This window comes from Rhodoferax sp. LB1P47 (genome assembly GCF_056521445.1).
The window spans coordinates 1-112,836 of record NZ_JBWMAU010000014.1 but is presented as its reverse complement, the minus strand read 5'-3'; the positions used below and the strand labels follow the sequence as shown (position 1 = coordinate 112,836).

Below are 112,836 nucleotides of genomic sequence, written 5' to 3'. Positions count from 1 at the left end.
ACGCTGGGCGTGATCCTGGGCGACCAGGTGCTGATGTGGACGGCAGTGGCCGGTGTGGCGGCGTTGTTGGCCAGCTACCCGGTGGCGTTTGCGGTGGTGCAGTGGCTGGGCGCTGGGTACTTGGCCTACCTGGGTTGCAAGATGCTGCTGGCCAAGGCGGGCGATGCACCCATCCTCAACATCCAGCCGTCGCACTTCTTGCGCCAGGCTTTGGTCATCACCTTGCTGAACCCCAAGGCCATCGTGTTCTATATGGCCTTCTTCCCCTTGTTTGTGGACCCGGCCCACCACCAGGGTCTGCTGACCTTTACGGTGATGGCCCTGACGATTGCCACGCTGACTTTTGCCTATGGCGTAATCGCCGTGTTGCTGACCCATTTTCTGGCCGAACGCATGCGTGCGAATCCGGCCGTGTTCCGCGCGCTGAACAAGCTGGCGGGCGTATTCCTCATTGGCTTTGGCGTGAAGCTGGCGCTGTCTAAATAATTCCGAAAGTATCCATGGCCAAAGTATTCTGTGTAGCCAACCAAAAGGGTGGGGTGGGCAAAACCACCACCACCGTCAACTTGGCCGCCGGTTTGGCCAAGGTGGGGCAGCGCGTGCTGATGATCGACCTGGACCCGCAAGGCAACGCCACTATGGGCTCGGGCGTGGACAAGCGCACGCTGGAACTCACGGTATACGACGTGCTGCTCGAATCCAGCAGCATTGCCGAGGCCCGGGTGCAGGCCGAAAAGTGCGGCTACGACGTGCTCGGCTCCAGCCGCGAACTCAGCGGCGCCGAGGTTGAGCTGGTGACGATGGAGCGCCGCGAAAAGCGCCTGCAAGCCGCCATTGCCAAGGTTTCAGCCGAATACGACTTTGTGCTGATTGACTGCCCACCCAGTTTGTCGATGCTGACGCTGAACGGCCTGTGCGCCGCCAATGGCGTGATCGTGCCCATGCAGTGCGAATACTTTGCGCTGGAGGGCCTGACGGATTTGGTCAACACCATTAAGCAAGTGCACGCCAACCTGAACAAAGACCTGCAAATCATCGGCCTGCTACGCGTGATGTTCGACCCCCGCATCACCTTGCAGCAGCAGGTGAGCGAGCAGCTCAAGGCCCACTTTGCCGACAAGGTGTTCAACACCGTGATCCCGCGCAACGTGCGTCTGGCCGAAGCACCCAGCTACGGCCTGCCCGGCGTGGTGTTCGACCCGTCGGCCAAGGGCAGTGTGGCGTATATCGAGTTTGCGCAAGAGATGGTGGACCGTATCAAGGCCTGAATTTATAAAAAATAGGCCTCTAGCGCATATACCACCTGCGTTAGTAGCTATATAAACAATAGCAATGACAACTCCCCGCATTCTGCTCCTTCCCGGCTGGCAAAACTCCGGCCCCGGCCACTGGCAAACCCTGTGGGAAGCCGAGTTTGGCGACCTGCGGGTCACGCAGCACGACTGGCTGCAGCCCCTGCGCGGTGACTGGATCACCCGCCTGGAAGAGGTGGTGCAAGAGCAGGACGGCTCCGTGTGGCTAGCCGCACACAGCCTGGGTTGCCATTTGGTGGCGGCGTGGGCGGCGGTGTCGCGCAGCACGGCCAAGGTGCAGGGCGCGCTATTGGTGGCACCGCCCGATACGGACCAGCCAGACTACCCGCCCCAGTTGCACCGCTGGGCCGTGCCGGTGCTGGGCAGGTTGCCGTTTGCCGCCACGCTGGTGGCCTCTACCGATGACCCGTACTGCAGCCTGGCAGTCGCTGAAAAGTACGCCCAGCACTGGGGCGCGGCACTGCACAACATCGGCCCGCGCGGCCACATCAACGCAACCTCCGGCCTGGGCGACTGGCCGCAGGGCAGGGGAATCTTGGGCTTACCCCCAGGCTCCACGCTGCGCGTTTCCGCCAACCCCCTTGCAGGGGGCGAACCTGGTGGTCCGGCGAAGCCGGTCCCACGGGTTCCTGGTCTGGATACCTGACGCCTTTTGTTGAACCCACACAGATACTGGAAAAATATGGCAACCCCCAAACGCAAAGGCCTGGGCATGGGCCTGGATGCCTTGCTCGGCCCCAAGGTCGTCGATCCCACACCGCTGGAAACTGGCTTGCCCACGGTCTTGCTGCTAAGCGATCTGGTGCCCGGCCAGTACCAGCCGCGTACCCGCATGGACGAAGGCGCGCTGTACGAGCTGGCCGAGAGCATCAAGGCGCAGGGCATCATGCAGCCGATTTTGGTGCGCCAACTGGCCAGTGGTGACAACGCAGGCAAGTACGAGATCATCGCCGGGGAGCGCCGTTTTCGCGCTGCCCGCATAGCCGGGCTGGACCGCGTGCCGGTGCTGGTGCGCGACGTGCCGGACGAATCGGCGGCGGCCATGGCCCTGATCGAAAACATCCAGCGCGAAGACCTGAACCCGCTGGAAGAAGCCCAGGGCTTGCAACGGCTGGTGAAAGAATTTGGCCTGACGCACGAGCAGGCCGCGCAGGCCGTGGGCCGCTCGCGCAGTGCTGCCAGCAACCTGCTGCGCCTGCTGAATCTGGCCGACCCGGTACAGACCATGCTGATGGCGGGCGACCTGGACATGGGCCACGCCCGCGCCCTGCTGGCGCTGGACCGGGCCACCCAGATCAGCGCAGGCAGCCAGATCGCCGCCAAGAAAATGTCGGTGCGCGAGGCCGAAAGCCTGGTTAAAAAGCTCAGCGCCGAGTTCTCGCTCACCCCTTCGCCGAAGGCCGCCAAAGAGAAGTCGCGCGACCTGAAACGGGTGGAAGAAGAGCTGTCGGATCTGCTCATGGCCGAGGTCGACATCCGCATCAAAAAGCGCGTCAAACGGCACGGCAAGTTCGAGGAAATGGGCGAAGTGGTGCTGCAGTTTGGCTCGCTGGACGAGTTGAACGGGCTGGTCGAAAAACTCACCCGCAGCGCAGCCGCGCACTGACCGCGTGCTGCGCTGGCCCCTGCCCGCATTGCTCGCCTGGGGCGGTGCCTGGGCGCTGTTTGGCGGTTTGCAGCAACTCGGCCTGCCGGGCATCGCTGCGCTGCTGTTGGCCACTGCCGGGGGCGCTGCGTGCAGCCTGCTGGGGGCCACCTGGTGGCGGCGCGGGCTGATTGCGGCGGGCTTTCCGCTGTCGTTGGCGCTGTCCGGCACGCTGGCCATGCCGGCCTGGGCCTGGCTGTTGCCGCTGGCTTTGTTGCTGCTGGTCTATCCGCTGAACGCCTGGCGCGATGCCCCGCTATTCCCCACGCCCGCACGGGCTTTGCAGGGCCTGGCGGCGGCTATTCCTTTGCCCGAAGGCGCGTGGGTGCTGGATGCCGGTTGCGGCCTGGGCCACGGTCTGCAAGCCCTGCGCTTGGCCTATCCGCAAGCCCACCTGCATGGCCTGGAATGGAGCTGGCCCCTGCGCGCTGCCTGCGCCCTGCGCTGCCCCTGGGCCCGCGTGCGCCAGGGCGATATCTGGCGCGCCGACTGGTCGCCCTATGCACTGGTCTACCTGTTCCAGCGTCCCGAGAGCATGGCCCGCGCCCTGGCCAAAGCCCAGGCGCAAATGCAGCCCGGCACGTGGCTGGTGAGCCTGGAGTTTGAGGTGGCGGGCGTGGTGGCCACCGGGCGGCTGCAAGCCCCGGACGGGCGGGCGGTGTGGCTGTACCGGGTGCCCTCTCACAAGCCTTGATTTTGACCTCCAAAAGGGGGATGCGCGGCAGGTATGGCATGGCTAGAATGGGTCGCAATTTCTTTACAAAATGTATTTTTTGTATGCGAAATCTTTGCTTTGACCCTCTCGGGGGCCCTTCTTTTGCCAGCCTTGTGCTGCGCCCAGTTCTCAAGGAAACACAATGGTCCATACCCCCCGTGCCTTAACGGCGCTGGCGCTGGCTCTTACGCTGTCTGGCTGTGCCAATATGCAAAGCCATGACAAAAAAATGGGCGAAATGGCTACGGCTTCCCGCACCGGTGGCTTGCCTGCTGCGATTGCCCAGCTGGAGTCCACCGCGAAATCCGAAGAAGAAAAAACGGCCCTGCTCTACAACCTGGAACGTGGCGAGCTGCTGCGCATGAACCGCCAGTACGAAGACAGCACCAATGCCTTTTTGCTGGCCGATATCCAGGTCAAAAACTGGGAAGAGGCGGCCAAAACCAACCCGCAAAAACTGCTCGGCACGGTTGGTGCGGCATTGATCAGTGAGCGGCTCAAAGTGTATGAAGGCCAGGACTATGAAAAAGTCTGGTTGACCACCCGGCTGGCGCTGAACCGGGTTTCTGCGGGTGACTTTGAAAATGCCCGCGTGGATATCAAGCGCACCCATGAGCGCGAGGCCATCATTGCCGAGTTCCGTGCCAAGGAAACCGTGGCCGCCGAAGACGAAGCCAAGTCCAAGGGTGCTAGCAGCCAGGGCAAAGAACTCAACGGTTATCCGGTCGAAACCCTGAACGATCCCGAAGTATTGGCCCTGAAAAATGGCTACCAAAACGCCCTCAGCCACTACCTGGCGGGTTTTTTGTACGAGGCCATGAATGAATCCGGCCTGGCCGCGCCCGGCTATCGCAAAGCCATCGAACTCAAGCCCAACACCGCCGTGCTGGAAGAGGGTCTGCGCGGCCTGGACAACCGCACCGGCTTCACCCAGCGCCGCCGCCAAAAGATGACCGACGTGCTGTTTATCGTTGAAGCCGGCAATGCCCCCGCACGCAAGCCCACTGCCTTCACCATTCCGGTGCCGGTGGGTGGGTCGATCCGCACCGTCAGCATTTCGTACCCGGTGATTGCGCCGTCTACCGACCCTTTGCTGGGCAATATGGTTGTGGCGGGGACCCCGTTTGCGCTGGAAAAAGTGGTGGACGTGAATGTCATGGCCCGGCGTGCGCTGAAGGACGAAATGCCGGGCATGGTGTTTCGTGGCGTGACCCGCGCGGTGGCCAAAGGTGTGGCGCAAGACCAGCTGCAAAAGGCGGGCGGCATTTTTGGCGCGGTGGTGGGCTCTTTGGGGTCGGCCTTGACCGAGCAGGCCGACGACCGCCTGTGGCGCATGCTGCCCAGCCGCGTGTATGTGGCGCGGGGTTACCTGCCGCCGGGCGAGCACAGCATCAGCATCAATGGCCAGAATTTGAACGTAAAGGTCCAAATCGACGGCCAGTACGCGCTGGTGCCACTGCGCTTTTATGAAAACAGCACCTTGCTGGGCGATATCGGTAAGTTTGGCAAGCTGCCCACCGTGGCCATTGCGCCGCCGCCTGAGCCCACACCGGTCAAAGCTACCACCATCGTCAAACCCGCCGCCAAAGCACCGGTGAAGCCCGCTGTGAAAAAGCCTGCGGCCGCCAGCAACTAACCTTTCACGTTAAAGCCTGTATGGCCCCGCTTAGCCTCTATTTTTGAAGGAAATCTCTATGTTTTACCGAACCTTGCTGGCCTGCGCCACTTGCTTGGCGCTCACCGCGCAAGCCCAAACCCAAGACCCCGGTACCCCCGCTGCGGTGGCTGCCAAAGTCGCCCTGCGCGGTGAAGCCCAAGGCGTGCGTGTCAGCGAAATGCGCATCACCCGGCCCAACGACATCTTGATCGTACAGGCTGACTTGGCCAATGGCGAGCGTGGCGACCGCATGGTGTTCTACCGCTTCCGCTGGCTCGACAGTGTGGGCAACCAAGTGGGCGATGGCGAATCCTGGAAACAGCTCGGCGTGCTGGGCAAAGGCATGCAAACGGTGAAAAGCGTAGCCCCCTCCGGCGCCGCCACCGATTTCCGTTTAGAAATGAATGTAGAGAAATAACCTGTTTTAAAGAGAGTCACCATGAAATCACCCCGTCTGTTATCCCTCAGCGCACTGGCCAGCCTGCTGGTTTTGGCTGGTTGCCAAGTTTCCTCCCCCGTGGTGCGTTTTGACCGCCAGGTCAACTACGGCGACGCCAAGGCCGTCGAGCTGGTAACCAATGAATTTGGCTCCACCGACCTGCAAATGATTGCCGAAAAAATGACCGGCGGATTGCTGGAAACCGGCATCTTCCAGGGCCGCCCCACGGTCACCATTTCTACCGTCAAAAACAAGACCAGCGAGTACATTGACACCACCAACGTGATGAACTCGATCCAGACCACGCTGGTCAAGTCGGGCAAGGTGCGCTTCACCCGCTCCATGAACGAAATGCAGGCCGGTGTGGACGAGTTGCAGCGCCAGAACCAAAGCGGTTTGTACAAGCAGGGCACTACCGCCAAGGTCGGCCAGATGACCGCCGCCAAGTACAGCCTGGAAGGCGAGCTGACCAGCATCGTCAAGCAAAACGCCAACACCAAGGACGTGTTCTACAAGTTCACCCTGAAGATGTTTGATGTGCAAGAGGGCACCATCGAATGGCAGGACGAAAAAGAAATCCGCAAAACCAGCAAACGTTAATGGGAGCCCATATGCAACGCCGCAACGCCATTTTTGCCGTCTCCGCCGTGTTTCTGGGCTTGGCCTTGGCTGCCCCCGTGCAGGCCCAAAACCAGGTCAAGATCGCGGTCACCGACCTGGCCTACACCCAGGCCGTGGCGCAGTACTTTGAAGCTGCCACCTACCAGGCCAGTAGCCAGTTGAACGTCAACCGCAATAGCCTGTCGGCCTCCGAGCAGTCCAGCGGCACCTACGTGGCGGGCCGTTACAGCTACCTGGAGCAGCGCGAGCTGGGCTCTTACACCAACGACATCAAGGGCGCGCTGCTGCGCGGCACGGTGTTCCACGTGGTGCAGGGCAAAGGCTTTGATGCCGGTACACCCCAGTCGACCAAGGCCGAGCAGGTGCTGAACCAGCTGCAGACCGGCAAGATGGCCAAACCCGTGCGCCAGCCCGAGGTGAAAGACATCATTGCCCGCATCCGCAAGGGCGAGTTCAATGGGGCCGACTACGTGCTGTTCGGCACCCTGTCTAGCGCCGAATTCCGCGACAGCGTGTCGCCCCTGCAAGGCACCAGCAGCGCCAGCCACCAGTTCACGCTGGACATCCTGGCCGACTTCTCGCTAATCAACACCAAGACCTTCGAGATCAAGTCCGCCTTCTCGGCCCAGGGTGCGGGTAACGACACCAAGCTGCTGTCCAGCCGGGGCGACATTGCGCCGCCCAACCGCGCCAAGGTGATGCGTGAAACCTCGCAGACCTTGGCCGCCAGCGTCTACGAGCAACTGGCCGACCAACTGGGCTACAGCGACCCCAAAATGGCACGGGGCGTGCGCCAGCCGATGCAGCAAGGCCAGCCCATGCAGGTACAGCCGATGCAGCAGCAACCGCAGCCCCAGGCGATCATTCTGAAGTGATGCCCTTTAGCCACGCACCGTTGATGGCCGCCCGCCCCCACCCCGGCCCTCCCCCGAAGAGGGAGGGAGGAATGCGGGGCACGGTGTTGCTCCCTCCCCTTCCGGGGGAGGGTTGGGGTGGGGGGCTGTGAGGCTCCACCACGGTGTAGGTAACTTGTGGTTGGCTGGGCTGCTCATCGGGGGCTGCGTGCAAGCGCAGCCCCTTTTTACGTCTGGCACGCTGCCGGGCCTGTCTGCCGCCTACCCGGTGCCCGTCTTGCAACGCGAGGCACTAGAGCCTCCGTTGCGGTACCGCGTGATCGTGCTGCCCGGCTCCGGCTGTGCGGGCATGGCGCCCATCGCCACGCGTTACTTTGCCGGTTTGTTGCACGCCCAGGTGCTGGTGCTGCACAAGCCGGGCGTGGACGTGAACGCTGGCCCCGCACCCACCACCTGCCCCGACGGCTTTGTGCAGCGCGACAGCCTAGCCCGCTGGCAGGCCCAGGCCCACGCCGCCCTGCGTGCGGATGCACTGGCACGTGCCGATACGCCCCCTGTGCCGCAGCTGCTGGTGGGCATCTCCGAAGGGGCCGAGCTGCTGCCCGGCCTGGTGGCCGAAGTGCCCCACCTGGCCGGGTTGGTGTTGCTGTCGGGCTCCGGGCTGGACCCGTTGCAGGCGGGGGTCATGCAAGCCCAGCGCCAGGGCCAACTGCCCGCCTGGCAGGCGCTGGATGCCGCGCAAGGCTCAGACGCCCCCGACAGCACCCTGCACCAGGGCCGGACTCTGCGTTACTGGCGGGACCTGTGGCACTGGCCGGTGGCGGGGCCGCTGCTGGATGCGCCTTGGCCGATTCTGCAAGCCTGGGGCGATGCCGATGCCCTGGTGCCCCCCGAGGCCTACCTGCGCTTTGCCGAGCGCGCAGCGGGCCGTACCGCGCCCTTTTGCACTTTGCGCCTGCCCGGTGCCGACCACGGTTTGCAGCAGCCGGGCGTGGACGGTGTGCAGCGCTTGTGGGCATGGCTGGAAAACGCGGCACGCGATCCGGGCATGAAACTGTGTCCCGATGGACGTTGATTTTGCTATTTAAATAATAGCTGCTTACGCAGTATTCGTATGCGCTAGTGCTTGATAAGGCTAATATTATTCACGCGCCAGATCGGATCTTTGGTCGTTAGAATTCCGCACCATGCACCACCCCACTTTGCCCTGAATGCCCCGCATCCTGATAGCTACGCGGGGCTCGTTCGGCGACTTTCATCCGTTTTTAGGTATCGCCCAGGTGCTCCGCCGCCGGGGCCACACGGTGGTGTTTGTGACCAATGCGCACAACCTGGACGGTATCCGGCAAGAGGGCTTTGAGGCCCATGCCTTTGACGCTCAAACGCCGGTTGCGGCCCATGCCAGCATCGACGGCAGCAGCCGGGGCAGCCAGCGCATGCTGCGCCGCCTCAGCGGCCAACTGCGGGCCGAATACACGCTGATCCACCAACTGGCCCAGACCTGCGACATGCTGGTGGGTGCGCAAACCAGCCTGGCCTTGCCCCTGGCGGCGCGGGTGCTGCGGCGACCCTGGGTGTTTGCGGCGGTGTCGCCGATGGCGTTTTTGTCGCTGGACGACCCGCCGTACGTGCATGGCCTGCGCCTGCTGCGGCGGGGCGGGTTGCTGCCCGACTTTGCCCGCAACGCCTGCCTGTGGCTGCTGCGCTTTGCCACCGCGCAAAACATGCCCAGCTACCGCCCGCTGGAGCGGCAACTGGGCCTGGTGCGCAGGCATCCGCTGTTTGAGGCGCGTTACTCCCCGCATGGCAATCTGGCGTTGTTTTCAACGCTGCTGGCGGCCCCGCAGGCCGACTGGGCAAAGCCGGTCACGGCCTGTGGTTTCACCTTTTTCACCCCCCAGGGCAACCCGCCCGAGGACGCGGCGCTGGCCGACTTTTTGCGCGCCGGGCCGCCGCCGGTGGTGTTCACCCTGGGCTCGGTATCGCGCGCCACGCCACGCGGGTTTTACCGCCATGCGATGGCCGCCTGCGCCGCGTTGGGTCTGCGTGCCGTGCTGGTCAAAAAGACCTCGGTCGATCTGGGGCCGCTGCCAGCCAGCGTGTTTGCCGCCAACTTTGCGCCCTATGCCCAGCTGTTTGCCCAGGCCCGTGCGGTGGTACACCACGGCGGAGTGGGCACGATTGCGCAATGCCTGCGCTGGGGCCAGCCGCAGCTGGTGGTGCCGCTGGCGCTGGACCAGTTTGACAACGCCCTGCGCACCCAGGCCCTGGGCTGCGCCCGCGTGCTGCCGTTTGGCCAGGTGAACACCGCGCGGCTCACGGCCGAGCTGCAAGCCCTATTGGCCGACCCGGCCTACGCCCAGACGGCGCAGCGTGTGGCTGTCACGATGGCGCAGGAGCGCGGGGCCGAGGTGGCGGCGGATGCGATAGCGCGGCTGTGCCCGGGTTCTACCGCCTAAAAATCTTCCCCGGATTCAGGATGTCCAGCGGGTCCAGCGCCTGCTTGATGGTGCGCATCATGGCCACGGCTCCCTCACCGGCCTCGGCTACCAAAAAGTCCATCTTGTGCAGGCCAATGCCGTGCTCGCCGCTGCACGTGCCGTCCAGGCGCAGAGCGCGGGCCACCAGGGCATCGTTTAGCGCCTCGGCTGTTTCTCGTTCCTCGGCGCTGTCGGGGTCGATCAAATAGCCGAAATGGAAGTTGCCGTCGCCCACGTGGCCGACCAGAAAGTAAGGAATGCCGGACGCATCCGCCTCGGCCACCGAGTCCAGTAGGCAGTCGGCCAGCCGCGAGATCGGCACGCAGGTGTCGGTGGAAATAGCTTTGCAGCCGGGGCGTGACTGCACGGCGGCGAAGTAGGCGTTGTGCCGCGCCGTCCACAGGCGGGTGCGCTCCTCGGGCGTGCTGGCCCACTCGAATGCCTGACCACCGTGGTCGGTGGCGATTTCCTGCACCAGCGCGGCCTGCTCTTGGACCCCGGTGGGCGAGCCGTGGAATTCCATCAGCAGCATCGGCTCCTCGCGCAAACCGAGTTTGGCGTAAGCGTTGACCATGCGCACGGTGTTCACGTCGATCAGCTCTACCCGGGCGATGGGCACGCCGAGCTGGATCACCTGGATGGTGGTGCGCACGGCGGCTTCGATGCTGGGGAACGAGCAGATGGCGGCTGAGATGGCCTCGGGCAGTGGGTAGATTTTGAGGGTGATTTCGGTGATTACGCCCAGTGTGCCCTCGCTGCCCACCATCAGCCGCGTCAGGTCGTAGCCCGCGCTGGACTTTTTGGCGCGGGTGCCGGTGCGGATAGCCTCGCCGCTGGCCGTCACCACCTCCAGTGCCAGCACGTTTTCGCGCATGGTGCCGTAGCGCACGGCATTGGTGCCGCTGGCGCGGGTAGCGCACATGCCGCCGATGCTGGCGTCTGCGCCGGGGTCGATGGGGAAGAACAGGCCTGTGTGTTTGATGGCCTCGTTGAGCTGCTTGCGTGTTACGCCGGGCTGCACGGTGACCGTCAGGTCGTCGGCATCGATGCGCAGAATAGCGTTCATGCGGCCCACGTCCAGGCTGATGCCGCCCTGCACCGCCAGCAAATGCCCTTCCAGCGACGAGCCCACGCCGAAGGGAATCACCGGTACGGCATGGGCCGCTGCCAGCCGCACCGCATCGGCCACGTCGGTGGTGTTTTCGGCAAACACGACGGCGGCGGGCGGCGCTACGCTGAACGCAGATTCGTCGCGCCCGTGGTGCTCGCGCACGGCCAAGGCGGTGCTGTATTGCGGGCCAAAGCGGGCTTGCAGCGTGTCGTGCAGGGCGGCGGGAATGGGGCGGATAAAAGACGTGGATGGATGCATGGCGGCTCTTTCAGGTTGAGCGCCATTTTGCGGCAGGTGGCCGCCATCCGCCCGGACGGCACTGCGCCAGCAGCAAAGGGGTTGTCGGTGCGATCTCGCGCCACGCCAGCCCTATTGCCCGCTAATTGAAGCTCAGCGATGTGGCGCTGGCGTTGGTCAAGGTTTTGGCCTTGAGATCGATCACAAAATGGTCGCTTGGCTTACCCGAGCCCAAGCCCTTCAAGATGCTGAACACCTGCTTGAACTGGTTTTGAAACAGCACCTGCACCGCGTTCTGGTCAGAGGGTTTGTCGCCCACTTTCAGAATGGCCGCCGGGGTTGCGGGGAAGGCGGACATCAGCAGTTTGTACTGTTTGACGCGGGTTTCACCCATGTCGCGCAGCGCCAGTTCGCCCGCATACACGGTGCGGTGAAAGTCGCCGTCAAACTCGTATGCCGTGACCTTGGCCAACGCGTCAAAGTCCAGTCCCGCGTCCGAAGCGAGTTTGCGGGCCTTGGTGGTGGCAACCGCCCAATCGGCGGCTAGCTGGCTGGCCGCTACAGGTGTACCCGCTACCGTGCCAACGGCGGTGCAGGCAGCCGTAAGCGGTACGACAGTGGGGGCATCTTTTAACTGGGCGTAGGTGACGGCGGTTTGCAGCTGCGCCATCACCAGCATTTGCTGCAAGTTCAGGTTTAGGGCGGCTTCCTTCATCTCGCACGGCCAGTAGTCGCTCATGAAGCGCAGGCGCGTCAGTTCGCCAAAGTAGAAGCGGGTGAATTCTGCGTAGCTTTTGGTGTTCAAAATGTCGTGGTTCCAGCGCCGGGCGATGTCTGCGGGAACCGTGCTGGTCTGCAGGTATTGGTATTCCACCTCGTACAGCGGGAACAGCTCTTTAAAACGTGGCACTTCGTTCAAGGCGACGGTTTGCACGTCCACCGTGTCTTTGTCTTTGAAGTTCACGATCTTGTAGGCCGCCCCAAACACCGCCAGCGACGGCGATTGCACGTTCACCAGATAGTTGCCCTTGGCATCCTGGTAGTCGTTGGTGCCGTTGAAGTGCATGTGGCCGCCCACGTGCAGTTGCAGCCCGGTGTCGGCAAGGGCTGCCGTGGTGGCCGCTGCGGGCGCACGCGCGACCTGGAAGGCACCAGACTTGAACACGGCCTTCATCGCATCCGTCTGGTTGGCGTAAAAGTCCATGGTGGGGTAGTGCGAGAACGTCATCAGCTGTTTGCCCTGTGCTTTGGCGCGCGCAGCCACGGTTTTCATCCATTCCATAGTGTGCTTTTTGTGCGTCAGCATCTTGTTCCACCCGGCATTGCCTGCGCCGTCAAAACCACCCGCATAGGTGGGGTTGGCGGGGTCAAACTTGCTGTTGGGTATGAACACATTGGCATCCACTGACAGTAGCCACAGTCCTTTGACGGGCTCTACCAGGTAGCTGGCATCGATGATGGTGGTGCACTTGGTGTAGGCCTTGCCCAGTGCCGTTTCACCAGCGGCCTTGTAGCTGCCACCTTCGCCTTCGGCGCAGATTTCAAACTGGCGTTTGTCCAGTGCGGCGACTTTTTGGGCCTCGGCCAGCGAGTAGGTTTTGCCGTCCTGGAAGTTGCTGAACGGCGTTTCCCACAGCACGTCGTCCTTGTGCGGCATGTAGCCAAACTCGCCCAGCTTGGCGATCAGGTTGCTGTAGCCCATCTCCTTGAGCTGGTCGGTGCACACCACGGTGGGGTCGGCGGCCTTGCACGCGGCATTTCCGGTGGCGTAGACCTTTTGCTGCTTGCCGTCTTTGGTCAAAAAGTCGTCTTTGCCGGCCTCGTTATCGTCATACGGTTCATTGGGATCGTGGTTGCCCGGGGCGATCAAAAAGCGCATGCCCTTGCTCTGGTACTCGTGCAGGATGTCGACGAAACCGTCGATGTTGATGGGCTGCGCATCGTCGCTGTAGTCGCCTGGCAGAGCCACCACTTTGATGCCTTTGGCGTAGGCATCGTCCAGTGCGCTGCGAAAGGCGAAATAGTTTTCGTTGAACAACCGGGTGGATGTGAGCTGCGCATACATGCTGCGGATGGTGGCGTTTTTGCCCAGCGCGGTGGGAATGCCCGAGAACGCGGTGCTCTTCAGGTCGCCGTAGATGTTCTCAAAGTGCACGTCTGTCATAAACGCCACGGGTACCGAGAACGGCTGGGCGGCAGGCTCAGAATCGTTGTTGCATGCCGTAAGCGCCAGCAAGGCACCCAGCACAAGAGGTTTAGAAAAAAATTCCGTAAAAGTCGTCATGAATATGTCCACATCGCAAAGATTGAGTGAATGTCACTGAGCAACATTACGGGACGGTGAATCGGCTCGACATTGACGGTCTGCACAAACCCTTGCGTGCGCATTTGAGCGAGGGCTTCACGGACAATCCCGCTATAACTTTTCAAGGAGCTCCGCATGGCCAACCGCCTCACGCAAATCGCCACCCGTACCGGCGACAACGGCACCACCGGTCTGGGCGACAACACCCGTGTCTCCAAAAATAGCCTGCGCGTGCACGCCATGGGCGACGTGGACGAGCTCAACAGCCACCTCGGCCTGCTGCTGTGCGAGCCGCTGCCCGAAGCCGTGCGCGATCTGCTGGTAGAGGTGCAGCACCAGCTGTTCAACCTGGGCGGCGAGCTGTCCATCCCCGGCTTTGAGCTGCTCAAACCCGAGGCTGTGCTGGCGCTGGACCAGGCCCTGGCCGAGCACAACGCCACGCTGCCCCGGCTGGCCGAATTCATCCTGCCCGCAGGCACCCGCGCTGCGTGCCAAGCCCATATCTGCCGCACTGTGGCCCGCCGCGCCGAACGCACCGTGGTGGCGCTGGAGCAGCAGGATGCCTTGAAAGACACGCCCCGGCACTACCTGAACCGGCTGAGCGATTTGCTGTTTGTGCTGGCCCGGGTTTTGAACCGGGTGGACGGTGGTGACGACGTGTACTGGAAGAGCGAGCGCCTGGCGCGGGGTGGGTAATTGCTATTGTTTACATAGCTAAAAGCGCAGAAGATATAAGCGCTAAAGCCATTTTCGACAAAAAAACCATACTGCCATGCGCACAGCCCATGCCCGCCAGCAATCCCAGGATGCCCTGCTGGTGCGCTACCTCAACGTCTTTTTTGGCGCATTGGAGGCCGAGGCCATGGCGCTGTTGCGGCGCAGCCTGGAATGGGTGGAGATCAGTGGCGGTGAAACCCTGCTGACCCAGGGCGAGGTGGGCGACGCGATGTACCTGGTGCTCAGCGGCAGGCTGCGCGCTTTTGTGCAGGCCCCGGACGACCACCACGGCAGTCCAGGGCGGGTGGGCGACATCGTGCGTGGCCAGGTGGTGGGCGAGATGAGTCTGTACACCGGCGAGCCGCGTGCCGCGACCGTGGTGGCCGTGCGCGATGCGGTGCTGGCCCGGCTGGACCGCCCGGCCTTCCAGCGCCTGCTGGACTGTAGCCCCCAGGTGTCGCGGGCCTTCACCACGCAAATCATCCATCAATTACAAGGCGGACAAGCAGGCAAGCAGGGCCGCAAGCACGCTCCGGTGGCCGACAAGCTGGTCACCATTGGTCTGCTGCCCATTACCAGCGGCATCGATCTGCCCGACTTTGCGGCCCGGTTGGTCGGCCAACTCGCCGGTATGGGCCGGGTCTGCGTGGTCAGCCGCCACGACATCGACCAGCGGCTGGACGCAGTCGGTCTGGGCCCCAGCGACAACACCGACAAGGAAACCCAGCGCCGCATCGCCATGCTGCTGGACCAGATCGAGGCCGAACACGACTTTGTGCTGCTGCTGGCCGATGCCGCGCCCACCGCCTGGACGCAGCGCTGCTGCCGCCACTGCGACGAGCTGCTGCTGCTGGCCGATGCCACCCAGCCGCCCGTGCTGCACCCCAGCGAGAGCCGGTTTCTCCGCTACCGCCCGCCGCTGACGCTGATTGCCGACATCCTGGTGCTGCTGCACCCGGCCGACCAACCCTCGCCACGTGGCACGGCGGCCTGGCTGGCCCGGCGGCCCGTGGCGGGCCACCTGCACATCCGCCCCGATGTGCCCCGCGACATGGCCCGGCTGGCCCGCATCCAAAGCCGCACCGCCGTCGGCCTGGTGCTGGCCGGTGGCGGGGCGCGCGGGCTGGCGCACCTGGGCGTGCTGCGGGCGCTGCACGAGCGTGGCATCGAAGTGGACTGGGTGGGCGGCACCAGCATCGGCGCGGTAATGGCCAGCTACGCCGCGTCTGACCAGCCACTGGAGACGGTGATGGCCAACGCCCGCCGCGCCTTTGCCACCAACCCCACCGGCGATTTCAACCTGTTCCCGGTGCTGTCGCTGATCAAAGGCCTGCGCCTGAAACGCATTCTTCGTACGGCGGTAGAAGAGCTGGTGGGCTTTGATGCCGACATCGAAGACCTGTGGAAAAACTTCTTCTGCGTGGCCACCAACTTCACCACCGCCAGCGAGCAGCGCTTGCAGCACGGCAACCTGGCCCACGCGTTACTGGCCAGCACCTCCATCCCCGGTGCGCTGCCCCCGGTGGTGCACGGCGGCGAGCTGCTGTGCGACGGTGGCAGCTTCAACAACTTCCCGGTGGACGTGATGCGCAGCATGCGCGGCGTGGGCCGGGTGATCGGTGTAGACCTGAACATCCGCACCCCGGTGCGGGCGGACTTTGATGACATGCCCGGTAGCTGGGCGCTGCTGCGTGACCGCCTGCGCCCGGCCCACCAGCGCCGCTACCGCCTGCCGTCGCTGCCCAGCTACCTGCTAACGGTGACTATTCTGTACAGCATGTCGCGCCAGCGCAGCGCCCAGCAGCAGTGCGACCTGTACTTCAACCCACCGCTGACCCGCGTGGGCATGCTGCAATGGCGGCGGCTGGAAAACATCGTGCAGCGCGGTTACGTGCATGCCTTGCAGGTGCTGGATGCCCCGCCTGACATTCCCAACCCATAGGCCTATAGTGTTTTCACCACGACCAGGAGCCGACCATGCGCATGACCGACGAAGAGTACTTTCGCAGTTGCGTTGCCAAAGAGCGGCAACTGGCCCATCTGCTGGGCCACCACCAAATCGAGGAATGCTATGAAACGGCAGGCACGCTGTGGGAAGGGCGGCACAAACTGCCCCAATGGAGCCGCCAATGGAGTGCCTGCGGCCCCCTGCTGGCGGCCCACCACATCCCGCTGCACTTTGGCAGCGACGCGCGCGGCGCCTGGGTGCAGGCGGGCAGCACCACCCAGCATTTCGCCGACCACCCCCAGCCCGACCGGGCGGTGATGCTGGCGGTGGTCAAGGAGGTGGTGCGCCGACTCGAACATCCCAAGGAACTCCGAGTGGCTTAGAAGCCCGCAATTGCCGGGCGTTTATGCCGCTTTGCGGTGATTCAAAAAGATAGCAAGCTATAAACTTTGAAGCTATGAACACACCCGACCTGCGCCAAGAATCGCCCTGGAATGCCGAGCTGATGCTGCCCCGTGTGACTGACAACCCCAAGCTGCTGGAGCTGCAAATTTTGCTCGGTGGCCTGCAACTGGTGCTGAGCCGGGTCCACCCCGCGTTTGCCGCCAGCCGCTTCATCGCCACCCGGCAACTGGCCCAGCGCCTGACGCGCGGCATTGAAACGCTGAATCCGCACAAGGCCCACATGGGCAGTCTGGACCTGAAAAATGCCCTGCTGGAGACCGAAAAAGCCCTCGACCCCGGCAGCCTGATGGTGTTGCGCAAGCTGCTCACCCAGTCCCTGGAGGACGCGCACGACGAGGCCGATATTGGCCATGCCGACTTCACCTACAGCGACTTCATCGCCGAAGAGCAGTTGGCCTTGCGCCTGATGCCGCACTAAGCGCACCAAGGGTCCGCCCGCAGAGGGTAAGTCCCAATACAGTGCGCCACGCATGCAGATACAGTCTCGCCAACTTGCAGAGAAGCCCCGCGCTTCTCCCAGCGAGGGTCCGGGGAGACACCCAGCAGAATGATCAATAAACCTATTTAGACATCCGCAACGAGATGTTTTTTTATAAGCGCCGCTAAACCCGGCGCTTTTTCTTTTTGTGGCGGGTTGTGGCACACCCCAAGCTTGCAGCGCAAGCGCTTTTCGCAACGAGGTGCCGTTGCGTTAGATTTATACTTTTTAGGCCGATGGCGCATATGCTGTATGCGGTGGCAGCTCTTAAAACAATAGCGTTTTGAGTGCGACAATCGGCGCATGGAACTCATTTTTGTCACGCTAGCCTCGCTGCTGGCCGGTTTTGTGGATGCGATTGTGGGCGGCGGCGGCTTGATTTTGGTGCCTGCGCTGTTTGCCACTTTCCCCTCCACCCACCCGGCCACTCTGTTTGGAGTCAACAAAGGGGCTTCCATCTGGGGCACGGGTTTTGCCACCTGGCAGTACAGCCGCCGGGTGCAGCTGCGCTGGCAGAGCCTGCTACCCGCTGCGGGGGCGGGCTTTGCCGGGGCGCTGCTGGGCGCTTGGCTGGTGACGGTGGTGCCCAGCGACTTCTTGCGCAAACTGTTGCCGCTGGTGCTGCTGGCGGTGCTGGTCTACACGCTGGCCAAGAAAGAGCTGGGTAAGGTCCACGCGCCGCGCTTCAGTGGCCTGCACGAGGCGCTGATCGCTAGCGGCATTGGCCTGACCATTGGCTTCTACGACGGCTTTTTCGGTCCCGGCACGGGCAGCTTCTTTGTGTTTCTGATGGTGCGCTGGTTAGGCTACGACTTTTTGCACGCCTCGGCCTCGGCCAAGCTGCTGAACACCGCCACCAACCTGGCGGCGCTGATTTTGTTTGTCTCCACCGGCCACATCTGGTGGCACTTTGTGCTGCCGATGGCGATTGCCAATGTGCTGGGCAGCGTGCTGGGCTCGCGCATGGCGCTGAAGCACGGCACGGGGTTTGTACGCAGCGTGTTCATTGTGGTGGTGGGCGCGCTGATTTTGAAGACCGGCTACACGGCGTTTTTGCAATAACGCGCATTCAGTCCAGAACCCGGGGCAGGGCTTCTGCCAGCATGTCGTACACCGCCCGGATGCGCGGGTTGCCCCGAATTTCGCGGTGCACCACCAGCCACATCGGCAGCGCCGGAATCTGCAACTGCGGCAGCACAACGCGCACCTGCGGGTCGGTGCGGGCCACATAGTCGGCCACAAAACCAATACCCATGCCGGCCCGCAGCATCTGCCAGTAGGCAATAAAGTCGTCGCAGCGCACCTCGAAATCAGCGGCAGACACCGCAATGCCAAACGCCTGGAAGCCGCGAACAATGCTGTCGTCGCGGTCATGGCCTAGCATGGTGTGCTGTAGCAGTTGCTCGGGCTGTTGCGGCTCACCACAGCGCGCCAGATAGTCGGCATGGGCATATGTTCCCAGTGTGACCTGGCCGACCCGCCGCGCCACCAGCGATGCTTGGTCGGGGGCCACCATGCGCAGTGCGATGTCGGCCTCGCGGCGCAGCAGGTTGCTCACGGCGTTGCTCGACACCAGCTCCACCTGGATCTCGGGCAAGGCCTGCCGTATTTGCGCTAGCACCTGCGGCAGTACATAGCTGGCCACCGTGGTGCTGGCTGAGATGCGCACGGTGCCTGCCAGCCCGCTTTGCGCCCGTGCCAACTCGTGCGAGAACTGGTGCGCGGCCTGCTCCATTTGCCGGGCCGATTCGGCCAGCACCAGCGCCGTGGGGGTGGGCCGCAAGCCCCGGCCGGTGCGCTCAAATAGCGGCGTGCCCAGCTGCGCCTCCAGCGTGGCAATGCGCCGCCCCAGCGTGGGCTGGCTGGTCTGCAAAACCCGCGCCGCACCCAGCAGGCTGCCGTGCTCTAGCGCGGCCAAAAAACTGCGTATCAAATCCCAATCGAACTGTTGGTTATTCATTTGTGAAATGCTGTTGTGACGACTTGGGCAATTGTCGAATAGCACAGGGCTTCGCACAATCGGGCTATTCACCACTTTTGAGACGCGCAACATGCCAACCCCCTCCACCGTTTTGGTTCTTGGTGCCCGTGGCCGCTTCGGGCTGGCCGCCACCCAAGCCTTCGCCCAGGCGGGTTGGACGGTGTATGCCCAAGTGCGGCCAGCGGCTGCGCAAAGCAAGCCTTTACCCGTGCTGCCCGGCATCCACTGGCTGCCGATGGCGCTGGACGACCATGCCGCCCTGGCCCGCGCTGCGCCGGGTGCGCAGGTGGTGGTGCATGCGCTCAACCCGCCCTACACCCGCACAGCCTGGCGCGTCCAGGCCCCGGCCCTGCTGGAGGCGGCGATCCGCGTGGCCCAGCAACTACGGGCTTGCTTGCTGTTTCCCGGCAACGTCTATAACTTTGGCAGCAGCATGCCTGCCGCGTTGGCCGAGGACGCGCCACAGCAGCCGGACACCGACAAGGGCCGCATTCGCATGGCGATGGAGCAGCGCTTGGCGCAGGCCACGCAAGACGGCAGCCTACGCGCCGTGGTCATCCGGGCAGGCAATTTTTTTGGCAGCGGCAATGGCTCGTGGTTGGACATGGCCTTGGCCCCAAAGCTGCGCCAGGGTCGCATGACTTACCCCGGCGCGATGGATGTGCCGATTGCCTGGGCCTATTTGCCGGATCTGGCACGCTGCTGTGTCGAAGTCGCCCAGCGCCGGGCTGCCTTGCCCGCTTTCGAGACGCTGCATTTCGGCGGCCACTGCCTGACGGGCCACCAGTGGCAAGTCCTGCTGACCGACTTCGCCAGCGCCCAAGGCTGGCTGCCCACCGGGGGACCGTTGAAGGTGGGCAATCTGCCCTGGCGGCTGATCCGGCTGGGGGGCCTGGTGATGCCCACCTGGGCGGCATTGGTTGAAATGCGCTACCTGTGGCAGAGGCCGCACCAGTTGGTGAACCACAAGCTGGTGCACGTGCTGGGGGCTGAGCCACACACGGCATTGCCCGATGCGGTGCGGTCTGCACTAGCGGCTCTGCCATCCATGCAGGCAACGCATTAGCTATAAATATAGTAGCTACTAGCGTATATAGAATATGCGCTGGAGGCCTATTTCTTTTGAATTTGTACGCTGGCCACTGCCGGGGCCGATGCAGCCGATGCCACCGGCGCCACGTAGCCCGGCAGCTCTGGTACATCGGCCACTGCACGCGGTGGGCCCAGCGGGGTTTGGCCCTGGCCCTGGCGCACGGCGGCCAGGTCTTGCGGGCTGGGGTACTTCTGTAGCAGCCAGTAGTCGAACACCCGGCGGGCGATGGGCGCGGCGGCGGCACCGCCAAATCCGGCGTTTTCGACCACCATCGCCAAGGCGATTTGCGGGTTGTCGGCCGGGGCGAAGGCCATGTACAGCGCGTGGTCGCGGAAGCGTTCCGCGATGTTGGCGGCGTTGTACTTTTCGTTTTTACCGATCGACACCACCTGGGCCGTGCCGGTTTTACCTGCCGCTACATAGCTCGCCCCGCGAAACGCCGTGGCCCCGGTGCCTTCGATGTTTACGCCCACCAGGGCGCGTTTGATGACCTCGATGTTGGCCGGTTTGGCGCTGATTTCGGCCTTGATCTCGCGTAGCGTTTGCTGGGCGTTGCGGGTCAGCACATCCACCACTTCCTTCACCAGATGCGGCTTCATCTTGATGCCGTCGTTGGCCAGAATGCCGGTGGCCGAGGCCAGTTGCAGCATGGTGAAGTTGTTGTAGCCCTGGCCAATGCCCAGCGAAATGGTTTCCCCGGCATACCACTTTTGCTGTTCGGGGCGTTTGTAGGCGCGGCGCTTCCAGGCGGTGGACGGCAGGATGCCGCGCACTTCGCCCTGGATGTCGATGCCGGTGAGCCCGCCAAAGCCAAACTTGCTGATCTCGTCGTGCATCAGGTCCACGCCCATGTCGTTGGCCAGCATGTAGTAGTAGGTATCGCAGGATTCGACGATGGATTTGTACATGTCCACCATGCCGTGGCCGCCTTCCTTGTCGTCGCGGAAGCGGTGTCCGCCGAGGATGAAAAAGCCCGGGTCGGCAATGCTTTGCTGGGGCGTGCGCTTGCCGGTTTCCAGCGCCGCCAGGGCCATGAAGGGCTTGTAGGTGGAGCCCGGCGGGTAGGTGCCGCGCAGGGCCCGGTTCAGCAACGGTTTGTCGGGTGAGCTGTTCAGCGCTTGCCAGCTTTCTACGTCGATGCCTTCGACGAACAGGTTGGGGTCAAAGGTGGGTTTGCTGACAAAGGCCAGCACTTCGCCGGTTTTCGGGTCGAGTGCCACCAGCGCGCCCCGGCGGTCGCCGTACAGGTCTTCGACCAGCTTTTGCAGCCGGATGTCGAGCGACATGACCACGGTGTTGCCGGGCGTGGCCGGGTTGCTGGCCAGGCGGCGCACGGCACGGCCCCCGGCCGAGGTTTCGATTTCTTCTACCCCGGTCAGGCCGTGCAGCTGGGTCTCGTAGCTTTGCTCTACGCCGAGCTTGCCGATGTATTCGGTGCCCCGGTAGTTGTCGGCCTCTTCGGACTCGTCGATGCGGGTTTTTTCCGACTGGTTGATGCGCCCGATGTAGCCAATCACGTGGCTGGCCAGCTCGCCAAACGGGTAGGTGCGGAACAGCCGGGCCTTGATGTCCACGCCCGGAAAACGGTAACGCTGGGCGGCAAAGCGGGCCACTTCCACATCCGTCAGGCGGGTGCGGATGGGCAGTGACTCGAAGTTGCGCGACTCTTCGGCCAGCTTTTTGAAGCGGCGGCGGTCGCGTGCGTGGATCTCCACCACCTCGGCCAGGGCGTCGAGGGTCTGGGCCAGATCGGGCACTTTGCTGGGGGTGATCTCCAGCGTGTAGGCCGAGTAGTTGCTGGCCAGCACCACGCCGTTGCGGTCCAGAATCAGGCCTCGGTTGGGCACTACCGGCACGATGGCGGTACGGTTGTTTTCGGCCCGCTCCAGCAGCTCGTCGTGCCGCACAATTTGCAAATACGCCAGGCGCGTGGCCAGCCCGCCAAACGCCAGCACCACCACCATCCCCGCCGCCAGCAGCCGCAGGCGAAAGTGCGACAGCTCGGCGCCTACGTCCTTGAGTTCGGTCACAGCGGTCGGGTCTTGTCGGGGTCGGGAGCCATGCGTTGCGGGGCCAGCAAAACGATGCTGAACAGCGGCCACAGCGCGGCTTCGATCAGCGGGGCCAGCACCAGCGACACGCCGGGAAAAGTGCCCCCGCCCAGCATGCGCAGCAGCAGCATGATGGCGTGTGCCACCCCCAACAGCGGCAGCACCTGCATGGCCTGCGACGGCACGCTAAACCACAGCAAACGCCGGTGCATGGCCAGCGCCAAAAAACTCAGCACGCTGTAGGCCAGGGCATGTTGGCCCAGCAAGTTGGTCTGGTGTACATCCATCAACAGGCCGTACACAAAGGCCGTACCGATGGCCACGCGCTGCGGCTGGTGCACGCTCCAGAACACCAGCACCACCGCCAGCAGGTCCGGCACCCAGGGCGCGCGGCCCCACAGGCCGATGTTTTCGGCCATGTTGAACAGCAGGGCCAGCACCAGGCTGACACCGATGAACACCGGGTTGACCGGTAGCAGTAACTGCTGGCCAGGGCGCATGATCATAGAGGGCTTCTGCGCAGGTGGAGCTTCATTTCTTAGCTCCTTTTTTAGGAGCTACTGCCGGTGGACTTGGCGGCGGCATCTCGGGCAGCTGGGAGGCCACGGGTTGCAGCACCAGCAGATGGCGGGCGGCGGCCACCTGGGCCACAGGGGTGCAGTAAATGCGGGCAAAGGCCGAGTCGGCGCGGCGCTCGATCTTGGCGATGGTGGCCACCTGCAAGCCCAGCGGGTAGACGCCGTCCACACCGCTGGTGGTCAGCACGTCCCCCACCTGCACGTCCGAGTTACCGGCCATAAAGCGCAGTTCCAGTTGGCCGCCGTTGGAGGCCGGATCGCCATAGGCCACGCTGCGTGCGCCGGTGCGGGTGTTCAGTACGGGGATGGACTGGTCGCGGTCGATCAGCAGGGTGACTTCGCTGACCATCGGGTAGGTACGGGTCACCTGGCCCAGCACGCCCAGCCCGTCCAGCACGGGTGAGCCCGCCACCACGCCCTGGGTGCTGCCTTTGTCGATCACGACTTTGCGGGCGTAAGGGTCGGCTGCGTCATACAGCACTTCGGCGCTTTGGGCCGGGGTGGTGATTTTTCCGCGCAGCTCCAGCAATTGGCGCAGGCGGGTATTTTCCAAAGTGAGCTGTTCAACCTGCCCGGCGCGCACCGACTGTGCCACCAGTTGCCGCTGGGCCAGATCGGCCTTGGCTTGCAGGCGGGTCAGGCCCTCTAGATAGGCTCCACCGCCCATCACCAGCCGTATCGGCTCCACCACCGCCCATTGCACCGGGTACAGCACGGTGGCAATGGCCGCCCGTAGCGGACGGACCAAGGCAAAGCGCGCATCAGCCACCATCAAAAACAGGGCCAGAGCGCTAAAAAAGATGAGTTTGGTCAGGGCCGAGGGGCCCTGGTTGAAGAACGGGGGCGGGGTCCTGCCCAGCGTACCGAGTGGCATCGCCGTACCTTTGGTTGGTCCGTTCGGCGGAGCTTATTCGCTGGTGAAAATCGAACCCAGGCGCTCCATGCGTTCCAGGGCAATGCCGCAGCCGCGCACCACGCAGGTCAGCGGCTCTTCGGCCACCAGCACCGGCAGGCCGGTTTCTTCGGCCAGCAGGCGGTCCAGATCGCGCAGGAGCGCACCGCCACCGGTCAGCATCATGCCGCGATCGGCAATGTCGGCACCGAGTTCGGGCGGGGTTTGTTCCAGCGCGTTTTTGACCGAGGCGACGATGTTGTTCAGCGGGTCGGTCAGGGCTTCCAAAATTTCGTTGCTGGAGATGGTGAAGCTGCGCGGCACGCCTTCGGACAGGTTGCGGCCCTTGACTTCCATCTCTTTGACTTCGGAGCCGGGGAAGGCCGAGCCGATGTTCTTCTTGATGGCCTCGGCAGTGGGCTCGCCGATCAGCATGCCGTAGTTGCGGCGGATGTAGTTGATGATGGCATCGTCGAAACGGTCGCCGCCCACACGCACACTGCCTTTGTAGACCATGCCGCCCAGTGAGATCACGCCAACTTCGGTGGTGCCGCCGCCGATGTCCACCACCATCGAGCCACTGGCTTCCGACACCGGCAAACCGGCGCCAATGGCCGCTGCCATAGGTTCTTCGATCAGATACACCTCAGAAGCACCTGCGCCCAATGCCGATTCACGGATGGCGCGGCGCTCGACCTGGGTGGAGCCGCAGGGCACGCAGATGATGATGCGCGGGCTGGGACGGAACACACCACGCGGGTGCACCATCTTGATGAACTGCTTGAGCATCTGCTCGGTGACGGTGAAGTCGGCAATCACGCCGTCTTTCATCGGGCGGATGGCCTCGATATTGCCCGGCACTTTGCCCAGCATGGCCTTGGCTTCCTTGCCCACGGCTTGGATGGTTTTTTTGCCTTGCGGCCCGCCCTCGTGGCGGATGGCAACCACGGACGGCTCGTCCAGCACAATGCCCTTGCCGCGTACGTAAATCAGGGTGTTGGCCGTGCCAAGGTCGATGGCTAGATCGGTAGAAAAGTACCGACGGAAAGTCCCAAACATGCAAAATCCTCTCGGGCATGGCCTGCGGATCGGCGGGCCATCGCCTGGTAATACGGTTCTAGATAGACATGACGCTTGCAGTGCCCAGGTGGTGGGCAATATTGATTCAATAGGCCCGCCACCCGGGTGCTGCAAAAGTCTTAATTAGGTTTCTTGGTGCGGATTTTTGCCACAAAGTGACCGCGCGACCAAAGGCGGGATAATACCGCATCCCCTGTGGCTAACCTGCGTCAACTGCGTGGAAACACCGCTTTACTTTTCGTTTTCAACCCTGTTTAAGACATGGCACTGACCCTCCCTGAACTCGACCGCATCGCCAATCTGGCCCGGCTGGAACTCCAACCTGCCGAGCGCGACCGTTTGCTCACCCAGCTCAACGGTTTCTTCGGCATTGTCGAAACCATGCGCGCCGTAGACACCACTGGCATAGCACCCCTGGCCCACCCGGTGGCGGTAATGCACGACATCGTGCTGCGCCTGCGCGACGACGTGGTCAGTGAGCCGAACCGGCGCGAAGCCAACCAGCGAACCGCGCCCGCCGTCGAGCGTGGCCTGTTTCTTGTTCCCAAAGTTATTGAATAAAGCGCCCGCATCGCCATGAGCCTCCCTACACAGCTTCACGACCTGAGCGTGGTCGAACTGGCCGCACAACTGCGCGCCCGCAAGGTATCCGCCGTGGAAACCGCCCAGCACTTTTTGGCCCGCGCCGAAGCCCATGCACCACTCGGTGCGTATCTGGCCATCAACCCTGCCGTCAGCCTGCGCCAGGCCGCTGCTGCCGATGCACGGCTGGCCAACGGCACGGCGGGCACGCTGGAAGGCGTGCCCCTGGCGCACAAGGACATCTTTGTCACCCAAGATTTCCCCACCACAGCAGGCTCCCGCATGCTGGACGGCTACATCTCCTCTTTTGATAGCACGGTTGTCAGCCAACTAGCGCAGCAGGGCGTGGTGACGCTGGGTAAATTGAACTGCGACGAATTCGCTATGGGCTCGGCCAACGAGAACTCGGCCTTCAAGCCGGTGCTGAACCCCTGGGACACCACGCGCATTCCCGGCGGCTCGTCCGGCGGCAGTGCGGCGGCAGTGGCCGCGCGGCTGGTGCCGGCTGCTACGGGCACCGACACCGGCGGCTCGATCCGCCAACCGGCCTCGTTTTGCGGCATCACCGGCATCAAGCCCACCTACGGCCGCGCATCCCGCTATGGCATGGTGGCGTTTGCCTCCAGCCTAGACCAGGCCGGCCCAATGGCCCGCAGCGCAGAAGACTGCGCCCTGCTGCTATCCGCCATGTGCGGCCCGGATCTGGACCGCGACTCCACCTCACTGGACATCCCCGCCGAAGACTACAGCCTGCAATTGAACGATTCGCTCGACGGACTGCGCATCGGCATCCCCGCCGAGTTCTTCGGCGAGGGCCTTAGCACCGATGTGCGCGCCGCTGTCGATGCCGCCTTGCAGGAATATGTGAAGTTGGGCGCCAAGCTGGTGCCCATCACCCTGCCGCGTACCGAGATGGCCATCCCCGTCTATTACGTGATCGCCCCGGCCGAGGCTTCCAGCAACCTGAGCCGCTTCGACGGGGTGAAGTTTGGCCACCGGGCCGACAAGTACACCGACCTGATCGACATGTACAAAAAGACCCGCGCCGAAGGCTTTGGCGACGAGGCCAAGCGCCGCATCATGATTGGCACCTACGTACTCAGCCACGGCTACTACGACGCCTACTACCTGCAAGCCCAAAAAATCCGCCGCATGATTGCCGACGACTTCCAGCAGGCGTTTGCCCAGTGCGACGTGATTGCTGGACCCGTCGCGCCCACCGTGGCCTGGAAGCTGGGCCACAAGTCCGCCGATCCGGTGGCGGCCTACCTGGCCGACATCTTCACCCTGCCGTCGTCGCTGGCAGGCTTGCCCGGCATGAGCATCCCCGCTGGTGTGGGCGAGGGCGGCATGCCCGTCGGTCTACAGCTGATTGGCAACTATCTGCAAGAAGCCCGGCTGCTGAATATCGCGCACCGGTTCCAGCAGGCGACTGATTTCCACCGCCAACAACCCAATATCGCGTGACGGGTCATGGACGACTTCAAAGACGCATCCAACCGACATCTTGAAGATGCAAATTTGCTATTCGCACAGACACCCTCGCGGTTAGCGAATGCCAGCCATCTATTTGGTGTTTCAGCAGAGTGCTCACTTAAGGCAATAGCCAGAAAAAGCAATCCGACCGCTCAATTTGGAGGACGAAATGGAAGTGGCCATATTCCCAAACTGTTTGCAGAACTGACAAACATTGCCCCTGCGATTGCAGGGAATACTACTTTGGCGCAGGCTATCTCATCCATCCAAAGCTATTTCCCAACGTGGACAGTAGCACAGCGCTACCACGCGCAAACCAGTTTTGCAGTAGTGACTGTGACGCAAGAACAGACCGGGGCAAATAAAGCGAATTTGCTGATGAGTAACCATTTGCAAGGATTGATATGAAAGCAATAGATGACTTGCTGAAATGGGAGTCTGTCGAAAAAGAGCTGGTCCAAATACTTGAGCATCATCCTCTTCAAGAAAAGTTACGAAATCTTCTAGCTGGTGAAGCTCTTGTCCTTGTTCGCAACTGGTACGGTCAGCTCATGTTGCTACTACCTTGTAGCCGAGACGAACTCGCGCGCTCTCATTGCGGCTCTCTGTTGGATGATTTGGAGGTAGCTGCCGGTAATCTTGCATTGTCGCCATGGAACATATGCCGCGACGAACTGTTTGATGCAGCATCTTATTGGAGCGATCCAGCGCTCCTATCTTTATTCAAAGAGTCAACACTAAGCCCAAATCTTGAATTTGTATTGCTAGAGCGACAGGATAAAGAAAGAGACTGGTTGACACCGGCCAGCACCCAAACAAATTCCAGCAAGGTTGCACGACGATGCGTATTTTTTAGTGTCAAAGGTGGCGTGGGACGCAGCTCTGCGCTCACCATGCTAGCCATTGCTCTGGCACAAAATGGCAAGCGTGTGCTAGTAGTCGATGGAGACTTTGAATCACCCGGACTTTCATCCAGTCTATTACCTGCTGGAGATGGGCAATCTGACTACGGTGTAGTCGATTGGCTAACAGCACAAGCACTTGGTGCCGACACGACATCACTCGAACGCATGGCCCTTACCCGCGTCATTGAGGCCAGCCCACTCAACGCACAGTTGGAACTAAAGGGGCAAATATTGGTAGCTCCCGCTTATGGCCGGCATACAGAAGCTTATGTTTCGAAGCTCGCACGTATCTACCGGCAGAGTCAAGATGGGAAAGCTTACTCAGAGAGACTAAACAACTTCCTTTTCACCGCAGAAGTACAACACAACATAGACATAACCCTTTTTGATTGCAGAGCGGGAATAGATGACACAGCGGCAGCAGCTATTACGCAATTGCAAGCAGACGTATCTCTTCTTTTTGCAATAAATACGAGTCAAACTTGGGACTCTTACAAACTATTGTTTAGACATCTAAAACGTAATCGAGCCTTATTTTCAAGGCCTACTAGTCCAACAGATGAAAGTAAAGAGGCATGGAATTTAAGGCGTAGTCTGCGCCTGGTTTCTGCATTAACTCCGCAAGAATACGGTGCGCACGTGGGTTATTTCGAAAATTTCAATCAAAACGGATACGACACGTTTAGCGAAATTTATGACGAAGATTCTGGCGATGATCTTCAGGCGTTTGCGCCTGCACCGGACGCATCAGATGCACCTCACAGCCCCAGCCGTGTAATGTGGGTTGAAGCGCTTCGCGCATTTAGTCCACTGACTCAGCCTGGTCAATTAACCGATCCGGTCAATCAAGCCGCCTTTTCTGACTTTCTAACCCACACGATGGCACTGCTGGGGAATACTTAATGAGCGCCAGCTTCGATAACGTTCTTAATGAAAGACAACAAAGCGCTTTACGTGAACAGATTCTCAAAGCGCTGATCGATATTCCAACCGATGGCTCCACAACGAACTGGGGCGACGTTTACGTTCCCGCGTCACACCTTCAAGCGCTGGCTCCGGATCGAATGGTTGTGGAAGGAATGCGCGGATGCGGTAAGTCATTCTGGACAGGTGTGTTAGCCAATAACGAACTACGTCACGCCTTGGGTAATCAAGCTTTGGGCACCGACCTGAAAGAGGCATTGACAAGCATCACCGAAAGCCATGCTATCGCGCTAGACGTAAAGAGCACGATAAACGCCCCCACATTCCCGACTAGTGCTGAATTACCTAATTTACTAAAACTACCTGGGGTAACGCCAGAAACGCTGTGGAGTGTCGCTATTCTGCGACTTTTCCAAATTGACCCCGCGCTGGGCATGCCTGCGTCAGCAGACATTTATGACCTCTGGCATGCCCCGGTCGCATGGGCAGGACAAAACCCCGCTCGAATCGGTCGGGCGTTAGATTTTTTGGATCAGAACCTAACGTCCGAGAAAAGGACGGCGCTGGTAGTTTTCGATGCTTTAGATCGCGTATCCAATGACTTAGCCGACGTATCGGCGATGACCGCCGGACTCTTGCGCGTCATGCTTAGCTTTCGATTTGCCAAAGGTTTACGCCTTAAAGCCTTCATCCGGGAGGACATCCTCGCGCGAGCAGGTGCATCAGTGGTGGATGGTTCAAAACTTCTCAATAACAAAGTGAAGCTTCAGTGGACTCAAACGGACCTGTACGGCTTGGCGTTCTACCGTATTGCACAACACTCATCGACCTTTCGAACACAGTTTGAGCGCATTGCCCGAGTGGCGTGGAAATATAGTGATGGACGCTATCAATGTGATGCAGCCGATGAACCCTCTACACAAAAACAAGTCTGGCATGCCTTAGTAGGCTATTACATGGGAAGGGCCGCCACAACTGGCCACAGCTACCCATATATCTATAACCACCTGAGCGATGGACTTGGACGTGTAGCGCCACGAACCTTTCTAACTGCGTTGCGCGAGGCAACTAGATCAGCGTCAGATCAGTATGCAAATAAGCCATATGTCATACATCCCGAGGCTATAAAAGACGGCGTGCGTGAAGCAAGTAAAGCGCGCGTAGAAGAGCTGCGCGAAGAATATCAATGGATTGATCCGGCTCTGCGATGTATCAAAGAGCGATCAAAAACCGTTCCAATTGACAAAATCGACTTGGAAAGAATCTGGCTGAAAGATGATGCATCCGTTTTACAAGCTATTGAGGCTATGAGAGATACGGCGCTAATACCTTGGCGGAGTGGGGCTTCAAGTACGGAAAAAATTGAGCAGTTGCGCGTAACCTTAGAACAGATTGGCATCATAAAGTCGCGACTGACCGATGGTAGTGAACGCATTGAACTACCAGACATTTACCGTCTTGCATACAAAATTGGCCGTCGTGGCGGCATATCTACACAAAAGAAAACATGAGTGCATCACTATTAGTCCAAGGCTACGAAGTCGTCATCGGCTTCGAGACCCACACCCAGCTCTCTACCCAGAGCAAAATTTTCAGCCGCGCTTCCACCGCCTTCGGGGCCGAGCCCAACACCCAGGCCTGCGCTGTCGATCTGGCCTTGCCTGGCACGCTGCCGGTGATGAACAAGGGCGCGGTCGAGCGCGCCATCCAGCTCGGGCTGGCACTCGGCTCCACCATCGCGCCGCGCAGCGTGTTTGCGCGCAAGAACTACTTCTACCCCGACCTGCCCAAGGGCTACCAGATCAGCCAGTTCGAGATTCCGGTGGTGCAGGGCGGCTCGGTGGAGTTCTTTCTGGGCGACGAGAAAAAGACCGTGCGGCTGGTGCGCGCGCATCTGGAAGAAGACGCGGGCAAATCACTGCACGAAGAGTTCATCGGCCAGACCGGCATCGACCTGAACCGCGCCGGCACCCCGCTGCTGGAGATCGTCACTGAGCCCGACATGCGCTCCAGCGCCGAGGCCGTGGCCTACGCCAAAGAGCTGCACAAGATCGTCACCTGGATCGGCATCTGCGACGGCAACATGCAGGAAGGCAGCTTCCGCTGCGATGCCAACGTCTCGGTGCGCAAGCCCGGGGCCGAACTGGGCACGCGCCGAGAAATCAAGAATCTGAACAGCTTCAAGTTCATGCAGCAAGCCATCGACTACGAGATCCGCTGGCAGATCGAGCAGATCGAAGACGGCCATGCGATCCAGCAGGCCACCGTGCTGTTTAACCCCGACACGGGTGAGACCCGCGCCATGCGCACCAAGGAAGATGCCGCCGACTACCGCTACTTCCCCGACCCCGACCTGCCGCCGCTGGTGGTGGCCGCAGAGTGGGTGGAGCGCGTACGGTCTGAGATGGCCGAGCTGCCGCGCGTGATGGCGGCCCGGTTTAGCAACGACTACGCTTTGAGCGAATACGATGCCACCGCGCTAACGCAAAGCAAGGGCATCGCCCGCTACTTTGAAGCCGCGATTGCCGCAGGCCAGCCCGCGCAGCCCAAGCTGGTAGCCAACTGGGTGATGGGCGAGGTGGCCCGTCGCCTGAACGCACAAGACCTGGACATCGCCCAGGTGCCCGTGGTGGCCGACAAGCTGGCCAAAGTGCTAGACCGTATCGCCGACGGTACCATTTCCAACAACGCCGCCAAGCAGGTGTTTGAGGTGCTGTGGACCGATGCGGATGCGCAGGTGGATGCGGTGATTGAGGCCAAGGGCCTGAAGCAGATGAATGACACCGGCGCCTTGGAGGCCATCATCGACACGGTGATTGCCGCCAACGCCAAGAACGTGGCCGAGTTCAAGGCGGGCAACGAGAAGGCGCTGAATGCCCTGGTGGGCCAGATCATGAAAGCCAGCGTGGGTAAGGCCAACCCCGGCCAGGTCAACGCGCTCTTGAAGGCGAAACTGGCCTAACTTTCAGGGACTCGGGGGCAGAGCACCAAGCCATGCAAGTTGCTTCACGTTAACGAATCACCCCAGCCCATAGCGGCTTGAGCCGCTCCAGCTCTTCGTCAAAACGGTCGTTCACGCGCTTTTTCTCCAGCTGCTGGTTGGCGATGAAGCGCTGCTGGGCGAGCAGGTTTTCCTGGAATTCCGTGACGCGGCGCTTCAGATGCGCCGGGGCCTTGCTGGGGTCGTTTTTATAGAACTCCATCTCGCTGTCCAGCGTCTTGCGTTGCTCGGCCAGTTCGGCCATGCGCTTGTTGGCGGTCTGGATGACGGAATCCACCTGGGTCAGGGCGCTGGCACGCTCGGTATCGTGGGCGGCCTGGTTTTGGTAACGCGTGAGCATGGCGCGGTTGCGGCGGCGCTCGTCAAAGATGCGGGTGCGGTCTTCGGCCGCTTTTTTGTCGCGGGCTTCCTGGGCGCTAGCTTCTTGGGCGGTGAGCGTGGGGCCGAGGTTGCGTTTTACCGTGCCGCTGGCATTCAGCTCTTTTTGCTCGCGGTCCAGGCATTCGGTGATGGGCCGGTCGGAGGTGATTTTCTTGCCCCGGCTGTCGGTGCAGGTAAATATGCCTTGCGCACTGGCGATGCCGAGCAGGCTACTGCACAGCACACTAACGCCCCCAAACTTGGCCCAAAAATTCACATGTTTCCTTCGTCAACTCCGTAACGCTGCCGGTAGGCTAGCACCCGTGGGTAATGTTCCCCGAGCCCGTTTGTATCATTTTGTTGCAGGTATTGCAGCAAATCCGCGAGATTGGCAATGGTGCAGACCTGCATGCCCAACTGGTTGCGCACAAATTGCACCGCACTGTGGGGAACATCTTGGCCACCCTCGGTGGCCATCTCCTGGCGGTCCAGGGCAATTACCACCGCATGGGGCGTGGCACCGGCCGCCTGGATCAGCGCAATGGATTCGCGGGCCGCAGTGCCGGCCGACATCACGTCGTCCACGATCAGCACCCGGCCCTTGAGCGGTGCGCCGACCAGCGAACCGCCTTCGCCGTGGTCCTTGGCCTCTTTGCGGTTGTAGGCAAAAGGCCGGTTGCAGCCACGCCGCGCCAGCTCTACCGCCACCGTGGCGGCCAGCGGAATGCCCTTGTAGGCGGGGCCAAAAATCATGTCAAACTCGATGCCGCTGTGGAGCAGCGCCTGTGCATAGAATTCAGCCAGCCGCTGCATGCGGGCACCGTCGTCAAACAGCCCGGCATTGAAAAAATAGGGGCTCATGCGCCCGGCTTTGGTTTTGAATTCGCCAAAGCGCAGCACGCCCGACTCCACCGCAAACTGCACAAAATCCTGCGCCAAGCCGTCCGGCGCTTTGTTCATCACCATGGGGAAAATCCTTGTTCAAATTAACCAGCCTGAATCTCAACGGCATCCGTTCGGCCACCAGTAAAGGCGTTGAAGCCTGGATTGCCGCCACTGCGCCGGATTGTATTTGTGTCCAGGAAGTGAAGGCCCAGGCCGCCGATGTACAGGGCAAATTCGAGCAGCTGGCGGGCTTGCAGGGCTACTTCCACTTTGCGGAAAAAAAGGGCTACTCGGGTGTCGGCGTGTACACCCGGCATGCGCCCAGCGATGTGGTGATCGGCTATGGCTCGCCAGAATTCGATACCGAGGGCCGCTACGTGGAGCTGCGCTTTGACACCCCGGCCCGCAAGCTGTCCATCATCAGCTGCTACTTCCCCAGCGGCTCATCCGGCGAAGAACGGCAACTGGCCAAGTTCCGCTTTCTGGCCGAGATGGGTCCGTACCTGGCCAGCCTGCGCAAAACCCGCGAGTTCATTCTGTGCGGTGACGTGAACATCGCCCACCAGCAAATCGACCTGAAAAACTGGCGCAGCAACCAGAAGAACAGCGGCTTTCTGCCCGAAGAACGCGCCTGGATGTCTTACGTGCTGGCCCACCCAGAAGCCGCAGAAGCCGCCGGCCTGGGCCTGGTCGACGTGTACCGCCTGCTGCAACCCAGCACCACCGACACCGCCTACACCTGGTGGAGCAATCGGGGCCAGGCCTACGCCAACAACGTCGGCTGGCGGCTGGACTACCACTTGGCCACCCCCGCACTGGCCGCACTGGCGCGGTCCGAGCACATCTATAAGGATGTGAAGTTCTCGGACCACGCGCCGATTACGGTGGACTACGAACTGGCGCTGTAAGCGCCCCCTTCCGCCATGACCACAGAGAACCCCTCCGGTTGGATTACCGCTGCCGACGTGGCACGCAAGGCGGGGGTGTCCCGCTCGGCGGTATCGCGCACCTTCACCGAAGGTGCCAGCGTGTCCCCGGAAACCCGCGAGAAAGTGCAGCGCGCCGCAGAGGCGCTGGGCTACCAGGTGAACATCCTGGCGCGCAGCATGATCCAGCGCCAAAGCAATCTGGTGGGGGTGGTGGTCAAGGGCTTTGACGACCCGTTTCTACAAAGCCTGCTCGGCCCCATCACCCACCATCTGGCGGTGCGCTCACTGGCACCGCTGCTGATGGATGCCAGCGAGCCCGCACAGTTGGCCAAGTCCTTGCGGCATCTGTTGCAGTACCGGATTGCAGGGGTGATCCTGACCTCGGGCACGCCCCCCATCCAGTTGGCCAAAGAGTATCTACGCCTGCGGGTTCCTGTGGCCATGATCAACCGCGCGCCCGACCTGGAGGGCGTGGATGTGGTCAACAGCGACCATTTTGAAGGCGGAGCAATGGCCGCCCGCGCCCTGCTGGCCAAGGGGGCGCGCAGGCTGGTTTTCCTGAGTTCGGCCACAGCCACTTACAGCGCCAGCGTGCGCGGCGAGGGCTTTGTGCAAACACTGGCCAAGGCCGTCAAGAAGGGTGAGGTGGTGTTGCGCCGCATGGAAGCGGCGGCCGCCACCTATGCGGGCGGGTTCGAAGCCGCGCACGCCTTGCTGGGCGATGCACACACCCGGCCAGACGGCATTTTTTGCGCCAACGACGTACTGGCCTGCGGCCTGGTGGACGGTGCGCGCAGGCATTTTGGCCTGCACGTGCCCGCGGATTTCCAGGTCATCGGCTTCGATGACATCCCCATGGCGGGCCTGTCCGCTTATGCGCTGTCCACCCTGCGCCAGGACGTGGATGCCTTGGCCGAAGCGGCAGTCACCTGCCTGGCCGAGCGCATGCAGGAACCCGACATGCCGGGTCGCATGCTGCAGCTCCCCGTGGCCATGGTGGAGCGCACCACCTTGCGCGCCTAGACCCCTTCTCAGGGAAGACCCTAGATCACATCATCCACTATTCGTCGTACATTGCACACGTGTGCAAAGCGCTGCCAAAAATGCGCCACTACCTCTAGAGACAAACCATGCAACGCCAACTGACCCGACAACTCGTCCTATCTTCCCTGCTGCTCCTGCCCCTGGCCAGCCAGGCGGCCGACCGCCTCAACGTGCTCTGCGCCGCCGACAACGACTGGTGCGAGCTGATGCGCAATGCGTTTGAAAAAGAGACCCAGGTGGAAGTCTCCATGGTGCGTAAAAGCGCCGGTGAAATCTTCGCCCAGATCCGCGCCGAAGCCAGCAACCCCAAGACCGACATCTGGTGGGCGGGCACTGGCGACCCGCATCTGCAGGCCGCCGCCGACGGCTTCACCGAGGTCTACAAATCGCCCCAGCTCGACAAGCTGCACCCCTGGGCGCAGAAGCAGGCCGAAATTTCCGGCTACCGCACCGTCGGCATCTACGCCGGGCTGCTGGGCATTGGCTACAACCCCGAAGTGCTGAAGCAAAAGAAGATTGCGCCACCCCAGTGCTGGAAAGACCTGCTGAACCCGGCCCTGAAGGGCGAGGTGCAGATCGCCAACCCCAACTCCTCGGGAACGGCCTACGCCACCATCGCCACCCTGGTGCAGTTGCAGGGCGAGAACGAGGCCTTCGCGTTCATGAAGAAGATGAACGACAACGTCAACCAGTACACCAAGAGCGGCTCGGCCCCGGCCAAGGCGCTGGCGCGCGGGGAAACCGCCGTGGGCATCACCTTCCAGCACGATCTGCTGAAGGAAACCGTGGCCGGTTTCCCGGTGGAAGTGGTATCGCCCTGCGAAGGCACGGGCTACGAGATCGGCTCCATGAGCCTGGTCAAGGGCGCAAAGAACATGGCGGTGGCCAAGCGCTTCTACGAATTCGCGCTGCGCGCCGATGTGCAGTCCCTGGCCGCCAAAGCCAGCGCCTTCCAGGTGCCGTCGAACAAGACCGCCACCATCCCGGCTAAAGCGCCGCGGCTGGAGAGCGTGAAAACCATCAGCTACGACTTTGCCAAGTACGGCAGTGACGAGGTGCGCAAGCGCCTGCTCAAACGCTGGGACGACGAGATCTTCTCGCTGCCCCGTTAAGCCACCGGACCACCACCCAACAGAGAGATATGGCTTGTGAATAAGTCTTTACGTGGCTGGCTGATGCTGGCCTTGACCGCCAGCGTGCTACTGCCCTGGCACGCCCAGGAAGCGGGATTCTGGGGCGGCGAATGGCTGCATGCCGGCTGGCCCGGCAACGACACCACCGCCGCCGCGCTATGGCAGGTACTGGGCCTGCAGCGCTTCGGCCTGCTGCCGCTGCTGCTCTGGCCGGTCGCCATCGGCCTGGTAAGCCTGGCACCTTTGCCGCGCCGCACCCAGGGTGCCGCCCTGTGCGCGCTGGCTCTGGCGGCTCTGGGCTGGCTGGCGTGGGTGGGCTGGAGCCCTGCGGGTGCCGACCTGCCCGGTCTGGGCTGGGGTGCACTGCTGTTCAGCGCCAGTGCGGTGTTTGTGCTGACCACCGGTGCCGCCTGGATGGGTGCCTGCCGGGGGGATGTTTTCGTCTGCGGCGTGATCGGCATGCTGGTCGCCTTGGTCGGGCTGTTTGTGATGTTCCCGGTACTGCGGGTGTTGGCCAGCGCGTTTGAGCAAGGCACGGGCTTCAGCCTGCAAGCTGCCTGGGCCCGGGTGGCCGACGGCCGCATCTGGTCCCTGGGCTGCGTCAGCGGTACCCGGCGTTGTGGCGTGGCCTGGAACACCTTGTTCCTGGCGGTTTGCACCGCCGCCGGTTCCACCCTGCTGGGTCTGACCTTCGCACTGGTGGTGACTCGCACCGGCTTTCGCTTCAAGCGCCTGCTGCGGGCGCTGACGGTGCTGCCTATCATCACCCCGCCCTTTGTTATCGGCCTGGCTCTGATCCTGCTCTTTGGCCGCAGCGGTGTGGTGTCGGCCTGGGTGTCGCAAGCCTTTGACATACCGGCGGGCCGGGGCCTGTACGGCTTTTACGGTGTCTGGCTGGCGCAGTTGCTGTCGTTCACACCCATTGCCTTCATGGTGCTGATCGGTGTGGTCGAAGGCGTGAGCCCGTCGGTAGAAGAAGCCTCGCAAACCCTGGGCGGCACTCGCTGGACCACCTTCTGGCGTGTTTCGCTGCCCCTGATGCGACCCGGCCTGGCCAACGCCTTCCTGGTGGCCTTCATCGAAAGCATGGCCGACTTCGGCAACCCCATGGTGCTGGGTGGCAACTACGGTGTGCTGTCCACCGAAATCTACTTCGCCATCGTCGGCGCGCAGAACGACGGCGGCCGTGCCGCCGGGCTGGGCCTGATCCTGCTGGTGTTCGCGGTCACTGCTTTCCTGGCGCAGCGCCACTGGCTGGGTAACAAGTCCTACACCACGGTGACGGGCAAGGCCGACAACGGCCAGCACGCCGGGTTGGACCGCCGCTTGTCCGCCGTGCTGGCCGTCGTGGCCACGCTGTGGACCGGCTTCACCCTGGTGCTGTACGGCATGATTCTGGGCGGTGGCTTTGTCAACCAGTGGGGCCGCGACAACAGCTTCACGCTGCGCCACTACGCCAGCGCCTTCGGCATCGAATCCGGCGAGCACGGCCTGCGCTGGGTGGGCACCGCCTGGGATTCGCTGTTCACCAGCCTGATGATTGCCGGTGTCTCGGCCCCGCTGACCGCCGCCCTCGGGCTGACGGCCGCCTGGCTGCTGGTGCGCCAGCGCTTTGCGGGCAAGGCGGCGTTCGAGTTCGCCACCATGCTGAGCTTTGCTATCCCCGGCACGGTGATCGGCATCAGCTACATCCTGGCGTTCAACATGCCGCCGATCGAGCTGACCGGCACCGCCGCCATCCTAGTGCTGTGCTTTGTGTTCCGTAACATGCCGGTCGGCCTGCGTGGCGGCATGGCGGCCATGAGCCAACTCGACCGCAGCCTGGACGAGGCCTCCACCATGCTGGGCGCCAACAGCTTCACCACCGCACGGCGGGTGATCTTGCCGCTGATGCGCCCGGCGTTGAGCGCGGCCCTGGTGTACAGCTTTGTGCGCTCCATCACCTCGATCAGCGCCGTGGTGTTTTTGGTCAGCGCCAAATACAACATGGCCACGGCCTACATCGTCGGCCTGGTGGAGAACGGCTCCTACGGCATCGCCATCGCCTACTCCAGCGCCTTGATCGCCATCATGCTGGTCATCGTGCTGGCCGCACAGAGTTTGGTCGGCAAACGGCAGTTGCGCCGGGTCGAACGCGTCGAAGGGACCACTCCCGCCCCAGTCTTTTCCTCAGGACTTACGCAAGTTCCCCCTGTAAGCCCGAAGGGCGATACCGGGGCGCTGCGTAAGTCCTATTCCTTAAAGGTTAAATCATGAGTACTGCCCCCACGCAGGGCGCGCTGGTCTTCGAGCGCGTCACCAAACAATACGGCAAGGTCGTTGCTGTCAACGATGTGTCCTTCAGCATTCCGCAAGGCACGCTGGTCACCCTGCTCGGCCCCAGCGGCTGCGGCAAGACCTCCACGCTGCGGCTGATCGCCGGGCTGGAACATGTAAGCCAGGGCCGCATCTTCATCGGCGGCCAGGACGTGACCCAGCAGTCGGCCATCGAGCGCAATGTGAGCATGGTGTTCCAGTCGTACGCGCTGTTCCCACACATGACGGTGCTGGAAAACGTAGCCTACGGCCTGGAGGTCGGCGGTGCCCGCAAGGCCGATGCGCGTGAGCAAGCCCTGGAAGGCCTGCGCCTGGTCGGCCTGAACGACTACGGCCCGCGCCTGCCCAGCGAACTCTCCGGCGGCCAGCAGCAGCGCGTGGCCGTGGCCCGCGCCCTGGTGCTCAAGCCGCAGGTGCTGTTGCTCGACGAGCCGCTGTCGAACCTGGACACCAAGCTGCGCCGCCGCGTGCGCGAAGAAATCCGCGAAATCCAGCAGCGGCTGCAGCTCACCGCGGTGTACGTCACCCACGACCAGGAAGAAGCCCTGGCTGTCTCCGACCAGATCATCGTCATGAACCACCAGCGCATCGCCCAACAGGGCACGCCGCGCGAGCTATTCGACACGCCCGCCGACGAATTCGTGGCCGACTTCATTTGCGATGCCAACCGCGTCACCGGCGAAATCCTCGGCCACGTGTCTGCGGGCCACGCCGACTGCCTGGTCGGCGGCCTGGCGGTGCAACTGGCGAATCCGCGTGCCTACCGTGGCGAGATTCGCATTGCGGTGCGGCCCGATGCGGTGCATCTGGCGCCTGCCACCAGCCAGCACATCCTGGTGGGCCAGGTGCGTCACGCAGCCTTTTTAGGTACCGAAATGCAGTACGCGGTGGAGTCGCCACTGGGTGAATTGTTTGTGCGCCAGACCGATGTGCAGCAGCCGCTGGCCGTAGGCTCGTCGGTCGGCATCGGCTTTGCCGACCACGGCGTGTGCATCGTCGGAGGTCGCGCATGAGCACCGCTGCCATCGATGCGCGCTACGCGCTGGCCCAAAGCATTGCCCGCCAGGCCGGACTGCAGGCCCTGGAATGGTTCCGCAAGCGCGACCAATTGGTGATCGAGTCCAAGGGTTTGCAGGACATGGTCAGCGCGGCCGACAAAGACACCGAGCTGTACATCCGCGCCCAGGTGCTGGCACGCTTTGCCGACGACGGCTTTCTGGGCGAAGAAGGCGGGCTCGACCACGCCGATGCAGACTACCTGTGGGTCATCGACCCGATCGACGGCACAGCCTGCTTCGTCAACGGCATGCACGCCTGGTGCCTGTCCATCGCGGTCATGCATGCCGGCAAGCCAGTGATCGGCGTGGTGTTTGACCCGAACAGCGACGAGATGTTCCACGCCTGCGCAGGCCAGGGCGCGTTTGTCAACCAGTTGCCCATGCAGGCCCACAGCGCCCGCAGCATCACCGAAGGCGTGCTGGGTGTGGGCTTCTCGCACCGGGTGCCGGTGGGTGCCTTTGTGCCGTTCCTGGACCGGCTGCTGGCGGACGGCGGCATGTTCATACGCAACGGCTCCGGCGCGCTGATGCTGGCGTATGTGGCCGCCGGTCGCCTCATCGGTTACTACGAGCCGCACATCAACTCCTGGGACTGCCTGGCCGCCATCGTGCTGGTGCAGGAGGCCGGTGGCCAGGTGAACGACTTCCTGGCCCACAACGGCCTGCACGACGGCAACCCCATCATCGCCGCCGCCGCTGGCGTGTATGCGCCGCTGCTGGCGTTGATCGATCCGGTCATCACGCTGTAACGCTCCATCGCTAGATTTACCCACCTTCCAGAAAAGAAACTCCATGGTCCACGCCACCGCATTACAACGCCCGCTCGCCTGCATCCTGGGCAGCGTCGCACTCACCCTGGCCGGTTGCGGGGGGGGCGATGACGCAGCCAGCGCCAACCTCTACTACCAAACCAAGACACCCTACAGCCCGCAGCAAAATGCCGCCACCTACGAAGCGCCCCCCAGCGGCTACAGCACGGTCTACACCCAGCTCATGGCACGCCACGGCTCGCGCGGCCTGTCCAGCCTGAAGTACGACCTAGCCGTCTACCACATGTGGAAAAAAGCCTCGGACGACGGTGCCCTCACCGCCCTCGGGGCCCAGCTGGGCCCCGATGTGCTGAAGATCATGAAGGCCAACTTTCTGCTCGGCTACAACGTGGCGGGCATCAGCAAGCCCGGCTACGGCAATGAAACCCAGATCGGCATCACCGAGCACACGCAACTCGCCCAACGCATGCTGGGCCGCAATGCAGCCCTGTTCACCCAGGCCGGTGCCACCGCCAGCAGCAGCCCCCGCCAGATCGTGGTGGTCACCTCGGGTGTGGACCGCGCGGTAGACAGCGGGGCTTTCTTCGTCAAGTCGCTGCTTGCCGCGCAAACCAACCTGACCAGCCTGGTGAACTACCCTGCAGCACCCGCGCCCTACCCGGCAGCCGCCCCTTTAGCCCAACCGGCTGGCACCAACCATTTCCTGCTCTACTTCCACAAACTGGTGGCCGCCACCGACCTGGTCACCAACCCTGCCGACCCGCTGTACCAGACCTACCAGGACAGCCAGGCCTTCCAGAACTGGCTCAAAGACAGCGACCTGGCCGCCAAGCAAGCCGCCATCCTGGCCGACCCCGCGGCCAAAACCGCCGGGCGCGTGGTGTTGGAGCGGCTGTTCACCAAAGCCTTTGTGGATAAGATCGAAGCGGGCACCTACAGCTTTGCCAACACCGGCAGCTTCACCTACACCAGCGACGACGGCAAGTTCACCAGCACCCTGGCGGGCGATGGCAAAACCGGCATCACCAACCTGGGCGAAGCCGCCTCCCTGCTGTACGAGCTGTACGTGATTGCCCCGGCCATGAAGAGCGAGGCCAAGGTCGATTTCTCCGGCTACATGCCACTGGCGCAGGCCCAGTACTTTGCCTTTACCCAGGATGCCGCCGACTTCTACAAGATGGGCCCCGGCATCACCGAAAAAGGCAGCGTGACCTGGAAGATGGCGCAAATCCTGGAGGACGACTTCTTCACCGAAGTCGATGCCATCGCCAAAGGCAACCTCGCCCACGTCGCCAAGCTGCGCTTTGCGCATGCCGAAATTGTCATCCCCTTCGCTTCCAAGATGGGCCTGAAGAACGTGTTGCAGCAACAGCCCCTGGCCAGCCTGTACAGCTACGCCAACAACCCCTGGCGCGGTGACTATGTAGCCCCCATGGCGGCCAATATGCAGTGGGACGTGGTGAAGAACAGCAGCGGCACGGTGCTGGTCAAGATGCTCTACAACGAGAAAGAAACCGACTTCAAGGCTGCGTGCGATAGCGCACGTTTTGCGACGGGTAGCCACTACTACGACTACACCAAGCTGAAGACCTGCTACGGGCACACCAGCCTGTAAGCCAGCTCACGGGGGGCAACCACCCCCCTTTTTTTGCACCGTTTTGCACACGTGTGCGTTGCGTTTTTATCCTCACACCACAAGACACTTTAATGCGCCTGCCTCTCAAACCCGTTGCCCTTGCCGCTGCACTATTGCTATCGGCATGCAGCACCTACCAGCCTGCCCAACAAGCGTCTACACCCGACCCCCAACTGGCCAAAATCGGCCAGATCGTGGTGGTCTACCTGGAAAACCGCAGCTTCGACCACCTGTTCGGCCTGTACCCCGGTGCCAACGGCGTAGCCAATGCCCGCGCGCTGGGCCAAGGCGTGGTCCAAGTGGACGCCAACAACCAGCCCTATGCCGTGCTGCCCCCGCCGCTGGCGGACAAAACCGGCAAGCCCGATGCGCGCCTGAGCGCCCCCATTCCGAACGGCCCATTCCGCCTCGACCCCAAGGTCGGCCTCAACGACACCCTATTCAGCCCCATCCACGCCTTCTGGGCCAACCAGCGCCAGATCAACGACGGGCGCAACGACCGCTTCGTAGCCGACGGCAACAGCGGCGGCCTGCTGATGGGCACCTACGACGGCAGCTCACTCGGCCTGTGGAAACTGGCGCAGCGCTTCACCCTGGCCGACAACTTTTTCCAGTCGGCCTTTGGCGGCTCGTTCCTGAACCACTTCTGGCTGGTCTGCGCCTGCACCCCGGTGTACGCCAACGCGCCCCACCACATCGTGGCTTTGGACGCTCAAGGTCGCTCGTCCGAGCCGGATGAACCCGAAGCCTATGTGACGCAAGACGGCTATGCCGTCAACACCCTGCAAAGCACCTGGCTGTTTGACCCCACCAAAAAGCAGGCCCTGCTGCCGCCGCAAACCGCCCCCACCATTGGCGACCGCCTGAGCGACAAAGGCATTCCCTGGGCCTACTACGGCCAGGACTTCAACCGCGCCGTCGCCGCCACCCAGGCGGGAAAAGGCGTGGCCAGCTTTTCGTACCACCACCAGCCGCTCATCGCCTTCAAGCGCTTTATCGACAGCGCCGCCGAGCGCAAAGCCCACCTGAAGGACCGCGAAGACTTCATGGCCGACGTGCGCGGCGGCACCCTGCCCCCGGTGGCGTTCTACAAACCCACGGGCGGCATGAACATGCACCCCGGTCGCGGCAGCGTGGCCGCAGGCGATGCCGAAGCCACCGAGATCGTCAACGCCATCATGGCCGGACCGCAGTGGAAGAACACCGTGGTCATCGTCACCACCGACGAAAACGGCGGCTTCTGGGACCACGCTGCACCACCCAAGGGCGACCGCTGGGGCCCCGGCTCACGCATCCCCGCCATCATCGTCTCGCCGTTCAGCGAAGGTGGCCGCATCGACCACACCCAGTACGAAACCGTCTCCATCCTGAAGCTAATCGAAGACCGTTTTGGCCTGGCCCCGCTGGGCAGCCGCGATGCCAAGGCCACCAGCCTGGCCCGGGCCCTGAAGTTCTGATTCCCTTTCCCTGACCCTGCATTTTTAACAACAACGAGGAGACAAGCTTGCAACATTCCAACCACTTCACCCACCGTACCCATCTGTGTACCCTGGCCGCCATCGGTCTGGCCTTGCTGGGCACTGCGGCCCATAGCCAGACATCCGGCGAAAAATCCAGCGTCACGCTGTATGGCCGGGTCGATGTGGGTCTACGCAACGCGCCCAACGATCTGTCCAAAAACGATGAACGCCAGTGGTCTGTGGGCAACAGCTCGGCCGGGCGCTTTGGCTTTATCGGCAAGGAAGACCTGGGCGACGGCCTGAACGCCTTTTTCCGCCTGGAATCGCGCTTCGATGCCGACACCGGCGCGGTACAAACCGACAAGAACGCCACTGGCCAACTCTTCAAGCAATACGCCTACGTCGGCCTGCAAAGCCATAAGCTGGGCAGCGTCACCCTGGGCAAACAGTCCAGCCCGGCCGATGAGGCCAATGCCAGCCGCTTTGAATCCTTTGACGGTGACAGCCTGGCCGCAAATGGCACGCGCACCGCCAAAGTTTTCCAGAAGTGGAACAACGCCATCTACTACGCCACCCCGCGCTGGAGCGGTGTCAAGCTGGGTCTGGGTGCCGCCCCTGGTGAAGGCGTGCACACCCGCGCCTACGGCCTGGTGGCGCTGTACGACCAGGGCCCGCTGTCGCTCAGCAGCTCTTACCAGCGTGAGAGCTTTGTGGACGGCTCTGCCGACAAAACCGGCGACGATGCCCGCACCACCGTGACCCTGGCGGGCTCGTACGACTTCCAAAGCTTCAAACTGCTGGGCCTGTACGCACGCTCGTCCAAGCTGAACCTGGCCGACACCGGGGCCGAACGGGTGCTGACACTGGGCACCATCGTGCTGCTGGGACAACACCGGCTGCTGGCCTCGCTGCGCTGGATCGACGACGACCAGATCAAAACCACCGGCGACCATTCCAGCGACAAAGACAGCGTGCGCCTGGGCCTGGGCTACCGGTACGACTTCAGCAAACGCACGCTGGTTGCCGTCTCCCTGTCCCGGGAGCGCATGAAAACTTTCGCCAAGAGCGGTGCCGAAGCCAGCGACCGCAATGGCACCGGCTACGAAGTGGCCCTGCGCCACAAGTTCTAGGCAAAGGGAGCCCCCATGCTGCGCACCGCGTTGCTGTGGATCACCGTAGGCTGCTGTGCCCCTGCCTGGGCGGCCCCTGTCGACCAGCCGTTTGAGGCCTACGCCCGCTTCGTGCGCGGCATTTACGCCCAGTGGTATCTGCCGGGGGCCGAAGACTTTTCCGCGCAAAGCCAGGCCCTGGTCGGCAGCCTGCAACAGCTATGCACCGCCGACGCAGCCACCGAACCCGATGCGCTGGCCCGTGCGCAGCAGCAGTGGCTGCGCACGGTGTCGGCCTGGGAGCGCTTCTCTGCCGTGCGGGGTGGGGCACTGCTGGCGCGCCGCTCGCCACGCAGCCTGGACTTCATGCCCACCCGGCCCGAAGCCATTGCCGAAGCGGTACGCACCGTTGCGCCCGACGCGACCACGCTCGAATCCACCACCGCCCCGGGCAAAGGCCTGCCCGCGCTGGAGTGGCTGCTGTGGCCCGGCAAGCTGCGCGCGCACACGCCCGCTTGCCACTACGCAGAGCAGCTAGCCAGCGACATCCTGGCCGAAGCCGAGGCCCTGCAAACTGCCTATGCCGCCGCCCTGCAAGCCGGTTGGGACAACCAGGAGGCCGAGTACGCGATGTACGAATTTCTAAACCTGTGGAACGGTGCCCTGCAAAAGCTCTGGCGTGAGGACATCGACCGCACCCTGCAAAAACTCAATGCCGGGCGTTTCGCCACCTTCAATCGCAACGCCAGCGGCCACGCCGCACAGGCCTGGGCCATCCACTGGCAGGCCGTGCGCAGCCTGGCCATCGGCTCTGCGTCCGGCACCGACGTACCCAGCGTGCACGCCTATCTGCTGGCGCAAAACCATGCGCCCCAGGCCGAATTGCTGCTGCAAGCCGTAGCCAACGTGGACCAGGCCATGGACCGCCTGCTGGCCAGACGCGCCCCCACCGCCGCTAGCGTACCGCTGCACCAGCTGATCACCGCATTGAAAGCCCTGCAGCACTGCACCGAAAAAGACCTGGGCCCCGCGCTGCAGTTCACCATCAGCTTTTTTGACGAAGACGGGGACTGAGAACGGTTCCTCCACTGCTGGAACCAGCGCCCTGCACCGCCGCCACGGCACCGAGTGCGCGCAAGGCCTCCTCGAAGTTGAAGGCCTCGGTGTCCGGCGGCACGCATCGGGCCAATAGTTACTACTAAATTAATAGCTACCTAAGTCGATTCGATCAGCGGAGAAGGCCGATTTTGCTCAGAATTTACCGCTGCCTAGCCCCCTGCATGCTTGCGCACTCAGCCTTTAGCCCGCGCCACCATCGACACCGCTGCCACGGCCAACAAAGCGATGGCTGCGGCCACATAGCCCACACTGGCCGGCCCCCACAGCGGAATGGCGAGGCCGCCCACGATGGCACCGAGGCCGATACCGGCGTTGGCCGCCGAGACATTCAGCGTACCGGCCAGTGCCTTGGCGTGGGAGGCGGCCTGCATCACGCGGATCTGGCAGATGGGGTACAGCGCCGTGTTGGCCACGCCCCACACCGCCAGGGCCACGCACAGCCAGAAGCGGTCGCCCACGGCGGCCATGCTCGCCGCCATGCCCACCGCCAGCAGGGCGCTGAACAGTGCGGTCACGCCCAAGGGGTGGCTGTCCACCCAGCGCCCGCCCAGCCAGTTGCCCAGCAGGCCTACCGCGCCAAAGCCCATCAGCCACCAACCCACCTGGGCTTTGGGCACGCCTGCGGCGTTTTGCAGCGTATCGGCGAGGTAGGTGTAGGCCGTGAACATGGCCGTAAAGACCAGCACCGACAGTGCTACGTTGGCCACAAACCTCGCATCGCGCAGGATGCGGAGTTGCTCCGCAAAGCGCAGGCGCTGCGGCGAACGCAGGGTTGGCATGCCCCACTGCAACATCAGTGCAATCAGCAAGGACATGGCGGCGAGCAGCCAGAACGCGCCGCGCCAGCCCACGGCATCGGCTGCCAGGGTGCCTAGCGGAATGCCGAACAACATGGCCGCCGAGATGCCCAGATAGACCCTGGAAACCGCCCGGCCGCTCTGTGCCGGACCGGCCAACTGCCCGGCGGTCTCGCTAGCCGTGCCCCAAAACACCGGCAGGGCCAGAGCAGGAATGAAGCGGGCCAGACCGAGTACCCACATGTTGGGCGCCACAGCGGCCAAGGCGTTTGAAGCTGCAAACACCAGCAAGATGGCCACAAATAGGCGCTTGCGCTCCAGGTGGGCAACCCACGCGGTCAATACCGGCCCGAATAGCATCACGGTGAAAGCAAACAACGTGACCAGCAGGCCCGCTGCTGAAATCGAAATGGCCAGCTCCTGGGCCATTGCGGGCAGCAGTCCGACGATCAGAAACTCGGTGGTCACCAGAATAAAGGCTGCTGTGGCCAGTATGGCGATAGACAGCCCGTGCCCGCCGGGGGCAGCGGGTTGGGGGATGGTCGCGGAGACCGTAGGCGGGTGTGCAGACATGGCTTGGAAACTTTCAAACTAGGGTTTTCACTAGGTTACTTGAGAATCCAAGTCGCATTTGTGGAGATTTTTCAATAGACTCCGGCATTAATTTCCAGAATAGACCGGCCATGCTCTCCACGGAACGTCTTAAAGGCATCGAAGCCTTCGTCTGCACAGCCAATGCAGGCAGCTTTACCGCTGCCGCCGAGCGCCTCAGCCTGACCAACTCTGCGGTCGGTAAGGCGGTATCCCGCTTAGAGACGCGCCTAGGCACCCGGCTCTTTGAGCGCACCACGCGGCGCTTGGCGCTGACCGATGCGGGCGCGGCGTTTTACCGCACCTGTGTGCGCGTGCTGGCGGAGCTGCACACCGCTGAGCAAGTGCTCGCGGCAGACAAGCTCGAACCCTCGGGTCGGCTGCGGGTGGATGTGCCCGCCACCTTTGGCCGCATGCGGGTGATGCCCTTGCTGCTGGCCTTCATGGAACAGCACCCGGCTGTGCGACCCCATATTTCATTCACCGACCGGTTCGTGGACCTGGTGGACGAAGGCATCGACGTGGGGGTGCGCATTGGCGGGCCAGACCACTGGCCGAGCGCCCTGGGACACCGCTATCTGGGCACCGAGCGGCTGATCTTCTGTGCGTCGCCGGTGTACTTGGCGCGGCGCGGCGTGCCGCAATCCATCGCCGAGCTGTTGACCCACGACGCGGTAACCTTTGGCCGCGCCGACGGTAGTGCCCACCCCTGGCGTATTGCCCACAGCACGGGGCCGGTGGAGCGCCGTGATGTGGAGGGCCGCATCAGCGTGGGCCACGGTGACGCGCAAACCGAAGCCGTGCTCGCCGGTGGTGGCGTGGCCCAGCTTGCGACGTGGCTGGTGGATGAACATTTGGCCAGCGGCCACCTGGTGCAGCTGCTGCCGCACACCGCCACCGATGGCCTGCCGCTGCACCTGGTCTGGCCGCGCAGCCGCCAGTTGCTGCCGAAGGTGGACGGCCTGCTCACCCACTTGGGCGAACGGCTGGCGATTCGCTGAGCGCCCAGGCTAGGCCTGCGCCCGCACAAAATCAATAAACGCCCGCAGCGGCGCAGGCGGCAGCCGCCTGCCGGAGTAGTACAAAAACGGCCCTGAAAAACGCGGCCACCACGCCTCCAGCACGGGCATCAGCGCACCGCTGTCGAGCTGTGGGCGCAGCCAGTCTTCAAACAGGTACACCAAACCCGTCCCGGCAACAGCCGCATCGACGACCAAATCAATGCCGGTGCCAATCTGCACTATCAGCGGCCCGGTGGGGTGGATGCGGACCGTCTCGCCGCCCTGTTCAAACTCCCAGGCAGGCAGGGCTCCGCTGCTGAAACGGCCTTGCAGGCAGGCGTGCTGGAGCAGTTCGCGGGGATGCAGCGGCGGGCCGCAGCGCGCCAGGTAGGCGGGCGATGCAGCCAGGGCAAAGCGTTGCTGGCGCGGCCCGATGGGCACGGCGATCATGTCTTTTTCCAGCCTCTCCTCGTAGCGGATGCCGGCATCGCAGCCGACCGCCAGCACATCGACAAAACTATCGTCGGCAAAAACCTCCAGTGCGATGTCGGGGTAGGCCGCCAAAAAGCCCGGCACGATGGCGGGCAACACCAGGCGCGCCGCACTCACCGCCACATTGAGCCGCAAAGTGCCCGCAGGCCGGTCGCGAAAGCCATTCACTACGTCGAGGGCTGCTTGCACCTCGGTCAACGCCGGGGCCAGCCGCTCGACCAGGCGCTGCCCGGCCTCGGTGGGGGAGACGCTGCGCGTGCTGCGGTGCAGCAGGCGCACACCGAGCTGGGTTTCCAGCCGACGTACCGCTTCGCTGAAGGCCGAGGCACTGCCGCCGTTGGCCCGCGCGGCTTCGCGGAAGCCTTTGGCGCGGGCCACGGCCAAAAAGGCATTCAAGTCGGCAAGGTTGGCGTTCATTGTGCGCAATTTGGTACAGGTTGTGCGGATTGTGATGGATTGTCGAACGTGGGTGGGCTGCCTACCATTTGCCCACCTTCACCCCACAGGACTATTGACCATGACCACCCCCCCCATCACCACCACCTACCCACTCGGCCACCGCAGCGTCAACCGCCTCGGCTACGGCGCCATGCAGCTCGCCGGACCCGGCGTATTCGGCCCGCCCAAAGACACAGCCGCCGCACTGGCCGTGCTGCGCGAGGCGGTGGCCAGCGGGATCAACCACATCGACACTTCGGACTTCTACGGTCCGCACATTACCAACCAGCTGATCCGCGAGGCGCTGCACCCGTATGCGGACGGCCTCACCATTGTCACCAAGATCAGCGCCCGGCGCGGCGCCGATGGGTCGTGGATCAACGCCATGTCGCGCCCAGAACTCATCCAGGCGGTACACGACAACCTGCGCAATCTGGGCCTGGAGGTGCTGGATGTCGTCAACCTGCGCAGCATGCTGGACGTGCACCACCCGGTAGAAGGTTCGCTGGAAGAGCCGCTGACGGTGCTGGCCGAATTGCAGCAGCAGGGCCTGGTGCGCCACATTGGCTTGAGCAACGTCACGGCCACGCAGGTGGCGGATGGCCGCAAGATTTGCCCCATCGTGTGCGTGCAAAACCAGTACAACCTGGCGCACCGGGGCGACGACGCGCTGATCGACGAGCTGGCCCGCCAGGGCATTGCCTATGTGCCCTTCTTCCCGCTGGGCGGCTTTACGCCCTTGCAGTCGGCGGGGCTGTCGGCGGTGGCCCAGCAGCTGGGGGCCACGCCCATGCAGGTGGCGCTGGCCTGGCTGTTGCAGCGCTCGCCCAATATTTTGCTGATCCCCGGCACCTCGTCGGTGGCCCACCTGCGGGAGAACCTGGCGGCGGGGCAGCTCACGCTGGCTGCCGACACGTTGGCGCAGCTAGATGCTATTTAATTTATAGCTACAAGCGCAAGTGGAATATGCGCTAGAGGCCAATTTGGCTTAAATCGCTATCAACCTTGCCCCTCGGGCTTTATCTGCGCCCGCGCGATCACCGGTTTCCAGCGGGCCTGCTCGGCCTTGATGAAGGCATCGAACTCGGCGCTGGTGCTGCCCACGGCCAGGGCGGTCTCATGGGACAGCTTTTCTTTGACCAGCGCGCCCTGGGTGGCCTTGATGGCCTCGGCTTCCAGCTTGGCCAGGTTCGCTTTGGGCCATTTGCTGGGGGCCATCAGGCCGTACCACTGGGTCATCTCGAAGCCCTTGAAGCCCTGCTCGGCCACGGTGGGCACGTCGGGCAACTGGGGCAGGCGCTGGGCCGTGCCAGTGGCGATGCAGCGCAGCTTGCCCGCCTTGATGAAGGCCAGCAGCGCGGGTGCGCCCACCGACGCGGCCTGCAAACGCCCGGCCATCAGGTCGGTCAGCATCGGGCCGGTGCCCCGGTAGGGCACGTGCAGCATGAAGGTGTTGCTGGCCATCTTCAAATACTCAAACGCCAGGTGCCCGGCGCTGCCGTTGCCGGCCGAACCGTAGTTGAGCTGGCCTGGCCGGGCCTTGGCGTAGGCGATGAACTCGGTCAGGTTCTTCACTGGCAGGTCGGGGTGCACCACGTACAGGCTGGGCACTTTGCTGACCAGGGTGATGGGTGTGAAATCCCGCGCTGCGTCGTAGGGCAGCTTGGCGAAGATGTAGGGGTTGACGGCCAGCGTGCCGATGTGGCCCAGCACCAGGGTGTGCTCGTCGGTGCTGTTGGCCACCTCTTGCATGGCGATGTTGCCCGCCGCGCCGGGCTTGTTCTCCACAAATACGTTCTGGCCGATGGTCTTGGACATCTCGCCCGCCACCGCGCGGGCCACGATTTCGGAGCTGCCGCCGGGGGCGAAGGGCACCACCAGGCGCAACGGTTTGCTGGGCCAGGTTGACTGGGCGCGGGCAGACGGCAGCAGCAGGCCGGAGGCGGCGGCACTGGCGGCCTGCAGCACACCGCGTCGGGAAAGGTTCATGGAGGGCATGGCGTGTCTCGTCGTTGTAGTGGGTGAACAACCATCTTGCACCCGCCAACCTATCAAACACCTATCAACCCCAGCGAAGCACACCACCATAATCGCCGCCATGCATATCCTGTTGGCCGAAGACGAACACGCCCTGGGCGAATGGCTGGCCAAGGCGCTGGCGCAGAGCGGCCACCGGGTGGACTGGCGCGACGACGGGCGGCTGGTAGAGGCGGCGCTGGCCGATTGCGACTACGACGTGCTGGTGCTCGACCTGGGCCTGCCGGGGCGCAGCGGCGGCGACATCCTGCGCCGCCTGCGCGCCCAAGACAACCGCCTGCCGGTGCTGATCCTCACCGCCCGCGACGCGCTGGCCGAACGCGTCAACGCCCTGAACCAGGGGGCCGACGACTTTCTGGCCAAACCCTTTGCCCTGGCCGAGCTGGAGGCCCGCCTCACCGCCCTGGTGCGCCGCGCCCGGGGCAGTGAGCACCCGCGCCTGGCCTGCGGCCCGCTGGCCTTTGATGCGGTGACGCGCCAGTTCAGCCTGGGAGCCGACAGCCTGCTGCTGTCGCCGCGCGAGCACGCCCTGCTGCTGGCCCTGGTGCAGCGCAGTGGCGAGCCGCTGACACGCCAGCAGGCCATCCACCGGGTGTTCAGCGACGACGACGAAGTGCAGGCCAGCGCCATCGACGTGCTGCTGCACCGCCTGCGCAAGCGGCTGGAGCACAGCGGCGTGGGCATCCACACCGTGCGGGGCCTGGGTTACATCCTGGAATGCGATGCGCCAGGCCAGCCTTAAATTACGCCTGCTGGCCCTGCTGCTGCCCACCCTGGCCGTGGCCATTGCCACCAGCCTGTGGCTGACCCGCGTGGATGCCGTGGCTTCGGCCAATGCGGCGTACGACCGCTCCCTGCTCGGGGCCATCAAGGCGCTGGACCTGAACGTGTCTACCGCCTCGGGCGGCCTGGCGGTAGAGCTGCCGTACCGGCTGTTCGAGTTCTTCCAGCTCACCGCCACTGGCAATGTGTACTTCCGCGTGGCCACCGCCGATGGCCGGGTGGAAATCGGCCACACCGACCTGCCCGCACCGCCCCAGCCGCTGCGCACCGGCGTGCCGCAGTTCTTTGATGCCAGCTACTTCGGCGAGACCGTGCGCGTGGGCGCGTACCAGCGCACGCTGGAGCCGCTGCAACCGGCGGCGGGCCAGACCTTGCTGGTGATCCAGGTGGCCGAAAGCACCACTTCGCGCGAGCAGTTCACCCACCGCTTCGTGCGCCATGCGGTGCTGCGCGATGCCGGGTTTTTGCTGGTGGTGGGCGCGCTGGTGGTGCTAGGCCTGTACCTGGCCCTGCGCCCCATGGCCCGGCTGGCGCGGCACACCCAGGCGCGCGCGCCCGACGACCTGCGCCCCCTGCCCACCGCCGACCTGCCGCGCGACCTGCTGCCGCTGGTAGACGCGGTGAACCAGCAAATCGCCCGCACCGAAGCCCTGGTGGAGCAGCGCAGGGGCTTTATCGACGATGCCTCGCACCAGCTGCGCACCCCGCTGGCGGTGCTGCGCGCCCAGCTCGACTACCTGCTGCGCGAACCCGACCCGGCGCAGCGGCAACTGGCGCTGCAAGCCCTGTCCGACGCGCTGGACCACGCTGTGCGCGCCACCAACCAGCTGCTGGCCCTGGCCCGCAGCGATGCCGCCCAGCCGCACTGGGAGCCGTTCGACCTGGGTGAACTGGCCCGCGCCGTGGCGCTGGAGCTGCTGCCGCTGGCGCGCACGCGCGGCATCGACCTGGGTGTGGATGTACCCACCGATCCCTTGCCCGCCCAGGGCGACCGCAGCCTGCTGCACCAGGCGCTGCTGAACATTGCCCACAACGCCTTGCAGCATGGCCGCGCCCACGGCGTGGTGACGCTGGAGGCTCAGACCGTCGGCCCCACACACCAGTTGCGCGTGCGCGACGACGGCCCCGGCATCGACCCCGCCGTGGCCCCCCGGCTGGGCCAGCGCTTTGCCAAAAGCCGGGGCAGCCGGGGTTCGGGTTTGGGCCTGGCGATTGCGCGCTCGGTGCTGGAGCGGCATGGCGGGCAACTGCGGCTGGAGGCGACGGAGCCGGGTGTTTGCGCCGTTTTGGAGTGGCCTGCACCATGAAGCGCCGTTGGCTCTTACTAGCGACCCTGCTGGCGACCGTAGCCCACGCGGGCCTGCCCGAGGGCGCGCGCTGCATCGCCCCGGCCAAAGGCGGCGGCGGTTTCGATTTGACCTGCCAGTTGCTGCGCGACATGCTGCAGGCGGCGGGCCAGACCCGCACGCCCATCGCCATCGCCTACCAGCCCGGCGGCATTGGTGCCATGGCCTTGCACAGCACCGTGGCCCAGCGACCGGCCGAGGCGCAGACGGTGGTGGCGTTCTCCAGCGGCACCTGGCTCAACCTGGTGCAGGGCCGGTTTGGCCCGTACAGCGCGGGCGATGTGCGCTGGCTGGCCGCGCTGGGCACCGACTACGGCGTGGTGGTGGTGCGCCAGGACGCACCGTGGCGCACCCTGGCGCAGCTGCTGGAGGCGCTGCGCAAAGACCCGAACCGGCTGATTTTTGGCGCGGGCGGCTCCATCGGCAGCCAGGACTGGATGAAGGCCGCGCTGCTGGCCCGGGCCGCCGGGGTCAGCCACAAAGCCATGCGTTTTGTGGCCTTTGAAGGCGGCGGCGAGGCACTGACCGCCCTGCGCGGCGACCACGTGCAGGTGCTGGCGGGCGATGCCGCCGAGGTGGCCCGCCAGATCGACCAGGGCGCTTCGGTGCGGGTGCTGGCCGTGCTGGCGGCCCAGCGCCTGCCGGGCCGCTGGGCCCAGGTGGCCACCGCCAAGGAGCAGGGTTTTGACATCCAGTGGCCCATCGTGCGCGGGGTGTACCTGGGCCCGCAGGTGCCCGAGCCGCAGGTGCGCGCCTGGACCGAAGCCCTGGCCCGCGCCGCCGCCCACCCGGCCCTGCCGGGGCAGCTGGCGCAGGCCGGCCTGCAACCCGGCTGGGCCACCGGCCCCGCGCTGCAAGCCTTGCTGGAGCGCCAGACTGCCGACTACCAGCAGTTGGCGGCCAGCTTTGGCCTGGCCCGGCGGGCACCGTAGACACTATATTATTGATAGCTTGTCGCGCTTATGGAATAAGCGCCAGAGGCCGATTTCACTCTAAAGCTGACACCTGCACCTTGCCCGTGGAATAGAAAGCCCGCAGATTCGCCAGGGTCAGCGCTTCCATGGCCTGGCGGGTTTCGCGGGTACCGCTGGCGATGTGCGGCAGCAGCACCACGTTGTCCAGCGCCATCAGCTCTGGCGGTACATGGGGCTCGTCGGCGTACACGTCCAGCCCGGCCCCGGCGATACCACCGGTTTGCAGGGCCTGCACCAGCGCCGCCTGGTCCACCACCGAGCCGCGTGCCACGTTGACCAAGAAGCCATCCGGCCCCAGCGCGGCCAGCACCTCGGCGTTGACCAGGTGGTGGGTGGACGCGCCCCCGGCGGCGATCACCACCAGGGTGTCGGCCCAGCGCGCCAGCTCCACCAGCGCGGGCTCAAACTGCCAGGCCACACCGGCCACCGGCTTGCGGTTGGTGTAGCGGATCTGCATCTCGAAGCCGGTGGCGCGCTGGGCCACGGCGCGGCCAATGCGGCCCAGGCCCAGAATGCCCAGGCGCTGGCCGCTGACCTTGCGCGCCAGGCGGAACTTGCCCTGCTCCCAATCGCCCCGGCGCACGAAGCGGTCGGCGGCGCTGGTGCCACGGGCCACGTCCAGCAGCAGGGCCATGGCCAGGTCGGCCACGCAGTCGTTCAGCACTTCGGGCGTGTATCCCACGGCAATGCCGCGCTGGGCAGCGACCGCCAGATCAAACTTGTCCAGCCCCACGCCGTGGCTGGAGATGACGCGCAACGACGGCAGGGCCGCCAGCAACGCTGCCGACGCACCCGCCGGGGCGGATGTGGCCAGGCCGGTAAAGCGCGCGCCGTGCTGGGCCAGAAAGGCCTGTGGGTCGGCCTGGTCGGCCAGGCGCTGCACGTCAAATTCGGCAGCCAGCGCGGCCTCCAGGGCGGGGGCCAAGGGGCCGTTTTGCAGCAATGCGGGGCGGGTGGTCATGGGGGCTTTCTTAGCAAAAAAGGGCTTACACCGCGCCGTGGGCTTCGACGTACAGCGCGTACAGCGAATGGCAGCTGGCCATGTAGAGGCGGTTGTTTTTCGGGCCGCCAAAGGTGAGGTTGGCGCAGCGCTCGGGCAGGCGGATGAAGGCGATGGCCTTGCCCTGGGGGTTGAAGACCATCACGCCGTCCAGGTCCTCGGGCTTGCCTTGCAGCTGGAAGACTTTGCGGCCGCCCACATCGGTAGGCTCGGCTTGCAGCGCGCCGTTGCTGCCCCAGCCGCACCAAAGGTTGCCGTCGCGGTCTAGCTTGAAGCCGTCCAGTGCGGCGGCACCCGCGCCGTCGATGAACTTGAACTTGTTCGACAGGCTGCCGTCGGTGGCCACGTCATAGCGCCAGATGCTGCGGTTGGGCGTGCCCTTCCACTCCACCACGTAGAGAAATTTCTCGTCGGGCGAGAAGGCCAGGCCGTTGGGATTGACCAGGTCGGTCAGCATGGCGCTGAGCTTGCCGTCGCTGCCGATGCGGTAGACGTTGGTGCTGGCCTGCTCGGGCTTGGCACGCGAGCCCTCCCATTCGCCGTTGATGCCGAACAGCGGGTCGGTGAACCAGATGCTGTCGTCCGACTTGACCACGATGTCGTTAGGCGCGTTCAGGCGCTTGCCCTCAAAGCTGTCGGCCAGCACGGTGAGCTTGCCGTCGCGCTCGGTACGCACCACGCGGCGGGTGATGGAATGCTCGCAGCTGATCAGGCGGCCTTGGCGGTCGCGGGTGTTGCCGTTGGCGTAGTTCACGCCTTCTTTGTGTACCGAGAACTTGCCGGTTTTTTCTTCAAACTTCATCAGCCGGTTGTTCGGGATGTCGGACACGATCAGCGTGCCGGTGTCCGGCAGGTACACCGGCCCCTCGGCCCAGCGCATGCCCGTGCCCACCTGCTCCAGCGTGCTGCTGAAGATGCGGTATTTGGCAAAGCTGGGGTCGAGGATCTGCACTGCCGCGTCGGGATAGCGCTGCTGGGGTTTGAAATCAAACGCCTGCGCCACGGCCGAGCCGCCCAGCAAGGCCAGCCCGCTGCCCGCAGCGGTTTTCAAAAAGCCCCGACGGGGCGAGGATGGGGAAGAGGTGGTGGTGTTTTGCATGCTTGTGTCTCCGTTGTTGTCGTGAAATGGATGCGGGGTCCAGCCCCCACCCCGGCCTTCCCCCGGCGGGGGAGGGAGTAAGGCCGGGCGGGCAATAAACACCCCTGTCCCCGCCCCCTGCCTGCCCAAAGGCAAGCGCAGCGAAGCCCCCTCGTGAACAGCGCAGGGCTGGCTCCGCCAGACTGCTGCTGTTGCCCCCTGCAAGGGGGTGGGCGCTGCCACACGCAGTGGGCAAGCCTGGGGGTGTGCCAGTCAATCAGCCGCGATCTTGCGGGCCTCGATCAGCTTCTTCCAGCGGGCCGACTCGCTGGCCTGGTAGGCCGCGAACTGCTCGGGCGTGTTGGCCACCAGTTCAAAGCCCACGTCCACAAACTTCTGCTTCACCACCGGGTCGGCCAGGGCCTCCATCAGCGCGGCGTGGATCTGGGCCTTGACCTCGGGCGGCAGGCCCTTGGGGGCGACCACGCCTTGCCAAGAGGTGGCCACCGCGTCTTTCACGCCCGCCTCGGCCAGGGTGGGCACGTTGGGCAGCAGGGGCGAGCGCTTGTCGCTGGCGATGGCCAGGGTGCGCAGCTTGCCCGCATTGATGTGCTGGATCACCGAGTTGATGTTCTGGAACGCGGCATCCACCTGGCTGCCCAGCAGGTCGGTGATGGCGGGCGCGCCGCCCTTGTACGGCACGTGCAGGCCGGAGGTGCCGGTTTGCAGCCAGAACAGCTCGGCGCTCAGGTGGTCCGACGAGCCATTGCCCGCCGAGGCAAAGGTCAGCGCGCCGGGCTTGGCCTTTTCGGCGGCGATCAAATCAGCCACGGTTTTGAAGGGCGAGGCGGCGGGCACTACCAACACGTTGGGGGCTTGCACCGCAACCGTCAGGTAGTCGAAGTCTTTGGCCGGCTCGTAGGCCACCTTCAGCAGATGGGGGGTGATGACCAGCGGCCCCAGCGAGGTGACCATCAGGGTGTAGCCATCGGCGGGTGCACGCTTGACATAGGCCGCGCCAATGCTGCCGGTGGCCCCGGCCTTGTTTTCCACGATGACGGTTTGCTTGAACTTCTCTTGCAGCTTCGGCGTAATGGCGCGGGCCAGTGCGTCGGACGAGCCGCCGGGCGGGAACGGCACCACCAGGGTGATGGTTTTTTCGGGCCAGGCGTAGGCGCTGGTGGCAGCGGCCAATGCCAGGGATACGAGGGCGATGGTTTTTTTCATAGTGTCTCCAAATAAGGGGCAACAGGCGGACCGGGCCCAGTGTTGTCAGGCATTCTATGAATTATTACTAATGTGTCAAACAACTTTAGGGTTTTTGGAGTCACTTGTCAGAGCCTGTCAGAATGCCAACTCCTTTGCCCTGCTGCCTCCATGAACGAAACCCTGCTGCAAACCGACGGTGTCGGCTCCCTGCCCGACCGCATCTACGCCCGCGTGGTCGAGGCCATCCTGCGCGGCGACTTTGCGCCGCACAACAAGCTGCCCACCGAAGGCGCTTTGAGTGCCCAGTTTGGCGTGTCGCGGCCCACGGTGCGCGAGGCGCTGGCGCGGCTGCGCTCAGACGGCATCATCGACTCCAAGCGCGGCGCGGGCAGCACGGTCGTGCGGGTTCCGGGTGCGTCGGGCGCGCCGGTGGCCGTGGCCACGCCGATCAAAAGCCTGGCCGACATCGAGCGTTATTACGCCTTCCGCAGCTGTATTGAAATGGGCGCTGCCGCCGGGGCCGCCGAGTTCCGCGACGCCGACGACCTGGAGGCCCTGCAACAGGCTTTCGAGGCACTCAACACCGCGATGGAGAGCGGCCAGTCCGGGGCCGACGAAGACGTGCGCTTCCACCTGGCCATTGCCAGTGCCTCGCATAACCCATTTTTTGTGGCCACCATCGCCACCAGCGTGGCCCCGATCCGGCAGTTCATCGAGCTGGCCCGCAACGTCATCGACAAGAAAACGGTGGTCCGTGTGCGCACCACGCAAGCCGAGCACCAGGCCATCGTCGAGGCCATCGTGCGGCGCTCGCCGGGCGATGCGGCAGAGGCCATCCGCATCCACATCCTGAACGCCAAACGGCGGATTTTCGAGAGCACACCGCTGCCCTGAGCGTCCGGCGGTTTGCTTGACAACTTTTAAAGTTGTCAGATAATCCCGGCAAAAGGATGCCACGATGACCGAAGCCAGCGCCAAGCCCCCCCACACCATCCGCATGCACGCACGCGACAACGTCGCCATCGTGGCCAACGACGGCGGTTTGGCCGCAGGCACGGTGCTGCCCAGCGGCCTGGTGCTCATAGACAAGGTGCCCCAAGGCCACAAGGTGGCGCTGGTCGATCTGCCCGCCAATGGCCCGGTGCTGCGCTACGGCATCCCCATCGGCTACGCATTGAAAGACATCTCCGCAGGCAGCTGGGTCCACGAGCGCCTGCTGGCGATGCCCGATGCCCGTGGGCTGACCGATTTGCCCATGGCCACCGTGCAGGCCGAGGTGCAGCCGCCGCTGGACGGCTACAGCTTCGAGGGCTACCGCAATGCCGACGGCTCGGTGGGCACGCGGAATATTTTGGCCATCACCCAGACCGTGCAGTGCGTGGCCGGGGTCACCGACTTTGCGGTGCGGCGCATCAAGGCCGAGCTGCTGCCCCGCTTCCCCCATGTAGACGACGTGGTGGCGCTGGAGCACAGCTACGGCTGCGGCGTGGCCATCGACGCGCCGGGGGCCGAGATTCCCATCCGCACCCTGCGCAACATCAGCCTGAACCCCAACTTTGGCGGCGAGGTGATGGTGGTCAGCCTGGGCTGCGAAAAGCTGCAACCCGAGCGCCTGATGCCGCCCGGCACGATTCCGCTGATCGACGAACGCGCGCCCGCCCTGGACCTGGTGTGTTTGCAAGACGACGCGCACGTCGGCTTCATGTCGATGGTCGAAGCCATCATGCGGCAAGCCACCGCCCACCTAAAACGGCTGAATGCCCGCCGCCGCGTCAGCGTGCCCGCCAGCGAACTGGTGGTGGGCGTGCAGTGCGGCGGCAGCGACGCGTTCAGCGGTGTCACCGCCAACCCGGCAGTGGGTTTTTGTACCGACCTGCTGGTGCGCGCCGGAGCCAGCGTGATGTTCTCGGAAACCACCGAGGTGCGCGACGGCATCGACCAGCTCACCTCCCGCGCCAGCACCCCCGCAGTGGCCGAGGCGATGGTCCAAGAGATGGCCTGGTACGACGCCTACCTGGAGCGTGGCAAGGTAGACCGCAGCGCCAACACCACGCCCGGCAACAAAAAAGGCGGCCTGTCCAACATCGTCGAGAAGGCAATGGGCTCCATCGTCAAGAGCGGCTCGGTAGCCATCACCGGCGTGCTGTCGCCTGGCGAAAAGCTCAAGCAAAAGGGCCTCACCTACGCCGCCACCCCCGCCAGCGACTTCATCTGCGGCACGCTGCAACTGGCCGCCGGCATGAACCTGCACGTGTTCACCACCGGGCGCGGCACACCTTACGGCCTGGCGGCGGTGCCGGTCATCAAGGTGGCCACCCGTACCGACCTGGCCCGCCGCTGGCACGACCTGATGGACGTGAACGCGGGCACCATCGCCGACGGCACAGCCAGCATCGAAGACGTGGGCTGGGAGCTGTTTCGCCTGATGCTGGACGTGGCCAGTGGCCGCAAAAAGACCTGGGCCGAACACTGGAAGCTGCACAACGCCTTGGTGCTGTTCAACCCGGCGCCGGTGACCTGATGCCCCGCTGTTATGCCCGCATGGCATATCTGATAGTGCCAGTGTGCTCTGGTTGTCCGCTCTCCGAAATTCCAGAATCCGGCCTATAACTCTGAGAATAAAAATGGCCATGAGACAGCATTTATCGGTGACGGCAGGCCTCGCCTGCGCCGCCTATTTCGCCTATTCCGCCTATTCCGCCTATTCCGCGCATAGGTACGCAACCCTGGGCAGGGTTGTGCATCCTTGACCAGCGGCCCCATCCCCCCACTCGTGCTTCCCACAACCACCGTATCCATCGGCGGTGGCTTTGTTTTTCATTGCATAAAGGCTTGCGCATGCTGAACCGACGCGAAATTCTCACGGGCTTGGGCGGCTTCGCTCTGGGCCCTCTGGCCATCACACCTTTGGCGGCCCAAACCTTTCCCAGCAAGCCGCTGCGCATCATCGTGGGCTATACCGCTGGCGGAGCGGTGGACCTGATTGCGCGCACCGTAGCGCAGCAGTTGCAGGCCAGCCTCGGGCAGCCGGTGGTGGTAGAGAACCGCCCCGGAGCGGGCACCAACGTGGCGGTCCGCACCCTGGTGGATGCGGCACCCGACGGGCACACGCTGATGCTGGCCGCCAATGCGCTGGTGGCCAATGTGTCTTTGTACGACCCGGCACCTTACCAACTCGCCCGCGACCTGACCCCCATCGCCCTGGTCGGGCGTGTGCCGGTGGTGCTCGCGGTGGCCTCGGGCGCACCAGCGGCCAGCTTGCAGCAGTTCATTGCCGCAGCCAAAGCGCAGCCCGAAAAGACCACCTACGGCACGCCCGGCAACGGCGCGACACCGCACCTGGCGATGGAGCTGTTCGAGCGGGCTGCTGGTATCCAACTCATCCACGTGCCCTACAAAGGCGGAGCCCAGGCCATCACGGATGTACTGGGTGGCCATATCCAGGCGGTGGCGGTCAACGCACTTGAAGTGCAGCCGCATGTGCGCAGCGGCAAGTTGCGGGTGTTGGCGGTGATGACTCCGCAGCGATCGCCTATCTTTCCTGACGTGCCCACGGTGGCCGAGTCTGGTTTTCCAGGCTTCGAGTCCTCCGTTTGGTACGGGGTGGTCGCACCGGCGGGCCTGCCGCAAGCCTTGGTGACGCGCCTCCATGCCGAGATCCAAAAAGCTCTGGCCACCGACGAGGTGCGCCAAAAGCTCAGTTCCGCAGGGGGCGACGTATTCCCCGGTCCCACGGCGCAGTTCAGCAAGCTGCTCCAGGACGAAAGCACCCGCTACGCGAAGCTGATCCGTGAAGCGCAGATCAAGCCCGACTAACCCTCCACCCAATCCCATGCCATTCCACTCCCCCCGCCGCAACGCCCTCCTTGTGGGCGCAGCCTGCGCCTTGACACTGGCTCTGCCCACCCAGGCCCAGACCTTTCCCTCCAAGCCGATGCGCATCATCGTGCCCTTCACTCCAGGCGGATCGAGTGACGTGTTGGCGCGCGCCATCGGGCTGGAGCTCAGCAAGGCGCTGGGCCAGCCGGTGCTGATTGAAAACGTGCCCGGCGCGGGCGGTTCACTCGGTGCGGATAAGGTGGCCAAGTCCCCGGCCGACGGCTACACGCTGCTGATGGGACACATCGGCACCCTGGCCATCAACCCCTCGCTCTACCCCAAGCTGGGCTACGACCCGCTGCGCAGCTTCACCCCGGTGGCATGGGTGGCCCGCGTGCCGAATGTGCTGGTGGTGAACGCAGCCGTTCCGGCGCAGAGCCTCAAGGAGCTCATCGCCCTGGCGAAAGCCAAGCCCGGCCAGCTGGCCTACGGCTCCGGCGGCAACGGCAGCGCGGCACACACCACGATGGAATACCTGAAGATGCAGACCGGCACCTCGTTTCTGCACATCCCCTACCGGGGCACGGCACCGTCGGTGACCGACCTGCTGGGCGGCCAGGTGCAGGTGCTGTTCACCGGCATCCCTGCGCTGCTGCCCCACATCAAGTCGGGCAAGATGCGCGCCCTGGCCGTCTCCAGCCCCAAGCGCCTGGCGATCCTGCCGGATGTGCCCACGGTGGCCGAGAGCGGCATCACCGGCACCAAGGGTTTTGAGGCCGACCAGTGGTATGGACTGGTAGCCCCGGCGGGCACACCGGCCGAGGTGGTGGCGCTGCTGAACCAGCAGGTGAACAAGGCCCTGGCCTCCGAGGACGTGCGCACGCGCCTGGCGGCCGAAGGTGCCGAGGCCACACCGGCTACGCCCCAGGTGTTTGGCCAGCTCATCGCCCAAGAAATTCCGCGCTGGGAGCGGGTGATCAAGAACGCCCACATCACCCTGGACTGAGCACCGTAGACCAAAGCGTGGTGTAGACAGGATTTTATTTGCTATAAATTAAATAGCTTTTACCGCATGTTAAATAAGGGCTAGAGGGCTAAAACACTCTGAAATAAGAGGTTCACCCCTTCTTCGCCTGCGCATACAGCGGCAGCACCTTGGGCAGGTTCTTCTCCATCTCGGCAATGCGGTTCTTGCCGGCCGGGTGGGTGCTCAGCCACTGGGGCGGAGCGCCTTTGTTTTGTGCGGCCATTTTTTGCCACAGCGTGATGCCGGCACGCGGGTCGAACCCGGCGCGGGCGGCCAGCTCCAGGCCGACCAGGTCGGCCTCGGTCTCGTCCGAGCGGCTGAACTGCAAGCTCAGCAACTGCGCGCCGCCGCCAATCACCGTGTTGCCCAGCTCACCCGCCCCCAGTAGCTGGCTGAGCAGGTTGGCGCCGATGTTGGTGGCCACCGATTTGCCCATGCGTTCGCGGGCGTGCTCGCGCAGGGCGTGGGCGATTTCGTGGCCCATCACGGCGGCCACTTCGTCGTCGGTCAGCTGCAGGGTGTCGAGGATGCCGCTGTAGAAGGCGATCTTGCCGCCGGGCATACACCAGGCGTTGACCTGTTTGCTGGCGATCAGGTTGACCTCCCACTGCCAGTCTTTGGCGCGCGGGTTCCAGGCGATGGCAAACGGGATGATGCGCTCGGCAATGCGGCGCAGGCGCAGCACCTGCGGGTGCTTGGCCGGGGCCAGCGCCTGTTGTTGCTGGGCCTGTTGCAGGGTTTGCACATACTGGGACTGGGCGGTTTTTTCTACGCTCTCGGCCGAGGCCAGGTTGGCAAAGACCGAGTTGTTGCCCACCTCCACGCCGTCGCGTGCCCACAGTGCCGGGGCGGCTAGCAAAGCACCCGCCACCACCATCGCATTCCATTTTTGCTTCGCTATTTGCATTGCTGCTTCCTTGGTTTCAACACGTATTATTCCCGGATGACACATGCAAGCTCTCCTGAAACTCCCCCCCGCTGGATCGACACCCTCAAGGTCTACGGCGAACCCGCCACATTGCGCATGCTGTCGCTGGGATTTTCCGCTGGGCTGCCGCTGCTGCTGGTGCTGGGCACGCTGGGTTTTTGGCTGCGCGAAGCGGGCATTGACCGCACCACCATTGGCTACCTGAGCTGGGTGGGGCTGGCTTACGGCTTCAAGTGGGTCTGGGCCCCGCTGGTCGATCGGCTGCCGATTCCCGGGCTCACCCGGCTGCTGGGGCGGCGGCGCAGCTGGCTGCTGCTGGCGCAGGCGGCCATCATGCTGGGGCTGGTGGGCATGGCCAGCACCGACCCGCAGGTGGACCTGCACCGCGTGGTGTGGTGCGCGCTGGCGGTGGCCTTTGGCTCGGCCACGCAAGACATTGCGCTGGACGCTTTCCGCATCGAATCGGCCAACACCGAGCGCCAGGCGGCACTGGCAGCGGCCTACCAAACCGGCTACCGGCTGGCGATGATCTGGGCCGGGGCCGGGGTGCTGTGGATTGCGGCGCGGGCCGAGGTGGTCGGGGCACCGCTGTACCAAGCCGGCGCGTGGCAAACCGCTTACCTGGTGATGGCGGCCAGCATGCTGGTCGGCGTGGTCACGGTGCTGGTGTCCAGGGAACCCGCCCGCATCGCGCTGCCCCCCGCCCGCAACGCGGCAGACTGGCTGCGCAGCGTGCTGGTCGAGCCGTTTGCCGACTTTCTGCGCCGCTACAAAGGCCAGGCCGCTCTGATCCTGGCGCTGATTGCCGTGTACCGCATCAGCGACGTGGTGATGGGCATCATGGCGAACCCGTTCTATGTGGACATGGGCTACACCAAGGACGAGGTGGCGGCGGTGACCAAGGTGTTTGGCGTGGTGATGACGCTGCTGGGGGCCTTCATTGGCGGGGTGTTGTCCATGCGCCTGGGCGTGATGCGGGTGCTGATGCTGGGCGCCGTGCTGAGTGCGGCCAGCAACCTGCTGTTTGCCTGGCTGGGCACACTGGGGCACGACCTGCACGCCCTGGTGTGGGTGGTGTCGGCAGACAACCTGGCCGGTGGCATTGCCTCGGCGGCCTTCATTGCGTACCTCAGCAGTCTGACGAATGTGCAGTATTCGGCCACGCAGTACGCGCTGTTTAGCTCCATGATGCTGCTGGCACCGAAGTGGCTGGCCGGGTTCTCGGGCCGGTTTGTGGATGCCTATGGCTACAGCCCGTTCTTCACCGCGACCGCCTGCCTGGGCGTGCCGGTGTTGCTATTGGTCGCGCTGGCTTCAAGGTCAAAAGAGCCAATAGCGCAGGTAGAGTAAGCGCAGTAAGCTATTAATTATGTAGCAAACTACTGTAAAGTGTTTACCCAACTTTACAGTGGCTTCAACCGCAATTGGCGGCAAAAGCGCACCATGACGGCACAGCGCGATTCCCTTGCGCACCCCTATTCTGAGATGGACACCCCATGAGCGCACACCTGTTAATGATTGAAGACGACACCCGCCTGGCCGGCATGGTGGGCGAGTACCTGGGCCAGTCTGGCTTCACCGTGGCCCATTCGGCCACCGCCAGCGGCGGGCTGGGCATGCTCAATGGCCCGACCCATGCCGCCCGGCCCGAGCTGGTGATCCTGGACCTGATGCTGCCCGACATGGACGGCCTGGAGGTCTGCCGCCGCATCCGCACCACAGCCGGTGACGTGGCGCAGATCCCGATCCTGATGCTCACCGCCAAGGGCGACCCGCTGGACCGCATCATCGGCCTGGAGCTGGGCGCCGACGACTACCTGCCCAAGCCCTTCGAGCCGCGTGAACTGCTGGCCCGCATCCGCGCCATCCTGCGCCGCCGCACCGACGGTTCCGCCCCGCAGCACAAGGTGATGCAGTTCGGCACGCTGGAGATCGACCGCGATGCACGCGCCGTGTCGGTCAGCGGCAAACCCTGCGACCTGACCGCCTACCAGTTTGACCTGCTGGTTACGCTGGCCGAACGCGCGGGCCGCGTGCTGACCCGCGACCAGATCATGGAAGCCGTGCGCGGCCGCGAGCTGGAAGCCTTCGACCGCAGCATCGACGTGCACATGGGCCGCATCCGCGCCGCCATCGAAGCCGACCCCAAAAACCCCCGCCGCATCGTCACCGTGCGCGGCGCAGGGTATGTTTTCGCTAAGCAACAAGACTAACGTCTTGTGGCACACCCCCAGGCTACACACTGCGTGTTTTCGCCACCCCCCTTGCAGGGGGCAACAGCAGCGGCCTGGCAAAGCCAGTTCCGCGCTGTTCGCGAACGGGCTTTGCTTCGCTCGCCATAGACAGATAGCGGCTCCCAGCCTTTAGCATCCCCCCATGCAAGCCTCCCTTCCTAATTTGTTTCAGCGGCTCTATGTCCGCATCTGGCTAGCCGTGCTGCTGGCCGTGGCGGTGCTGACGCTGCTGGTCGGCTGGGCCTGGCGCATGGCCACCGACCCGCCGCTGCGCGATGTGGAGGTGCGCAACCGCTCGGGCGAGATCATCGGCAAGGGCACCACCCGCCGCCACTTCTCGCGCGGGCCCGAGGGTGAGCGCCTGCCGCAACGCCCGGCCAGCAGCCCCGACAACCCGGACGAAGACGAATCCGAGCCTCCCACACCGCCTGGCGAAAGCATCCGGCTGGGCCGGGGGCCCGAATTCGTGGTGCTGATGCAAGACGGCCAGAAGCTGCTGGTCCACCTGCCCCGCCCCGAGCGCACCGTCTGGCTGCTGCGGCCACCGTTTGGCTTCTTCTGGATGCTGGGCCTGGTGGGGCTGGCGATGGCGCTGGCCATGTACCCCATCATCCGGCGGCTGACCCGGCGGCTCGAATCCTTGCAGCGCAGCGTGGAGCAGTGGGGTGCGGGCGATCTGTCGGTGCGCGTGCCCATCCACGGGCAGGACGAGGCGGGCCTGCTGGCGCAGCGCTTCAACACCGCAGCCGAGCGCATTGAAACCCTGGTGGCCTCGCACAAAACCCTGCTGCAATCACAAAAGTCGCTGCTGGCCAACGCCTCGCACGAGCTGCGCAGCCCGCTCACCCGCATCCGTATGGGGCTGGAGCTGATGGGGTCCACCCCCTCGCCGACGTTCAAGAACGAGATCAACCGCAACATCGCCGAGCTAGACCAGCTGGTGGAAGAAATCCTGCTGGCCAGCCGCCTGGATGCCAAAGAGGCCGACCTGGGCACGGTGGAAGAGGTCGACCTGATCGGCCTGGTGGCCGAAGAATGCGCCCGGCTGGATGCCGCGTTTGCGGTGGGCGACAACCTGGACGGCAATGTGGATGAAGAGGGCGCACAAGACCAGGTCTTTGCCGTCCAGGGCGTGGCCAAGCTGCTGCGCCGCGCCATCCGCAACCTGCTGGAAAACGCCCGCCGCTACACCACCGGCGATGTCCACGTCAGCCTGCAACAGCACGGGGCGTTTGCCGTGCTGCGCGTCTTCGACCACGGCCCCGGCGTGCCCGCCGAGCTGCGCGACCGCATCTTCGAGCCCTTTTACCGCCTGCCCGGCGCCAGCGAAACCCACGGCGGCGTGGGCCTGGGCCTGGCCCTGGTCAAGTCCATCACCGAGCGCCACGGTGGCACGGTGCGCTGCGAAGGCCGTGACGGCGGCGGGGCCTGTTTCGTCATCGAATTGCCCTGCTGAACCCGCCGCACCGGGTTTAGTGCGGGCTGCGCACAAAGAAACGGGTTCCTCCCTAGAATGCCCCAGCCATTCCAAAAAACGAGGAGACACCTACATGAGCTACCAAGCCGCAGCCGACCGCTACGACGACAAAATGCAGTACCGCCGCACCGGGCGCAGCGGCCTGAAACTGCCCGCCATCACCCTGGGCCTGTGGCACAACTTTGGCGACACCACCTCGCTGGCCACCCAGCGCGCCATGCTGACCACCGCCTTTGATCTGGGCATCACCCACTTCGACCTGGCCAACAACTACGGCCCGCCCTACGGCAGCGCCGAAGCCAATTTCGGCGAACACATGCGCCGTGACTTCCGCCCCTACCGCGACGAGCTGGTGATCTCCAGCAAGGCCGGTTACGACATGTGGCCCGGCCCCTACGGCCAGGGCGGCGGCGGGCGCAAATACGTGCTGTCCAGCCTAGACCAAAGCCTCAAGCGCATGGGCCTGGACTACGTAGACATCTTCTACTCGCACCGCTTTGACCCCGACACCCCGCTGGAAGAAACCATGGGTGCGCTGGCCAGCGCGGTGCAGCAGGGCAAGGCGCTGTATGTCGGCGTATCCAGCTACTCGGCAGGCAAAACCCGCGAGGCCGCTGCGCTGCTGAAGCAAATGGGCGTGCCCTGCCTGATCCACCAGCCGTCCTACAGCATGCTGAACCGCTGGATCGAAGAAGACCTGCTGAACGCCTTGGCCGACAACGGCATGGGCTGCATCGCCTTCAGCGCTCTGGCCCAGGGCCTGCTGACCAACAAGTACCTGCACGGCATTCCGGCCGATGCCCGCATCAACCAGCCCGGCGGCGGCTCGTTCAAGAGCGAGCACCTGAGCCCGCAAAACCTGGCCCACGTCAGCGCGCTGAACGACATGGCCCTGGCGCGCGGCCAAAGCCTGGCGCAAATGGCCATCGCCTGGGTGCTGCGCGACCCGCGCATGACCAGCGCCCTGATCGGTGCCAGCCGCCCCGAGCAAATCGTGGAGCTGGTCGGCGCGCTGAAACAACTAGATTTCAGCGCCGAAGAACTGGCCCGCATCGACCAGCACGCGGTGGACGGCGGCATCAACCTGTGGAAGCGCCCATCGACCGACCAGCGGCTGGCGTAAACCTTTGGCTTGCATTGAAAAATGCAAGCCAAAAAGGCCGCTAGCGCATATGTTATTTGCGCTAGCAGCTATATAAATAATAGCAATCTGGCTTGGCCCAGCACCTGCTAGATCAGGTACCGCAAAACGTCCGATACCCCTGCTGCGCTGCCGCAGGCGCGGGCTGGGCGTAGGCTTCGCGGCCGGGTTGGGCATCGAACGGGTGTTGCAGCACGGCCAGCAGCGCCTCAAACGGGGCGTAGTCGCTGCGCTCCACGGCGGCGGACAGGGCGGCTTCCACCAGGTGGTTGCGTGGGATGTAGAGCGGGCTGGCGCGGCGCATGGCGGCGGCGCGATTGGCAGCGGCCACGGGTTCTTGTGCACACCGGGCTTGCCAGTGGGGCAGCCACGCATCGAAGGCGGCGGGGTCGTTGAATCGGGCGTGTAACGCGGAATCGCTGAGGTTGGCCGCCAGCTCGGCCAGATCGCGCCAGGCCAGGGTGTAGTCCACCGACTGGCCCTGCATGGCGGCCAGGAAGTCTTGCGCCAGCGCCAGATCGTCAGCCTGCTCGCTGGCCAGCCCCAGCTTGCGGCGCATGCCGTCCAGCCAGTGCTGCTGGTAGCGCGCGGGAAAGGCCTCCAGCACCTCGGTCACCCGCGCCACGGCACGGTCGCTGTCGGCATCAATCAGTGGCAGCAGGGTTTCGGCCAGGCGGGCCAGGTTCCAGCGGGCGATCAGCGGCTGGTTGGCATAGGCGTAGCGGCCCTGGTGGTCGATGGAGCTGAAGACCGTGGCCGGATCAAAAGTGTCCATGAAGGCGCAGGGGCCGTAGTCGATGGTTTCGCCCGACACGGCCATGTTGTCGGTGTTCATCACGCCGTGGATAAAGCCCACCCGCATCCACTGCGCCAGCAGCGCGGCCTGGCGCTCGCAGACCGCCTGGAACAGCGCCAGGGCATCCTGGGCCTCGGGGTAGTGGCGGGCGATCACGTAGTCGGCCAGTTGCTGCACCTGGGTCTGGCCTTCGCCCTGGTCCTGTGCGGCAAAAAACTGGAAAGTACCCACGCGGATATGGCTGGCGGCCACGCGGGCCAGCACCGCACCGGGTGGCGCGCCCTCGCGGCGGACCTGTTCGCCGGTGGTGGTGGCCGCCAGGGCCCGGGTGGTGGGAATGCCCAGGGCGTGCATGGCCTCGCCCATCAGGTATTCGCGCAGCACCGGGCCCAGGCCAGCCTTGCCATCCCCGCCGCGCGAGAACGGGGTGCGCCCCGAGCCTTTCAGGGCGATGTCGCGGCGCTGGCCGTGGGTGTCGATCACCTCGCCCAGCAGCAGCGCCCGGCCATCGCCCAGTTGGGGCGAATAGCCGCCGAACTGGTGGCCGGCATACACCTGGGCCAGTGGCTGCGCGCCTGCGGGCACGGTGTTGCCCGCAAGAATAGCCGCGCCTTCGGGCGAATCCAGCCATGCCGCATCCAGCCCCAGCTCGGCGGCCAGGGCGTGGTTGAGTTGGACGATGGCGGGCTGGGGTACTTGCGCGGCCTGCACCGGGGCGTAGAAGCCCACGAGTTCGCGGGCGAAAGTGTTGTCGAAACGGAAGGCGGCGTGCATGGCGGGGGCTCTCAAAAAAGGGGGATACCCCCCAGATTAACGTGAAACAACTGGCCTGGCCCGGGGTGCTCTGCACCCGCGTCCATGCACGTTAGGCCATAGCGGCCAGCACCTGTTCCGGGCTTACATCCACCAAACAGCGGGTGTGGCCCAGTGGACAGGTCCGCTGGTAGCAGGGCGCGCAGTCTAGCGGCGGCTGGTAGGCGGCATTGGTTTTGAGCCACAGCACTTGCGCCAGGACGTTCAGCGGCGGGGTGTGCAGCGGGCTGCTGGAGCCGTACACGGCCACCTGCGGTACGCCAAAAGCGGCGGCTACATGCATCAGGCCAGAATCGTTACTCACTACATTTTTGCTAGCAGCTATCGCAGAGAACGCCTGCGCTAGTGTGGTTTTTCCTGCGAAATTAAACGCCCAGCCGGGGCGCGCCGCGTTGACCGGGGCGGCAATTTCTTCGCACAGCGCGCGCTCTTTGCCGGAACCCAGCAGCACCACCGGTACCTCCAGCTGCCGGGCCAGCGCGGCAAAGTGGGCGGCGGGCCAGCGTTTGGCGGGGCCGTATTCCGCCCCCGGTGCAAACACCACGTAGCCGCCGCGTTGCAGGCCCAGATCAGCCAGCGCCTGCGCCACCACCTGCGGGTCCATCTGCAAAGCCGGGCGGTCTTGGTCCAGGCCGGGTTCGCCACTCAGCGCGGAATAAAACGCCACCATCGGCGGGCGTTCGTCGCGCGGTGGGTTCTTCAGCCGCTGGTTCAGCAGGCCAAAGCGGGCCTCGCCTTGGTAGCCGATACGCCGGGGGATGCGTGCCAGAAAAGGAATTAGCGCACTTTTCAGCGAGTTGGGCAGCACGTAGGCCGTGTCAAACCGGCCCTTGAGCTGCGCCGCCATTGCCTTGCGCGCCTGCCACTGCAAGCCGCCGTGCTGGAACGGAAATTCGACCACCTCGGCCACCTGCGGCATGGCCCGGTACACCGGCGCCACCCAGGGCAGCGCACCCACCGTAAGCCGCTCGCCCCGCGCCTGCAAGCGGCGCATCAGCGGCTCGGTCATCACCGCATCGCCAATCCACTGGGGCGCGATGACGAGGGAATTGGTGGGAGTCAAATTAATAGGGGTCACCCCTATTAATTTAACCCCTATTAATTCAATGGCCACCGCCGAAATGTTCACCGGCCTTCAGCGCGTACACCGTGCCGCAGTAAGGGCACTTGGCTTGGCCGGTGTGGGCTACGTCCAGGTAGACCTTGGGGTGGCTGTTCCACAGCTTCATGTCGGCCTTGGGGCTGGGACAGAACACGCCGCCTTGGGCGTTCAGGTCAATGGCAAGGAGTTCGATGGACATGTTCAGACCTTTGTTAACCAATGGGCGTATTTAGGATTGCGGCCGTTGACGATGTCAAAGAAGGCGGCTTGGATTTTTTCGGTGATGGGGCCACGGCGGCCCACATAGTCGTCGCGGCCGAGTTCGATGCGGTCGAGTTCGCGAATCGGCGTGACTTCGGCGGCGGTGCCGGTGAAGAAGGCTTCATCGGCGATGTAGACCTCGTCGCGGGTGATGCGCTTTTGCACCACTTCCAGGCCCAAATCTTTGCAGATGTGGAACACGGTGTTGCGGGTGATGCCGTTGAGCGCACCGGCGGATAAATCGGGGGTGTAGACCACGCCGCCCTTGACCACAAACAGGTTTTCGCCCGCGCCTTCGCTCACAAAGCCATTCGCATCCAGCAGCATGGCTTCGTCGTAGCCGTCGTCGGTAGCTTCCATGTTGGCCAGGATGGAGTTGGTGTAATTGCTCACCGCCTTGGCCTGGGTCATGGTGATGTTGACGTGGTGGCGGGTGTAGCTGGAAATCTTCACGCGGATGCCGCGCTGCATGCCTTCTTCGCCCAAATACGCACCCCAAGGCCAGGCGGCAACCATAAGGTGGATGCTGTTGCCCTTGGGCGAAACCCCCAGCTTTTTGTCGCCAATCCAGGTCAGCGGGCGCAGGTAGCCGGATTCCAGCTTGTTTTCGCGGATCACGGCGCACTGGGCGTCATTCACTTCCGCTTGCGTAAACGGGATCTGCATGCGCAGGATCTTGGCGCTGTTGAACAGGCGCTCGGTGTGCTCTTGCAGGCGGAAGATGGCCGGGCCGTTGACCGTGTTGTAGGCCCGCACGCCCTCAAACGCGCCGCAGCCGTAGTGCAGGGTGTGCGTCAGCACATGGATCTTGGCATCGCGCCACTCGACCATCTGGCCGTCCATCCAGATTTTGCCGTCGCGGTCAGACATCGAAGGGGGTAGCGGGGACATGGCGTTTCCTAAGGGGTTTGTACGGGGGGAGTCTAATTTTACGGGCTGCTTACACCGCGCCGGGGGCTGCAGCAGGCGGCTCGGCGTCGTCTTGCGTGGGGCGCAACAGGCTCCACTGCACCAGCTTGCCGCCCTTGAATTCACAGGTCACGTGCGAGGCGCTGGCATCGGTCCAGCGGTACAGCTCGGGCTGGGTGTCTTTGGGGGATTGCAGCGCGCCCAGGGCTTTGGTCATGGCCACCACGTGCAGCAGGGTCACGCCGGGGCGCAGCTTGGCGTTGAGCATCACCGCGCTGGCCACCGTGCCGATGGGCCGATTGGCCGCCCGCTTCATCACTTGCAGCATGCGGCTGAAATGCAGCAGGATCCAGGTGACCAACAGGCTCAGCGCCATGGCCGCACCGGCCCAAGAATATTCGCGGTACGCCACCACCACCAGGGCGATAACGCCCACCGGAACCAGGATTTTTTGAAATTGCATGCGGGGTATTTTCGCAGCCTCGGGAAGGGGGGGTTAACCCAACCCGCGCACCACTTCCATGGCCTGCTCGACCCGCTCCACCGCGTGGATGGTCAGGCCTTCGATGGGCTTCTTCGGTGCATTCGCCTTGGGCACGATGGCCACGCTGAAGCCCAGCTTGGCGGCTTCTTTCAGGCGCTCCTGGCCGCGCGGGGCAGGGCGCACTTCCCCGGCCAGCCCCACCTCGCCAAAGGCGATGAAGCCCTTGGGCAGCGGCTTGCCGCGCAGGCTGGAGGTGATGGCCAGCAGCACCGCCAAATCCGCCGCCGGTTCGCTGATGCGCACGCCGCCCACGGCGTTGACGAACACGTCTTGGTCCATGCAGGCAATGCCCGCGTGGCGGTGCAGCACGGCCAGCAGCATGGCCAAACGGTCTTTGTCCAGGCCCACGCTCAAACGCCGGGGCGACGGCCCGCCGCTATCGACCAGCGCCTGGATCTCCACCAGCAGCGGGCGCGTGCCCTCCAGAGTCACCATCACGCAGCTGCCGGGCACCGGCTCGGGGTGCTGGCTCAAAAAGATGGCGCTGGGGTTGCTTACGCCTTTCAAGCCATGCTCGGTCATGGCGAAGACGCCTATCTCGTTGACTGCGCCAAAGCGGTTTTTGATGGCCCGCACCAGCCGGAAGCTGCTGTGCGTGTCGCCCTCGAAGTACAGCACCGTGTCCACCATGTGCTCCAGCACACGCGGCCCGGCCAGTGCGCCCTCCTTCGTCACGTGGCCCACCAGCACGATGGCCACGCCGCTGGCCTTGGCCGCGCGCGTCAGGTGCGCCGCACATTCGCGCACCTGCGCTACCGAGCCGGGGGCCGAGGTGAGCTGGTCGGAGTACACGGTTTGGATCGAGTCGATCACCGCGATGTCGGGCTGGTGCTTTTGCAGCGTGCTGAGGATTTTTTCCAGCTGGATTTCGGCCAGCACCTGCACCTGGCTGTTGACAATGCCCAGCCGGCGCGAGCGCAGCGCCACCTGCGCCCCGCTCTCCTCGCCGGTCACATACAGCGTCTTCTGGCCGGAGCGTTGCAACGCGTCTAGCGCCTGCAACAGCAGCGTGGATTTGCCGATGCCGGGGTCACCGCCGATCAGCACCACGCCGCCCTCCACAATGCCACCGCCCAACACCCGGTCCAGCTCGTCCAGCCCGGTCGGGGTGCGGTCCATATCCGTCGCTTCGATGTCGGCCAGGGCCACCACCTCGGCGGTTTTGGCCAGCGCGGCGAAGCGGTTGTTCTTGGTCGATGCCACCGGCTCGGCGACGGACTCAATCAGCGTGTTCCAAGCCTGGCAGTGCGGGCACTTGCCCAGCCATTTGGGGCAGGTGCCGCCGCATTCGTTGCAGGTGTAGATGGTTTTGTCTTTTGCCATGCGGGAACTATAGCTGCAAACTGTGATTAAACACAGTAGCTATTGTTTAGGTCGCTGCCAGCGCAGGTGGATACTGCGTCAGAGGTGCTTTTTATCCGAAGATAGTTTCTGCGCTGTGCTCAATTCCCCGTAAGAATCAGATGCGTGGGAACTGGCCTGGCAAGAAACGTCGCAGTTGACCGGCGCCATGCCGCTGCGCATCCGTGTTTCACGGCCTATCAATCGTCATCCCGGTTCCTTGTGACCACAAAATCCGGAGTAGCCGTCCTCGGATACGCTTTTTGATATTCATCGAACGCCCGCTTCCAGCTACCGCTCTCTCTACCTACGGCTCGCATTTCGATTAGCAGGTCTGGATGGATGCCAATTGAATCAAGCTGCCGTAAGACGAAGATACCTTCGACCAGAACGGGGCGGCTGAGTGTATGGCGATGTTCAATCAGCCTTCGAAGAAGCGCGCCGTCGTGCGCGGGCAAAAGCAAGCCACTTTCCCCACATCGCGTGTCGCCTTCGACTAGTGCAAAGTCCGTCTCGATTACAGGCATACCAGACTGCCAGGCCAGAAACCGGGCTAGGCTAGATTTTCCGGCATGGCCAACGCCATCGATCGCAATAGTCAGCTTGCGCCACGGATCCAGCTGAGGCAACAGCCATTCCGCAACGGCTTGGTACTCAGTCGGTATCGGGCGCGGCTTCATGACGTCTAGCGACATACACCTAAAACACTGGGGCTTAAGTAATTCATCAACATTTCGTGAAAGTGACTAACAGACTTGTTTTCCGTAAGGCGATTCAGTTTTTATACAGGGTTAAAAATTCCGACAAACCCCGCAGACAAAGCGCCGAACCACTATAGCCCGGTGAAGCGTCGCCACACCCACGCGGCGGTAGTGTTCCTTCACAAGAGGGCTGCACGAAACACTATTATTTTCATAGCTACCTACGAAGGTTCTATATGCGCTAGAGCCACTTTTCATCTAAACCCATTCACACCCAAGGCTGAGCCAACCCCTCCGTAGCAAACACCCGCTGCACCGCCGGGCGGGCCAGCACTGTTTGCAGATACGGCCCCAGGTGCGGGTAGCTGCGGGCCGGGGCGCTGGTGAAGTTGCGGGTCCAGCGGCACAGCATCAGGGCGTAGGCATCCAGCGCGGAATAGGTGTGGCCCAGCAGCCAGGGACCGCCGTGGCGGGCTAGCTCGGCATCCAGCTGGGCCAGCAGGCCGCCCACCCGCAGCTCGGCCTGGGCCTGCACTTCGGCCGCACCGGCGGTGTTGCCGGGGTTCACCCAGCGGTGCGGGTAGAAGTAGGCGATCAGCGTGGTTTGCAGGGTGTTGGTCATCCACACCAGCCACTTGTAGAAATGGGCGCGCTCCGCCGTGCCTAGCGCCGGGGCCAGGCCTGCCTGCGGGTGCGTGTCGCACAGGTGCAGGCAGATGGCGGCGGACTCGAACAGCACCAGGTCACCGTCGGTCAGCACCGGGACCAGGCCGTTGGGGTTCAGGCGCAGGTAGTCGGGGGCTTTGTGCGCACCGGCGCTGGTGTCTACCCGCAGCAGTGCAAACGGCAGGCCGATGTCTTCCAGCAGGATGTGCGGGGCCATCGCGGCGGTACTGGGGGCGTAGTGGAGGTGCAGCATGGGGATGTGGTGGAAGTTAATTACCGCTGGCGCAAGCCCCAGCTGGCCAAGCTTAAACCCGCCACCCCGCACACCAGCACCGGCAGCACCAGCCCCGCGCCGCCGCCCAGCGCAATCAGGCTGGCGAACAGGGGCGGGCCGAGGGTGGCGCCCAGGTTGCCCAGTTGTGCCACGGCACCGTTGGCGCGGGCTTGGTTGTGGGGCGCGTCGTTGAGCTGCGGGATCAGCGCGAAGGACGCGCCGCCCGCTAGCCCAACCGTCGCCACCAGCAGCAGGGCCGCAGGCGCAAAGCCCAGCCCGGTGAACAGGCTGGCCCCCAGCAGCAGCCCGGCGCAGGCCACGCCCGCAAAGGCCACGCGCACCAGCCGCGCGGGGGGCATGCGTGTCTGCGCCAGCCAGCCCGCAGTGAATGTGCCTGCAATATTGACCAGCGGCAGCAGCACCGCCAGCCAGGCCCGGTCGGCCTTGGCAAACAGCGGCAGAAAAGTCAGCAGCGCCACCCCGCCCAGGGTGTAGAAGAAAAAGCAGGCCCCGGGCAATGCCGTGGCCCCGTGGCGGTAGATGTCCAGGTGGCGGCGGGGCAGGGTGGCCAGCAGCGGCCAGGGTGCGGCAACGGTTGCATCGGCGTGCACCCACAGCAGGGTGGCGATGCCGACCAGCGCCAGCGCCGCCGCATGGCCGCCCAGCACACCGGCCACGCCGAACCGGGCCAGCACCCAGTCCCCGCCCGCCGCCGTCAGCGCAAACGCCACACCGAAAAACGTGCTCCACAGGCCCATCGCGATGGACCGGTGCCGGGGCGCGCAGTGGGCCAGCATCAGCGTGGGCGCGGCCACCACCACCGCCAGGTGCGACGCGCCCTCCAGTACCCGCGTGGCCCAGAACAGCCCAAACGGCGGCAGCAGCGACTGCACCAGCGACACCGCCACGCCCAGCCCCATGCCCCCCAGCAGCAAGCGCCGGTAGCCTATGGCCGGGGCGCATAGCCCCGCCGTGACCCCCAGCACCAGCCCGACCATGCCCACGGTAGACAGCAGCAGCCCCGCCTGCGCCGCGCCCACGGCGTAGTGCGCTTGCAGCGGCTGGAACAAAAAGGCGATTTTGGCGAACTGCATGGCCGCCGCCACACCGCACAGCCACAGGAGGAGGATGCGGGGCCCGTCGGTGGTGGGCAGGGGGGGCATATGCAAAGAGGGCGCGGTGGGAGGTATAAAAAGAGAGCTGCTTATGCCGGTGGAATATGCGCTGAGGGCCTATTTTGCTCCACAGATTCAACTACTCACACCCGCTCACAGGCAGAACGCAAGCCGTCCAGAAACACCGCAGAACTGGCTCCGCCAGGCTGCTGGTGTTGCCCCCTGCAAGGGGGTTGGCGTAGCGCAGCGCAGCCTGGGGGTGAGCCTATTTCGGCGCCAGTATCGCCATGGTGATACGCGATACGCAGGTCAAATTGCCCGCGTCGTCCACCATGTCGATGGCCCACACCTGGGTGGTGCGGCCGATGTGGACCGGGCGGGCGGTGCCGGTGACCCAGCCGCTGGTCACGCCGCGCAGGTGGTTGGCGTTGATGTCCAGGCCTACGGCTTTGTGGCCCTCGGGGGCGGCGTACATGGCACCGATGGAGCCCAGGGTTTCGGCCAGCACCACGCTGACGCCGCCGTGCAGCAGGCCGTAGGGCTGGCGGGTGCGTGCGTCTACCGGCACGCGGGCGCGCACAAAGTCGTCGCCGATTTCCAAAAATTCGATGCCCAGGTGGGCGATGGCGGTGTCGGCGGCACCGGCGGTGCAGATCTCAAGGGTGAAAGGTTTCTTCCAGATGGGCATGGGGGGCTTTCAAGCGGGCTATAAACGAAGGCGATTTCAGCACATGCCTTCTTTTTTCGGAGTCTCCCGCTTGCCTTCCACAACTTCGGCCGCCAATCTGCGCGGCATTCTGGCCATGGTGATTGCCGTGGGCGCGTTCTCGGTGATGGATGCGGCCCTGAAAACCCTGAGCCACCACTACCCGCCCTTGCAGGTGGCGTCGCTGCGCGGGTGGGTGGCGCTGCCGCTGGTGGTCCTGTATGTGCTGTGGCGCAAGGAGCTGCCCAGCCTGCTGAAGATACGCTGGCCGCTGCATCTGCTGCGCATGGTGATCGGCGTGGCCATGCTGGCGCTGTTTGTGACGGCGCTGCGCACACTGGGGCTGGCCGAGGCCTACACCATCTTTTTCATCGCCCCGCTGCTGATCACGGTGCTGTCGATTCCGGTGCTGCAAGAGCGCGTGCGGCCGCGCCACTGGTGGGCGCTGGCGGGCGGGCTGTGCGGCGTGGTGGTGGCGCTGCGGCCCGACCAGGGGGCGTTTTTGTCGCTGGGCGCGCTGGCGGTGCTGGGCTCGGCGGTGTGTTACGCGGTGTCGTCCGTCACCAGCCGGGTGCTGAGCCGCACCGATTCCAGCGCCGCCCTGGTGTTTTGGGGCACCAGCGGGCTGGCGGTGGGGGCTGGGGTACTGGCCTGGCCGCAGTGGGTGGCGGTGCTGCCGGCGGATGGGCCCGTGTTGGGCGTGATTGCGGTCAGCGGCTTTGTGGGGCAGCTGGCCATTACCCAGGCGTTTCGCTACGGGCAGGCCGCCGTGGTGGCCCCGTTTGAATACACCGCGCTGGCCTGGGGCGTGGCGCTGGACGGCCTACTGTGGCACACCGCGCCCGACCAGCGCACGCTGCTGGGCGGGGCGATTGTGATTGCTTTCGGGCTGTGGGTGGTGCGGCAGGAGCGCACGAAGGAGCTGGTGGTGGCGCCTTGATTTAAGGGGTCAAATCGGCATATTGCGCTTATTCCACCTGCACAAGCAGCTATCAAAAAATATACCCAGGCGCCAAACACGAGACGGTGGCTACGCTGCCGCCAGCCGGGGAAACAGCTGCAGGGCATTGCCCCGGGCCATGCCCTCGTGTTCTGCCGTGGTCAGGCCGCCGAGCTGGCGAAAAGCCGCCACATTGGCCGCGATGCCCGCCGCCGGGGTAAACGGAAAGTCGCTGCCAAACAGCACGTGGGTTAGCGAGGTGAGCCGCCGCAGCCGCTCGATAGCACCGTCGCTGGCCGATCCGGCCAGGTCGTAGTACAGCGCGGCCAGCACCCGGCGCACCTCGTCCGCGCCCCCAGCCGGGCGCTGCGGGAGAAACGGCAGGGTCGAAAACCCGGCAATCCGCTCCGCCACCGCCGACAGCGCCCCGCCCGCGTGCGGGATGATGATGCGGATGTCGGGGTAGCGGGTGAGCGTGCCGGCAAACACCAGGTCCGTCACCGTGCGCGCCGTGTCCAGCGGAAACTCGAAAATCGGCGCGGGCCGGCCCAGCCCCACGGCCTCGAAGCACGGCGGCGAGGTGGGGTGCAAAAACAGCGTGGCGCGGCGGCGGTGCAACTCGGCAAACAGCGGGTCCAGTCGGGTATCGCCCAGGTAGATGCCATGCACATTGGTTTCCATCACCACGCCGTCCAGCTTCAGCACATCCAGCGCGTAGCCCATCTCGTCCAGCGAGGCGGCCACATCGGGCAGCGGCAAGGTGGCAAACGCGCCAAAGCGGTTAGGCGTGCGCTGCACCAGCTCGGCGGCAAAGGTATTCAGCGCGCGGGCCAGCCGCTGGCGCGCCAGGCCGTCCTTCAAAAAACCCACGGTGGGGGACGAGACCGACAGCATCGAGGTGTCGATGCCATGCCGGTCCATGTGCGCCAAGGCCTTGTCTTCGGACCACGGCGGCACCGGAAAGCCGCCGTCCAGCGTGACCAGGCCCGCGTCGGCCAGCGCCTGCGCATAGAACGGCGGCAGGTAGTGCGAATGCGCGTCGATCAGGCCGCAGGCGCAGGGGCTGGCGGCGGTGTCTGCGGCCTTGGCAGACCCGGTGATGCCCAGGGCCAGGGCGGCAGAAAATTGGCCAATGGCGGCACGGCGGGAGGGGTTGTAAGAGAGGTTGTGCATGGTGAACGCTCTTAAAAATAACAGATCAGTCAAATGGGCAACGCCAAGGCAAGCGCAGCGATGTCCCTTCGCGAACAGCGCAGAACCGGCTTTGCCGGGCTGCTGCTGTTGCCCCCTGCAAGGGGGTTGGCGCTGCCACACGCAGTGGGCAAGCCTGGGGGTGTTCACCTTTTCGAAGGGGCGGTTTCTTGCAAAAACAAGACGACGATGAATCCCAGCACCAGGGCCACGGCGGCGAGGTGCAAGATGTACTGGATACCGTAATGCTGGGCCACGTAGCCGGCAATCACCGGGGCCACGCCGCCGCCAAAAATCTCGCCGGTGCCCACCACGATGCCGGAGGCGGTGGTCATCAGCTTGGCGGGTACCGACTCGGCGCTGATGGGGCCAACGGTCAGGCAGATCATGCTGAACACAAAGAACAGCGTGGTAAACAGGCTGCCAAACAGGCGGTAGGGCTCGGCCCCGGTGTGCATCAACCAGACCAAGCCGATGCCCGCGCCGATGACGGACATCACCATCACCGGCTTGCGGCCCAGGCGGTCGGACAAAGCCGGCATCACCAGCGTGCCCAGCGTGCCGCCAAAGCCGATGGCCGACAACACCAAACCCATTTGCTCCAGGCTCAGGTGCAGGTAGTCGATCAGGTAGCTGGGCAGCAAGGCGCTGAGCACCACCAGGCAGGTCAGCCAGCACAGCATGCCCAGCATGTTCAAGGGGATGTTGCGGTACTGGAACACGTCGCTCCACTTGTGCGCCGAGGCATCGTGGGTGGCAGTGTGCAGCGCGGCCACAGCGGGCGGGGTGTTGCGCAGCACGCGGTACAGCAGGTAGGCGATGAGCAAGCCGGGCAGGGACACCAGGGCAAAAATCCAGTGCCATTCCACCACCTTGAGCAACTGCGTGACCAGCACCGGGGCGATGCCTAAGCCAAACAAGGGCAGTGCCATTTGCTGGATGCCGATGTTGCGGCCCTGGCGCGAGGGCTTGGACGCGTCCAGCGTGGCCACGATGCTGACGGGGGTAAAGGCGCCTTCGGCCAGGCCCATCAACGCGCGGATGGCCATCATGCTGACGACCCCCGTGGCCAGGCCGCTAAAGCCCGCCAGCAGCGAGAACACGATGACCGCCGGAATCAACACCTTGCGGTGGCCCAGCCGGTCGGACAGGTTGCCCATGAAGATCGAGGCCAGGCCCCAGGCGATGGACAGCACACCGGTGATCTGCCCCAGGTCTTGGTAGTTGAGGTTGAGCTCTTGCGAGATCACCGGGAACAGCGGCAGGAGCATAAAGCGGTCGATGCCGACCAGGCCAAAGCCCAGGCACAGCAGGGTGACGGCTTTCCATTCGTAACGGGTGTCCCAGCGGGACGGTGTGGCCGTGGAAGGCGTGAGGGTTGCAGCGGTCATGGTGGTAGCTCCGGGGTTAGAGGGAATGGACACCGTGGTGTCGAAGGTCGGCGGCCAGGTCGTCCACCAGGGCGTTGGTGTCATCGGCCTGCGCGGCTGCGCCGTACAGGTAAAAGTCGGGCCGCACCAGCATGGCGGTGATGCCGTGCTGCGCCATATAGGGCAAAAACTTGTGGTCCAGGTCGGCCCAGCTGCCGGGTGCCGCGCCGTCGGCGGTGATGACCACGCGCCGGGCCCCCAGGGCCTCCAGAAACCGGCTTTGTGCCGCGCCCAAAGTGATCTCCACGGTGGAGATGAGCACAAAGCCCAAGCCCACCACCGCGTCAAACCGGCCTTGCTGCGCGCCCCGGCGCACCGTGCCGTGGGGGCTGAGCAGGCCTGCGGGTGCCCGCAGCGTGCCATCCGCACCGTGGCGCAGGATGCCCGCCGTGAGGCTGGGAAATGGCGGCGGCGGCGCGGCCTGGCCGCTGAAAAAAGCAGCATCGCGCTCGGCGGCTTGGACCGGGTCGGGGATGCAGATCACCTTGCCCAGGTACATCGACAAATCGATCACGTCGCTGACGTGCGGGCGGCGCTCGGGCTGGTAGGTGTCCAGCAGGGTGTCGCTGGCCTTGCCGTCCAGCACCAGGTTCAGCTTCCAGGCCAGGTTCCAGTCGTCACGCAGCCCGGCGCACATGCCCTGGCCCATGAAAGGCGGCATCACGTGGGCGGCATCGCCCGCAATCAGCATGCGGCCCTTGCGCCAGGTGTTGGCCAGCAGCGAGCGGAAGGTGTAGACCTTGTGGCGCACGATGCTGGCCTGCTCGGGCTGCACCCAGGGGGCCAGCAGTTCCCAGGCGCGGCTTTCCAGCTCTAGGTCTTCACGTTTTTCGCCGGGCAGGCGCATGAATTCCCAGCGGCGGAAGTAGCGGCCATCCTTTACGCCGGCAGGCACGATGGTGGTGGGGCGCAGCGGGTTGCAGTACTGGGCGGCGGGCGGTATATCCAGCACCACGCCCTCGTGCGGCAGCACGTCGATCACCAGCCAGTCGGCCTCGAAACCCCGGTCTTCCTGGGTGGCGCCGATGGCCTGGCGTACCAGGCTGTTGGCACCATCGGCACCGATCAGGTACTTGGCGCGCACGGTGCGGCGTGCGTCGGTTTCCATATCGCGCACCGTCAGTTCCACGTAGTCGGCGGTCTGGATGGCTTCAACGGCTTCCCAGCCCAGGTTGACCTCCACATTCGGGCAAGCCGCCACTACGTCTTCAAACATTTTTTCCAGCGTGGGCTGGTGGATGAAGTTGACCTCGGGGCCGCCGGAAATGGACTCGGATTCCCAGTCGATGGCCAGCAGCTCTTTCCAGTCGGCGTTGAACCAGCGGTACATCGGCCCGGCGTGGCTCACCGCCGGTAAATCCGCACCCATGCCCAGGGCGGACAGCACACGGTACAGCTCGTGGTCGATGCACACCGCGCGTGGCAGGCTGAAGCGTTCGCGCCAGCGCTCGAACACGGCCACGCTGCGGCCTTGGCGGGCCAGCGCCAAGGCCATGATTTCGCTGACCGGGCCGTAGCCGATCTGCACAACGTCGTAAAGAGGAATGTCTGTTTGCATGGTGGGTCTCCGGGAGGGAATACAGGCGTTTAGGCTGTCAGTTCAAAGTTGGTCACAAAGTCGTCGGGCGGCGGCGGGCCCCAGGTGTAGAGCGAGTCCTCGATGGGGTGGTCGGCGCTAGGCCATTCCATGCCCGCCGGGATGTAGTCGATATCGAACGAGTACTCGGCATAGCTGCCCCAGGGGTCGCGCACGTAGCGGAAATAGTTGGAGCCCAGCACGTGGCGGCCCAGGCCCCAGCCCTGCGCGTAACCGGCCTGCGCCATTTGCTGCGCGCCCAGGCCTACGGCATCCAGCGACGGCACCGTCCAGCTGCTGTGGTGCAACCCACCGCCGCCGGACAGCGCCAGCGCTATCAGGTGGTGGTCGCTGCCGTGCGGGCTGTGCATAAAGCCGATGACCGGCCCCGAGCTGTCGGACAGGCGGAGGCCCAGCACCTTGGTATAGAACTGCACGGCCTCCCGCACGTTGGCGCTGAACATCAGGATGTGCGACAGGTGCAGCGGCGCAATCGGCTGGATGGCGCTGCGGTTGGGCGCACGGCCTGCGGCACCGGTTTCCGGCGGGAGTACCCGGGGCACGGGAGCAGAGGGCGAAGACTTCTCGGCCACCACGATCTGCAGCGGCAACTGGTCCGGGCCTGCTATCCACACACCGCCTTCCCCTTCGCAGGGCGCAATGCGGGGGATCTCCAGCGCAGCCAGATGCTGCTCGAAGCGCGCTTGGTCGGCCGCATAGATGCCGTAACTGACCCACAGCAAGCGCTTGGAGGTGCCGGGCAGAATGCGCGCCCAGCGGTGCGGGTGGCCCTGGGTGTACAGCGCCAGGCCCACACCCTCATCGCGCACCTCCAGCCCAAAGCGGGTGTAGAAGTGCCGCGCCTGCGCCAGATCGGGCACGCTGAACACGAATTCGTGCACCGAATGTACGGCGAGAAAGTCCGTCATCTTTGTCTCCAACTATTTTTGAACGTGGCTGTCCCCACCGCCTCTGCGGGCGGCATTTTTCACAGAGGGATTGGGCGGTTTAGCGCACCTGTTGGCGCTGGGTGCCGAGCACGCCGGCCGACAGGGTCATCACGTCGCCGCGCGCCAGAAATTGGGGCGGCTTCATGCCCAGGCCCACGCCTTCGGGAGTGCCGGTAATCACCACGTCGCCCGGCAGCAGGGTCATGAACTGGCTGAGGTAGGACACCACTTCGGCCACGTTAAAAATCATGTCGGCGGTGTTGCTGCGCTGGCGCACTTCGCCGTTGACGCGCAGTTCCAGCGGAATGGTTTGCGGGTCGGGCAGCTCGTCGGCGGTGACCAACCAGGGGCCGATGGGGCCAAAGCCATCAAAGCTCTTGCCCTTGCCCCATTGGCCGTTGCGCTTGATCTGCCAGTCGCGCTCGGACACGTCGTTGGCCAGCACGTAGCCCGCCACGTGGGCCAGGGCCTGGTCCACCGGCACCTGGCGCACCACGCTGCCGATGACGATGCCGAGCTCAATCTCCCAGTCGCCCGCCACCGAGCCTTCGGGCAGGGTCACGTCGTCGTTCGGGCCGGCCAGCGAGGTCAGCGCCTTGGTGAATACCACCGGTTCTTTCGGGATGTCATGGCCGGATTCGAGCGCGTGCTTGCGGTAGTTCAGGCCAATGGCGACGAACTGCCGCACGCCGCTCACCGGGCAGCCGATGCGTGCGCCCGCTGCCACCAGGGGCATGCGTTCCAGGTCGATGGCAGCCAGCGCCTGCAAGCGCTCGGGGGCCAGCCACTCGGGGGTCAGGTCGGGCACCAGCAGCGACAGGTCGCGCAGTTGGCCGTCGGCACCGACCGCGCCGGGTTTCTCTTGGCCTGCGGGGCCGTGGCGGAATAGTTTCATGGGGGTCTCCAGATCGTGGTGGGTTAGCGATGGCTGGATTTTTGTTTAAATTAAACATATCGTCAATATGACGAGTTGAGCAATTTGATAGGGGTTTTCACCCACTCTCAGGCGCGCAGCAAGGGCGGAGACGGGTCGTGTAACCTTGGCCCATGAACAAAGCGGAAGAGAAACCAGGGGTGGAAGACCACCGTGTGCGGGTAGGTGCACAGCGGCGCGAGGCCACGCGGCTGCGGCTGATCGAGAGCGCGCTGACGGTGCTGGCCGAAAAGGGGCCCGACACTGCGGCCATTGAAGATTTCATTGCCGCCGCCCAGGTGTCGCGCGGCACCTTCTACAACTATTTCCGCACCACCTCGGAGCTGCTGCTGGCCGTGGCCAGCGGCATGAGCGATGAAATTCTGCAGGTGGTGGACCCGGTGGTGCAGCAGTTCAGTGACCCGGTGGCGCGCTTTTCGGCGGGTTCGCGGCTGTACATGCAAACCGCCATGCGCTATCCGTTGTGGGGGGCTTTCATCACCCGCGTAGGCACCCGTGTGGCGGCGCGCGGGCAGTTGATCGACGTGTACCTGAACCGCGATTTGCTGGAGGCCATCGCCCAGCAGCGCCTGAAGATCGACAACGTGCGGGTGGCCCGCGACGTGGTGCTGGGCACCATCTTTTTCGGTATCGAGACCATGCTGACCGAGCCCACCCACGACCACCACCCCGAGCAGATGATGCGCTGCGTGCTGACCGGCTTTGGCCTGCCCGAGGCCGAGGCCGAAGCCATTGCCTTTGCCCCGCTGCCGGTACTGGGCGACGTGCAGGGGCCGATTTTTTCGCGCCTGACCCCCGTGCCCGCTGGTCCCGTTACGGCCAAACGGGTGCGCAAGCCTGCCGTTGTAAAAGCTACAAAATAAATAGCTGCCTGCGCTTACTCTATAAGCACAGGCAGCCTATTTCACTTCCTATTTTCAGGCATCAATTCGCGTTCAGCGTCTCGCCCAGCGCATTCACCATGCTGTCGATCTCCGCAGCGCTGATGACAAACGGCGGGGCCATCTGGATGGTGTCGGCGCCGTAGCGCACGTAGAAGCCCTTTTTCCACATCGCCATCGCCACCTCGTACGGGCGGCGTGCCGGTTCGCCGGGGTAGGCGGCCAGGGTGATGCCGCTGGCCAGGCCGTAGTTGCGGATGTCGGTGACGTGCTTGGCGCCTTGCAGGCTATGGACCGCGCTCTCGAAATGCGGGGCGATGGCGCGCACGCGCTGGGGCATATCTTCTTTCACCAAAATGTCCAGAGTCGCCAGGGCCACGGCGCAGGCCACCGGGTGGGCCGAGTAGGTGTAGCCGTGGGCAAATTCCAGCAGGTAGTCGGGCGCACCGGCGTGCATGAAGGTGTCGTAGATTTCTTTGCCGACCAGCACCGCGCCCATGGGCTGGGCACCGTTGGTGATCTGCTTGGCCACGTTCAGGATGTCGGGCGTGACGCCAAAGGCCTCGGCACCGCTCATCGCGCCCATGCGGCCAAAGCCGGTGATCACCTCGTCAAAAATCAGCAGGATGTTGTGCGCGGTGCAAATCTCGCGCAGGCGCTGCAAATAGCCCACCGGCGGCACCACTACACCGGCCGAGCCGGATAGGGGTTCGACGATCACCGCCGCGATATTGCTGGCATCGTGCAGCGTAATCAAGTTCAGCAGTTCGTCGGCCAGTTCCACGCCGGTCTTGGGCATGCCGCGCGAGAAGGCGTTGCTTTTAAGCTGGGTATGCGGCAGGTGGTCGGCCTGCAAGGCTTCGCCGAACATCTTGCGGTTGGCGCCGATACCGCCCACCGAAATGCCGCCAAAGCCCACGCCGTGGTAGCCCTTTTCGCGGCCAATGAAACGGGTTTTGCTGGCCTGGCCCTTGGTGCGCCAGTAGGCGCGCGCCATCTTCAGCGAGGTGTCGGCGGCTTCGGAGCCCGAGCCGGTGAAGAACACGTGGTCCAGACCATCCGGGGTTAATTCGACCAGCTTGTTGGCCAGCTCGAACGACAGCGGGTGGCCAAACTGGAACGCGGGCGCGTAGTCCAGCGTGGCCATCTGGCGGGCGGCGGCGGCCGTGAGTTCGGCGCGGCCATGGCCCAGGCCGGAACACCACAGGCCCGACAGACCGTCCAGAATCTGGCGGCCGTCGATGTCGGTGTAGTAGCAGCCCTTGGCCGCAGTGATGATGCGCGGGTCGGCCAAGAAGTTGCGGTTGCCGGTGTAGGGCATCCAGTGCGCGGCCAGCCAGGCGGCATCGGTGCGGGGACGGGGGCTGAGTTGCTGGCTGTCGGTCATGTTCATGGGGGCTCCGATGGGGTAGGTGATCGCGCATTCTTGCCGCCCCTGTTACTCTCATAAAGAGTTAAATACCACTCTTCAGTTAGCAACATATGCAAGTAAAGAACAAAGCGGTGCTGGGGCAACTCACCGACATGGACATCCGCCTGCTGCGGGTGTTCAAAAGCGTGGTCGAGTGCGGGGGCATGGCCGCCGCCGAGCTGGAGCTGAACATCGGCACCTCTACCGTCAGCCGCCACGTCAAAGACCTGGAAACCCGCCTCGGCCTGACCCTGTGCCGACGCGGCCGCAGCGGCTTTGCGCTGACGCCCGAGGGCCAGCAGATCTATTCTGAGACCCTGCGCCTGCTGGCCGGGGCCGAGGCGTTTCGCGCCAGCGTGGATGCACTGCACCAGCGCATGGGTGGCGAGCTGCACCTGGCAGTGTTCGACCAGACCGCCAGCAATCCGCATGCCCGCATCAGTGCCGCCATCGCCCAGTTTGCCGCGCAGGCCCCGGACGTGCGGCTGTGCCTGCACGTGGCGCCCATCCAGACGATAGAGCGCGGCATCCTCGACGGCCAGTTCCAGGTGGGCGTGATCCCCGGCCACCGCACATCCGACAGCCTGGTCTACGACGACCTGTTTGGCGAGACCATGCTGCTCTACGGCGGGGCCCAGCACGCCGTGCACGCAGCGGCTGCGTTGGACTGGGATGGCCTGCGCGGCTACCCGTTTGCCGGGCTGGGCTACCACTCGCCGAATATGGAAATCACCCAGCGGGTGCGCCTGCCCCGCACCGCCACCGGCTTCGACCAGGAGTCGATCGCCACGCTGATCCTGAGTGGCCACTACCTGGGATTTTTACCCGACCACTACGCGGAAAGGTTTGTGCAAAAAGGGCAGATGCGGGCGGTGCAGCCCGAGCTGTTCCGCTACGACTGCCGGTTTCTGGGCATCGTGCGGCGCACGCCCGAGCCGTCACGGGCCACCAAGGTGTTGCAGATGTGCCTGCGGGTGGCGCATGGGCTGCCGGTACCGCCTGGCGGCGAATCAGCGGTGTGAAGCGTCGCCGTGGCGGGCCCCAATCAGAACGTCTTCCACATCTCGGCCACCGCCACGGTTGCGGCCACCGCCACCAGCCAGGCGCCCACGCGCTTCAGCAACGCCGTGTCCAGGGTTCGGGTGTTGGGCGCTGGATTGCGGCCGAAACCAAGCACCAAGGCGTGCGCGGGCAGGGCGACTGCGAGCAGGAATGCCACCACCAAACCGATGCTGTCCACTGAGCCCGGACCACCGAACCGCGCCCAGAGAAATGGCAATGCAAGGGCCGAAAAAAGCCCAGCGAGCGCGGCGGTGAGGGGGGTTGGGGTGATCTTCACAGTGTGCTTTCGGATGCGGGGCCTGATTATGCGGCAGCGCCCCCTCCATTGAAGTAGTGGATTAAATCGTCACTCTCCGCATGTTTGGAGGGCGTAAATAGCTATATTTTTGATAGTAATGGGGCTTGTACCATCGCCCACCATGACCACCCCCGCCCGCCCCTCGCCCCCCGCCCGTTTTGTTACCGGCCCCTTGTTTCGGCATGTGGCGGTGATGTCCACCACCTCGGCCATCGGGCTGGTGGCGGTGTTCGTGGTGGATTTGATCAACCTGTTCTACATCTCCCAGCTGGGCCAACAGTCGATTGCGGCGGCGGTGGGGTTTGCCGGGGTGGTGGGCTTCTTCCACACCTCGCTGTGCATCGGGCTGACCATCGGCATTACCGCCGTGGTGGCGCGCACCGTGGGCGCAGGCCGGGCGGTGGATGCCAAGCGCCTGGCCACCTCCAGCCTGTTTTGGATGGTGCTGCTGGCCGCCCTTATCGGCAGCGGCACTGCGCCGTTTTTGCACCCGCTGTTGGCGGCGCTGGGTGCGACCGGCGAGACCGAGCGGCTGGCCGCGCGCTACCTCAGCGTCACCGTGCATTCGCTGCCGCTGCTGGGCATCGGCATGGCCTGCTCGGCCCTGATGCGCTCGGTGGGTGACGCGCGCGGCGCGATGGCCGTGACGCTGGGGGCCGCCGTAGTGACGGCCGTGCTGGACCCGATTTTGATCTTCGGCCTGCACATGGGGCTGGACGGCGCGGCGGCCACGTCGGTGGTGTCGCGCAGCATTTTGGCGGCGGTGGGCCTGCGCGGCGTGCTGCGCCACGGTCTGCTGGGGCGGCTGGACAAGGCGGCTCTGGGGACGGATGCCAAGCTGCTGGCCGGGGTGGCCGGCCCGGCCGTGCTGACCAACCTGGCCACCCCCGTCAGCGCCGCGTTCGTCACCCATTCCATCGCCCAGTTTGGCGCGTCCGCCGTGGCCGGGCAGGCCATCATCGACCGCGTGACCCCGGTGGCGTTTGGGCTGATTTACGCGCTCAGCGGCGCGGTGGGCCCGATCCTGGCGCAAAACCTGGGCGCAGGCCAGTTCGACCGGGTGCGCCAAGGCCTACGCGACAGCCTGCTGTTCATGGTGATCGCCGTGGGTAGCGCCTGGCTGCTGCTGGCGCTGGGCCAAAACGCGCTGGTCTGGGCCTTCAGCGCACACGGTGACGCGGCGTATTTGATCCACATGTTCTGCACCTGGCTGGCGGCCAGCTTCTTTTTTGCCGGGGCGCTGTTTGTGGCCAACGCCGCGTTCAACAACCTGGGCAAACCGCTGTGGTCCACCGGCTTCAACTGGGCGCGTTCCACCCTGGGCACGATACCGTTTGCCTGGTGGGGTTCGCAGTTTGGCCCGGTCGGCGTATTGGCCGGGGCGGCCATCGGCACGGCGATTTTTGGCGTGCTGGCGATGGTGGTGGCATTCCGGCTGGTGGGGCGGATGGGGGCCAAATAGGGCGCTGGCGCATATTCCATATACGCTAGCAGCTACAGTTACTGTAGTGCGTTGCTTGCGTCCATAGAACCCAACACCTGCGCCAGCGACTCGTGGTTGATCTTGGTTTGAAAGCTTACGGGCACGCCTTGGGCCTTTAGCGCTTCAAAAAATCGCTTGGCGCTTTGGATTTTGAAGGCCTCTTTCTGCCCCAGCTCCGACAGGTGGTCGTAGCCCTTGGTTTCCACTACCAGATACAGCGCTTGGGCGCTGCCTTTGTGCATCAGCGCGTAGCCAAAGTCGGGGTTGTAGTGCCCCACGGGCGTGGGAATGTTGATCTTGGGCAGCTTAGCAAATACGGCCACGCGGTCGATAGTCGATTCGTCTACCGTGTCGCGCTCAATCTGGCTGTCTACCGGCATCACCGCTTCGACAAACAGCGACTTGCGCGCCACGGCGGCATTGGTCAATGCATGCATCTCTTTGCCACACAGCGCGGCAGGAATCGTCTGTAACAGCGCGCCTGTGGCATCGGTCAGGGCGGTTTTGATCCGTACTTCGCGCAGCTCGTAGCGCACCACGTTGATGATCAGCTCGTAAATGCTCCATACAAAGATGTCTTTCAGCACCGCCAGCGCCCGGTTTTCGTTCTGGCGCACCAGGTCAAATTTGGCCGCTGGCATCTGCGCCAGCACACTGGCAACGGTGGCGTAGCTCAGCTTGGTGGCATTGGCCAGTTCGCGCACAAATTCGGCCAGCGTGTAGATGGACTGGGCGGCAATGGCGTAGCTGGCCTGGCTGGTTTCCACCTGGTGCGGGCTGTGTACGTGGTGGCTGCGGGTCACGTTCAGCGTCAAAGGCCGCACGTCAAAAGACGTATCAATGCGCGCCAAAATTTTCTCGACCAACCGTTCCGTATCCAGCTCGTAGTGCACTACGGCATCGCGGTTCAGGTTGTCCCAAAGCTGCTTGAATTGGGTAAATTGGCTGGGGTTTACGGTCAGCTTTGGGACCGCCCGGTCGGGCTTGTGCCGTACCTGCCCATAGCCATCAAAGTACCGGTCCAGGTAATCCAACATGTTGGCCGCATTGGCCCCCTCCACCCGCTGGATGCGCGCCAGAATCGGCTCGCGCTGGGCCTGGTACGTGCTGCGCTCCATAGTGATGGTGGCTTTGCCGCTCAGGTCGTCAAGCGCAATCACCCCCAGCTCGGCCAGCGCATCCAGCACTCGGTTAGCCACCCGCGTGCTCATGGCCACGCCAAACTCGGCCAACACCGCATCGTCAAACACTTTGGCCACGCGCAGCACGCTGTGCCCGGCAATCTCGGCCTGGATAGAGGCCACAAAATCGCCCTCGGTGGCAGGCACCACCACCACCAGCTCATTCACCTCCGCGAAGGCAGGGTCGTCCGAGGTGATGCGCTCCAGGTTTTGGTTCACCGCCAGCCGCAAGCCCCGGCCAATTTGCTGCAGCTTGGTGATCTTGGAGTTGCTAGGGGCCAGCTTGCACAGGGTAAAAATGTTGGGGTTGTCCCAGCCTTCTTGCAGCGCCCACATCGAGAAGATGAAGCGCAGGTCGGTGTCGAACGAGAGCAGTTTTTCCTTCTCTTGCAGAATCAGCTGAATGGCCTCTTCCTCGCCCTTCTCGCTGTGCGAACGGGCAAAGTAGCCCTTGTGCACCGCCGACACGTTGGTCGCGCTGCGCTCCAGATATTTGCGGTATGCGGCATCCAGCTGGGGCCGGGCCAGCGCCTTGGCCAGTTCCACCCGGTACACCGCCTCAAACACATCGCGCAGCACGGCAGGCTGCTGGCCCTCGGGCAAATACTTGGCCACCGCGTCAATGAAAAACAGGCTCAGCGACTTGATGCCCAGCTTGAACAGCGCCTCTTCCCGCTCGAAGTGGTTCTGGATGCTGCGCTCCACAATCAGCCGCTGCATCTGGTCGGCCAGCATGCCGTAAGACGAAGCCTCGCCCAGGGGCAAGGCAAAACCATTGGTAAACAGCACCTCTTTGGCCGTTACCGACTCCACCACATAGGCTTGCAAATACGCAATGCCCGTCTTCAGCCCCAGGTTGTCTTTGGCCACCAGCGCTGTCGTGGCATGCTTGCCCGCCGGGGTTTGATAACCCACCTGCGCCACCCGCTCGGCCCCCTTGCCCGCCACGCCGTTAAAGCACAGCGCGTAGGCATCCATCTCGGCACTGCCCACCGTGTCCACCGCAATGCCCTTCACCAGCCGCTGGCGAAACGCCTCCAGGCTGTCCAGTGTGTAAATCAGATTTTTGTATTTCAGGTCGTCTTTGCCTTTGTCTTTGAACGTAGCCCCAAAGCGCAGCGTGAACAGCGGGTTGAAGCGGCCCAAATACTCCAGCGTCTGCTTGCCCTCAAAGCGGTGCGGTTCGTCAATGATCAGCACCGGGCGAATCGTGGCCAGCGCCTCCATATAGCTCTTGGCGTGGCCAAACAAATTGGCCTCCACGCCGCGCTGGTTGATGGCGTTTTTGTCCTTGTTGAACGACTGGTAGGTGGCCACCAGCACATGGATGCCCGCATTCGCCCCGTGGATGAAGCCCTGCACCGTGCGGCTGGAATAGTTGTAGACGTTGATGTGCTGGTTGCTATATTCCTTGGCAAAAAACGCCGCCGTACTGGCCAGGCTCTTTAGCGTGCCCTGCCGGATCGCGTTACTGGGCACCAGGATGATGAACTTGGACAGCCGGTGCTGCTGGTGCAGCTTGTGCAGGGTCTCGATGAAGGTAAAGGTCTTGCCCGTACCGGTTTCCATCAGCACATCCAGATTCAAGGCTGGGGTGGCCGTGGTGGGCACTTGCACCTCGCCCGCGCTAACACCATGGGCAGTGCGCCGCCGCACGATGTTGGCTTTGAGGGCGGCTGCCGACTCCGCCGGGCGGAACACCGGGTTCATCTCGCTGCCCACAGCGGGGTAGAAGTGCACGTCGGTAAACACATCGGCAATGCTTTGCACTGCATTGGACTGGTGTTGCAGGCGGGTGTATTGAAATTGGCGGGTCATGGCTTACCCGATTTTTTGGGCAAAGCCGTTTTTTGTACGCGCCGTTCCATCTTCACAATGTCTTCTGCGGGCGGCAAGTTCTCAGGCATGGTGCCGCCAATTTCGCGAATGGTTTGGCGCACCTTCTGGCCGACATCAAAGTGCGCCTGGTTGGCTTTGAGTTTGCCTTGGATGTTCTCGCGCCGCAGCTTGTCTTCGGCCTGCGTAGCGCGAAACAAGTTGGCCGCTAGCTCAGTACTGCCCATGTGGTCGAGGATGTTGTCTTTGGGCTTCAGCCCCTTTTTTTGCTGTATGCCTACACGGTCCAGGCCACCGTACAGCCCTTTGTAGCCAAAGTTTTGGAACACCGCAAACTCCAGGGGCTCGATCACACCTGCGTCTTTGGCGGCACTGGCCAGACTCTTATTGTGTTTTTTAATCTCGTCGCGCAGCATCAGGCGTTTGGCCTCTTCCGACTGGGGCAGTGCGTTGGCTTCCTCGGCATCGCGCTTTTCTTGCCTGCGGGTTTGCAGGGCGAAGTAGGTTTGTGCAAAAGCCACCGGCTTTTTACGGGCATCGCCGTTCTGTGCCACCAGATAGCAGGCGTAGCGGGTCAGTTGAATATCGTCTATCGGGCGGCTTGCGCCCGAGCCAATTTCGACCATGTTAATGGCGTCATTGAAATGGTCCGACACCGGTCTGCCCGAGGCTTCGCAGGCTATTTTTGCTTTGTCAATCACCTTGGAAAAGTTCTGCCAAGAGCTTGCATAGCCCAGCAAAACTTGCAGGCCACGGGCGTACCAAAACTCCACGCCCGGATCATCGCCCTGGCCGTGGTTGTGGGCCTCCGCCTCAAACTGGGCGATCAATTGCGCAATCGCACCATCACCCCAGTCTTTATTGCTTGCTGTTGCCATCACGGTCTCCTGTGCCATTAACCGCGCAAGCGCAGTTTGTCGCTGGAATAGCCCAGGCTCTCCGCCACGGTTTTGATGCCCTGCATGAAGTTGTCGTCGCGCATCCAGGGGGCGTACACCGTCAGGTGCAAGGCTGGGCGGCCTTCGGTTTTGAGGCGGGTCAGGGTGTCGGTTAGCACATCCAGCGACAGGGCGCGCAGCACCAGCGCCACGCTGCCCGATGCGTCGGCGGCCAGGTACAGCACACCGTCTAGCAACGGCTCTAGCCGGGTCGTCAGCGGCAGGCCCTCGGCCAGCAGCAGGTTGTAGAGCACCTGCTCGGTGGACTGTGCGTGCGGCGTGGCGAAGAAGGACAGGTCGGCCTGCGTGGCCTGCGCCAGTGGCTTGCCCAGCATCAGCGCGTCGGGGTCGTCCACCAGGTCGAAAACGCGAAAGCCGGTGTCTAGCGGGGTGGCTTCTGTGGCCAGCAGCGTGCCAAGGGCGGCGGTTTTGGCAGCTAGCTCGGCTTGCAGCTTGGCCCCGGCGCGGCGCAGGCGCTCGGCGGTGATCTCGAAAATCGTGGCCGGTTTGCCCAGCGTTTCTGTCACAAAGCGGTGCGCTTCCTTCTGCTTTTTGGGGTCGATGGGCTGGGGGATTTGCACCAGGATGCATTGGCGGTTGCCACCGTCTTCGGCATTCAGGCGCATCACGGCTTCGGCGGTGGTGCCGCTGCCGGCGAAGAAGTCGAGGATGATGGCCTGCTTGTCGCCGCCGCTGGCGTATTGGATGAGTTTGCCGATCTCATCCGTGTCTTTGGGATTGTTGAAGACGTTTTTGCCCAGCAAGGCCCGCAGGTGCCGCACCGCCACCTGCGACTGGGTGTAAAAGTAGCTGCCGCGCACCTGGGTGGCCAGGGCCTCTTCTTCGCTCTCGCCATCGGCTTCTTCGGCATCGTTATCGTCAGGCTGCTCCAGCTCTTGGGCAATGGGTTTGATGTGCGCCTTGCGAAACGGTGGCTCGGTGTGGTCGGCTCGAAACGCCACCAGTCCCAGGTCAATTTGTCTTTGCATTTCAATCGGGTTGGAATATCGCCAGCCTGCTTCTGGCACTTTGCAAGGCAACCCGGTGACGTTGTGCAGCACGTCGTAGCGTTGGCCGCCGCCGCCGGGCCAAGAGATATCGCGGTCACGCCAAGGGCCGTGGGCATCTACGCGTTTGTAGCGGCTCCATTTTTTAGACGGATGACCCTTGGGTAGGCTGGAGAACCAGCTTTGCAGGTCGGCTTCAATCCGTGCGTCTTCTGTGCCATGCTGCGCGCGCAGAGCGCTGTAGGTGTCCCAAATGTCGCGGGCGCCGGGCTTTTCTTCACGCCACACGGTGCCTTGGTCGCGCAGGGCGTGTTGCGACTTGGCGTAGACCAGCATGTACTCGTGGCCGTTGGAAAAAAACTTGGCATCGTTTTTTCGGCCTTTTTCCCACGTCAGGCAGGAGACAAAATTTTCTTGCCCAAACACCTCATCGCACAGCAGCTTCAACTGCGCCTGCTCGTTGTCGTCGATGCTGATAAAGATCACCCCGACATCGCGCAGCAGGTCTTTGGCCAGCAGCAGGCGCGGGTACATGAAACTCAGCCAGCCGCTGTGGGTTTTGGCACCGTAGATGTTTTTGATGTAGTCGATGTTGTCGGCCGCGTAGCCCAGTTGCTCCAGTATCTGGCTCTGGTTGGCGGAAAAATCATCGCGGTAGATGAAGCCGTCGTTTTGGGTGTTGTATGGCGGGTCGATGTAGATCAGCTTGACTTTGCCAAAGTAGCTGTGGCGCAGCAGGCGCAGGGCATCCAGGTTGTCACCGCGCAGCAGTAAATTGCCGGTTGCATCCCAGTTTTGGCTGTCTTGGGGCAGGGGTTGCAGGATTTTTTGCACCGGCAAAAAGGCGCTGTGGTAGGCCTCGCGCTTGCCCACCCAGCGCAGTTCGTAGCCGTCTTCTTCCACTTGTAACCCTGCCGGGTCTACGGCCAGTTGCAGTAGGGCGGCGTTGACGCGGTAGCGGCCCTGGGCATCGACCTCCAGCACCTGCGGAAAGTGCTTTTGCAGCATTTCGATGTTGCGCAGGTGGGCCGACAAATCGGGCAGGACGGGTGGGTTCTTTGAGGGCATGGTGCGGGCGCGGTCGGGTGGGGGGCAACAGGTGTTGCTGGCCAGGGCTTAGCCGGGCGTGGCCCAGCAGTTTAAGCGATGGTGTGCGCGGCAAATGCGCTGAATGCAGGCTGCATTTATAAGGGTCAAATATGGCTGTAGCGCACGTAAATTAAGCGCTAGTAGCTATTCTTTTTACTACACCCTAGCTGTCGCTGCGGGATTGGTCGACCCACACCAGCTGGTCTACCGCGATGCCTATTTGCTGCGCCTTGGCCAGCAACTGCGCGCGGATGTCGGCGGGCAGCTGCTTGTCACGCGCCAATATCCACACGTAGCTGCGGTCGGCCCCCACCACCATCGCCCAGCGGTAGGCCGGGTCTAGTGCCACCACGTGGTAGCCGCCGTAAAACGGGCCGAAGAACGACACCTTGAGCGAAGCGGTGCTGGGGCTGCCGGTGAACTTGGCCAGGCCCTCGGCTTCTTTCCAGGTGTTCTTTTCACGGTTAAAGCCCCGGTTGATGACTTGCAGGCTGCCATCGGGCTTTAGCGTGTAGCGGGCGCTCACATTGTCCAGCCCGCGCTCGAAGGAATGGTCGAGCCGGGCGATTTCAAACCACGTGCCTGCGTAGCGTGTGGCATCAAACGGGGTGACCGCCGTGATGCCCTCGGGCAGGGCGGTGGAGCAGCCGCCCAGGACGAGTAGGCAGGCCAGTAGCAAGGAACGGCGTTGTGTCATAGATTTATAAGAAATAGGCCGATGGCGCATATACAGTGTGCGCTAGCAGCTATAAAAACAATAGTGCTATCCGCCCAGCACCGGAAACAGCTTGTGCAGCCCGTCGGCCATCACCTCTACCGCCAGCGCGGCCAAAATCAGGCCCATCAGGCGGGTCATCACGTTGATGCCGGTTTTGCCCAAGATGCGGGCAATCGGCCCGGCCAGGGCAAAGCACATGGCGGTGGCCAGGCCGATCACCACGCCGTAGCCGACCAGGGTGGCCAGCTGCCAGATGTCTTTGGCCCTGTCGGCGTAGATCACCACGGTGGACATGCTGGCCGGGCCGGTGAGCAGCGGTATGGCCAGCGGCACCACGGCGATGCTGGCGCCCACGGCGGCGCGTTCGGACGCGTCTTGCAGTTCGGTGGCGTTGGACTTGGCCTCGGCGGGCTGGGCGTTCAGCATGTTCAGCGCCGAGCTCAGCAGCAGCAGGCCGCCGCCCACCTGGAAGCTGGCCAGCGAGATGTTGAAGAATTCCAGAATCTGCAAGCCCAGCAGGGCGCTCACGGCAATCACCACAAACACACTGAACGACGACACCCAGATGGTGCGGCGGCGCTGCGCCTCCGAAAAGCTTTGCGTGTAGTGGATGAAAAACGGCACGATGGCCAGCGGGTTGACGATGGCCAACAGGGTAATGAGGGGTTTGAAGTCCATAGCGGGCGAGCTTAACGGCAGCGGCTTACAGTCCCCCCACTTTTAGGAGTTTGCCCATGTCTACTTTCACCGATTTGACCGCCGCCGACGGCTTTGTGTTCCCCGCCTACCTAGCCCAACCTGCGGGCACGCCCAAGGGTGCGGTGGTGGTGCTCCAAGAGATTTTTGGCACCAACAGCCACATCCGCGCCGTGGCCGATGGCTATGCGGCGGCGGGCTATCTGGCGGTGGCCCCGGCCCTGTTCCACCGGGTGCAGCCGGGTGTGGACCTGGGCTACACGGCCGCAGACATCCAGGCCGGCATTGCCCTGAAAGCTGCTGCCGAGGCGCTGGGCGTGGCCACGTTGATGCTAGACGTGCAGGCCGCCGTGGCCTATGCGGCGCAGGCTGGCAAAGTCGGCTGCGTGGGCTACTGCTGGGGCGGCTTGTTGGGCTGGCGCGCTGCCTGCCTGGTGTCGGGCCTGAGCGCAGCGGTGACGTATTACGGCGGCGGCATGACGGCGGCGGCCGAGGTGGCCCGCACGCCGCAGGTGCCGGTGCTGTCGCATTTTGGCGAGCGCGACCACAGCATTGCGCTGGACACGGTGCAGGCCTTTGCCCAAGCACACCGGGCGGTGGAGCTGCACCTGTACCCGGCCGACCACGGCTTCAACTGCGACCAGCGCGGAGCATTTGACGCACCGGCGGCGGCACTGGCGCGGGAGCGGTCGCTGGCGTTTTTTGCCGAACACCTGGGCGGATAGCCTGGCATTCGGCCGACTGCGAGGGTTTCCCTAGGGGCGCGCGTCCGGCTGGCGCGGGAGTCCGGGGGCACAATAAATGGGACAAGCACAAGCCCGGCGGGGGGCTTGTGCTTCATCTGTTTCTTATGGGTGCAGGGACGTTCAATATGGTGATGGATGTACAGCGACTGGTGTGGATGCCCTTGGGGCTGGGCTTGGCAACGCTGGGTGGAGTCTGGCTGGTCCAGCCCCCTGCGGACGGCGTGCAGGCAGCTGTGGCGGGGCTGGGCATGCTGGTGGTGTCGCTTGCGGGCGCAGTGCTGGTGCGGCGCAGCCTGCGGGCGCTACAGACGCAGTGCCAACAACAGCGCACGGTGCTGGACAGCCTGCCTTTCCCGGTGTGGCTCAAAGATGCGCAGGGCGTGTACCGGCTGGTCAACCAGGCCTACGTGGAGCGGCTGAAGTTGCCCAACCAATATGCGGTGCTGGGTAAAAACGACTTTGAACTCTGGCCAACCCCCTTGGCCGAGCAGTTTCGCCAGCGCGATGCCGAGGTCATTGCCAGCGGCGAGGCCCGCCGCAGCGAGGAGCCGCTGGGCGACCTGTCGGATGCGCGGTGGGGCGATGTTTTCAACATCCCGCTGTGCCAAGGCCCGTGGCAGGGCGGCTTGGTGGGTGCGGCGATCGACATCAGCCAGCGTAAACAGATAGAAGTCGAGCAGCAGCAACGCGAGCGCTACCAGCGGGCCTTGCTGGACAACTTTCCTCTGAACTGTTGGCTCAAGGACACCCAGGGCCGATTTTTGGTAGTGAGCGGGGGTGTGGTGCATACGCATGGCTTCCACAGCCCGCAAGACATGCGGGGCAAGACCGACTTTGACCTGGCGTCCCATGACCGCGCGACGCAGTTCATGGCCGACGAGCAACAGGTGATGCAGACCCTGCAAGCGCTGAAGATTGAGGCGCGGGAGGATTGCTTCGACCCGCCGCGCTGGTACGAAACGGTCAAAGCCCCGGCTCTGCTGGATGGCGAGCTGGTTGGCACGGTGGGTTTCTCGTGGAACATCACCGACCGCAAATACACCCAAGACCGGCTGCACTTGCTGGGTGCCGCGCTGGACCGGGTGGTCGATTCGGTGTTTCTGATACCGGCTGGGCAGGTTACTTTCTACTATGTGAATGCCAGCATGTGCCAGGCGCTGGGTTACAGCCAGTCCGAGCTCACCGGCGGCATGACGCTGTATGACATCGACCTCGACTTCAAGCCCGAGGCATTGCCGGTGATGCTGCCTGCGCTCCGGGCACGGGGCTTTCTGCGATTCGAGTCCCGCCACACGCCCCGCCACGGGGCCAGCTATTGCGTGGAGGTGAGCGTCAGCCTGTTTGAATTTGAGGGGGTGCAGTATGTGCTGTCCACCTGCCGCAACATCGACGAGCGCAAACAGGCTGAGGCCCACCTGGTGGGCCTGAACCGCGCCCTCACCCTCACCAGCGCCACTAACCTTGCGGTGGCCAAGGCAACCCAGTTGCCGGACTTGCTGGACGATATCGCCCGCCTGATGGTGGAGCTTGGCGGCTTCACTACAGTGGGTATTGGCCGCGCCGAGACGGATGCCCGAAAAAGCATCACCCTGGTCGCCAGCCACGGGGTGTTGGCCGAACACATGCGCGTTCTGCCGCACAGCTGGTCTGGGGGGGAGCTGGGCTTTGGCGTCATGGGCCGCTGCATCGAGTCTGGTGAGTTGATCCTAGTGGCCGATGTCAGCACCGACCCCCGCGTCATGACCGGGCCGGGCAGCGCCCAAGCGCTGGGCGTGCGCTCCATGCTGTGCCTGCCGCTGCCCGGTGCGGATGGCGTGTGGGGGGCGATTTTTGTGCACTCCAACACGGCGGAAAGCTTTTCCGAAGACGAAATCCGCCTGCTCGGCGAGGCCGCCAACAACATCGCCTACGGCATTCGCGCCCTGCTGGCCCAGGTCGGCATGCGGGCGGCCGAACTGGCGCTGAATGAATCCTCCCTGGCGCGGCAGATTGCCGAAGAGGCCAGTAAAGCCAAGAGCGACTTCCTGGCCACCATGAGCCACGAAATCCGCACCCCCATGAACGGCGTGCTGGGCATGGCCGGCCTGCTGCTGGACACCCCGCTCAGCGACGAGCAGCGCGAATACGCCGAAACCGTGCGCAACAGCGGCGAATCCCTGCTGCGCATCATCAACGACATCCTGGACTACTCCAAGATCGAAGCCGGCAAGCTGGAGCTGGAGCTGCTCGACTTCAACCTGCGCACCCTGATGGACGAAGTGGCCGACGTGGTGGCCTTCCGCATCGGCAACAAGCCGGTCGAATGCGCCTGGGTATCGCAGCCGCAGGTGCCGTCCCGGGTGCGCGGCGACCCCGGCCGCCTGCGCCAGGTGCTGCTGAATTTGGCGGGCAACGCCACCAAGTTCACCCTGCAAGGCGAAGTCACCATCGACCTTAGCCTGGTGGCCGACCAGGGCAGCGAAATGGTGCTGCACTTCGAGGTGCGCGACAGCGGCATCGGCATCACGCCAGACAAGCTGGCCCAGCTGTTCACCCCCTTCACCCAGGCCGATGCCTCCACCACCCGCCAGTACGGCGGCACCGGGCTGGGGCTGGCCATCTCCAAGCAACTGGTCGAGCTGATGGGTGGCCGCATCGGCGCCCGCAGCGTGTTGGGCCAGGGCTCGGTGTTCTTGTTCGAGCTGCCGCTGGGCATCCCGCTGGGGCCCCGGCTGGACGAGGTCGAGCGCCCCATCCACGCGGTAGAAGGCCTGCGCGCCCTGGTGGTCGATGACAATGCCACCAACCGCCGCCTGCTGGAGCTGCTGCTGCACAACTGGGGCATGCAGGCCGTCAGCGCCGTCGATGGCCTGGACGCGCAGCGCGTGCTGGCCGCCGAGCACGCCGCAGGCCGCAAGCTGCACGTGGCCATTCTGGACATGCAAATGCCCGGCATGGACGGCGAAGTTCTGGGCCGCTGGATGCAGGCCGACCCACTGTATGGGCAGATCCCGCTGGTCATGCTCACCTCGGTGGCCCGCCGGGGCGACGCGGCCCGCCTCACCGATGCCGGGTTTTCTGCGTTTTTGACCAAACCCATCAAGGGCGCGCAGCTGCTGCGCTGCATGCAAACCGTGCTCGCGCATGGCGCGCCCCCGCCGCCGCCCGCACCCACGCCACCGCTGGTCACCCGCCACACCCTGGAAGAAGCCCAGCCCAGCGCCCGCGTGCTGGTGGTCGAAGACAACGCCACCAACCAAAAACTGGTGCGGGCCCTGCTGGGCAAATGGGGCCACAGCGTGCACACCGCCGAGCACGGTGGCGAGGCCCTGGCCCTGCTGCTCCAGCACCCGTTTGACGTAGTGCTCATGGACTGCCACATGCCCGAGATGGACGGCTACGAAGCCACCCGCCGCATCCGCGCAGGTGAAGCCGGGCCGCAACACCAGGATGTGCCCATCATCGCCCTCACCGCCAACGCGATGGTCGGCGACCGCGCCACCGCCATCGCTGCAGGCATGGACGACCACATCAGCAAACCCATCGACGCCCCGGCCCTGCGCGCAGCGGTGCAACACTGGCGCGGCCTGCGCTCTGGGGGAGTCACCTTGTTCGAGCCGCCACCAGAGGATTTCAGTCTGGCGCTGCTAGGCCGATACTATGGCGATGACCTGGCGCGGGTAACACCCCTGCTGCCCGGCCTGCTGGAAGACCTGCAACACCAACTGCCCGCCCTGCACACCGCACTGGCCCGCCGCCAGAGCGGTGAAGCCCGGGTTCGGCTGGACGCGCTGGCCCGCATGGCCGACGCACTGGGCGGTGCCGCCCTGGCCCAGCAGGCGCGGCGGCTGCGCCAGGCCTTGGCCCAGCCGCCCGCGCGCTGGCCCGAGCCGGGTCTGGATGCGCTGGTATTGCGTTTGGGAGCGGCCATCTTGGCCAGGTCTACAACAGGGAGTGCTGCATGGATGTAGTGATCGTGGACGACGTAGACATCAACCTGATGTTGCTCAACCGCCTGATGGACCAGGTCGGCGGCTGCCGCGTGCACTGCTTTTTAAAGCCCGTGGAAGCACTGGCGTTTTGCCAAACCAGCATGCCCGACCTGCTGCTGGTGGACTACCTGATGCCCGAGCTGGACGGCATCAGCCTGGTGCGCCAGCTGCGCGCCACACCGGGGCGCGAAGACATCCCGGTGCTGATGGTCACCGCCAGCGACGAGCGCAGCGTGCGGGTCGAGGCGCTGGAGGCCGGGGCCAACGACTTCCTCGCCAAACCGCTGGACCGCACCGAATTTTTCGCCCGCACCCGCAACATGCTGGCCCTGCGCCGCCACCAGATCCGCTTGGCCGACCGGGCCCAGTGGCTGCAAGAAGAAGTCGCCAAAGCCACCGCCGAGCTGCGCCTGCGCGACCGCGAAACCATCGCCTGCATCTCCCGCATCGCCGAACACCGCGACCCCGAAACCGGCCTGCACACCCAGCGCATGGCCCACTACGCGCAGCTCATCGCCCAGCATTTAGGCCTGCCCGCTGACACCCAGCAACTGCTGCTGGATGCCGCGCCCATGCACGACGTGGGCAAGGTCGGTATCCCCGACAGCATTCTGCTCAAACCCGGCAAACTCGACGTGGCTGAATTTGAAATCATGAAAAACCACAGCCGTATTGGCCATGAGGCGCTGGTGGTCGGCCACTCCCAGCTCATGCAAATGGCCGCCACCATCGCCATCGCACACCACGAAAAGTTCGACGGCAGCGGCTACCCCGCCGGACTGGTGGGCGAGGCCATCCCCCTGGTGGGCCGCATCGTCGCCGTGGCCGACGTGTTCGACGCCCTTACCAGCGCCCGTCCCTACAAAGCCGCTTGGCCGGTAGACCGGGCCCTGCAACTGCTGCGCGACGGCGCGGGCAGCCACTTCGACCCCGCCTGCGTAGATGCCTTCATGGCCCAGTTGGACGCCGTGCTGGCCACCAAAGCCCGGCTGGACGACCCGGCGCACACCGGCCATACGGCATGAACATCCAGCTGGTCGGCACCGCTGCCACCCCCGGTTGTGATGCCGTGCTGCGCACGCTGTTGCAGGCCTGGGGCCACGCCGTGCTGGACGATGCCACTCAAACCCCCGCCGAGCTGGTGCTGCTCGACCTGGACGGTGCTGCCGCTCTGGACCACCCCACGCGTCCGGCGCTGGGTCTGGTCACCCTGGACTACCCTGGCACCGCCGAGCGCTGCCAGGCTGCCGGGCTGCACGACCTGCTGGCCAAACCCGTCCACCCGGCCCAGCTGCGCGCCGCCATCGAAACCGCCACCGCCGTGGCCCCAGCTTTCGACTACGCCCAGGCCCTGGCCCTGGCCGACCCCTGGATCGTCGGCGTGATCGCCCCCCAGTTCAGGCAAGACTGGCCCCAGCAGCTCGCCGCCCTGGAAGCCGCCACCCAGCGTGCCGATGCCCCCACCGCCCACCGCCTGGCCCACACCCTCAAGGGCCTGGTCGCGAACTTCCACGCCGACCCCCTGACCCGCATGGCCCTGGCCCTGGAAGCCGACAGCGCCCAATGCGCCACCCCCGCCTACCAGGCCCAGGTAGCGGCCTTGCGCGGCGAACTGGCGCAGCTAGAGATTGCCCTGGTGGCGTTTTGTTTGGTGCACCCGGATGCTATGTAATAGATAGCTGCTTGCGCAGGTGGAATATGCGCCAGAGACCAATTTTGTTTAAAAATTAGCCGCTGGTACGCGCAAGGTAGCGCTTGCGCCAGAACACCAGCCCCATCGCAATGGCGATCGCCCCCATCGCGCCCAGCGCCCACCAAAAGCCGCTTTGCTGGTGCAGCAGCGGGATGAAGTCGAAGTTCATACCAAAAATCCCCGCAATCAGGTTCAGCGGCAGGAACACGGCGGTCAGCACGGTCAGGGTGCGCATGATGTCGTTGGTGCGGTTGCTTTGCACGCTGAAATGCATCTGCACGGCGGTTTCCACGCTCTGCTCCAGCCGCTGCACGTGGTGTACCACCCGCTCGATGTGTTCCAGCACGTCGCGGCTGCGCACTTGCAGCAGCTCGCGCTCGCGGGCGGCAGCGGGGCTGTCGGCCTCGGGCCAGGTTTTTAGCGCCTCGATCCAGTCCTGGAGGGCGGCGCGCTGCTCTTCGCACACGTCGTCCAGCTGGTGCAGCGTGAGCCGCGCGTCGAGCAGAGCGCTCCAGTTGTTGAAGCGGGTGGCGGGCTTGAGCAGCTCGGTTTGCCAGTGGTCGAGCTGGCGGGTCAGCTCGCGGCGCAGGTCCAGGTAGCCATCGACCATCTGGTTGACGATGCGCAGCATCAGGTCGGCCGGGCTGGTGGGCACGCGTGCGCCGCTGGCCTGCAGCCGCTCGGCATAGCTGTCGCGCACCGCGCAGTCGCCGGGGTGCACGGTGAGCAGCACCGTGTCAAACACGGCAAAGCCCACCGGGTCGGTGTTAATGCGGCGCAGGATGGGCGGGCCGCTGCGCTTGGCCGTGGGGCTGGGGGTTGCCCCGGCCAGCCCGGTGGCCAGCCGCCGGAACACCAGCAAGTCGTACTGCGAGGTGTAGTCGTAGCGCGACGGTAGCTGCGGGTTCAGCAGGTCTTGCACATGCAGGTCCACCAGCGGGTTGCCGCCGAGCAGTTGCAGCATGGCCTGGAGCGCGGGCTGCTGGGCCTCAAATTCGCCGCGTGCGCAGGCCACCCACACGTAGCCGCCGGGCACGGGCGCAGTGGGCAGGGCGCTGACTTCCGCCACGCTGGTGCCAATGATGGTGAAAATGCGCATGCTGGAGGATTTATAACAAATAGGCCGCTAGCGCAGGTGGAACCTGCGCTAGTAGCTATGGTTTTAGGACTGAAGCAGGCGGGCTGCGTCCAGCGCAAAGTAGGTCAGCACGCCATCGGCCCCAGCGCGTTTGAAGGCCATCAGGCTCTCCAGCATCACCGCGTCGTGGTCCAGCCAGCCATTCAAGGCGGCGGCTTTCAGCATGGCATATTCGCCGCTGACCTGGTAGGCGAAGGTCGGCACGGCAAATTCATCCTTCACCCGGCGCACGATGTCCAGATACGGCATGCCGGGCTTGACCATCACCATGTCGGCCCCCTCGGCGATGTCCAGCGCCACTTCGCGCAGCGCCTCGTCGCTGTTGGCGGGGTCCATCTGGTAGGTTTTCTTGTCGCTCTTGCCCAGATTCGCGGCCGAGCCCACCGCGTCGCGGAACGGGCCGTAGAAGGCGCTGGCGTACTTGGCGCTGTAGGCCATGATCTGGGTGTGGATGTGGCCGTGGGCTTCGAGGGCGGCGCGGATGGCACCAATGCGTCCGTCCATCATGTCGCTGGGGGCCACGATGTCCACGCCCGCAGCAGCCTGCGCCAGCGCCTGCTGCACCAGGGCGGCAATCGTCGGCTCATTCACGATGTAGCCGTTCTCATCGGGCAGGCCGTCCTGGCCGTGGCTGGTGTAGGGGTCCAGCGCCACGTCGGTCATGATGCCCAGCCCGGGGTAATGAAGTTTGAGCGCGCGCACCACGCGGGGCACCAGCCCGTCGGGGTTGAAGGCTTCTTCACCGCCATAGGTTTTCAGGGACTGGTCGATCACCGGGAACAGCGCCATCACCGGGATCTGCAGCCGCACGCATTCGGCCGCCACCGGCAGCAGCAGGTCCAGGCTGAGCCGTTCCACGCCGGGCATCGAGGCCACGGTTTCGCGGCGGTTCTCGCCGTCCAATACAAACACCGGGTAGATCAGGTCGTGCGCGGTCAGCGTGTTCTCGCGCACCAGGCGGCGGCTGAAGGCGGTGCGGCGCAGGCGGCGCGGCCGGCCGGCAGGGTAGGGGGCAAAGGTGGTCATGGCCAAAATTGTGCCCCATCCTGATAAGCCCTCTTGAATCTGCCAGCGGCCTTTGCTAAATTGCCAGTGGGGCGGCTCTGGCCGTCCTCCCGCTTCACCTCCCTGAGCGGGGCCCCACGGTGGCAACACCTGCGGGCTTACTGCCCTGGCTTTACCGTCGGGGCATTTTTTTGGGCGCTGCATTCCTGACATGCCCGGCCTACACTCCCCCGCATGCTCTGGATCAAATCTCTCCACATTGTTTTCGTCGCCAGCTGGTTCGCTGGTTTGTTCTACCTGCCGCGCATTTTTGTGAACCTGGCGATGGTCGCCCCGGGCTCAGACGCCGAGCGGGAGCGGCTGCTGCTGATGGCGGGCAAGCTGCTGCGCTTCACCACGATTCTGGCCGTGCCCGCGTTGGCGTTGGGGGGCTGGCTGTGGCTGGGCTACGGCATCGGGCGCGGGCCAGGCAATGCCTGGATGCACGCCAAGCTGGCGCTGGTGCTGCTGGCGCTGGGCTACCACCACGGCTGCGCGGTGCTGCTGCGCAAGATGCGCGCCGGGGCCGCCATGCGCAGCCACCAGTGGTACCGCTGGTTCAACGAGGTGCCGGTGCTGCTGCTGCTGGCCATCGTGGTGCTGGTGGTCGTCAAACCCTTTTAACCACGCGGTGCGGCGGATGCACAAAACCTCGGCCTGGCCTTTGGCGCTGCTGTATGTGGGGCTGGTGCTGTATGCCAGCCTGTACCCGTTTGACAGCTGGCGCGACCAGGGCATTAGCCCCTGGTTTTTCGTCACCGCGCCGCTGCCCAAGTACTGGACCGGGGTGGATGTGGGCATCAACATCGTCGGCTATGCGCCGCTGGGGTTTTTGCTGGCCCTGAGCGCCTTGCGCACCGGGCGCGACCGGGCTCCGGTGCTGGCTGCCACGCTGGGGGCGTGCCTGCTGTCGCTGGGCATGGAAACCCTGCAAAGTTTTTTACCCGTGCGGGTGCCGTCCAACGTGGATTGGGGGCTGAACACCGCCGGAGCCTGCCTGGGCGCGGTGACCGCCGCGCTGCTGGAGCATTGGGGGGCCATCGACCGCTGGAGCCAGTTCCGCACCCGCTGGTTTGTGGCCGATGCGCGCGGCGAGCTGGTGCTGCTGGCGCTGTGGCCGGTGGCCTTGCTGTTTCCGGCGGCGGTGCCGCTGGGCCTGGGCCAGGTGCTGGAGCGGTTGGAGGCGGCCCTGGCCGATGCGCTGGCCGACACGCCGTTTCTCGACTGGCTGCCGGTGCGCGATGTCGAACTGCAACCGCTGGTGCCCAGTGGCGAGCTGCTGTGCGTGCTGCTGGGGGTGCTGATTCCCTGCCTGTTGGGCTATTGCGTGGTGCGCCATGTGGGGCAGCGGGCGGTGTTTGCGCCGCTGGTGGTGGTGCTGGGCCTGGGCGCGGCGGCCCTGTCGGCCGGGTTGAGCTACGGCCCGGTGCACGCGCTCGACTGGCTGAGCCTGCCGGTGCAGGTGGGCCTGTGGGCCGGGCTGCTGCTGGCGGGCATGCTGGTGTGGCTGCCGCGCCGGTTCTGCGCGCCGCTGGTGCTGTTGGCCTTGGCGCTGCACCTCGGCGTGCTGAACCAGGCCCCCACCAGCGCCTACTTTGCGCAAACTTTGCAGACCTGGGAGCAGGGCCGCTTCATCCGCTTCCAGGGGCTGGTGCAGTGGCTGGGCTGGCTGTGGCCGTATGCCGCGATGGCCGTGGTGGTAGGCCGCATCGCCCGCCCGGTAGCAGATACCTAAAATACCGCCATGACCGAATCCACCCCGCCAGCACCGTCTTACTACGGCCGCCACATCTTCTTCTGCCTGAACGACCGCACCAACGGCGAAGACAGCTGCGCCCACCACAACGCCCAGGCCGGTTTCGACCACTGCAAGGCGCTGGTGAAAAAGGCGGGCCTGTCCGGTCCCGGCCAGGTGCGCGTCAACAAAGCCGGTTGCCTGGACCGCTGCGCCGCCGGGCCGGTGGCCGTGGTGTACCCCGAGGCGGTTTGGTACAGCTTTGTGGACGAGAGCGATATCGACGAGATCGTCGAGTCGCACCTGAAGAACGGCCAGGTGGTCGAACGCCTGGTGACCCCGGCGCACCTGGGCCGCTGAAATTTAAGCTTTTTAGGCCACTAGCGCATATTCCACCTGCGCAAGTAGCTATCAATTTGGTAGTAAATCCGTGAATGCATCCACCCAGCGCCTGGCTTTGACCGGCCCCGCAGGCGCTATCGAAGCCGTCATCGACCACCCCGAGGGCACGCCGCGCGGTGTGGCCGTCATCGCCCACCCGCACCCGCTGTTTGGCGGCACGATGGACAACAAGGTGGTGCAAACCATTGCACGGGCCTTTGTGCAGGCGGGCTGGAGCGCGGTGCGCTTCAATTTTCGCGGTGTAGGGGCCAGCGCAGGCGTGCACGACGCAGGCACGGGCGAGCTGGAGGACATGCTAGCCGTGGTGGCGCAGGCCGCGCCCGCCGACCAGCCGTTGGCGCTGGCCGGGTTTTCGTTCGGGGCCTTCGTGACCAGCCACGCCGTGGCCGCGCTGTGGGCTAGCCGCCCGTTAGAGAAGCTGGTGCTGGTCGGCACGGCCACTTCGCGCTGGACGGTCGCCACCCTGCCGCCCGAGGTCCACGAGCGCACCCTGACCGTACACGGCGAGCTCGACGACACCGTGCCCCTGGCCTCGGTGATGGACTGGGCGAGGCCGCAGATACTTCCGGTTACCGTGGTGCCCGCAGGCGGCCATTTCTTTCACGGACAATTGCCGCTGTTGAAAAACCTGGTGCTGCGCCACCTGCGGTCCTGAATTTTTCCTGAACTTCTCTGCCCGTGTGCCGCTCGTACACGGGTTTTCCCTTGCTCTGGTGAGCGTTTCACCCCCCCCTTTTTTTGAACCCCCTCCCATGAACTATTTCTTGCAGGCTGTTGCCGCGCCCGTACTGGCGTCTGTTTCCCTGATCGCCGCCGCCCAGTCGGTCACCGGCCCCGAAATCGCCGCCAAGTCTTATATGGTGGTGGACGTGACGGCCAACCAGGTCTTGCTGGCCAAAGACGTGGACATGCAGGTCGAGCCCGCCTCGCTGACCAAGCTGATGACGGCCTATATCGTGTTCGATGCGCTGCGCAGTAAAAAAATCAGCCTCACGCAAACCCTGCCCGTCAGCCTGAAAGCCTGGAAGATGCCCGGCTCGCGCATGTTTATCGACCCCAAGATGCAGGTCCCGGTGGAAGACCTGATCAAAGGCATGATCGTGCAGTCGGGCAACGACGCGACGATGGCGCTGGCCGAAGGCGTGGGTGGCACGTCGGAGCGCTTTGTTGACATGATGAACGCGCAGGCCAAGGCCCTGGGCATGAAGTCCACCGGCTACCGCAACCCCGAGGGTCTGACCGAAGCCGGCCACACCACCACCGCCCGCGATTTGAGCATTCTGGCCACCCGTTTGATGCATGACTTCCCCGAGTACGCGCACTACGATGGCATGAAAAAATACCACTACCCCGGCACCCCGGTCAGCAACGAGAACAACCGCAATGGCCTGCTGTTCCGCGACCCCACCGTCGATGGCCTCAAGACGGGCCACACCGAAGCCGCAGGCTACTGCCTGATCGCCACCGCCAAGCGCGACTTCCCCAATGTCGGCAGCCGCCGCATCCTGACCATCGTGTTGGGCACCGCCAGCGACAACGCCCGCCTGAACGAATCGCAAAAGCTGCTCAACTGGGGCTATACCGCCTATGAAGGCGTAAAGCTGTTCGATGCCAACCAGGCCGTGGCCACGCCGAATGTGTGGAAGGGCAAGACCCCCACCATGCGACTGGGCCGCACCGAGGCTATCGTGGTGGCCGTGCCGTCGGGCAATGCCGCCAAGGTCAAAACCGAGATTGTTCGCCCCGATCCGCTGGTGGCTCCGTTCACCAAGGGCCAGGCCGTGGGCTCGCTGAAGGTCACTTTGGGCGAACAAACCCTGCTGACCGTGCCGCTGGTGGCGTTGGAGGGTGTCGAGCAAGCCGGTATTCTGGGCCGCGCCTGGGATGCCATTCGTTTGTGGATCAAGTAATTCCTATAAGTAAGCACACGCAAACATTTATAAACCACCAGATGTTTGCGTTGGCAATCCCAAAAAGCTATACTTGAAGGCTTTTCGGAAACTTCCGAAGGGATTCACGTTTTCTGTTAGTTTTAAACGTTTAGGGACGTTTTCTTTGTCAAGGAGGCTTTAGTGCCAACCATTAACCAGCTAGTACGTCAGGGGCGCGAGGTCGAAACGATCAAGTCCAAGAGCCCTGCGATGCAAAATTCTCCGCAACGCCGTGGCGTTTGCACCCGCGTCTACACCACGACGCCTAAAAAGCCCAATTCCGCTTTGCGTAAGGTTGCCAAAGTGCGCCTGACCAACGGTTTTGAGGTCATTTCCTACATCGGCGGCGAAGGCCACAACCTGCAAGAGCACAGCGTTGTGCTGGTGCGCGGCGGCCGTGTCAAGGATTTGCCCGGTGTGCGTTACCACATCGTGCGTGGTTCGCTCGACTTGCAAGGCGTGAAAGACCGCAAGCAGTCGCGCTCCAAGTACGGTGCCAAGAAGCCAAAGGCTAAGTAAGCTGATTCGGTTTTTTGTAAATACAAGGTGTTGTCTCCCGCGTGGCGCGGTGATGCAACGTAGTGACCCGTGTTGGGTCGAGTAAGTGAAAACCAAAATGGTTTTTGCGGTGTCTGCCAAGATGCCAACTGAAGCAATTAAGAGGTGAAAAAATGCCACGTCGTCGCGAAGTCCCTAAACGTGAAATCCTGCCGGATCCTAAGTTCGGCAATGTTGAGCTGTCCAAATTCATGAACGTGATCATGGAAGGCGGCAAAAAAGCGGTCGCAGAGCGCATCATTTATGGTGCCCTGGAGTTCATCGAAAAGAAGAACCCCGGTAAAGACCCCGTTGAAGCCTTCACCCTGGCTATCAACAACGTCAAGCCCATGGTGGAAGTGAAATCCCGCCGCGTGGGTGGAGCCAACTACCAAGTTCCGGTCGAAGTGCGCCCTGTGCGTCGCTTGGCTCTGAGCATGCGTTGGTTGAAAGAAGCTGCCCGTAAACGTGGCGAAAAGTCCATGTCCCTGCGTTTGGCTAACGAGTTGATGGAAGCCACCGAAGGCCGTGGCGGTGCCATGAAGAAACGTGACGAAGTCCACCGTATGGCTGAAGCCAACAAGGCCTTCTCGCACTTCCGCTTCTAAGCCCACCCTCGGCCGACAAGCCCGTTCCATCCGATTTTGGATGGCGGGCTTGTTGCCATTAACGAAAGAGAACTATGGCTCGCCATACCCCTATTGAGCGCTATCGCAACATTGGTATTTCCGCGCACATCGACGCGGGCAAGACCACAACCACCGAGCGCGTGCTTTTCTACACCGGTGTGAACCACAAGATTGGTGAAGTGCATGATGGCGCCGCCACCATGGACTGGATGGAGCAAGAGCAAGAGCGTGGCATCACGATCACCTCGGCTGCCACCACCTGCTTCTGGAAAGGCATGGCTGGCAATTTTGATGAGCACCGCATCAACATTATTGACACCCCTGGTCACGTTGACTTCACGATTGAAGTTGAGCGTTCGATGCGCGTACTGGACGGCGCTGTGATGGTGTATGACGCCGTTGGCGGCGTGCAGCCCCAGTCCGAAACCGTGTGGCGTCAGGCTAACAAGTACAAAGTGCCCCGTTTGGCTTTCGTCAACAAGATGGACCGTACCGGTGCCGACTTCTTGCGCGTTCGCGAAATGATGATTCTTCGCCTGAAGGCGAACCCTGTTGCGATTCAGATTCCAATCGGTGCTGAAGAGAACTTCAAGGGCATCGTGGACTTGGTCAAGATGAAAGCCATCATCTGGGACGAAGACAAGGGCGTTACTTTCACCTACAACGATATTCCCGATAACTTGGCAGCAGTGTGCGCCGAGTACCGCGAAAAATTGGTGGAAGCGGCTGCGGAAGCCAGTGAAGAGCTGATGAACAAGTACCTCGAAGGCGAGGCACTGACCGAAGAAGAAATCAAGGCGGCTATCCGCAAGCGCACCATCGCTGGTGAAATCCAGCCGATGTTGTGCGGTTCTGCGTTCAAGAACAAGGGCGTTCAGGCCATGTTGGATGCGGTCATTGAGTACATGCCTGCACCGACGGATATTCCGCCAGTGAAGGGTCTGGGCGAAGACGACGAAGCCATTACCCGTAAAGCGGATGATGGTGAGAAGTTTTCTGCGTTGGCATTCAAGCTGATGACCGATCCGTTTGTCGGCCAGTTGACCTTTGTGCGCGTCTACTCCGGCGTGCTGAAAAAGGGCGACACAATCTTTAACCCGATCCGTGGCAAAAAAGAGCGTATCGGCCGTATCGTGCAAATGCACGCCAACAACCGCGAAGAAGTTAGCGAAATTGTCGCTGGCGACATCGCCGCTTGTATTGGTTTGAAAGATGTGACCACGGGCGAAACCCTGTGCGATCCATCGGCCATCATCACTTTGGAGCGCATGATTTTCCCTGAGCCGGTGATTACCCAGGCTGTGGAACCCAAGACCAAGGTGGACCAGGAAAAGATGGGCATTGCCTTGCAGCGTCTGGCGCAAGAAGATCCTTCGTTCCGCGTCAAGACCGACGAAGAATCGGGCCAAACCCTGATCGCCGGTATGGGCGAGTTGCATCTGGAAATTATTGTTGACCGCATGAAGCGCGAATTTGGCGTGGAAGCCAACGTGGGTAAGCCACAGGTTTCCTACCGCGAAACCATCCGCAAGACCGTGGAAGATGCCGAAGGTAAGTTTGTGCGCCAGTCCGGCGGCAAGGGCCAGTACGGTCACGTGGTCTTGAAGATCGAGCCCAATGAACCCGGCAAGGGCATTGAGTTTGTGGATGCGATCAAGGGCGGCACCGTGCCCCGCGAGTACATCCCGGCGGTTGAAAAGGGCATCAATGAAGCCGTGACCCAAGGCGTTCTGGCCGGTTACCCGGTAGTGGACGTGAAGGTTACGCTGCATTTCGGCTCTTACCATGATGTCGATTCGAACGAATTGGCGTTCAAGATGGCCGCCATCTTCGGTTTCAAGGAAGGTTGCCGCAAGGCGGGCCCCGTGATTCTGGAGCCCATGATGGCCGTGGAAGTCGAAACGCCTGAAGACTATGCCGGCAACGTGATGGGCGATTTGGCCTCGCGTCGCGGTATGGTTCAAGGCATGGAAGACATGGTTGGTGGCGGCAAGGCCATCAAGGCCGAAGTGCCGCTGTCGGAAATGTTTGGTTATTCCACCACGCTGCGTTCCATGTCCCAAGGACGTGCCACGTACACGATGGAATTCAAGCACTACTCGGAAGCCCCACGCAATGTGGCCGAAGCCATCATGGCCAGTCGTGCCAAGTAAAAGTTGATAGAGCGAATCTTGGCTTTGGCCGAGATGCGCTTCGTTCGATCCCCCTGTCTGCGATGGTGTGCCGCCTTGTTCCCGTGCGAGGCGATCCAGCAACACTGTGCAGACGTTAAACCTGACACGGGAATTAGCTCTTTGGAGAATTGAAAAATGGGAAAAGAAAAGTTCACACGTACCAAGCCCCACGTCAATGTGGGCACCATCGGCCACGTTGACCACGGCAAAACCACCCTGACCGCCGCCATCACCACCGTGTTGGCAGC

At 63.8% G+C, this 112,836-nt stretch carries 103 protein-coding genes (1 of these 103 only partly in view); 63 read left to right on the top strand and 40 right to left on the bottom strand.

Annotation, left to right across the window (positions count from 1 at the left end; all coding sequences use genetic code 11):
- From AC0969_RS15555 to AC0969_RS15505, 11 genes are all read left to right on the top strand, one after another.
- Nucleotides 1–486, top strand: the 3' portion of a protein-coding gene (locus tag AC0969_RS15555; RefSeq protein WP_479625062.1) for a LysE family transporter. Its footprint begins 129 nt before the window's first position; the window shows 486 of its 615 coding nt (coding positions 130–615); the start codon falls outside the window, past its left edge; it ends in the stop codon at nt 484–486.
- A gap of 14 nt (nt 487–500) precedes the next feature.
- Entirely contained in the window at nt 501–1,268 is a 768-nt protein-coding gene (locus AC0969_RS15550; RefSeq protein WP_479625061.1) for a ParA family protein, read from the top strand.
- Nucleotides 1,269–1,332: 64 nt separating this feature from the next.
- The gene (locus tag AC0969_RS15545; RefSeq protein WP_479625060.1) at nt 1,333–1,959 is read left to right on the top strand and encodes an RBBP9/YdeN family alpha/beta hydrolase; all 627 of its coding nucleotides are present in this window, start codon (nt 1,333–1,335) and stop codon (nt 1,957–1,959) included.
- A gap of 36 nt (nt 1,960–1,995) precedes the next feature.
- Nucleotides 1,996–2,919, top strand: a complete 924-nt coding sequence (locus AC0969_RS15540; RefSeq protein ID WP_479625059.1) for a ParB/RepB/Spo0J family partition protein — start codon at nt 1,996–1,998, stop codon at nt 2,917–2,919.
- 4 nt (nt 2,920–2,923) lie between these two features.
- Nucleotides 2,924–3,652, top strand: coding sequence for a class I SAM-dependent methyltransferase (locus tag AC0969_RS15535; RefSeq protein ID WP_479625058.1), 729 nt, complete (start codon nt 2,924–2,926; stop codon nt 3,650–3,652).
- Between the two features lie 163 nt (nt 3,653–3,815).
- On the top strand, nt 3,816–5,309 hold the full coding sequence (locus tag AC0969_RS15530) for a COG3014 family protein (protein WP_479625057.1): 1,494 nt from the start codon (nt 3,816–3,818) through the stop codon (nt 5,307–5,309).
- 58 nt (nt 5,310–5,367) lie between these two features.
- Nucleotides 5,368–5,748 (top strand): YcfL family putative periplasmic lipoprotein, encoded by a 381-nt coding sequence (locus AC0969_RS15525; protein WP_479625056.1) that lies wholly within the window; start codon nt 5,368–5,370, stop codon nt 5,746–5,748.
- A 21-nt stretch (nt 5,749–5,769) separates the two neighbouring features.
- Nucleotides 5,770–6,369 (top strand): penicillin-binding protein activator LpoB, encoded by a 600-nt coding sequence (lpoB, locus tag AC0969_RS15520; RefSeq protein ID WP_479625055.1) that lies wholly within the window; start codon nt 5,770–5,772, stop codon nt 6,367–6,369.
- 11 nt (nt 6,370–6,380) lie between these two features.
- A complete protein-coding gene (locus tag AC0969_RS15515; RefSeq protein ID WP_479625054.1) occupies nt 6,381–7,265 on the top strand; it encodes a hypothetical protein in 885 nt (294 codons plus the stop codon).
- 187 nt (nt 7,266–7,452) lie between these two features.
- The gene (locus AC0969_RS15510; protein ID WP_479625053.1) at nt 7,453–8,319 is read left to right on the top strand and encodes an alpha/beta hydrolase; all 867 of its coding nucleotides are present in this window, start codon (nt 7,453–7,455) and stop codon (nt 8,317–8,319) included.
- A 136-nt stretch (nt 8,320–8,455) separates the two neighbouring features.
- Nucleotides 8,456–9,703, top strand: coding sequence for a glycosyltransferase (locus AC0969_RS15505; protein WP_479625052.1), 1,248 nt, complete (start codon nt 8,456–8,458; stop codon nt 9,701–9,703).
- On the opposite strand, the gene AC0969_RS15500 is transcribed toward AC0969_RS15505, so the two are convergent.
- Together AC0969_RS15500 and AC0969_RS15495 are read right to left on the bottom strand one after the other, a co-directional pair.
- Nucleotides 9,693–11,093 (bottom strand): FAD-binding oxidoreductase, encoded by a 1,401-nt coding sequence (locus AC0969_RS15500; RefSeq protein WP_479625051.1) that lies wholly within the window; start codon nt 11,091–11,093, stop codon nt 9,693–9,695. The two genes, AC0969_RS15505 and AC0969_RS15500, sit on opposite strands and share 11 nt — an antisense overlap.
- Nucleotides 11,094–11,214: 121 nt before the next feature.
- Nucleotides 11,215–13,356, bottom strand: coding sequence for a metallophosphoesterase (locus tag AC0969_RS15495; protein WP_479625050.1), 2,142 nt, complete (start codon nt 13,354–13,356; stop codon nt 11,215–11,217).
- Nucleotides 13,357–13,512: 156 nt separating this feature from the next.
- Between AC0969_RS15495 and AC0969_RS15490 the strand changes: the two genes are divergently transcribed.
- The 5 genes from AC0969_RS15490 to AC0969_RS15470 all read left to right on the top strand — a co-directional run bounded on the left by AC0969_RS15490 (nt 13,513) and on the right by AC0969_RS15470 (nt 18,047).
- On the top strand, nt 13,513–14,073 hold the full coding sequence (locus AC0969_RS15490; protein WP_479625049.1) for a cob(I)yrinic acid a,c-diamide adenosyltransferase: 561 nt from the start codon (nt 13,513–13,515) through the stop codon (nt 14,071–14,073).
- A gap of 76 nt (nt 14,074–14,149) precedes the next feature.
- Nucleotides 14,150–16,036, top strand: a complete 1,887-nt coding sequence (locus tag AC0969_RS15485) for a patatin-like phospholipase family protein (protein ID WP_479625048.1) — start codon at nt 14,150–14,152, stop codon at nt 16,034–16,036.
- Nucleotides 16,037–16,071: 35 nt separating this feature from the next.
- Entirely contained in the window at nt 16,072–16,425 is a 354-nt protein-coding gene (locus AC0969_RS15480) for an aminoacyl-tRNA synthetase (RefSeq protein WP_479625047.1), read from the top strand.
- 74 nt (nt 16,426–16,499) lie between these two features.
- A complete protein-coding gene (locus AC0969_RS15475) occupies nt 16,500–16,925 on the top strand; it encodes a hypothetical protein (protein WP_479625046.1) in 426 nt (141 codons plus the stop codon).
- Nucleotides 16,926–17,288: 363 nt separating this feature from the next.
- Nucleotides 17,289–18,047, top strand: a complete 759-nt coding sequence (locus AC0969_RS15470) for a sulfite exporter TauE/SafE family protein (RefSeq protein ID WP_479625045.1) — start codon at nt 17,289–17,291, stop codon at nt 18,045–18,047.
- 7 nt (nt 18,048–18,054) lie between these two features.
- On the opposite strand, the gene AC0969_RS15465 is transcribed toward AC0969_RS15470, so the two are convergent.
- Nucleotides 18,055–18,945: a LysR family transcriptional regulator gene (locus tag AC0969_RS15465; protein WP_479625044.1), complete on the bottom strand. Its 891-nt coding sequence runs from the start codon at nt 18,943–18,945 to the stop codon at nt 18,055–18,057.
- 91 nt (nt 18,946–19,036) lie between these two features.
- On the opposite strand from AC0969_RS15465, the gene AC0969_RS15460 reads away from it, so the two are divergent.
- Nucleotides 19,037–20,032 carry an NAD-dependent epimerase/dehydratase family protein gene (locus AC0969_RS15460; RefSeq protein ID WP_479625043.1) on the top strand — a complete coding sequence of 332 codons (996 nt, stop codon included), beginning with the start codon at nt 19,037–19,039 and terminating at the stop codon, nt 20,030–20,032.
- A gap of 47 nt (nt 20,033–20,079) precedes the next feature.
- On the opposite strand, the gene mrdA is transcribed toward AC0969_RS15460, so the two are convergent.
- From mrdA to AC0969_RS15440, 4 genes are read right to left on the bottom strand one after another with little or no spacing between them, the layout of a single operon-like run.
- Nucleotides 20,080–22,089: a penicillin-binding protein 2 gene (mrdA, locus tag AC0969_RS15455; protein WP_479625042.1), complete on the bottom strand. Its 2,010-nt coding sequence runs from the start codon at nt 22,087–22,089 to the stop codon at nt 20,080–20,082.
- A complete protein-coding gene (gene mreD / locus AC0969_RS15450; protein WP_479625041.1) occupies nt 22,086–22,616 on the bottom strand; it encodes a rod shape-determining protein MreD in 531 nt (176 codons plus the stop codon). The genes mrdA and mreD overlap by 4 nt, the downstream gene beginning before the upstream one ends.
- Nucleotides 22,617–22,641: 25 nt before the next feature.
- Nucleotides 22,642–23,562: a rod shape-determining protein MreC gene (mreC, locus tag AC0969_RS15445; RefSeq protein WP_479625040.1), complete on the bottom strand. Its 921-nt coding sequence runs from the start codon at nt 23,560–23,562 to the stop codon at nt 22,642–22,644.
- A 33-nt stretch (nt 23,563–23,595) separates the two neighbouring features.
- Nucleotides 23,596–24,639, bottom strand: a complete 1,044-nt coding sequence (locus AC0969_RS15440) for a rod shape-determining protein (RefSeq protein WP_295952839.1) — start codon at nt 24,637–24,639, stop codon at nt 23,596–23,598.
- 282 nt (nt 24,640–24,921) lie between these two features.
- Between AC0969_RS15440 and gatC the strand changes: the two genes are divergently transcribed.
- From gatC to gatB, 6 genes are read left to right on the top strand one after another with little or no spacing between them, the layout of a single operon-like run.
- Nucleotides 24,922–25,221: an Asp-tRNA(Asn)/Glu-tRNA(Gln) amidotransferase subunit GatC gene (gene gatC / locus AC0969_RS15435; RefSeq protein ID WP_479625039.1), complete on the top strand. Its 300-nt coding sequence runs from the start codon at nt 24,922–24,924 to the stop codon at nt 25,219–25,221.
- 15 nt (nt 25,222–25,236) lie between these two features.
- On the top strand, nt 25,237–26,709 hold the full coding sequence (gatA, locus tag AC0969_RS15430) for an Asp-tRNA(Asn)/Glu-tRNA(Gln) amidotransferase subunit GatA (protein WP_479625038.1): 1,473 nt from the start codon (nt 25,237–25,239) through the stop codon (nt 26,707–26,709).
- Between the two features lie 6 nt (nt 26,710–26,715).
- Entirely contained in the window at nt 26,716–27,126 is a 411-nt protein-coding gene (locus tag AC0969_RS15425; RefSeq protein ID WP_479625037.1) for a hypothetical protein, read from the top strand.
- Nucleotides 27,123–28,526, top strand: coding sequence for a KGGVGR-motif variant AAA ATPase (locus tag AC0969_RS15420; protein ID WP_479625036.1), 1,404 nt, complete (start codon nt 27,123–27,125; stop codon nt 28,524–28,526). The genes AC0969_RS15425 and AC0969_RS15420 overlap by 4 nt, the downstream gene beginning before the upstream one ends.
- Nucleotides 28,526–30,058 (top strand): hypothetical protein, encoded by a 1,533-nt coding sequence (locus AC0969_RS15415; RefSeq protein WP_479625035.1) that lies wholly within the window; start codon nt 28,526–28,528, stop codon nt 30,056–30,058. Before AC0969_RS15420 ends, AC0969_RS15415 begins: the two co-directional genes overlap by 1 nt.
- On the top strand, nt 30,055–31,509 hold the full coding sequence (gene gatB, locus AC0969_RS15410) for an Asp-tRNA(Asn)/Glu-tRNA(Gln) amidotransferase subunit GatB (protein WP_479625034.1): 1,455 nt from the start codon (nt 30,055–30,057) through the stop codon (nt 31,507–31,509). Before AC0969_RS15415 ends, gatB begins: the two co-directional genes overlap by 4 nt.
- Before the next feature lie 49 nt (nt 31,510–31,558).
- Here the strand turns inward: gatB and AC0969_RS15405 are convergent, their stop codons facing one another.
- Together AC0969_RS15405 and pyrE are read right to left on the bottom strand one after the other, a co-directional pair.
- Complete coding sequence (locus AC0969_RS15405; RefSeq protein WP_479625033.1) at nt 31,559–32,185, bottom strand: DUF4124 domain-containing protein; 627 nt, start codon at nt 32,183–32,185, stop codon at nt 31,559–31,561.
- Complete coding sequence (gene pyrE, locus AC0969_RS15400) at nt 32,182–32,874, bottom strand: orotate phosphoribosyltransferase (RefSeq protein ID WP_479625032.1); 693 nt, start codon at nt 32,872–32,874, stop codon at nt 32,182–32,184. Before pyrE ends, AC0969_RS15405 begins: the two co-directional genes overlap by 4 nt.
- Before the next feature lie 11 nt (nt 32,875–32,885).
- Here pyrE and AC0969_RS15395 point away from each other — a divergent pair, with 11 nt between their 5' ends.
- The 10 genes from AC0969_RS15395 to AC0969_RS15350 all read left to right on the top strand — a co-directional run bounded on the left by AC0969_RS15395 (nt 32,886) and on the right by AC0969_RS15350 (nt 45,322).
- Nucleotides 32,886–33,701: an exodeoxyribonuclease III gene (locus AC0969_RS15395; RefSeq protein ID WP_479625031.1), complete on the top strand. Its 816-nt coding sequence runs from the start codon at nt 32,886–32,888 to the stop codon at nt 33,699–33,701.
- Between the two features lie 15 nt (nt 33,702–33,716).
- Nucleotides 33,717–34,745, top strand: coding sequence for a LacI family DNA-binding transcriptional regulator (locus AC0969_RS15390; protein ID WP_479625030.1), 1,029 nt, complete (start codon nt 33,717–33,719; stop codon nt 34,743–34,745).
- A 107-nt stretch (nt 34,746–34,852) separates the two neighbouring features.
- Nucleotides 34,853–35,878: an ABC transporter substrate-binding protein gene (locus tag AC0969_RS15385; protein ID WP_479625029.1), complete on the top strand. Its 1,026-nt coding sequence runs from the start codon at nt 34,853–34,855 to the stop codon at nt 35,876–35,878.
- A 36-nt stretch (nt 35,879–35,914) separates the two neighbouring features.
- Complete coding sequence (locus AC0969_RS15380) at nt 35,915–38,155, top strand: ABC transporter permease (RefSeq protein WP_479625028.1); 2,241 nt, start codon at nt 35,915–35,917, stop codon at nt 38,153–38,155.
- Nucleotides 38,152–39,228 carry an ABC transporter ATP-binding protein gene (locus tag AC0969_RS15375; protein ID WP_479625027.1) on the top strand — a complete coding sequence of 359 codons (1,077 nt, stop codon included), beginning with the start codon at nt 38,152–38,154 and terminating at the stop codon, nt 39,226–39,228. Before AC0969_RS15380 ends, AC0969_RS15375 begins: the two co-directional genes overlap by 4 nt.
- Entirely contained in the window at nt 39,225–40,022 is a 798-nt protein-coding gene (locus tag AC0969_RS15370; protein WP_479625026.1) for an inositol monophosphatase family protein, read from the top strand. Before AC0969_RS15375 ends, AC0969_RS15370 begins: the two co-directional genes overlap by 4 nt.
- 43 nt (nt 40,023–40,065) lie before the next feature.
- The gene (locus tag AC0969_RS15365) at nt 40,066–41,658 is read left to right on the top strand and encodes a histidine phosphatase family protein (RefSeq protein WP_479625025.1); all 1,593 of its coding nucleotides are present in this window, start codon (nt 40,066–40,068) and stop codon (nt 41,656–41,658) included.
- Between the two features lie 92 nt (nt 41,659–41,750).
- A complete protein-coding gene (acpA, locus tag AC0969_RS15360; protein WP_479625024.1) occupies nt 41,751–43,136 on the top strand; it encodes an acid phosphatase in 1,386 nt (461 codons plus the stop codon).
- 47 nt (nt 43,137–43,183) lie between these two features.
- Nucleotides 43,184–44,269, top strand: a complete 1,086-nt coding sequence (locus tag AC0969_RS15355) for a porin (protein ID WP_479625023.1) — start codon at nt 43,184–43,186, stop codon at nt 44,267–44,269.
- A gap of 15 nt (nt 44,270–44,284) precedes the next feature.
- Nucleotides 44,285–45,322 (top strand): imelysin family protein, encoded by a 1,038-nt coding sequence (locus AC0969_RS15350; protein ID WP_479625022.1) that lies wholly within the window; start codon nt 44,285–44,287, stop codon nt 45,320–45,322.
- Between the two features lie 218 nt (nt 45,323–45,540).
- On the opposite strand, the gene AC0969_RS15345 is transcribed toward AC0969_RS15350, so the two are convergent.
- Complete coding sequence (locus AC0969_RS15345) at nt 45,541–46,737, bottom strand: MFS transporter (protein WP_479625021.1); 1,197 nt, start codon at nt 46,735–46,737, stop codon at nt 45,541–45,543.
- A 110-nt stretch (nt 46,738–46,847) separates the two neighbouring features.
- Here AC0969_RS15345 and AC0969_RS15340 point away from each other — a divergent pair, with 110 nt between their 5' ends.
- Nucleotides 46,848–47,756 carry a LysR family transcriptional regulator gene (locus AC0969_RS15340; protein WP_479625020.1) on the top strand — a complete coding sequence of 303 codons (909 nt, stop codon included), beginning with the start codon at nt 46,848–46,850 and terminating at the stop codon, nt 47,754–47,756.
- 9 nt (nt 47,757–47,765) lie between these two features.
- Here AC0969_RS15340 and AC0969_RS15335 read toward each other — a convergent pair whose 3' ends face one another.
- Nucleotides 47,766–48,665 carry a LysR family transcriptional regulator gene (locus tag AC0969_RS15335; protein WP_479625019.1) on the bottom strand — a complete coding sequence of 300 codons (900 nt, stop codon included), beginning with the start codon at nt 48,663–48,665 and terminating at the stop codon, nt 47,766–47,768.
- 100 nt (nt 48,666–48,765) lie between these two features.
- Here AC0969_RS15335 and AC0969_RS15330 point away from each other — a divergent pair, with 100 nt between their 5' ends.
- On the top strand, nt 48,766–49,626 hold the full coding sequence (locus AC0969_RS15330) for an aldo/keto reductase family oxidoreductase (protein WP_479625018.1): 861 nt from the start codon (nt 48,766–48,768) through the stop codon (nt 49,624–49,626).
- Nucleotides 49,627–49,685: 59 nt separating this feature from the next.
- On the opposite strand, the gene AC0969_RS15325 is transcribed toward AC0969_RS15330, so the two are convergent.
- Complete coding sequence (locus AC0969_RS15325; protein WP_479625017.1) at nt 49,686–50,684, bottom strand: Bug family tripartite tricarboxylate transporter substrate binding protein; 999 nt, start codon at nt 50,682–50,684, stop codon at nt 49,686–49,688.
- Nucleotides 50,685–50,784: 100 nt separating this feature from the next.
- Between AC0969_RS15325 and AC0969_RS15320 the strand changes: the two genes are divergently transcribed.
- The 3 genes from AC0969_RS15320 to AC0969_RS15310 are packed head-to-tail and all read left to right on the top strand — an operon-like array spanning nt 50,785 to nt 53,784.
- Nucleotides 50,785–51,465, top strand: coding sequence for a response regulator (locus AC0969_RS15320; RefSeq protein WP_479625016.1), 681 nt, complete (start codon nt 50,785–50,787; stop codon nt 51,463–51,465).
- Nucleotides 51,446–52,813 carry a sensor histidine kinase gene (locus tag AC0969_RS15315; protein ID WP_479625015.1) on the top strand — a complete coding sequence of 456 codons (1,368 nt, stop codon included), beginning with the start codon at nt 51,446–51,448 and terminating at the stop codon, nt 52,811–52,813. Before AC0969_RS15320 ends, AC0969_RS15315 begins: the two co-directional genes overlap by 20 nt.
- The gene (locus tag AC0969_RS15310) at nt 52,810–53,784 is read left to right on the top strand and encodes a tripartite tricarboxylate transporter substrate binding protein (RefSeq protein ID WP_479625014.1); all 975 of its coding nucleotides are present in this window, start codon (nt 52,810–52,812) and stop codon (nt 53,782–53,784) included. Before AC0969_RS15315 ends, AC0969_RS15310 begins: the two co-directional genes overlap by 4 nt.
- Nucleotides 53,785–53,839: 55 nt before the next feature.
- On the opposite strand, the gene AC0969_RS15305 is transcribed toward AC0969_RS15310, so the two are convergent.
- From AC0969_RS15305 to AC0969_RS15295, 3 genes are all read right to left on the bottom strand, one after another.
- The gene (locus tag AC0969_RS15305; protein ID WP_479625013.1) at nt 53,840–54,787 is read right to left on the bottom strand and encodes a 2-hydroxyacid dehydrogenase; all 948 of its coding nucleotides are present in this window, start codon (nt 54,785–54,787) and stop codon (nt 53,840–53,842) included.
- A 25-nt stretch (nt 54,788–54,812) separates the two neighbouring features.
- Entirely contained in the window at nt 54,813–55,925 is a 1,113-nt protein-coding gene (locus AC0969_RS15300; protein WP_479625012.1) for an SMP-30/gluconolactonase/LRE family protein, read from the bottom strand.
- A gap of 252 nt (nt 55,926–56,177) precedes the next feature.
- Nucleotides 56,178–57,131, bottom strand: coding sequence for a tripartite tricarboxylate transporter substrate binding protein (locus AC0969_RS15295; protein WP_479625011.1), 954 nt, complete (start codon nt 57,129–57,131; stop codon nt 56,178–56,180).
- Between the two features lie 150 nt (nt 57,132–57,281).
- On the opposite strand from AC0969_RS15295, the gene AC0969_RS15290 reads away from it, so the two are divergent.
- The 4 genes from AC0969_RS15290 to AC0969_RS15275 all read left to right on the top strand — a co-directional run bounded on the left by AC0969_RS15290 (nt 57,282) and on the right by AC0969_RS15275 (nt 61,938).
- A complete protein-coding gene (locus AC0969_RS15290) occupies nt 57,282–58,007 on the top strand; it encodes a FadR/GntR family transcriptional regulator (protein WP_479625010.1) in 726 nt (241 codons plus the stop codon).
- A gap of 64 nt (nt 58,008–58,071) precedes the next feature.
- The gene (garD, locus tag AC0969_RS15285; RefSeq protein WP_479625009.1) at nt 58,072–59,634 is read left to right on the top strand and encodes a galactarate dehydratase; all 1,563 of its coding nucleotides are present in this window, start codon (nt 58,072–58,074) and stop codon (nt 59,632–59,634) included.
- A gap of 317 nt (nt 59,635–59,951) precedes the next feature.
- Nucleotides 59,952–60,929 carry a Bug family tripartite tricarboxylate transporter substrate binding protein gene (locus AC0969_RS15280; protein ID WP_479625008.1) on the top strand — a complete coding sequence of 326 codons (978 nt, stop codon included), beginning with the start codon at nt 59,952–59,954 and terminating at the stop codon, nt 60,927–60,929.
- Nucleotides 60,930–60,945: 16 nt separating this feature from the next.
- Nucleotides 60,946–61,938, top strand: coding sequence for a Bug family tripartite tricarboxylate transporter substrate binding protein (locus tag AC0969_RS15275; RefSeq protein WP_479625007.1), 993 nt, complete (start codon nt 60,946–60,948; stop codon nt 61,936–61,938).
- A gap of 112 nt (nt 61,939–62,050) precedes the next feature.
- On the opposite strand, the gene AC0969_RS15270 is transcribed toward AC0969_RS15275, so the two are convergent.
- Nucleotides 62,051–62,866 carry a M48 family metallopeptidase gene (locus AC0969_RS15270; RefSeq protein WP_479625006.1) on the bottom strand — a complete coding sequence of 272 codons (816 nt, stop codon included), beginning with the start codon at nt 62,864–62,866 and terminating at the stop codon, nt 62,051–62,053.
- A gap of 36 nt (nt 62,867–62,902) precedes the next feature.
- Between AC0969_RS15270 and AC0969_RS15265 the strand changes: the two genes are divergently transcribed.
- The 4 genes from AC0969_RS15265 to mgrA all read left to right on the top strand — a co-directional run bounded on the left by AC0969_RS15265 (nt 62,903) and on the right by mgrA (nt 67,721).
- Nucleotides 62,903–64,237: an AmpG family muropeptide MFS transporter gene (locus AC0969_RS15265; protein ID WP_479625005.1), complete on the top strand. Its 1,335-nt coding sequence runs from the start codon at nt 62,903–62,905 to the stop codon at nt 64,235–64,237.
- A 146-nt stretch (nt 64,238–64,383) separates the two neighbouring features.
- Nucleotides 64,384–65,100, top strand: a complete 717-nt coding sequence (locus AC0969_RS15260; RefSeq protein WP_479625004.1) for a winged helix-turn-helix domain-containing protein — start codon at nt 64,384–64,386, stop codon at nt 65,098–65,100.
- A gap of 163 nt (nt 65,101–65,263) precedes the next feature.
- Complete coding sequence (locus tag AC0969_RS15255) at nt 65,264–66,577, top strand: sensor histidine kinase (RefSeq protein ID WP_479625003.1); 1,314 nt, start codon at nt 65,264–65,266, stop codon at nt 66,575–66,577.
- A 94-nt stretch (nt 66,578–66,671) separates the two neighbouring features.
- Nucleotides 66,672–67,721, top strand: coding sequence for an L-glyceraldehyde 3-phosphate reductase (mgrA, locus tag AC0969_RS15250; protein ID WP_479625002.1), 1,050 nt, complete (start codon nt 66,672–66,674; stop codon nt 67,719–67,721).
- Between the two features lie 112 nt (nt 67,722–67,833).
- On the opposite strand, the gene AC0969_RS15245 is transcribed toward mgrA, so the two are convergent.
- From AC0969_RS15245 to AC0969_RS15200, 10 genes are all read right to left on the bottom strand, one after another.
- Nucleotides 67,834–69,309: a protein adenylyltransferase SelO gene (locus AC0969_RS15245; RefSeq protein WP_479625001.1), complete on the bottom strand. Its 1,476-nt coding sequence runs from the start codon at nt 69,307–69,309 to the stop codon at nt 67,834–67,836.
- Nucleotides 69,310–69,400: 91 nt separating this feature from the next.
- Nucleotides 69,401–70,411: a lipopolysaccharide heptosyltransferase II gene (gene waaF / locus AC0969_RS15240; RefSeq protein ID WP_479625000.1), complete on the bottom strand. Its 1,011-nt coding sequence runs from the start codon at nt 70,409–70,411 to the stop codon at nt 69,401–69,403.
- Nucleotides 70,412–70,451: 40 nt separating this feature from the next.
- The gene (locus AC0969_RS15235) at nt 70,452–70,649 is read right to left on the bottom strand and encodes a zinc-finger domain-containing protein (RefSeq protein WP_479624999.1); all 198 of its coding nucleotides are present in this window, start codon (nt 70,647–70,649) and stop codon (nt 70,452–70,454) included.
- Nucleotides 70,650–70,651: 2 nt separating this feature from the next.
- Nucleotides 70,652–71,602, bottom strand: a complete 951-nt coding sequence (locus AC0969_RS15230) for a branched-chain amino acid transaminase (RefSeq protein WP_479624998.1) — start codon at nt 71,600–71,602, stop codon at nt 70,652–70,654.
- Nucleotides 71,603–71,651: 49 nt separating this feature from the next.
- Complete coding sequence (locus AC0969_RS15225; RefSeq protein ID WP_479624997.1) at nt 71,652–72,083, bottom strand: glycerate kinase; 432 nt, start codon at nt 72,081–72,083, stop codon at nt 71,652–71,654.
- A 33-nt stretch (nt 72,084–72,116) separates the two neighbouring features.
- Nucleotides 72,117–73,487 (bottom strand): DNA repair protein RadA, encoded by a 1,371-nt coding sequence (gene radA, locus AC0969_RS15220; protein WP_479624996.1) that lies wholly within the window; start codon nt 73,485–73,487, stop codon nt 72,117–72,119.
- Between the two features lie 218 nt (nt 73,488–73,705).
- Complete coding sequence (locus tag AC0969_RS15215; RefSeq protein ID WP_479624995.1) at nt 73,706–74,185, bottom strand: nucleoside/nucleotide kinase family protein; 480 nt, start codon at nt 74,183–74,185, stop codon at nt 73,706–73,708.
- A 289-nt stretch (nt 74,186–74,474) separates the two neighbouring features.
- Complete coding sequence (locus AC0969_RS15210) at nt 74,475–75,125, bottom strand: glutathione S-transferase family protein (protein WP_479624994.1); 651 nt, start codon at nt 75,123–75,125, stop codon at nt 74,475–74,477.
- 20 nt (nt 75,126–75,145) lie between these two features.
- Nucleotides 75,146–76,309, bottom strand: coding sequence for an MFS transporter (locus tag AC0969_RS15205; protein WP_479624993.1), 1,164 nt, complete (start codon nt 76,307–76,309; stop codon nt 75,146–75,148).
- A 217-nt stretch (nt 76,310–76,526) separates the two neighbouring features.
- On the bottom strand, nt 76,527–76,949 hold the full coding sequence (locus AC0969_RS15200; protein WP_479624992.1) for a hotdog fold thioesterase: 423 nt from the start codon (nt 76,947–76,949) through the stop codon (nt 76,527–76,529).
- Between the two features lie 70 nt (nt 76,950–77,019).
- Here AC0969_RS15200 and AC0969_RS15195 point away from each other — a divergent pair, with 70 nt between their 5' ends.
- Nucleotides 77,020–77,907: a DMT family transporter gene (locus tag AC0969_RS15195; protein WP_479624991.1), complete on the top strand. Its 888-nt coding sequence runs from the start codon at nt 77,020–77,022 to the stop codon at nt 77,905–77,907.
- 90 nt (nt 77,908–77,997) lie between these two features.
- Here AC0969_RS15195 and AC0969_RS15190 read toward each other — a convergent pair whose 3' ends face one another.
- From AC0969_RS15190 to AC0969_RS15170, 5 genes are all read right to left on the bottom strand, one after another.
- Nucleotides 77,998–79,080 carry an amidohydrolase family protein gene (locus AC0969_RS15190; RefSeq protein ID WP_479624990.1) on the bottom strand — a complete coding sequence of 361 codons (1,083 nt, stop codon included), beginning with the start codon at nt 79,078–79,080 and terminating at the stop codon, nt 77,998–78,000.
- Between the two features lie 164 nt (nt 79,081–79,244).
- Nucleotides 79,245–80,489 carry an MFS transporter gene (locus AC0969_RS15185; RefSeq protein ID WP_479624989.1) on the bottom strand — a complete coding sequence of 415 codons (1,245 nt, stop codon included), beginning with the start codon at nt 80,487–80,489 and terminating at the stop codon, nt 79,245–79,247.
- 16 nt (nt 80,490–80,505) lie between these two features.
- On the bottom strand, nt 80,506–82,086 hold the full coding sequence (mhpA, locus tag AC0969_RS15180; protein ID WP_479624988.1) for a bifunctional 3-(3-hydroxy-phenyl)propionate/3-hydroxycinnamic acid hydroxylase MhpA: 1,581 nt from the start codon (nt 82,084–82,086) through the stop codon (nt 80,506–80,508).
- Between the two features lie 29 nt (nt 82,087–82,115).
- Nucleotides 82,116–83,033: a VOC family protein gene (locus AC0969_RS15175; protein ID WP_479624987.1), complete on the bottom strand. Its 918-nt coding sequence runs from the start codon at nt 83,031–83,033 to the stop codon at nt 82,116–82,118.
- Nucleotides 83,034–83,112: 79 nt separating this feature from the next.
- Nucleotides 83,113–83,949 carry a fumarylacetoacetate hydrolase family protein gene (locus tag AC0969_RS15170; RefSeq protein ID WP_479624986.1) on the bottom strand — a complete coding sequence of 279 codons (837 nt, stop codon included), beginning with the start codon at nt 83,947–83,949 and terminating at the stop codon, nt 83,113–83,115.
- Between the two features lie 152 nt (nt 83,950–84,101).
- Here AC0969_RS15170 and AC0969_RS15165 point away from each other — a divergent pair, with 152 nt between their 5' ends.
- The gene (locus AC0969_RS15165; protein WP_479624985.1) at nt 84,102–84,851 is read left to right on the top strand and encodes a TetR/AcrR family transcriptional regulator; all 750 of its coding nucleotides are present in this window, start codon (nt 84,102–84,104) and stop codon (nt 84,849–84,851) included.
- 61 nt (nt 84,852–84,912) lie between these two features.
- Here AC0969_RS15165 and aptA read toward each other — a convergent pair whose 3' ends face one another.
- Nucleotides 84,913–86,262, bottom strand: a complete 1,350-nt coding sequence (gene aptA, locus AC0969_RS15160) for an omega-aminotransferase AptA (RefSeq protein WP_479624984.1) — start codon at nt 86,260–86,262, stop codon at nt 84,913–84,915.
- A gap of 89 nt (nt 86,263–86,351) precedes the next feature.
- Between aptA and AC0969_RS15155 the strand changes: the two genes are divergently transcribed.
- A complete protein-coding gene (locus tag AC0969_RS15155; RefSeq protein WP_479624983.1) occupies nt 86,352–87,302 on the top strand; it encodes a LysR family transcriptional regulator in 951 nt (316 codons plus the stop codon).
- 23 nt (nt 87,303–87,325) lie between these two features.
- Here the strand turns inward: AC0969_RS15155 and AC0969_RS15150 are convergent, their stop codons facing one another.
- The gene (locus AC0969_RS15150) at nt 87,326–87,619 is read right to left on the bottom strand and encodes a hypothetical protein (RefSeq protein ID WP_479624982.1); all 294 of its coding nucleotides are present in this window, start codon (nt 87,617–87,619) and stop codon (nt 87,326–87,328) included.
- Between the two features lie 142 nt (nt 87,620–87,761).
- Here AC0969_RS15150 and AC0969_RS15145 point away from each other — a divergent pair, with 142 nt between their 5' ends.
- Nucleotides 87,762–89,102 carry an MATE family efflux transporter gene (locus AC0969_RS15145; RefSeq protein WP_479624981.1) on the top strand — a complete coding sequence of 447 codons (1,341 nt, stop codon included), beginning with the start codon at nt 87,762–87,764 and terminating at the stop codon, nt 89,100–89,102.
- Nucleotides 89,103–89,140: 38 nt separating this feature from the next.
- On the opposite strand, the gene AC0969_RS15140 is transcribed toward AC0969_RS15145, so the two are convergent.
- The 5 genes from AC0969_RS15140 to AC0969_RS15120 form a co-directional block, all read right to left on the bottom strand.
- Complete coding sequence (locus tag AC0969_RS15140; RefSeq protein ID WP_479624980.1) at nt 89,141–92,122, bottom strand: restriction endonuclease; 2,982 nt, start codon at nt 92,120–92,122, stop codon at nt 89,141–89,143.
- The gene (dinD, locus tag AC0969_RS15135; protein ID WP_479624979.1) at nt 92,119–93,018 is read right to left on the bottom strand and encodes a DNA damage-inducible protein D; all 900 of its coding nucleotides are present in this window, start codon (nt 93,016–93,018) and stop codon (nt 92,119–92,121) included. The genes AC0969_RS15140 and dinD overlap by 4 nt, the downstream gene beginning before the upstream one ends.
- Before the next feature lie 17 nt (nt 93,019–93,035).
- The gene (locus AC0969_RS15130) at nt 93,036–95,153 is read right to left on the bottom strand and encodes a site-specific DNA-methyltransferase (RefSeq protein ID WP_479624978.1); all 2,118 of its coding nucleotides are present in this window, start codon (nt 95,151–95,153) and stop codon (nt 93,036–93,038) included.
- 184 nt (nt 95,154–95,337) lie between these two features.
- Nucleotides 95,338–95,871, bottom strand: coding sequence for a lipocalin family protein (locus AC0969_RS15125; protein ID WP_479624977.1), 534 nt, complete (start codon nt 95,869–95,871; stop codon nt 95,338–95,340).
- A 66-nt stretch (nt 95,872–95,937) separates the two neighbouring features.
- Nucleotides 95,938–96,570 carry a MarC family protein gene (locus AC0969_RS15120; RefSeq protein WP_479624976.1) on the bottom strand — a complete coding sequence of 211 codons (633 nt, stop codon included), beginning with the start codon at nt 96,568–96,570 and terminating at the stop codon, nt 95,938–95,940.
- 56 nt (nt 96,571–96,626) lie between these two features.
- On the opposite strand from AC0969_RS15120, the gene AC0969_RS15115 reads away from it, so the two are divergent.
- The 4 genes from AC0969_RS15115 to AC0969_RS15100 all read left to right on the top strand — a co-directional run bounded on the left by AC0969_RS15115 (nt 96,627) and on the right by AC0969_RS15100 (nt 102,977).
- Nucleotides 96,627–97,313, top strand: a complete 687-nt coding sequence (locus AC0969_RS15115; RefSeq protein ID WP_479624975.1) for a dienelactone hydrolase family protein — start codon at nt 96,627–96,629, stop codon at nt 97,311–97,313.
- A gap of 152 nt (nt 97,314–97,465) precedes the next feature.
- Complete coding sequence (locus AC0969_RS15110; protein ID WP_479624974.1) at nt 97,466–101,284, top strand: response regulator; 3,819 nt, start codon at nt 97,466–97,468, stop codon at nt 101,282–101,284.
- Complete coding sequence (locus AC0969_RS15105; RefSeq protein ID WP_479624973.1) at nt 101,275–102,330, top strand: HD-GYP domain-containing protein; 1,056 nt, start codon at nt 101,275–101,277, stop codon at nt 102,328–102,330. Before AC0969_RS15110 ends, AC0969_RS15105 begins: the two co-directional genes overlap by 10 nt.
- On the top strand, nt 102,327–102,977 hold the full coding sequence (locus AC0969_RS15100) for an Hpt domain-containing protein (protein WP_479624972.1): 651 nt from the start codon (nt 102,327–102,329) through the stop codon (nt 102,975–102,977). Before AC0969_RS15105 ends, AC0969_RS15100 begins: the two co-directional genes overlap by 4 nt.
- Before the next feature lie 55 nt (nt 102,978–103,032).
- Here AC0969_RS15100 and AC0969_RS15095 read toward each other — a convergent pair whose 3' ends face one another.
- Both AC0969_RS15095 and hemB read right to left on the bottom strand, forming a co-directional pair.
- Entirely contained in the window at nt 103,033–104,097 is a 1,065-nt protein-coding gene (locus AC0969_RS15095; RefSeq protein ID WP_479624971.1) for a magnesium transporter CorA family protein, read from the bottom strand.
- Between the two features lie 63 nt (nt 104,098–104,160).
- Nucleotides 104,161–105,162 carry a porphobilinogen synthase gene (gene hemB, locus AC0969_RS15090; protein ID WP_479624970.1) on the bottom strand — a complete coding sequence of 334 codons (1,002 nt, stop codon included), beginning with the start codon at nt 105,160–105,162 and terminating at the stop codon, nt 104,161–104,163.
- A gap of 213 nt (nt 105,163–105,375) precedes the next feature.
- Here hemB and AC0969_RS15085 point away from each other — a divergent pair, with 213 nt between their 5' ends.
- The 9 genes from AC0969_RS15085 to AC0969_RS15045 form a co-directional block, all read left to right on the top strand.
- Nucleotides 105,376–105,804: a CopD family protein gene (locus AC0969_RS15085; protein WP_479624969.1), complete on the top strand. Its 429-nt coding sequence runs from the start codon at nt 105,376–105,378 to the stop codon at nt 105,802–105,804.
- A gap of 16 nt (nt 105,805–105,820) precedes the next feature.
- A complete protein-coding gene (locus AC0969_RS15080) occupies nt 105,821–106,915 on the top strand; it encodes a VanZ family protein (RefSeq protein ID WP_479624968.1) in 1,095 nt (364 codons plus the stop codon).
- Between the two features lie 9 nt (nt 106,916–106,924).
- Nucleotides 106,925–107,275, top strand: coding sequence for a (2Fe-2S) ferredoxin domain-containing protein (locus AC0969_RS15075; RefSeq protein ID WP_479624967.1), 351 nt, complete (start codon nt 106,925–106,927; stop codon nt 107,273–107,275).
- 70 nt (nt 107,276–107,345) lie between these two features.
- Nucleotides 107,346–107,972 carry an alpha/beta hydrolase gene (locus tag AC0969_RS15070; protein WP_479624966.1) on the top strand — a complete coding sequence of 209 codons (627 nt, stop codon included), beginning with the start codon at nt 107,346–107,348 and terminating at the stop codon, nt 107,970–107,972.
- 97 nt (nt 107,973–108,069) lie between these two features.
- Nucleotides 108,070–109,227, top strand: coding sequence for a D-alanyl-D-alanine carboxypeptidase family protein (locus AC0969_RS15065; protein WP_479624965.1), 1,158 nt, complete (start codon nt 108,070–108,072; stop codon nt 109,225–109,227).
- Between the two features lie 162 nt (nt 109,228–109,389).
- Nucleotides 109,390–109,767, top strand: coding sequence for a 30S ribosomal protein S12 (rpsL, locus tag AC0969_RS15060; protein WP_011466063.1), 378 nt, complete (start codon nt 109,390–109,392; stop codon nt 109,765–109,767).
- A gap of 152 nt (nt 109,768–109,919) precedes the next feature.
- Nucleotides 109,920–110,393 (top strand): 30S ribosomal protein S7, encoded by a 474-nt coding sequence (gene rpsG, locus AC0969_RS15055; RefSeq protein ID WP_076196149.1) that lies wholly within the window; start codon nt 109,920–109,922, stop codon nt 110,391–110,393.
- Nucleotides 110,394–110,467: 74 nt separating this feature from the next.
- Complete coding sequence (gene fusA / locus AC0969_RS15050) at nt 110,468–112,567, top strand: elongation factor G (RefSeq protein ID WP_479624964.1); 2,100 nt, start codon at nt 110,468–110,470, stop codon at nt 112,565–112,567.
- 156 nt (nt 112,568–112,723) lie between these two features.
- Nucleotides 112,724–112,836 (top strand): GTP-binding protein (locus AC0969_RS15045; protein ID WP_207776369.1); only part of this gene is annotated, 113 nt, incomplete at its 3' end.

Excerpts from the sequence above, each read along its gene's own strand:
- AC0969_RS15235 (WP_479624999.1), bottom strand. The coding sequence starts at position 70,649 with ATGTCCATCGAACTCCTTGCCATTGACCTGAACGCCCAAGGCGGCGTG.
- AC0969_RS15295 (WP_479625011.1), bottom strand. The coding sequence starts at position 57,131 with ATGAAAAAAACCATCGCCCTCGTATCCCTGGCATTGGCCGCTGCCACC.
- AC0969_RS15265 (WP_479625005.1), top strand. The coding sequence starts at position 62,903 with ATGACACATGCAAGCTCTCCTGAAACTCCCCCCCGCTGGATCGACACC.
- AC0969_RS15550 (WP_479625061.1), top strand. The coding sequence starts at position 501 with ATGGCCAAAGTATTCTGTGTAGCCAACCAAAAGGGTGGGGTGGGCAAA.
- AC0969_RS15300 (WP_479625012.1), bottom strand. The coding sequence starts at position 55,925 with ATGCAAAACACCACCACCTCTTCCCCATCCTCGCCCCGTCGGGGCTTT.
- AC0969_RS15530 (WP_479625057.1), top strand. The coding sequence starts at position 3,816 with ATGGTCCATACCCCCCGTGCCTTAACGGCGCTGGCGCTGGCTCTTACG.
- AC0969_RS15145 (WP_479624981.1), top strand. The coding sequence starts at position 87,762 with ATGACCACCCCCGCCCGCCCCTCGCCCCCCGCCCGTTTTGTTACCGGC.
- AC0969_RS15245 (WP_479625001.1), bottom strand. The coding sequence starts at position 69,309 with ATGCACGCCGCCTTCCGTTTCGACAACACTTTCGCCCGCGAACTCGTG.
- AC0969_RS15515 (WP_479625054.1), top strand. The coding sequence starts at position 6,381 with ATGCAACGCCGCAACGCCATTTTTGCCGTCTCCGCCGTGTTTCTGGGC.
- AC0969_RS15425 (WP_479625037.1), top strand. The coding sequence starts at position 26,716 with ATGGACGACTTCAAAGACGCATCCAACCGACATCTTGAAGATGCAAAT.
- gatB (WP_479625034.1), top strand. The coding sequence starts at position 30,055 with ATGAGTGCATCACTATTAGTCCAAGGCTACGAAGTCGTCATCGGCTTC.
- AC0969_RS15165 (WP_479624985.1), top strand. The coding sequence starts at position 84,102 with ATGAACAAAGCGGAAGAGAAACCAGGGGTGGAAGACCACCGTGTGCGG.
- AC0969_RS15470 (WP_479625045.1), top strand. The coding sequence starts at position 17,289 with ATGGAACTCATTTTTGTCACGCTAGCCTCGCTGCTGGCCGGTTTTGTG.
- gatA (WP_479625038.1), top strand. The coding sequence starts at position 25,237 with ATGAGCCTCCCTACACAGCTTCACGACCTGAGCGTGGTCGAACTGGCC.
- AC0969_RS15100 (WP_479624972.1), top strand. The coding sequence starts at position 102,327 with ATGAACATCCAGCTGGTCGGCACCGCTGCCACCCCCGGTTGTGATGCC.
- AC0969_RS15495 (WP_479625050.1), bottom strand. The coding sequence starts at position 13,356 with ATGACGACTTTTACGGAATTTTTTTCTAAACCTCTTGTGCTGGGTGCC.
- AC0969_RS15340 (WP_479625020.1), top strand. The coding sequence starts at position 46,848 with ATGCTCTCCACGGAACGTCTTAAAGGCATCGAAGCCTTCGTCTGCACA.
- gatC (WP_479625039.1), top strand. The coding sequence starts at position 24,922 with ATGGCACTGACCCTCCCTGAACTCGACCGCATCGCCAATCTGGCCCGG.
- AC0969_RS15305 (WP_479625013.1), bottom strand. The coding sequence starts at position 54,787 with ATGACCACCCGCCCCGCATTGCTGCAAAACGGCCCCTTGGCCCCCGCC.
- AC0969_RS15275 (WP_479625007.1), top strand. The coding sequence starts at position 60,946 with ATGCCATTCCACTCCCCCCGCCGCAACGCCCTCCTTGTGGGCGCAGCC.
- AC0969_RS15315 (WP_479625015.1), top strand. The coding sequence starts at position 51,446 with ATGCGCCAGGCCAGCCTTAAATTACGCCTGCTGGCCCTGCTGCTGCCC.
- AC0969_RS15330 (WP_479625018.1), top strand. The coding sequence starts at position 48,766 with ATGACCACCCCCCCCATCACCACCACCTACCCACTCGGCCACCGCAGC.
- mreD (WP_479625041.1), bottom strand. The coding sequence starts at position 22,616 with ATGATCATGCGCCCTGGCCAGCAGTTACTGCTACCGGTCAACCCGGTG.
- AC0969_RS15475 (WP_479625046.1), top strand. The coding sequence starts at position 16,500 with ATGAACACACCCGACCTGCGCCAAGAATCGCCCTGGAATGCCGAGCTG.
- AC0969_RS15125 (WP_479624977.1), bottom strand. The coding sequence starts at position 95,871 with ATGACACAACGCCGTTCCTTGCTACTGGCCTGCCTACTCGTCCTGGGC.
- AC0969_RS15175 (WP_479624987.1), bottom strand. The coding sequence starts at position 83,033 with ATGACGGACTTTCTCGCCGTACATTCGGTGCACGAATTCGTGTTCAGC.
- AC0969_RS15185 (WP_479624989.1), bottom strand. The coding sequence starts at position 80,489 with ATGACCGCTGCAACCCTCACGCCTTCCACGGCCACACCGTCCCGCTGG.
- AC0969_RS15370 (WP_479625026.1), top strand. The coding sequence starts at position 39,225 with ATGAGCACCGCTGCCATCGATGCGCGCTACGCGCTGGCCCAAAGCATT.
- AC0969_RS15200 (WP_479624992.1), bottom strand. The coding sequence starts at position 76,949 with ATGCCCATCTGGAAGAAACCTTTCACCCTTGAGATCTGCACCGCCGGT.
- AC0969_RS15270 (WP_479625006.1), bottom strand. The coding sequence starts at position 62,866 with ATGCAAATAGCGAAGCAAAAATGGAATGCGATGGTGGTGGCGGGTGCT.
- AC0969_RS15390 (WP_479625030.1), top strand. The coding sequence starts at position 33,717 with ATGACCACAGAGAACCCCTCCGGTTGGATTACCGCTGCCGACGTGGCA.
- AC0969_RS15320 (WP_479625016.1), top strand. The coding sequence starts at position 50,785 with ATGCATATCCTGTTGGCCGAAGACGAACACGCCCTGGGCGAATGGCTG.
- AC0969_RS15105 (WP_479624973.1), top strand. The coding sequence starts at position 101,275 with ATGGATGTAGTGATCGTGGACGACGTAGACATCAACCTGATGTTGCTC.
- AC0969_RS15350 (WP_479625022.1), top strand. The coding sequence starts at position 44,285 with ATGCTGCGCACCGCGTTGCTGTGGATCACCGTAGGCTGCTGTGCCCCT.
- AC0969_RS15345 (WP_479625021.1), bottom strand. The coding sequence starts at position 46,737 with ATGTCTGCACACCCGCCTACGGTCTCCGCGACCATCCCCCAACCCGCT.
- AC0969_RS15115 (WP_479624975.1), top strand. The coding sequence starts at position 96,627 with ATGTCTACTTTCACCGATTTGACCGCCGCCGACGGCTTTGTGTTCCCC.
- AC0969_RS15545 (WP_479625060.1), top strand. The coding sequence starts at position 1,333 with ATGACAACTCCCCGCATTCTGCTCCTTCCCGGCTGGCAAAACTCCGGC.
- rpsG (WP_076196149.1), top strand. The coding sequence starts at position 109,920 with ATGCCACGTCGTCGCGAAGTCCCTAAACGTGAAATCCTGCCGGATCCT.
- AC0969_RS15225 (WP_479624997.1), bottom strand. The coding sequence starts at position 72,083 with ATGCAATTTCAAAAAATCCTGGTTCCGGTGGGCGTTATCGCCCTGGTG.
- AC0969_RS15085 (WP_479624969.1), top strand. The coding sequence starts at position 105,376 with ATGCTCTGGATCAAATCTCTCCACATTGTTTTCGTCGCCAGCTGGTTC.
- AC0969_RS15525 (WP_479625056.1), top strand. The coding sequence starts at position 5,368 with ATGTTTTACCGAACCTTGCTGGCCTGCGCCACTTGCTTGGCGCTCACC.
- AC0969_RS15065 (WP_479624965.1), top strand. The coding sequence starts at position 108,070 with ATGAACTATTTCTTGCAGGCTGTTGCCGCGCCCGTACTGGCGTCTGTT.
- AC0969_RS15210 (WP_479624994.1), bottom strand. The coding sequence starts at position 75,125 with ATGCTGCACCTCCACTACGCCCCCAGTACCGCCGCGATGGCCCCGCAC.
- AC0969_RS15415 (WP_479625035.1), top strand. The coding sequence starts at position 28,526 with ATGAGCGCCAGCTTCGATAACGTTCTTAATGAAAGACAACAAAGCGCT.
- AC0969_RS15205 (WP_479624993.1), bottom strand. The coding sequence starts at position 76,309 with ATGCCCCCCCTGCCCACCACCGACGGGCCCCGCATCCTCCTCCTGTGG.
- AC0969_RS15140 (WP_479624980.1), bottom strand. The coding sequence starts at position 92,122 with ATGACCCGCCAATTTCAATACACCCGCCTGCAACACCAGTCCAATGCA.
- garD (WP_479625009.1), top strand. The coding sequence starts at position 58,072 with ATGACCGAAGCCAGCGCCAAGCCCCCCCACACCATCCGCATGCACGCA.
- AC0969_RS15440 (WP_295952839.1), bottom strand. The coding sequence starts at position 24,639 with ATGTTTGGGACTTTCCGTCGGTACTTTTCTACCGATCTAGCCATCGAC.
- AC0969_RS15540 (WP_479625059.1), top strand. The coding sequence starts at position 1,996 with ATGGCAACCCCCAAACGCAAAGGCCTGGGCATGGGCCTGGATGCCTTG.
- mgrA (WP_479625002.1), top strand. The coding sequence starts at position 66,672 with ATGAGCTACCAAGCCGCAGCCGACCGCTACGACGACAAAATGCAGTAC.
- AC0969_RS15485 (WP_479625048.1), top strand. The coding sequence starts at position 14,150 with ATGCGCACAGCCCATGCCCGCCAGCAATCCCAGGATGCCCTGCTGGTG.
- AC0969_RS15290 (WP_479625010.1), top strand. The coding sequence starts at position 57,282 with ATGAACGAAACCCTGCTGCAAACCGACGGTGTCGGCTCCCTGCCCGAC.
- dinD (WP_479624979.1), bottom strand. The coding sequence starts at position 93,018 with ATGGCAACAGCAAGCAATAAAGACTGGGGTGATGGTGCGATTGCGCAA.
- AC0969_RS15170 (WP_479624986.1), bottom strand. The coding sequence starts at position 83,949 with ATGAAACTATTCCGCCACGGCCCCGCAGGCCAAGAGAAACCCGGCGCG.
- AC0969_RS15385 (WP_479625029.1), top strand. The coding sequence starts at position 34,853 with ATGCAACGCCAACTGACCCGACAACTCGTCCTATCTTCCCTGCTGCTC.
- AC0969_RS15215 (WP_479624995.1), bottom strand. The coding sequence starts at position 74,185 with ATGAAGCCGCGCCCGATACCGACTGAGTACCAAGCCGTTGCGGAATGG.
- AC0969_RS15110 (WP_479624974.1), top strand. The coding sequence starts at position 97,466 with ATGGATGTACAGCGACTGGTGTGGATGCCCTTGGGGCTGGGCTTGGCA.
- AC0969_RS15490 (WP_479625049.1), top strand. The coding sequence starts at position 13,513 with ATGGCCAACCGCCTCACGCAAATCGCCACCCGTACCGGCGACAACGGC.
- AC0969_RS15420 (WP_479625036.1), top strand. The coding sequence starts at position 27,123 with ATGAAAGCAATAGATGACTTGCTGAAATGGGAGTCTGTCGAAAAAGAG.
- AC0969_RS15120 (WP_479624976.1), bottom strand. The coding sequence starts at position 96,570 with ATGGACTTCAAACCCCTCATTACCCTGTTGGCCATCGTCAACCCGCTG.
- AC0969_RS15230 (WP_479624998.1), bottom strand. The coding sequence starts at position 71,602 with ATGTCCCCGCTACCCCCTTCGATGTCTGACCGCGACGGCAAAATCTGG.
- AC0969_RS15155 (WP_479624983.1), top strand. The coding sequence starts at position 86,352 with ATGCAAGTAAAGAACAAAGCGGTGCTGGGGCAACTCACCGACATGGAC.
- AC0969_RS15325 (WP_479625017.1), bottom strand. The coding sequence starts at position 50,684 with ATGCCCTCCATGAACCTTTCCCGACGCGGTGTGCTGCAGGCCGCCAGT.
- AC0969_RS15080 (WP_479624968.1), top strand. The coding sequence starts at position 105,821 with ATGCACAAAACCTCGGCCTGGCCTTTGGCGCTGCTGTATGTGGGGCTG.
- mhpA (WP_479624988.1), bottom strand. The coding sequence starts at position 82,086 with ATGCAAACAGACATTCCTCTTTACGACGTTGTGCAGATCGGCTACGGC.
- AC0969_RS15500 (WP_479625051.1), bottom strand. The coding sequence starts at position 11,093 with ATGCATCCATCCACGTCTTTTATCCGCCCCATTCCCGCCGCCCTGCAC.
- acpA (WP_479625024.1), top strand. The coding sequence starts at position 41,751 with ATGCGCCTGCCTCTCAAACCCGTTGCCCTTGCCGCTGCACTATTGCTA.
- AC0969_RS15130 (WP_479624978.1), bottom strand. The coding sequence starts at position 95,153 with ATGCCCTCAAAGAACCCACCCGTCCTGCCCGATTTGTCGGCCCACCTG.
- hemB (WP_479624970.1), bottom strand. The coding sequence starts at position 105,162 with ATGACCACCTTTGCCCCCTACCCTGCCGGCCGGCCGCGCCGCCTGCGC.
- lpoB (WP_479625055.1), top strand. The coding sequence starts at position 5,770 with ATGAAATCACCCCGTCTGTTATCCCTCAGCGCACTGGCCAGCCTGCTG.
- AC0969_RS15480 (WP_479625047.1), top strand. The coding sequence starts at position 16,072 with ATGCGCATGACCGACGAAGAGTACTTTCGCAGTTGCGTTGCCAAAGAG.
- AC0969_RS15375 (WP_479625027.1), top strand. The coding sequence starts at position 38,152 with ATGAGTACTGCCCCCACGCAGGGCGCGCTGGTCTTCGAGCGCGTCACC.
- AC0969_RS15280 (WP_479625008.1), top strand. The coding sequence starts at position 59,952 with ATGCTGAACCGACGCGAAATTCTCACGGGCTTGGGCGGCTTCGCTCTG.
- AC0969_RS15505 (WP_479625052.1), top strand. The coding sequence starts at position 8,456 with ATGCCCCGCATCCTGATAGCTACGCGGGGCTCGTTCGGCGACTTTCAT.
- AC0969_RS15335 (WP_479625019.1), bottom strand. The coding sequence starts at position 48,665 with ATGAACGCCAACCTTGCCGACTTGAATGCCTTTTTGGCCGTGGCCCGC.
- AC0969_RS15465 (WP_479625044.1), bottom strand. The coding sequence starts at position 18,945 with ATGAATAACCAACAGTTCGATTGGGATTTGATACGCAGTTTTTTGGCC.
- radA (WP_479624996.1), bottom strand. The coding sequence starts at position 73,487 with ATGGCAAAAGACAAAACCATCTACACCTGCAACGAATGCGGCGGCACC.
- AC0969_RS15255 (WP_479625003.1), top strand. The coding sequence starts at position 65,264 with ATGCAAGCCTCCCTTCCTAATTTGTTTCAGCGGCTCTATGTCCGCATC.
- fusA (WP_479624964.1), top strand. The coding sequence starts at position 110,468 with ATGGCTCGCCATACCCCTATTGAGCGCTATCGCAACATTGGTATTTCC.
- AC0969_RS15095 (WP_479624971.1), bottom strand. The coding sequence starts at position 104,097 with ATGCGCATTTTCACCATCATTGGCACCAGCGTGGCGGAAGTCAGCGCC.
- AC0969_RS15365 (WP_479625025.1), top strand. The coding sequence starts at position 40,066 with ATGGTCCACGCCACCGCATTACAACGCCCGCTCGCCTGCATCCTGGGC.
- mreC (WP_479625040.1), bottom strand. The coding sequence starts at position 23,562 with ATGCCACTCGGTACGCTGGGCAGGACCCCGCCCCCGTTCTTCAACCAG.
- AC0969_RS15310 (WP_479625014.1), top strand. The coding sequence starts at position 52,810 with ATGAAGCGCCGTTGGCTCTTACTAGCGACCCTGCTGGCGACCGTAGCC.
- pyrE (WP_479625032.1), bottom strand. The coding sequence starts at position 32,874 with ATGGTGATGAACAAAGCGCCGGACGGCTTGGCGCAGGATTTTGTGCAG.
- AC0969_RS15260 (WP_479625004.1), top strand. The coding sequence starts at position 64,384 with ATGAGCGCACACCTGTTAATGATTGAAGACGACACCCGCCTGGCCGGC.
- AC0969_RS15075 (WP_479624967.1), top strand. The coding sequence starts at position 106,925 with ATGACCGAATCCACCCCGCCAGCACCGTCTTACTACGGCCGCCACATC.
- aptA (WP_479624984.1), bottom strand. The coding sequence starts at position 86,262 with ATGAACATGACCGACAGCCAGCAACTCAGCCCCCGTCCCCGCACCGAT.
- AC0969_RS15460 (WP_479625043.1), top strand. The coding sequence starts at position 19,037 with ATGCCAACCCCCTCCACCGTTTTGGTTCTTGGTGCCCGTGGCCGCTTC.
- AC0969_RS15190 (WP_479624990.1), bottom strand. The coding sequence starts at position 79,080 with ATGCACAACCTCTCTTACAACCCCTCCCGCCGTGCCGCCATTGGCCAA.